The 113,958-nt window shown below is 71.0% G+C and carries 104 protein-coding genes (2 of these 104 cut by a window edge); 67 read left to right on the plus strand and 37 right to left on the minus strand.

All coding sequences use genetic code 11. From position 1 onward, the window contains the following. The 3 genes in view from NFX31_RS00290 to NFX31_RS00300 are tightly spaced (at most 39 nt apart) and all read right to left on the minus strand, a layout consistent with a single transcriptional unit that may run on beyond the window. On the minus strand, positions 1-539 hold the 5' portion of the coding sequence (locus tag NFX31_RS00290; protein WP_262956409.1) for an HAD hydrolase-like protein. It extends 136 nt beyond the left edge of the window; the window shows 539 of its 675 coding nt (coding positions 1-539); the start codon lies at positions 537-539; its stop codon lies off the left edge, out of view. 25 nt (positions 540-564) lie between these two features. After that, entirely contained in the window at positions 565-1,260 is a 696-nt protein-coding gene (gene nucS, locus NFX31_RS00295; protein ID WP_045250255.1) for an endonuclease NucS, read from the minus strand. A gap of 39 nt (positions 1,261-1,299) precedes the next feature. Further along, a complete protein-coding gene (locus NFX31_RS00300; RefSeq protein ID WP_262956410.1) occupies positions 1,300-2,523 on the minus strand; it encodes an MFS transporter in 1,224 nt (407 codons plus the stop codon). Positions 2,524-2,582: 59 nt separating this feature from the next. On the opposite strand from NFX31_RS00300, the gene NFX31_RS00305 reads away from it, so the two are divergent. The 9 genes from NFX31_RS00305 to NFX31_RS00345 all read left to right on the plus strand — a co-directional run bounded on the left by NFX31_RS00305 (position 2,583) and on the right by NFX31_RS00345 (position 15,840). Next, a complete protein-coding gene (locus tag NFX31_RS00305) occupies positions 2,583-3,671 on the plus strand; it encodes a LacI family DNA-binding transcriptional regulator (protein ID WP_045250257.1) in 1,089 nt (362 codons plus the stop codon). A gap of 126 nt (positions 3,672-3,797) precedes the next feature. After that, entirely contained in the window at positions 3,798-6,746 is a 2,949-nt protein-coding gene (locus NFX31_RS00310) for a Na+/H+ antiporter subunit A (protein ID WP_262956412.1), read from the plus strand. Continuing rightward, a complete protein-coding gene (locus tag NFX31_RS00315; RefSeq protein WP_045250259.1) occupies positions 6,746-7,324 on the plus strand; it encodes a Na(+)/H(+) antiporter subunit C in 579 nt (192 codons plus the stop codon). Before NFX31_RS00310 ends, NFX31_RS00315 begins: the two co-directional genes overlap by 1 nt. Further along, entirely contained in the window at positions 7,321-8,883 is a 1,563-nt protein-coding gene (locus NFX31_RS00320) for a Na+/H+ antiporter subunit D (RefSeq protein WP_045250260.1), read from the plus strand. The genes NFX31_RS00315 and NFX31_RS00320 overlap by 4 nt, the downstream gene beginning before the upstream one ends. Continuing rightward, positions 8,880-9,596 carry a Na+/H+ antiporter subunit E gene (locus tag NFX31_RS00325; protein WP_262956413.1) on the plus strand — a complete coding sequence of 239 codons (717 nt, stop codon included), beginning with the start codon at positions 8,880-8,882 and terminating at the stop codon, positions 9,594-9,596. Before NFX31_RS00320 ends, NFX31_RS00325 begins: the two co-directional genes overlap by 4 nt. Further along, positions 9,593-9,862 carry an MrpF/PhaF family protein gene (locus NFX31_RS00330; RefSeq protein WP_045250261.1) on the plus strand — a complete coding sequence of 90 codons (270 nt, stop codon included), beginning with the start codon at positions 9,593-9,595 and terminating at the stop codon, positions 9,860-9,862. The genes NFX31_RS00325 and NFX31_RS00330 overlap by 4 nt, the downstream gene beginning before the upstream one ends. Next, complete coding sequence (mnhG, locus tag NFX31_RS00335; protein WP_045250262.1) at positions 9,859-10,245, plus strand: monovalent cation/H(+) antiporter subunit G; 387 nt, start codon at positions 9,859-9,861, stop codon at positions 10,243-10,245. The genes NFX31_RS00330 and mnhG overlap by 4 nt, the downstream gene beginning before the upstream one ends. 93 nt (positions 10,246-10,338) lie before the next feature. Further along, the gene (locus NFX31_RS00340; RefSeq protein ID WP_262956414.1) at positions 10,339-14,382 is read left to right on the plus strand and encodes a Pls/PosA family non-ribosomal peptide synthetase; all 4,044 of its coding nucleotides are present in this window, start codon (positions 10,339-10,341) and stop codon (positions 14,380-14,382) included. 63 nt (positions 14,383-14,445) lie between these two features. After that, the gene (locus NFX31_RS00345) at positions 14,446-15,840 is read left to right on the plus strand and encodes a M1 family metallopeptidase (RefSeq protein ID WP_262956415.1); all 1,395 of its coding nucleotides are present in this window, start codon (positions 14,446-14,448) and stop codon (positions 15,838-15,840) included. A 15-nt stretch (positions 15,841-15,855) separates the two neighbouring features. Here NFX31_RS00345 and NFX31_RS00350 read toward each other — a convergent pair whose 3' ends face one another. After that, positions 15,856-17,277 (minus strand): MFS transporter, encoded by a 1,422-nt coding sequence (locus NFX31_RS00350; protein ID WP_045249134.1) that lies wholly within the window; start codon positions 17,275-17,277, stop codon positions 15,856-15,858. Continuing rightward, positions 17,274-17,726 carry a MarR family winged helix-turn-helix transcriptional regulator gene (locus tag NFX31_RS00355; RefSeq protein WP_262956416.1) on the minus strand — a complete coding sequence of 151 codons (453 nt, stop codon included), beginning with the start codon at positions 17,724-17,726 and terminating at the stop codon, positions 17,274-17,276. Before NFX31_RS00355 ends, NFX31_RS00350 begins: the two co-directional genes overlap by 4 nt. A gap of 53 nt (positions 17,727-17,779) precedes the next feature. Between NFX31_RS00355 and NFX31_RS00360 the strand changes: the two genes are divergently transcribed. Continuing rightward, on the plus strand, positions 17,780-18,364 hold the full coding sequence (locus NFX31_RS00360; RefSeq protein WP_262956417.1) for a cysteine hydrolase family protein: 585 nt from the start codon (positions 17,780-17,782) through the stop codon (positions 18,362-18,364). 183 nt (positions 18,365-18,547) lie between these two features. Here NFX31_RS00360 and NFX31_RS00365 read toward each other — a convergent pair whose 3' ends face one another. Both NFX31_RS00365 and NFX31_RS00370 read right to left on the minus strand, forming a co-directional pair. Next, positions 18,548-19,153 carry an SGNH/GDSL hydrolase family protein gene (locus NFX31_RS00365; RefSeq protein ID WP_262956418.1) on the minus strand — a complete coding sequence of 202 codons (606 nt, stop codon included), beginning with the start codon at positions 19,151-19,153 and terminating at the stop codon, positions 18,548-18,550. 32 nt (positions 19,154-19,185) lie between these two features. Beyond that, positions 19,186-19,929, minus strand: coding sequence for a FadR/GntR family transcriptional regulator (locus tag NFX31_RS00370; RefSeq protein ID WP_091477866.1), 744 nt, complete (start codon positions 19,927-19,929; stop codon positions 19,186-19,188). Between the two features lie 119 nt (positions 19,930-20,048). Here NFX31_RS00370 and NFX31_RS00375 point away from each other — a divergent pair, with 119 nt between their 5' ends. The 13 genes from NFX31_RS00375 to NFX31_RS00435 all read left to right on the plus strand — a co-directional run bounded on the left by NFX31_RS00375 (position 20,049) and on the right by NFX31_RS00435 (position 35,394). Further along, entirely contained in the window at positions 20,049-21,026 is a 978-nt protein-coding gene (locus tag NFX31_RS00375) for a 2-hydroxyacid dehydrogenase (protein WP_262956419.1), read from the plus strand. Between the two features lie 37 nt (positions 21,027-21,063). After that, entirely contained in the window at positions 21,064-22,443 is a 1,380-nt protein-coding gene (locus tag NFX31_RS00380) for an ABC transporter substrate-binding protein (RefSeq protein WP_262956420.1), read from the plus strand. A 2-nt stretch (positions 22,444-22,445) separates the two neighbouring features. Then, positions 22,446-23,420 (plus strand): carbohydrate ABC transporter permease, encoded by a 975-nt coding sequence (locus NFX31_RS00385; protein ID WP_258955349.1) that lies wholly within the window; start codon positions 22,446-22,448, stop codon positions 23,418-23,420. Positions 23,421-23,554: 134 nt separating this feature from the next. Next, entirely contained in the window at positions 23,555-24,364 is an 810-nt protein-coding gene (locus NFX31_RS00390; RefSeq protein ID WP_258955348.1) for a carbohydrate ABC transporter permease, read from the plus strand. Between the two features lie 2 nt (positions 24,365-24,366). Continuing rightward, on the plus strand, positions 24,367-26,376 hold the full coding sequence (locus NFX31_RS00395) for a glycoside hydrolase family 31 protein (protein WP_262956421.1): 2,010 nt from the start codon (positions 24,367-24,369) through the stop codon (positions 26,374-26,376). Continuing rightward, positions 26,373-27,236, plus strand: a complete 864-nt coding sequence (locus NFX31_RS00400) for an NAD-dependent epimerase/dehydratase family protein (RefSeq protein ID WP_262956422.1) — start codon at positions 26,373-26,375, stop codon at positions 27,234-27,236. Before NFX31_RS00395 ends, NFX31_RS00400 begins: the two co-directional genes overlap by 4 nt. 14 nt (positions 27,237-27,250) lie before the next feature. Then, on the plus strand, positions 27,251-29,920 hold the full coding sequence (locus NFX31_RS00405) for a right-handed parallel beta-helix repeat-containing protein (protein ID WP_091477861.1): 2,670 nt from the start codon (positions 27,251-27,253) through the stop codon (positions 29,918-29,920). 73 nt (positions 29,921-29,993) lie between these two features. After that, on the plus strand, positions 29,994-31,088 hold the full coding sequence (dgoD, locus tag NFX31_RS00410; protein WP_441295573.1) for a galactonate dehydratase: 1,095 nt from the start codon (positions 29,994-29,996) through the stop codon (positions 31,086-31,088). Then, positions 31,082-32,869, plus strand: a complete 1,788-nt coding sequence (locus NFX31_RS00415; RefSeq protein ID WP_091477859.1) for an exo-alpha-sialidase — start codon at positions 31,082-31,084, stop codon at positions 32,867-32,869. Before dgoD ends, NFX31_RS00415 begins: the two co-directional genes overlap by 7 nt. Further along, entirely contained in the window at positions 32,859-33,806 is a 948-nt protein-coding gene (locus NFX31_RS00420; RefSeq protein WP_091477858.1) for a sugar kinase, read from the plus strand. The genes NFX31_RS00415 and NFX31_RS00420 overlap by 11 nt, the downstream gene beginning before the upstream one ends. Beyond that, positions 33,796-34,428 carry a bifunctional 4-hydroxy-2-oxoglutarate aldolase/2-dehydro-3-deoxy-phosphogluconate aldolase gene (locus NFX31_RS00425; protein ID WP_091477857.1) on the plus strand — a complete coding sequence of 211 codons (633 nt, stop codon included), beginning with the start codon at positions 33,796-33,798 and terminating at the stop codon, positions 34,426-34,428. The genes NFX31_RS00420 and NFX31_RS00425 overlap by 11 nt, the downstream gene beginning before the upstream one ends. A gap of 15 nt (positions 34,429-34,443) precedes the next feature. Continuing rightward, positions 34,444-34,632 carry a twin-arginine translocase TatA/TatE family subunit gene (locus NFX31_RS00430; protein ID WP_091477856.1) on the plus strand — a complete coding sequence of 63 codons (189 nt, stop codon included), beginning with the start codon at positions 34,444-34,446 and terminating at the stop codon, positions 34,630-34,632. 51 nt (positions 34,633-34,683) lie between these two features. Then, positions 34,684-35,394 (plus strand): FadR/GntR family transcriptional regulator, encoded by a 711-nt coding sequence (locus NFX31_RS00435; protein WP_262956423.1) that lies wholly within the window; start codon positions 34,684-34,686, stop codon positions 35,392-35,394. Between the two features lie 501 nt (positions 35,395-35,895). Here the strand turns inward: NFX31_RS00435 and NFX31_RS00440 are convergent. Beyond that, positions 35,896-36,435, minus strand: a complete 540-nt coding sequence (locus NFX31_RS00440) for a 4'-phosphopantetheinyl transferase family protein (RefSeq protein WP_262956424.1) — start codon at positions 36,433-36,435, stop codon at positions 35,896-35,898. 188 nt (positions 36,436-36,623) lie between these two features. Here NFX31_RS00440 and NFX31_RS00445 point away from each other — a divergent pair, with 188 nt between their 5' ends. From NFX31_RS00445 to NFX31_RS00470, 6 genes are all read left to right on the plus strand, one after another. After that, entirely contained in the window at positions 36,624-37,634 is a 1,011-nt protein-coding gene (locus tag NFX31_RS00445) for a LacI family DNA-binding transcriptional regulator (protein ID WP_262956425.1), read from the plus strand. A 128-nt stretch (positions 37,635-37,762) separates the two neighbouring features. Further along, positions 37,763-39,070 (plus strand): ABC transporter substrate-binding protein, encoded by a 1,308-nt coding sequence (locus tag NFX31_RS00450; protein ID WP_091477852.1) that lies wholly within the window; start codon positions 37,763-37,765, stop codon positions 39,068-39,070. 67 nt (positions 39,071-39,137) lie between these two features. Then, a complete protein-coding gene (locus NFX31_RS00455) occupies positions 39,138-40,058 on the plus strand; it encodes a carbohydrate ABC transporter permease (protein WP_045249138.1) in 921 nt (306 codons plus the stop codon). Further along, complete coding sequence (locus tag NFX31_RS00460; RefSeq protein WP_045249139.1) at positions 40,055-40,897, plus strand: carbohydrate ABC transporter permease; 843 nt, start codon at positions 40,055-40,057, stop codon at positions 40,895-40,897. The genes NFX31_RS00455 and NFX31_RS00460 overlap by 4 nt, the downstream gene beginning before the upstream one ends. Beyond that, positions 40,897-43,029: an alpha-xylosidase gene (yicI, locus tag NFX31_RS00465; protein WP_262956426.1), complete on the plus strand. Its 2,133-nt coding sequence runs from the start codon at positions 40,897-40,899 to the stop codon at positions 43,027-43,029. The genes NFX31_RS00460 and yicI overlap by 1 nt, the downstream gene beginning before the upstream one ends. A gap of 531 nt (positions 43,030-43,560) precedes the next feature. After that, complete coding sequence (locus tag NFX31_RS00470; protein ID WP_262956427.1) at positions 43,561-43,764, plus strand: hypothetical protein; 204 nt, start codon at positions 43,561-43,563, stop codon at positions 43,762-43,764. A 100-nt stretch (positions 43,765-43,864) separates the two neighbouring features. Here the strand turns inward: NFX31_RS00470 and NFX31_RS00475 are convergent, their stop codons facing one another. The 4 genes from NFX31_RS00475 to NFX31_RS00490 form a co-directional block, all read right to left on the minus strand. Beyond that, on the minus strand, positions 43,865-44,623 hold the full coding sequence (locus tag NFX31_RS00475) for an alpha/beta fold hydrolase (RefSeq protein ID WP_045249141.1): 759 nt from the start codon (positions 44,621-44,623) through the stop codon (positions 43,865-43,867). Between the two features lie 66 nt (positions 44,624-44,689). After that, positions 44,690-46,585: a YhgE/Pip domain-containing protein gene (locus NFX31_RS00480; protein ID WP_045249142.1), complete on the minus strand. Its 1,896-nt coding sequence runs from the start codon at positions 46,583-46,585 to the stop codon at positions 44,690-44,692. Next, positions 46,582-47,526: a hypothetical protein gene (locus tag NFX31_RS00485; RefSeq protein WP_262956428.1), complete on the minus strand. Its 945-nt coding sequence runs from the start codon at positions 47,524-47,526 to the stop codon at positions 46,582-46,584. Before NFX31_RS00485 ends, NFX31_RS00480 begins: the two co-directional genes overlap by 4 nt. Next, a complete protein-coding gene (locus NFX31_RS00490; RefSeq protein WP_262956429.1) occupies positions 47,523-48,191 on the minus strand; it encodes a TetR/AcrR family transcriptional regulator in 669 nt (222 codons plus the stop codon). Before NFX31_RS00490 ends, NFX31_RS00485 begins: the two co-directional genes overlap by 4 nt. Positions 48,192-48,393: 202 nt before the next feature. Between NFX31_RS00490 and NFX31_RS00495 the strand changes: the two genes are divergently transcribed. Beyond that, a complete protein-coding gene (locus NFX31_RS00495; protein ID WP_262956430.1) occupies positions 48,394-48,993 on the plus strand; it encodes a class I SAM-dependent methyltransferase in 600 nt (199 codons plus the stop codon). A 64-nt stretch (positions 48,994-49,057) separates the two neighbouring features. Here the strand turns inward: NFX31_RS00495 and NFX31_RS00500 are convergent, their stop codons facing one another. Both NFX31_RS00500 and argG read right to left on the minus strand, forming a co-directional pair. Next, positions 49,058-49,690 carry a SatD family protein gene (locus NFX31_RS00500; RefSeq protein WP_262956431.1) on the minus strand — a complete coding sequence of 211 codons (633 nt, stop codon included), beginning with the start codon at positions 49,688-49,690 and terminating at the stop codon, positions 49,058-49,060. Between the two features lie 127 nt (positions 49,691-49,817). Next, positions 49,818-51,266 carry an argininosuccinate synthase gene (gene argG, locus NFX31_RS00505; protein ID WP_045249148.1) on the minus strand — a complete coding sequence of 483 codons (1,449 nt, stop codon included), beginning with the start codon at positions 51,264-51,266 and terminating at the stop codon, positions 49,818-49,820. A 190-nt stretch (positions 51,267-51,456) separates the two neighbouring features. On the opposite strand from argG, the gene NFX31_RS00510 reads away from it, so the two are divergent. The 6 genes from NFX31_RS00510 (at position 51,457) to NFX31_RS00535 (ending at position 55,789) form a co-directional block, all read left to right on the plus strand. After that, complete coding sequence (locus tag NFX31_RS00510) at positions 51,457-51,717, plus strand: hypothetical protein (RefSeq protein WP_045249149.1); 261 nt, start codon at positions 51,457-51,459, stop codon at positions 51,715-51,717. 19 nt (positions 51,718-51,736) lie between these two features. After that, complete coding sequence (locus NFX31_RS00515; RefSeq protein ID WP_045249150.1) at positions 51,737-52,501, plus strand: ABC transporter ATP-binding protein; 765 nt, start codon at positions 51,737-51,739, stop codon at positions 52,499-52,501. A 64-nt stretch (positions 52,502-52,565) separates the two neighbouring features. Continuing rightward, entirely contained in the window at positions 52,566-52,877 is a 312-nt protein-coding gene (locus tag NFX31_RS00520; RefSeq protein WP_045249151.1) for a hypothetical protein, read from the plus strand. Next, positions 52,874-54,352, plus strand: a complete 1,479-nt coding sequence (locus NFX31_RS00525) for a hypothetical protein (protein WP_262956433.1) — start codon at positions 52,874-52,876, stop codon at positions 54,350-54,352. Before NFX31_RS00520 ends, NFX31_RS00525 begins: the two co-directional genes overlap by 4 nt. Next, complete coding sequence (locus NFX31_RS00530; protein WP_262956434.1) at positions 54,345-55,019, plus strand: hypothetical protein; 675 nt, start codon at positions 54,345-54,347, stop codon at positions 55,017-55,019. Before NFX31_RS00525 ends, NFX31_RS00530 begins: the two co-directional genes overlap by 8 nt. Before the next feature lie 98 nt (positions 55,020-55,117). Further along, positions 55,118-55,789: a response regulator transcription factor gene (locus tag NFX31_RS00535; RefSeq protein ID WP_139168284.1), complete on the plus strand. Its 672-nt coding sequence runs from the start codon at positions 55,118-55,120 to the stop codon at positions 55,787-55,789. A gap of 52 nt (positions 55,790-55,841) precedes the next feature. Here NFX31_RS00535 and NFX31_RS00540 read toward each other — a convergent pair whose 3' ends face one another. From NFX31_RS00540 to NFX31_RS00575, 8 genes are all read right to left on the minus strand, one after another. Next, positions 55,842-56,594 carry a Pr6Pr family membrane protein gene (locus NFX31_RS00540; RefSeq protein ID WP_262956435.1) on the minus strand — a complete coding sequence of 251 codons (753 nt, stop codon included), beginning with the start codon at positions 56,592-56,594 and terminating at the stop codon, positions 55,842-55,844. Positions 56,595-56,662: 68 nt separating this feature from the next. Beyond that, entirely contained in the window at positions 56,663-57,781 is a 1,119-nt protein-coding gene (locus NFX31_RS00545) for a hypothetical protein (RefSeq protein ID WP_262956436.1), read from the minus strand. Then, on the minus strand, positions 57,775-58,599 hold the full coding sequence (locus NFX31_RS00550; RefSeq protein WP_045248922.1) for a hypothetical protein: 825 nt from the start codon (positions 58,597-58,599) through the stop codon (positions 57,775-57,777). The genes NFX31_RS00545 and NFX31_RS00550 overlap by 7 nt, the downstream gene beginning before the upstream one ends. Then, positions 58,596-59,645 (minus strand): vWA domain-containing protein, encoded by a 1,050-nt coding sequence (locus NFX31_RS00555; protein ID WP_262956438.1) that lies wholly within the window; start codon positions 59,643-59,645, stop codon positions 58,596-58,598. Before NFX31_RS00555 ends, NFX31_RS00550 begins: the two co-directional genes overlap by 4 nt. Further along, entirely contained in the window at positions 59,642-60,628 is a 987-nt protein-coding gene (locus NFX31_RS00560; protein WP_262956439.1) for a VWA domain-containing protein, read from the minus strand. The genes NFX31_RS00555 and NFX31_RS00560 overlap by 4 nt, the downstream gene beginning before the upstream one ends. Continuing rightward, positions 60,619-61,107, minus strand: coding sequence for a hypothetical protein (locus NFX31_RS00565; protein ID WP_045248920.1), 489 nt, complete (start codon positions 61,105-61,107; stop codon positions 60,619-60,621). Before NFX31_RS00565 ends, NFX31_RS00560 begins: the two co-directional genes overlap by 10 nt. Further along, a complete protein-coding gene (locus tag NFX31_RS00570; RefSeq protein ID WP_045248919.1) occupies positions 61,091-62,038 on the minus strand; it encodes a DUF58 domain-containing protein in 948 nt (315 codons plus the stop codon). The genes NFX31_RS00565 and NFX31_RS00570 overlap by 17 nt, the downstream gene beginning before the upstream one ends. Before the next feature lie 32 nt (positions 62,039-62,070). Continuing rightward, a complete protein-coding gene (locus NFX31_RS00575; protein WP_262957227.1) occupies positions 62,071-63,036 on the minus strand; it encodes an AAA family ATPase in 966 nt (321 codons plus the stop codon). 463 nt (positions 63,037-63,499) lie between these two features. Here NFX31_RS00575 and NFX31_RS00580 point away from each other — a divergent pair, with 463 nt between their 5' ends. After that, entirely contained in the window at positions 63,500-64,753 is a 1,254-nt protein-coding gene (locus NFX31_RS00580; protein ID WP_091477839.1) for a sensor histidine kinase, read from the plus strand. After that, entirely contained in the window at positions 64,750-65,421 is a 672-nt protein-coding gene (locus NFX31_RS00585) for a response regulator (protein ID WP_091477838.1), read from the plus strand. Before NFX31_RS00580 ends, NFX31_RS00585 begins: the two co-directional genes overlap by 4 nt. A gap of 9 nt (positions 65,422-65,430) precedes the next feature. On the opposite strand, the gene NFX31_RS00590 is transcribed toward NFX31_RS00585, so the two are convergent. Next, a complete protein-coding gene (locus tag NFX31_RS00590; RefSeq protein WP_262956440.1) occupies positions 65,431-65,862 on the minus strand; it encodes a DUF4190 domain-containing protein in 432 nt (143 codons plus the stop codon). 170 nt (positions 65,863-66,032) lie between these two features. On the opposite strand from NFX31_RS00590, the gene NFX31_RS00595 reads away from it, so the two are divergent. The 4 genes from NFX31_RS00595 to NFX31_RS00610 all read left to right on the plus strand — a co-directional run bounded on the left by NFX31_RS00595 (position 66,033) and on the right by NFX31_RS00610 (position 72,157). Next, on the plus strand, positions 66,033-67,340 hold the full coding sequence (locus NFX31_RS00595) for an acyltransferase family protein (protein WP_262956441.1): 1,308 nt from the start codon (positions 66,033-66,035) through the stop codon (positions 67,338-67,340). A 116-nt stretch (positions 67,341-67,456) separates the two neighbouring features. After that, positions 67,457-68,446 (plus strand): AraC family transcriptional regulator, encoded by a 990-nt coding sequence (locus tag NFX31_RS00600; RefSeq protein ID WP_262956442.1) that lies wholly within the window; start codon positions 67,457-67,459, stop codon positions 68,444-68,446. Between the two features lie 179 nt (positions 68,447-68,625). Then, complete coding sequence (locus tag NFX31_RS00605; protein ID WP_262956443.1) at positions 68,626-70,731, plus strand: adenylate/guanylate cyclase domain-containing protein; 2,106 nt, start codon at positions 68,626-68,628, stop codon at positions 70,729-70,731. 1 nt (position 70,732) lies between these two features. After that, positions 70,733-72,157, plus strand: a complete 1,425-nt coding sequence (locus NFX31_RS00610) for a mechanosensitive ion channel domain-containing protein (RefSeq protein ID WP_045248915.1) — start codon at positions 70,733-70,735, stop codon at positions 72,155-72,157. A 26-nt stretch (positions 72,158-72,183) separates the two neighbouring features. On the opposite strand, the gene NFX31_RS00615 is transcribed toward NFX31_RS00610, so the two are convergent. Together NFX31_RS00615 and NFX31_RS00620 are read right to left on the minus strand one after the other, a co-directional pair. Next, the gene (locus NFX31_RS00615) at positions 72,184-73,179 is read right to left on the minus strand and encodes a DMT family transporter (protein ID WP_262956444.1); all 996 of its coding nucleotides are present in this window, start codon (positions 73,177-73,179) and stop codon (positions 72,184-72,186) included. Between the two features lie 99 nt (positions 73,180-73,278). Then, the gene (locus NFX31_RS00620) at positions 73,279-74,184 is read right to left on the minus strand and encodes a hypothetical protein (protein WP_091477833.1); all 906 of its coding nucleotides are present in this window, start codon (positions 74,182-74,184) and stop codon (positions 73,279-73,281) included. A 199-nt stretch (positions 74,185-74,383) separates the two neighbouring features. On the opposite strand from NFX31_RS00620, the gene NFX31_RS00625 reads away from it, so the two are divergent. From NFX31_RS00625 to NFX31_RS00680, 12 genes are all read left to right on the plus strand, one after another. Further along, complete coding sequence (locus NFX31_RS00625) at positions 74,384-75,670, plus strand: adenylosuccinate synthase (RefSeq protein ID WP_045248996.1); 1,287 nt, start codon at positions 74,384-74,386, stop codon at positions 75,668-75,670. A 105-nt stretch (positions 75,671-75,775) separates the two neighbouring features. Continuing rightward, positions 75,776-76,936 (plus strand): lactonase family protein, encoded by a 1,161-nt coding sequence (locus NFX31_RS00630; protein WP_262956445.1) that lies wholly within the window; start codon positions 75,776-75,778, stop codon positions 76,934-76,936. A gap of 101 nt (positions 76,937-77,037) precedes the next feature. Next, a complete protein-coding gene (locus NFX31_RS00635; protein WP_262956446.1) occupies positions 77,038-78,366 on the plus strand; it encodes a hypothetical protein in 1,329 nt (442 codons plus the stop codon). A gap of 39 nt (positions 78,367-78,405) precedes the next feature. Then, positions 78,406-79,026 (plus strand): hypothetical protein, encoded by a 621-nt coding sequence (locus NFX31_RS00640; RefSeq protein ID WP_052674107.1) that lies wholly within the window; start codon positions 78,406-78,408, stop codon positions 79,024-79,026. Positions 79,027-79,129: 103 nt separating this feature from the next. Further along, the gene (locus tag NFX31_RS00645; RefSeq protein ID WP_262956447.1) at positions 79,130-80,548 is read left to right on the plus strand and encodes a dihydrolipoyl dehydrogenase family protein; all 1,419 of its coding nucleotides are present in this window, start codon (positions 79,130-79,132) and stop codon (positions 80,546-80,548) included. A gap of 254 nt (positions 80,549-80,802) precedes the next feature. Then, positions 80,803-81,135 (plus strand): DUF427 domain-containing protein, encoded by a 333-nt coding sequence (locus NFX31_RS00650; RefSeq protein WP_091477829.1) that lies wholly within the window; start codon positions 80,803-80,805, stop codon positions 81,133-81,135. Between the two features lie 13 nt (positions 81,136-81,148). Continuing rightward, the gene (locus NFX31_RS00655) at positions 81,149-82,015 is read left to right on the plus strand and encodes an ABC transporter ATP-binding protein (protein ID WP_091738141.1); all 867 of its coding nucleotides are present in this window, start codon (positions 81,149-81,151) and stop codon (positions 82,013-82,015) included. A gap of 1 nt (position 82,016) precedes the next feature. Further along, positions 82,017-82,721 (plus strand): ABC transporter permease, encoded by a 705-nt coding sequence (locus NFX31_RS00660; RefSeq protein WP_045249002.1) that lies wholly within the window; start codon positions 82,017-82,019, stop codon positions 82,719-82,721. Continuing rightward, entirely contained in the window at positions 82,718-83,446 is a 729-nt protein-coding gene (locus NFX31_RS00665; protein WP_262956448.1) for an ABC transporter permease, read from the plus strand. Before NFX31_RS00660 ends, NFX31_RS00665 begins: the two co-directional genes overlap by 4 nt. A gap of 34 nt (positions 83,447-83,480) precedes the next feature. Continuing rightward, the gene (locus NFX31_RS00670) at positions 83,481-84,398 is read left to right on the plus strand and encodes an ABC transporter substrate-binding protein (protein ID WP_045249004.1); all 918 of its coding nucleotides are present in this window, start codon (positions 83,481-83,483) and stop codon (positions 84,396-84,398) included. A gap of 112 nt (positions 84,399-84,510) precedes the next feature. After that, complete coding sequence (locus NFX31_RS00675) at positions 84,511-85,380, plus strand: LysR family transcriptional regulator (protein WP_262956449.1); 870 nt, start codon at positions 84,511-84,513, stop codon at positions 85,378-85,380. A 92-nt stretch (positions 85,381-85,472) separates the two neighbouring features. Continuing rightward, the gene (locus NFX31_RS00680; RefSeq protein WP_091477825.1) at positions 85,473-86,174 is read left to right on the plus strand and encodes a type 1 glutamine amidotransferase domain-containing protein; all 702 of its coding nucleotides are present in this window, start codon (positions 85,473-85,475) and stop codon (positions 86,172-86,174) included. A 52-nt stretch (positions 86,175-86,226) separates the two neighbouring features. Here NFX31_RS00680 and NFX31_RS00685 read toward each other — a convergent pair whose 3' ends face one another. Next, complete coding sequence (locus NFX31_RS00685) at positions 86,227-87,012, minus strand: dienelactone hydrolase family protein (protein WP_262956450.1); 786 nt, start codon at positions 87,010-87,012, stop codon at positions 86,227-86,229. 260 nt (positions 87,013-87,272) lie between these two features. Then, the gene (locus tag NFX31_RS00690) at positions 87,273-88,706 is read right to left on the minus strand and encodes an aminobutyraldehyde dehydrogenase (protein WP_262956451.1); all 1,434 of its coding nucleotides are present in this window, start codon (positions 88,704-88,706) and stop codon (positions 87,273-87,275) included. A gap of 100 nt (positions 88,707-88,806) precedes the next feature. On the opposite strand from NFX31_RS00690, the gene NFX31_RS00695 reads away from it, so the two are divergent. From NFX31_RS00695 to NFX31_RS00705, 3 genes are all read left to right on the plus strand, one after another. Further along, positions 88,807-89,274: an Lrp/AsnC family transcriptional regulator gene (locus NFX31_RS00695; protein ID WP_045249008.1), complete on the plus strand. Its 468-nt coding sequence runs from the start codon at positions 88,807-88,809 to the stop codon at positions 89,272-89,274. Positions 89,275-89,375: 101 nt separating this feature from the next. Further along, complete coding sequence (locus NFX31_RS00700; protein ID WP_045249009.1) at positions 89,376-90,770, plus strand: NAD(P)/FAD-dependent oxidoreductase; 1,395 nt, start codon at positions 89,376-89,378, stop codon at positions 90,768-90,770. A 116-nt stretch (positions 90,771-90,886) separates the two neighbouring features. Continuing rightward, on the plus strand, positions 90,887-91,207 hold the full coding sequence (locus NFX31_RS00705; RefSeq protein WP_045249010.1) for a cupin domain-containing protein: 321 nt from the start codon (positions 90,887-90,889) through the stop codon (positions 91,205-91,207). Positions 91,208-91,355: 148 nt separating this feature from the next. Here NFX31_RS00705 and NFX31_RS00710 read toward each other — a convergent pair whose 3' ends face one another. After that, complete coding sequence (locus NFX31_RS00710; RefSeq protein ID WP_262956452.1) at positions 91,356-93,020, minus strand: PucR family transcriptional regulator; 1,665 nt, start codon at positions 93,018-93,020, stop codon at positions 91,356-91,358. Positions 93,021-93,118: 98 nt separating this feature from the next. On the opposite strand from NFX31_RS00710, the gene NFX31_RS00715 reads away from it, so the two are divergent. Together NFX31_RS00715 and NFX31_RS00720 are read left to right on the plus strand one after the other, a co-directional pair. After that, positions 93,119-94,636, plus strand: coding sequence for a CoA-acylating methylmalonate-semialdehyde dehydrogenase (locus NFX31_RS00715; protein ID WP_262956454.1), 1,518 nt, complete (start codon positions 93,119-93,121; stop codon positions 94,634-94,636). A 17-nt stretch (positions 94,637-94,653) separates the two neighbouring features. Beyond that, the gene (locus NFX31_RS00720) at positions 94,654-96,057 is read left to right on the plus strand and encodes an aspartate aminotransferase family protein (RefSeq protein ID WP_045248809.1); all 1,404 of its coding nucleotides are present in this window, start codon (positions 94,654-94,656) and stop codon (positions 96,055-96,057) included. 124 nt (positions 96,058-96,181) lie between these two features. Here NFX31_RS00720 and NFX31_RS00725 read toward each other — a convergent pair whose 3' ends face one another. The 7 genes from NFX31_RS00725 to NFX31_RS00755 form a co-directional block, all read right to left on the minus strand. Further along, a complete protein-coding gene (locus tag NFX31_RS00725; RefSeq protein WP_052674089.1) occupies positions 96,182-96,802 on the minus strand; it encodes a histidine phosphatase family protein in 621 nt (206 codons plus the stop codon). A gap of 122 nt (positions 96,803-96,924) precedes the next feature. Then, positions 96,925-98,319, minus strand: coding sequence for an amidase (locus NFX31_RS00730; protein ID WP_262956456.1), 1,395 nt, complete (start codon positions 98,317-98,319; stop codon positions 96,925-96,927). A gap of 32 nt (positions 98,320-98,351) precedes the next feature. After that, positions 98,352-99,977, minus strand: coding sequence for an ABC transporter ATP-binding protein (locus tag NFX31_RS00735; RefSeq protein ID WP_262956457.1), 1,626 nt, complete (start codon positions 99,975-99,977; stop codon positions 98,352-98,354). Further along, entirely contained in the window at positions 99,974-100,840 is an 867-nt protein-coding gene (locus NFX31_RS00740; protein WP_091477818.1) for an ABC transporter permease, read from the minus strand. Before NFX31_RS00740 ends, NFX31_RS00735 begins: the two co-directional genes overlap by 4 nt. After that, on the minus strand, positions 100,837-101,793 hold the full coding sequence (locus NFX31_RS00745) for an ABC transporter permease (protein ID WP_091477817.1): 957 nt from the start codon (positions 101,791-101,793) through the stop codon (positions 100,837-100,839). The genes NFX31_RS00740 and NFX31_RS00745 overlap by 4 nt, the downstream gene beginning before the upstream one ends. Before the next feature lie 83 nt (positions 101,794-101,876). After that, positions 101,877-103,541 carry an ABC transporter substrate-binding protein gene (locus NFX31_RS00750; RefSeq protein WP_091477816.1) on the minus strand — a complete coding sequence of 555 codons (1,665 nt, stop codon included), beginning with the start codon at positions 103,539-103,541 and terminating at the stop codon, positions 101,877-101,879. Then, positions 103,538-105,259 (minus strand): amidohydrolase, encoded by a 1,722-nt coding sequence (locus NFX31_RS00755; RefSeq protein WP_262956459.1) that lies wholly within the window; start codon positions 105,257-105,259, stop codon positions 103,538-103,540. Before NFX31_RS00755 ends, NFX31_RS00750 begins: the two co-directional genes overlap by 4 nt. A 200-nt stretch (positions 105,260-105,459) precedes the next feature. Between NFX31_RS00755 and NFX31_RS00760 the strand changes: the two genes are divergently transcribed. The 4 genes from NFX31_RS00760 (at position 105,460) to NFX31_RS00775 (ending at position 108,581) form a co-directional block, all read left to right on the plus strand. Continuing rightward, on the plus strand, positions 105,460-106,128 hold the full coding sequence (locus NFX31_RS00760) for a TetR/AcrR family transcriptional regulator (protein ID WP_262956460.1): 669 nt from the start codon (positions 105,460-105,462) through the stop codon (positions 106,126-106,128). A 211-nt stretch (positions 106,129-106,339) separates the two neighbouring features. Continuing rightward, entirely contained in the window at positions 106,340-107,644 is a 1,305-nt protein-coding gene (locus NFX31_RS00765) for an FAD-dependent monooxygenase (RefSeq protein WP_262956461.1), read from the plus strand. Continuing rightward, on the plus strand, positions 107,641-108,111 hold the full coding sequence (locus tag NFX31_RS00770; protein WP_045248942.1) for a MarR family winged helix-turn-helix transcriptional regulator: 471 nt from the start codon (positions 107,641-107,643) through the stop codon (positions 108,109-108,111). The genes NFX31_RS00765 and NFX31_RS00770 overlap by 4 nt, the downstream gene beginning before the upstream one ends. Then, on the plus strand, positions 108,108-108,581 hold the full coding sequence (locus tag NFX31_RS00775; protein WP_045248941.1) for a DUF3237 domain-containing protein: 474 nt from the start codon (positions 108,108-108,110) through the stop codon (positions 108,579-108,581). The genes NFX31_RS00770 and NFX31_RS00775 overlap by 4 nt, the downstream gene beginning before the upstream one ends. A gap of 27 nt (positions 108,582-108,608) precedes the next feature. Here NFX31_RS00775 and NFX31_RS00780 read toward each other — a convergent pair whose 3' ends face one another. Beyond that, a complete protein-coding gene (locus NFX31_RS00780; protein ID WP_091477811.1) occupies positions 108,609-109,838 on the minus strand; it encodes an AI-2E family transporter in 1,230 nt (409 codons plus the stop codon). Positions 109,839-109,912: 74 nt separating this feature from the next. On the opposite strand from NFX31_RS00780, the gene NFX31_RS00785 reads away from it, so the two are divergent. Continuing rightward, entirely contained in the window at positions 109,913-110,209 is a 297-nt protein-coding gene (locus NFX31_RS00785; protein ID WP_045248939.1) for a chorismate mutase, read from the plus strand. 20 nt (positions 110,210-110,229) lie between these two features. Here the strand turns inward: NFX31_RS00785 and NFX31_RS00790 are convergent, their stop codons facing one another. After that, positions 110,230-110,994, minus strand: a complete 765-nt coding sequence (locus NFX31_RS00790) for a histidine phosphatase family protein (RefSeq protein WP_262956462.1) — start codon at positions 110,992-110,994, stop codon at positions 110,230-110,232. Positions 110,995-111,206: 212 nt separating this feature from the next. Between NFX31_RS00790 and NFX31_RS00795 the strand changes: the two genes are divergently transcribed. The 3 genes in view from NFX31_RS00795 to NFX31_RS00805 are tightly spaced (at most 12 nt apart) and all read left to right on the plus strand, a layout consistent with a single transcriptional unit that may run on beyond the window. Next, positions 111,207-112,121, plus strand: a complete 915-nt coding sequence (locus NFX31_RS00795; protein ID WP_045248937.1) for an SIS domain-containing protein — start codon at positions 111,207-111,209, stop codon at positions 112,119-112,121. A 12-nt stretch (positions 112,122-112,133) separates the two neighbouring features. Next, positions 112,134-113,156, plus strand: coding sequence for an ROK family protein (locus NFX31_RS00800; RefSeq protein ID WP_262956463.1), 1,023 nt, complete (start codon positions 112,134-112,136; stop codon positions 113,154-113,156). Further along, positions 113,153-113,958: the 5' portion of a 1-phosphofructokinase family hexose kinase gene (locus NFX31_RS00805; RefSeq protein WP_091477809.1), read on the plus strand. 172 nt of this gene lie beyond the right edge of the window; the window shows 806 of its 978 coding nt (coding positions 1-806); it begins with the start codon at positions 113,153-113,155; the stop codon falls past the right edge of the window. The genes NFX31_RS00800 and NFX31_RS00805 overlap by 4 nt, the downstream gene beginning before the upstream one ends.

Consider the following 113,958-nt stretch of genomic DNA (forward strand, 5'->3'; position numbering starts at 1 on the left):
ATGTCGTGCAGCCGATCGCCGATGAGCACGGGGCGGCTGACGTCCACGCCGGCGTCGGCCAGACGCTGCACGGCACGGCGCAGCACGGCCTCCTTGCCGTCGTGCAGCCCCGCAGCGTCGGGAAGGGCGCCCGCCACGATGACGAAGTCGTCGATCAGGTCGTAGTGCTCGAGGATCGCGAGCACCTGGTTCTCCGGCTTGGAGCTGGCGGTCGCCTGCGGGATCCCCGCATCCTTCACCGCCCGCAGGGCCTCGGGCACGCCCGGGTAGATGCGCACGCTAGCCGCGTAGCCGTCGCGGGCGGCGAGCCGGCGGTACTCGCGCACGGCCCGGTGCGCGTCGTCCTCGGAGAGGCCGGCGAGGTCGCGGAACGAGTCGAACATCGGCGGTCCGATCCACCGGGACAGCGCGGCAGGGTCCGGCTCGGGAAGCCCGAACGATCTGAACACCTCGATCAGGCGCGGCAGGATCCCGGCCGAGGCATCGGCGATCGTGCCGTCCACGTCCCAGAGGATGCAGGTGTACGGAGGAACGGACATGTGCATGCCTCTCTCGGAATGGACGTCAGAACAGCCGGGGCGCGCCGGAGGAGATGCCCTTCATGTCCTCGTAGTCGAGCACGAGGCAGCGGATCCCCCGGTCCTCGGCGAGCACGCGCGCCTGCGGCTTGATCTCCTGGGCGGCGAAGACCCCCTGGACCGGCGCGAGGTGCGGATCCCGTCCGAGCAGCTCGAGATAGCGGGTGAGCTGCTCGACGCCGTCGATGTCGCCGCGGCGCTTGACCTCGACTGCGATCGCGACGCCCTCCGCGTCGCGCACCATCAGGTCGACAGGGCCGATCGCGGTGGGGTACTCGCGGCGCACCAGCGTCGCGCCCTCGGCGATGCGGTCGACCTGCTCGGCGAGCAGGCGCTGCAGGTCGGCCTCGACGCCGTCCTTCTGCAGGCCGGGATCGATCCCGAGCTCGTGAGCGGAGTCGTGCAGGATCTCGTAGATCTGCACGCGCAGCGCGTCGCCCGTCTTCTGGTGCGTCACCCGCCACACCTCGGTGACGCCCGCGGACGCCTCCTCCTCCCCCGGCTGCTCGGACTCCAGCCGGCACGGCGGGCTCATCCAGTTCAGCGGCTTGTAGCTGCCGCCGTCGGAGTGCACGAGCAGGCTGCCGTCGCCCTTGTGCACCAGCAGGCGCGTGGCGAGGGGCAGGTGGGCGTTGAGGCGGCCGGTGTAGTCCACGGCGCAGCGGGCGATGACGAGACGCACCCGAAGAGCCTAGCCCGCCACAGCCGCGCCCCGCCCCTCTCAGCCCGCGGAGACCTTCTCGTCCTCGCGGAGCGGCCGGGCGGCACCGGAGAACAGGCCGGACAGCGCGGCCAGCACCACGAGGATGTAGAGGGTGTTGAGCAGCCCGATGTGGTTGCTGATGAAGCCGAGCACGGGCGGACCCCCGAGGAACGCGATGTAGCCGATGGTCGCGGCGGCGCTCACGCGTGCGGCCGCCTTCGCCGGATCGTCGGCGGCCGCCGACATGCCCAGCGGGAAGCCCAGGGACGCCCCGATGCCCCACAGCGCCGCGGCCGCGAAGACGAACGGCGTACTGGGCGCGAGGATGAACAGCAGGATGCCGCCGGCGGCGGTGATCGCGAGCACGCGCAGCACCACGACGCGGCCGAAGCGGTCTACCAGCGGGCCGCCGAACAGGCGCACCACAGTCATCGCGACGGAGAACGTGGCCAGCGCCGCGGCACCGAGCGCGGGACCCGCGCCGTGATCCTCGGACACGCCCAGGGCGAGCCAGTCGTTGGCGCCGCCCTCCGCGAACGACATGCCGAGCATCACGATGCCGAGGAAGTAGGTGCGCGGCTCGCGCCATGCCTCTAGCGCGGTGTGCATCCGCTCGCGCCAGTGCGGTTTCTGCGCGGGCTGCGGGTCGAGCGCCTCCTCGCGGTTCGGGACGTTCGCCCAGCAGGTGACGGCGAGCACCGCGATCACGGCGGCGATCAGCAGCGCGTGAGACGACACGTTCCAGCCCAGCTGCACGAGCAGTGCCCCGATCCCCGCACCGATCACGGTGCCGAAGCTGAAGAACGCGTGGAAGACGGGAAGGATCGTCTTGCCCATCTGCTGCTCGATCGCCGTGGCCTCGACGTTCATCATCACGTCGAGGGATCCGTTGCCGAGACCGAACAGCACCAGGCCGACGATGACGACCGGCAGGGAGCCGAGCACGTTGGTGCCGAGCCCGATCAGGCCCACTCCGGCGGCGAAGCTCAGCATCGTGACGAGCATGCCGAGGCGCGCGCCGGTGCGCGCCATGACCGCAGGACTGGTCGAGATGCCGACGATCGAGGAGACGCCCATGCCCAGCAGCAGCACGCCCATCTGCGCGTTGTCGACGTGCAGCGCGGCCTTGATGTCGGGCACCCGCGACGCCCAGGTGGCGATGGACAGACCGCTGGCGAGGAAGATCGCGAAGATCGCGGCGCGCCAGCGCACGAACTGGGAGCGGGTGAGGGCGGTGTCCATGCGGTCAGTGTATCGAATCGATTCGATCTCTGTGATCCCAACGATGTTATTGTCGAGTCATGAGCTCGGATCCGGACGCCGCGGCACCGCGGCGCCGCGCGACGATCGCCGACGTGGCCCGTGCCGCCGGGGTGAGCCCGTCGACGGCGTCCGTCGTCTTCAGCGGCAAGGCGCCCGTGGCCGAGGCCACGAGGGAGCGCGTGCTCGCGGTCGCCGCCGAGCTGGGCTACACCGGCCCCGACCCGCGTGCGGCGTCATTGCGAAGGGGGCGCAGCGGCATCGTCGCCGTGGCCCTCGAGGAGCACCTGCGCACGGCGTTCCTGGATCCGGTGAAGACGGCCACGATGGACGGCCTCACCGACGGGCTCGCGGCCCTCGGCGCCGGCGTGCTGCTGCTGCGCGACGATCCGGAGGCGGGGGCGGACGCGCCCACGCTCGCCACCGCGCCCATCGACGCGGCCGTGCTGATCGGCTGCAGCGGCCGGATGCTCGAGACGCTGCAGACGGTGCGCGCCCGCGGCCTGCCGGTCGTGGTGATCGAGGGCGACGCCGGCGAGGGCGTGCCCCGCATGGAGCTGGACAACGTCGAGGCCGCGGCGCAGATCGCGCACCACGTGCGCGCCCTGGGGCACCGCAGGGTCGCCGTGGTGACCCTGCCGTTCGACGGGGAGCGGGTGCGCGGTGACGCGACGCCGGAGCGCATCGCGGCGATCACGACCCCCGTCACGAAGGACCGCCTGGACGGCACGCTGCCGGTGTTCCCCGAGGCGCGCGTGGTCTCGGCCGGCGGCAGCCTCATCGACGAGGGCGTGCTCGCGGGACGGCTGCTGTTCGCCGAACCGGCGACACGGCCGACCGCGGTGATCGCGCAGAGCGACCTCCTCGCGGCCGGTGTGATCCGCGCCGCCGAGGAGGCGGGGCTGCGCGTGCCCGAGGACGTGAGCGTGGCCGGATTCGACGGCATCGCAGTCGACGGGCTCGGAGAGCACATCCTGACCACCGCGGTGCAGCCGGCCGTCGAGAAGGGCAAGGCCGCCGGAGATGCCGTCGCCCGCATGCTGGCGGGGGAGCAGGCCGCGTCGATCCGCTTCACCTGCACGTTCCGCGAGGGCACCACGACCGGTCCGGCGCCGGCTTCCGGGGCTTAGATTCCGGATGCGGCATGCGACGGGGTCGGGAACTGCCACTAAACTGGTACCGAACCCGCCCGCCTGTGTCGACCTGCCCGCCCCTGCACTGAGGCCGCAGAGACCGACGAGCCAGAGGAGATCGCAATGCTGACGCTCCTCGCCGTGTTCGCCCTGGCCTCGCTGCTGCTGCCGTTCCTGGTCGCCTGGATCGGCCCGAGGGCCTTCGCCGTCGCCGCACTCGTACCCGCCGCGGCCTTCGTGCACACCGCGATGCTGACGCCCCAGGTGCTGCTCGGCTCCGCCGAGGATCCCGCCGTGCTGCCGCGCGAAGCGGTCGAGTGGATCCCGCAGCTCGGGCTGTCGCTCTCCTTCCGCCTGGATGAGCTGAGCTGGCTGCTCGCCCTCATCGTCACCGGGGTCGGCGCGCTGGTGCTCCTGTACTGCCGCTGGTACTTCCGCGACTCCACGGAGGGCCTGGGCCAGTTCGCCGCCGTGCTGCTCGCCTTCGCCGGCGCGATGTACGGCCTCGTGACCACCGACGACCTGGTGCTGCTGGTGATGTTCTGGGAGGTCACCAGCATCCTTTCCTACCTGCTGATCGGGCACTATCACCGCCGTGGCGCGAGCCGGCGCGCCGCCCTGCAGGCGCTGCTGGTGACCACGCTCGGCGGGCTCGCGATGTTCATCGGGGTCGTGTTCCTCGCCGTCGACGCGGGGACCTCGAGCATCTCCCGGATCCTGCAGATCGCGCCCACCGGCCCTCTGGTCGACGCGGCGATCGTGCTCCTGCTCGTCGGCGCCCTCAGCAAGTCGGCGATCTTCCCGTTCCACTTCTGGCTTCCGGGCGCCATGGCGGCCCCGACGCCGGTGAGCGCCTACCTCCACGCCGCCGCGATGGTGAAGGCCGGCATCTACCTCATCGCGCGGTTCGCGCCGGTGTTCGCGCTCTCGGGCCCCTGGCGGCCGATCACGATCTCGCTCGGGGTCTTCACGATGCTGCTCGGCGGGGTGCAGGCGCTGCGCGAGACCGACCTGAAGCGGATCCTGGCCTTCGGCACCGTGAGCCAGCTCGGATTCTTCACGATCGTGCTCGGCTACGGCACCTCGGATGCGATGCTGGCGGGTCTGGCCCTGGTGATCAGCCACGCGCTGTTCAAGTCGTCGCTCTTCCTCATCGTCGGCGTCATCGACCGCCAGCTCTCCACCCGCGACGTCACCGAGATCAGCGGGGTGGGCCGGCAGGCGCCGCTGCTCGCGACCGCCGGCTTCCTCGCCGTCGGGTCGATGATGGGGATCCCCCCGACCATCGGCTTCGTCGCGAAGGAGTCGACCTTGGCGGCCCTGTTCGACGAGTCGCTGCGCGGTTCGCCGTGGGGGATCGTCGCCCTCGTCGGCGTGATCCTGGGATCCATCCTCACCGCGGCATACGGCGCACGGTTCCTCTGGGGCGCCTTCTGGCGGAAGAAGGATGCCGCGGGCGCCTATATGCCCGATACAGAATGGCCGTCTCCGCCGTTCGGCTTCCTCGTGTCGCCGGTGGTGCTCGCGGCGGGAACGCTGGTGCTCGGCCCGCTCGCATCCGCGGTCACGGTGGCGCTGTACGGCTACGCGGACGACGCGAAGGCTCCCGGATACGACGGCGCCCCGCTCGATCCCGGCTATCTGGCGCTGTGGCACGGGCTCGCGCCGGCGCTGTTCCTGTCGCTCGGCGCGGTGCTGCTCGGGCTCGCGCTGTTCCCGCTGTCGCGGCGCTGGGGCTGGGACCGCGCCCGTCGCCTGCTGCCGTTCACCGCGCAGGACGCCTACTACGCGGTGATGCGCAGCATCGACCGCCTCTCGGTGGTCACCACCTCGCTCACCCAGCGCGGTTCGCTCCCGGTCTACGTGGGAACCATCTTCGTCGTGGTCATCGCGGGGGAGACCGCCGCGCTGATCGCCGGCGGGCCCGTGAACGCGCAGCTGAGCGCCTGGCACACACCCGTGCAGCTGGTCGTGGCGCCGATCATGATCGCCGCCGGACTCCTCGCGATCCGCGCGAAGAAGCGCTACACGGGCGTCGTGCTGGTCTCCGTCACCGGTCTCGGGATGGTCGTGCTCTTCGGCACGAGCGGAGCGCCCGACCTCGCACTCACCCAGATCCTCGTCGAGACCGTGACCCTGGTCACGTTCGCGCTCGTGCTGCGCCGGCTGCCGGCGCGGATGGGCGAGCACAACGCCTCGGTCGGCCGCGTGCCGCGCGCGATCCTCGGCGTCGCCGCGGGCGTCATGATGGCGCTGGTCGCCATCGTGGCCACCGGATCCCGGATCGCGGAGCCGATCTCCGACGCCTTCCCGCAGCTCGCCTACGAGCTCGGCCACGGCAAGAACGTCGTCAACGTCGCCCTCGTGGACCTGCGCGGCTGGGACACCATGGGGGAGCTCTCGGTGCTCGTGCTGGCCGCCACCGGCGTCGCCTCGCTCGTGTTCGTGACGCACCGCGCCGACCGGCTCTCCGCCACCCGCGCGCTGCCGGAGGGCCCGCGCCAGTCCCGTCGCCGTCCGCTCGTGGAGACCACGGAAGGCGTGCGCGTGCAGACGGCGGGCGACACCGCGCCGCGCGCGTGGCTCGTCGGCGGCGGCAATGTGAGGCCGGAGAACCGCTCGATCTTGCTCGAGGTGATCGTGCGGATCCTGTTCCACACGATCATCGTCGTCTCGATCTACCTGCTGTTCGCGGGGCACAACGCGCCGGGCGGCGGCTTCGCCGGCGGCCTCGTGGCAGGCATGGCCCTGGTCATGCGCTACATCGCGGGTGGGCGCTGGGAGCTCGGCGCCGCGGCCCCCACCGACGCCGGACGGCTGCTCGGAGGCGGGCTCATCCTCGCGGTCGGCGCGGCGGTCGTGCCGCTGTTCTTCGGGCTGGCGCCGCTGTCGAGCGCCGTCTGGGAGGCGGAGATCCCGGTGATCGGCCACCTCGAGTTCGTGAGCTCGACGATCTTCGACATCGGCGTCTACCTCGTGGTGATCGGCCTGGTGCTCGACGTGCTGCGCAGCCTCGGCGCCGAGGTCGACCGGCAGACGCTCGAGATGCGCGCGCGGGGGGTGGACATCTGATGGACGTCTCGCTCGTGCTCATCGTGATCATGGCCGTGCTCTTCGGATGCGGCGTCTACGCGATGCTCGAACGCAGCCTCACCCGGGTGCTGATCGGCTTCCTGCTGCTGGGCAATGCGGTGAACCTGCTGCTGCTGATCGTGATGGGCCGCCCCGGCCGCGCGCCGTTCTACGGCACGGCGGACGACATGAGCGATCCGCTGCCGCAGGCGCTCACGCTCACCGCGATCGTGATCACGTTCGCGGTCTCCGCCTTCCTCCTCGCCCTCATCTACCGCTCCTGGCAGCTGGGCAAGGCCGACACCGTCGAGGACGACGAGGCCGACATCGCGCTGCGCGAGCGCACGGAGGTCGAGGAGGACCTCATGGACGACGAGGTCGACCTCGAGGACGAGGATGCGACCACCGACTTCGTCGGGGTGGCGACGGCGCCGATCCGGGTCCTGCACGCGAAGGACCACGCCGCCCTCGTCGACGACGCGCCCGTGGATGTGCCGGACCCGACCCCCGACGACGCGGGAGCTCGCGCCGACCGCACGACCGACGACGACCGCAGCCCGGGGGAGGGAGACCGATGAACGCCCTCGTCCCGCTGCTCGTGGCGCTGCCCCTGCTGGGCGCGGCGATCACGCTCGTCTTCGGCCGGAACACCCGGATCCAGGTGATCGTCACGGTCGCGACCCTCGCGGCGGTCTCCGTGATCGCGGCGACGCTGCTCGTCGTGGTCGACCAGACCAAGCCGATCGCGGTCATGGTCGGCGGCTGGCCCGCGCCGTTCGGGATCGTGCTGTACGTCGACCGGCTGGCAGCGCTCCTCGTGCTCGTGTCGAGCATCGTGCTCGTCGCGGTGCTGCTCTTCTCGGTCGGCCAGGGCGCCGCGGACGGCGCCGAGGAGACGCCGATCTCGATCTTCAACCCGTCGTACCTGATCCTCGCGGCGGGCATCTTCAACGCGTTCATCGCGGGCGACCTGTTCAACCTCTACGTCGGCTTCGAGATCCTGCTCGTGGCCTCCTACGTGCTCATCACGCTCGGCAGCACCGAGTCGCGGATCCGCACCGGCGCGGTGTACATCGTCGTCTCGCTCGTCTCCTCGGTGCTGTTCCTCGTGGCGATCGCGCTCATCTACGCCGCTCTGGGCACCGTGAACATGGCGCAGATCGCCGAGCGGATCGGGGAGATCCCCCCGAGCACCCAGCTCGTGCTGCACCTCATGCTCGTGGTCGCGTTCGGCATCAAGGCGGCCGTGTTCCCCATGTCGTTCTGGCTGCCCGACTCGTACCCGACCGCTCCGGCGCCGGTCACCGCGGTGTTCGCGGGCCTGCTCACCAAGGTCGGCGTCTATGCGCTGATCCGCACCGAGACACAGCTGTTCAACGTGTCGAGCATCAACACCCTGCTCATGATTGTGGCGCTCGCGACGATGGTGATCGGCATCCTCGGCGCGGTCGCGCAGGCGGAGCTGAAGCGGATCCTCTCGTTCACGCTGGTCAGCCACGTCGGCTACATGGTGTTCGGGCTGGCGATCGCGACCCCGGCCGCCATCGGCGCCACCGTGTACTACATCGTGCACCACATCATCGTGCAGACCACGCTGTTCCTGGCCGTGGGCCTCGTCGAGCGACGGGCCGGCAGCACCTCGATCCTCAAGGTGCGCGGCCTCATGAAGGCAGCGCCGCTGATCGCGATCCTCTACTTCGTGCCCGCGATCAACCTCGGCGGACTCCCTCCCTTCTCGGGGTTCATCGGCAAGTTCGCGCTCTTCCAGGCCGCGGCGCAGGTCGCCACGCCCCTGATCTGGGTGCTGATCGTCGGCGGTGTGCTCACCTCGCTGCTCACGCTGTACGCCCTCATGCGCGCCTGGAACCTCGCGTTCTGGCGGGAGAAGGACGACGCTCCGGAGGAGATCGAGAACGAGCGCATCGCCCATCTCGGCAGCGCGCCGGCCGCCGACGAGCAGCAGGAGCGACGCCGGATCCCCACCATCATGACGTTCGCGACCGGCGGCATGGTGGCCGTCACCCTGGCCCTGACCGTGTTCGCCGGACCCATCTACGGACTCTGCGAGCGGATCGGCGCCAACCTCCTGCAGCCGGTGCACCTGGACATGCTCGACGGCGACGAGGTCTCCTCATGAGCCCCGACGCCAAGCGCGGCCTCTGGCGCGAGATCGGCCTGCAGCTGCCGTTCCTGCTCTGGCTGATCGTGCTGTGGATGCTGCTGTGGGGCCAGTTCACCGTGCTGTCGGCGCTGACCGGCATCGCGGTGGCCCTCTTCGTGACGCGCGTGTTCCGGCTGCCCACGATCGAGCTGTCCGGGCGGATCAACCTGTGGTGGGCGGCGCTGCTCGTGGTGCAGTTCCTCGCCGCGGTCGTGCACGGCTCGCTCAGCGTCGCCGCGCAGGTGCTGAACCCGCGCCGGGTGCCGCGCTCCGCGATCATCGCCGTGCCCCTGCGCTACTCCGACGACCTGGTGATGACGCACGTCGCGGTCACGTCCTCGCTCATCCCTGGATCCCTCGTGGTCGAGGCCGATCGCGACACCCGCACGCTGTACCTGCACGTGATCGGCGTGCGCTCGCTCGACGACGTCGAGCGCCAGCGCGCCGGGGTGCTGCGCTGGGAGCGCCGCATCGTGCGCGCGCTCGGCTCGCCGGCGCAGGCCGCGCGGCTGCGTGCCGACGAGCGCGCCGAGAACGACCGTCTCGCCGGGACGATCGCCGGCAGCTCGCCGACGCCGCACCGGGCGAAGGGATCCGGTCCGGGGCAGGGGTCCGGTCCGGGGCAGGGATCCGGTCGGGCGCAGGGATCCGGTCCGGGGTCGCACGGGTCCGAGGAGGGTCGCCGATGAATCCGCTGCTGCTCGTGATCATGGTCGTGTTCGCCGTCGCGGCGATCCTCACCGTGATCCGCATCGTGATCGGCCCGTCGATCCTCGACCGCGCGGTCGCCGCCGATGTGCTGCTCACCGAGGTCATGTGCGTGCTCGGCGCCGACATGGCCATCAACCACCACACGCGCACCCTGCCGGTGCTCATCGTGGTCGCCGCGGTCGGCGTGTTCGGATCCATCTCGGTCGCGCGGTACGTCGCACGAAGGGACAACACGCCGTCATGAACCTCTTCGAGCTGCGGATCCCGGACGTGGTCGTCGACACCGCCGTCTGGATCCTCGTCCTGCTCGGCGCACTGCTGTGCCTCACCGCGGCGATCGGACTGCTGCGCCTGAAGGACGTGCCGAACCGGCTGCACGCCGCGACCAAGCCGCAGGTGCTCGGGCTGCTGCTGATCTGCCTCGCGATCGCGCTCTCGCAGCGCTCCGTGATCGGGATCGTGCTGGGGCTCCTGCTCGTGGCGCCGGTCGTGCTCATGCAGTTCGCGACGGCGCCCCTGTCGGCGCACATGGTGGGGCGCCAGGCCTATCGCAACGGGACGATCGACGAGCGCTCGCTCGTGGTCGACGAGCTCGCCGACTCCAAGCGCACCCCGCCGGCGGGGTGATCCGGGCCCCCGGGTCCGCTTCACCTGCTGTTTCCCCGCCCGCGGTACCCTGAGCGCGCACGCGCCCTGCGTGCGTCGCTCGAACGGAACCCGATGCAAGACATCCTCGACCGCGCCGCACTCGCGGCGCCGCCGCGCACGCTGATCGACATCCTCGTCGACACCGCACGGCGGCATCCCGACGCCTCCGCGATCGAGGACGCGGCGGGCGCCCTCAGCTACGGCGAGCTGCTCGCCCAGGTCTGGCGCACGGCGGCCCGGCTGCGCGAGCGCGGCGTGATGCGAGGCGACCGGGTGGGCATCCGGATGCCGTCGGGCGGCCGCGAGCTGTACATCGCGATCCTCGGCACGATGGCGGCCGGGGCGGCGTACGTGCCGGTCGACGCGGACGACCCCCAGGAGCGCGCCGACCTCGTCTTCGGCGAGGCGGAGGTGCGCGGCGTCATCGGCGCCGGAGGCGTGTTCGCCCCGACCCCGGATCCGTCCCCGACCCCGGACCCGGGTCCGTCTATTTCTGCCGATCTGCGGGATTTGCCGGGCATTCCCCACGGTTCGGCAGAAATAGACGGAAACGGAGGGGGGCGCTCGGGCGCGGGCGGGGGAGGGCTGTTCGACGGGGAGGATCCGCACCCGGGGTCTGTCGCGATCGGCACCGTGCCGCATCCGATGCCGCTGGACGTTGCGTGGATCATCTTCACGTCCGGATCCACCGGCGTTCCCAAGGGCGTGGCCGTCACGCATCGCTCCGCCGCCGCGTTCGTCGACGCCGAGGCGAATCTGTTCCTGCAGGGCGCGCCGATCGGCCCGGGAGACCGCGTGCTCGCCGGCCTGTCGGTCGCGTTCGACGCCTCGTGCGAGGAGATGTGGCTGGCCTGGCGCTACGGCGCGTGCCTGGTGCCGGCGCCGCGCGCCCTGGTCCGCTCGGGTGAGGATCTGGGCCCGTGGCTGCTCGGGCACGGCATCACCGTGGTCTCGACGGTCCCCACGCTGGCCGCGCTCTGGCCGCAGGACGCGATCGAGAACCTCCGGCTGCTGATCTTCGGCGGAGAGGCGCTGCCTCCCGAGCTCGCGGCGCGCCTGGTGGGGGAGGACCGCGAGGTCTGGAACACCTACGGACCCACCGAGGCCACGGTCGTCGCGTGCGCCGCGGAGATGGACGGTGAGGCCCTGCGCGCCGGCGAGCCGGTGCGGATCGGTCTGCCGCTGGACGGCTGGGAGCTGGCGGTCGTGGACGGCGCAGGTGATCGCGTCGCCGAGGGCGAAGTGGGCGAGCTCGTCATCGGCGGCGTGGGGCTGGCGCGGTACCTGGATCCGGCCAAGGACGCGGAGAAGTACGCGCCGATGCCGTCGCTGGGCTGGGAGCGCGCATACCGGTCCGGCGACCTGGTGCGGTTCGAGCAGGCGGGGCTCGTGTTCCAGGGGCGCGCCGACGACCAGGTCAAGATCGGCGGGCGGCGCATCGAGCTCGGCGAGGTGGAGGCGGCACTGCAGAACCTCACCGCGGTGACCGCGGCGACGGTGGTCGTGCAGCGCAGCGAGGGCGGGATCCCGCTGCTGGTCGGTTACGTCGTGCCCACGGAGGGCTTCGACCGCCAGGTCGCGCGGGCCGAGCTCGCGGAGACCCTCCCAGCGCCGCTCATCCCGCTGCTGGCGGTCATGGACGAGCTGCCGGTGCGCACCTCGGGCAAGGTCGACAAGGCCGCGCTGCCGTGGCCGCTCACGGATCCGGACGCCGACGACTCGACGCTCACCGGCACCGCGGCGTGGCTCGCCGAGCAGTGGTTCGCCGTGCTCGGCACGCGGCCGCTCGACGAGGACGCCGACTTCTTCCAGCTCGGCGGCGGCTCGCTCGCGGCCGCCCAGCTCGTGAGCCGGATCCGCTCCCGCGCGCCGGAGTTCACGATGGCCGACGTGTACGACCTGCCGCGACTGCGCCGCATGGCCGACGCCGTCGAGGCCGAGGCGGGTGACGAGGAGCCGGAGCCGGGCGAGTTCCACGAGTCCCGGCCCACCCCGCGGCGCATGCAGTGGATCCAGACCCTGCTCGGCGTCCCGCTGTTCGTGCTGGGCGGGATCCGATGGGTGCTGTGGCTGCTGACCGGCAGCGCGATCCTGCACCTGGTGCCGGGCTTCGCCTGGCTGCCGACGGCACCGCTGTGGCTCATTGTGGTCGGACTGGTGGTCTTCGCGACCCCTTTCGGCCGGATGGCGATCGCGGCGGTCGCCGCGCGGCTCCTGCTCGCGGGGGTGCGCGCCGGCGACCATCCGCGCGGCGGCGGCGTGCACCTGCGGCTGTGGCTCGCGGAGCAGGTCAGCCACCAGATCGATCCGGTCGGCTTCGCGGGCGCCCCGTGGGTCAGCTACTACGCGCGCGCCCTCGGGGCGAAGATCGGCCCCGACGTCGACCTGCACACGCTGCCGCCGGTCACCGGCATGCTCGACATCGGCCGCGGCGCGGCGATCGAGCCGGAGGTCGACCTCTCCGGCTACTGGATCGACGGCGACGTCGTGCGCATCGGAGGGATCCGGATCGGCGCGGGATCGGTGGTCGGGGCCCGCAGCACACTCGCCCCCGGCACGCGCATCGGCCGCGGCGCCGAGGTCGCGCCCGGCTCCGCCGTGTTCGGCCGGGTGCGCGCCGGGCAGCGCTGGGCCGGATCGCCCGCCGTGCGGGTCGGGGGCAAGTCGGCGCCGCTCGCGCCAGAGCGCCCGCCGGCGCCGCGCCGCTGGCTGTGGGCATATGCCGCATCGAGCATGGGTCTCGGGCTGCTTCCGGTCGTGGCCTTCGCCGTGGGAGCGCTCGTGCTCGTGCAGGGCGCGCGCGGCGCCGCCTCGCTCGCCGACGCGATCCCCGGACTGGCCATCTGGCTGGTGCCGTCGGTGCTGGTCACGGGACTCGTGTTCGCCGCACTCGTGGTGACGGCCACACGACTGCTCGCCGTCGGATTGCGCGAGGGGATCCACCCCGTCCGCGGCCGGGTCGCCTGGCAGGCGTGGACGACCGAGCGCCTGCTCGACTCCGCGCGCACCCTGCTGTTCCCGCTGTACGCGAGCCTGATCACGCCGATGTGGCTGCGGCTGCTGGGCGCGAAGGTCGGATCCGAGGTCGAGATCTCGACGGTGCTGCTCATCCCGTCGATGACGACGATCGACGACGGCGCCTTCCTCGCGGACGACACCATGGTCGCGTCCTACGAGCTCGGCGGCGGATGGATGCGCATCGCGGCGGCACGCATCGGCAAGCGTGCGTTCCTCGGCAACTCCGGCATGGCCGGCGCGGGGCACAAGGTGCCCAAGGACGGCCTGGTCGCGGTGCTCTCGGTCGCCCCCGACAAGGCCAAGGCGGGATCCTCGTGGCTGGGATCGCCGCCGGTGCGGCTGCGTCGCGTCGTGAACGAGTCGGATCTCGAACGCACCTACCGCCCGCGCGCCTCGCTGCGGGTCGCGCGCGGCCTCTGGGAGCTGTGCCGCCTCGTGCCGGTGATCCTCACGTGCGCGCTCGGTCTCGCCGTGCTCCTCGTGCTCGCCGCCCTCGCCTCCTCCCTCGGACCGGGGTGGACCGTGGTGCTCTCGGGCGTCGTGCTGCTGGCAGCCGGAGCCGTCGCCGCGGCGTTCGCGACCGCGGCGAAGTGGATCTTCGTGGGTCCGATCCGCCCGGGGGAGCATCCGCTGTGGTCGAGCTTCGTGTGGCGCACCGAGGTCGCCGACACGTTCACCGAGATGATGGCCGCGCCGTGGTTCGCGAACGCGGCGGCCGGCACCCCGGCGCTCGCCATATGGCTGCGGACCCTCGGCGCGAAGATCGGTCGCGGCGTGTGGACCGACAGCTACTGGCTTCCCGAGCCCGACCTGGTCACGCTGGGCGACGGGGCGACCGTCAACCGCGGCTGCGTGGTGCAGACGCACCTCTTCCACGACCGGGTCATGAGCATCGACACGGTGACGCTCGAGGCGGGCGCGACGCTCGGCCCGCACAGCGTGATCCTGCCGGCCGCCACGATCGGCTCGGACGCCACGGTCGGGCCCGCATCCCTGGTGATGCGCGGCGAGAGCGTGCCGGTCGGCAGCCGGTGGAGCGGCAACCCGATCGGACCCTGGCGCGCGGTGAAGGTGCGGACCTACCAGGCCGCCGAATGACGGCTCTCGCAGTGAGGCGCGGAACGGCGCGCATCGGGCGTCGGGATCTGTGAGCATGGAACGGTGAGCCCCGACGACTACACCCCGCACAGCGGGGACCGCCGCTACCGCGTCGAGCACTACGACCTGACGATCGACTACCGGCTCAGCACCAACCGGCTCGACGCCGTCGCCGTGGTGCACGGTCGCGTGGTCGAGCCGACCAAATCCGTGTCGTTCGACCTCGTCGGGCTCCGCGCGACCAAGGTGCAGGCCGCCCGTGGCGGTGTCGCGGGCGGCAAGGGCGGCCGGATCGGCTTCACCCAGACCGACCGCAAGCTCAAGGTCGCGTTCGGCCGCGAGCTCTCGGCAGGGGACCCGTTCGAGCTCACGATCGCATACGGCGGGGCGCCGCGCCCGCGCCGCACGCGCTGGGGGACGCTCGGCTGGGAGGAGCTGGAGGACGGCGCGATCGTCGCCTCGCAGCCCATCGGCGCGCCGTCGTGGTTCCCCTGCAACGACCACCCGAGCGACAAGGCGACCTATCGCTTCACCGTCACCACCGATCCCGGGTACACGGTCGCCGCGGCCGAACCCATCTCGACGGCGACGAAGGGCGGGCGCACGACATGGGTGTTCGAGCGCTCCGCTCCGACCCCGACCTACCTCGCGACCGTGCAGATCGGGAAGTATGTCGCGCGCGGCATGGATCTCGCGGGCGTCGAGGGACAGGTGCTGCACCCCGCCGCGCTCGCCGGACGCGTGGACGCGGATCTGGCTCCGCTGCCGCGCATGATGGGCGTGTTCACCGAGGCGTTCGGTGACTACCCGCTGCCCTCGTACCGCCTGGTGGTCACCGCCGACGACCTGGAGATCCCGCTCGAGGCGCAGGGGATGGGCGTGTTCGGGGCGAACCACATCGACGGCCGGGGAAGCCAGGAGCGCCTCATCGCGCACGAGCTCGCGCACCAGTGGTTCGGCAACAGCGTGGGGGTCGCGCGTTGGCGCGACATCTGGCTGAACGAGGGCTTCGCCTGCTACGCGGAGTGGATCTGGTCCGAGCGCAGCGGCGGTCACACGGCGCAGGCGAAGGCGCTGGGGCACTGGGCGGCGCTCGCCGCGGAGCCTCAGGATCTCGTGCTCTCGGACCCGGGTCCGGAGCTCATGTTCGACGACCGCGTCTACAAGCGCGGCGCCCTGCTGCTGCATGCGCTGCGGCTCACCGTGGGCGACGACATGTTCTTCCGCATCCTGCGCACCTGGACCCAGCGGTTCGGGGGCGGCACCGCGGCCACGGAGGACTTCCGGGTGCTGGCGGCCTCGGTGGCCGGGCGGCGGCTCGAGGCCTTCTTCGATGCCTGGCTCGATGCGCCCGCCCTGCCGGCCCTGCCGGAGGCGCCCGAAGGCGCGGCCGGGATCGAGCCCGCACCGGTGACTCAGGCGCTGAACGTGAATCCGCGCGCCGCGAGCGGCGACTGACCGGGCTCTGCCGGATCAGGCCGGGTCGCCGTCGGTGCGGCCGATCCGCGCGAGCGACCGGTCGAACACCGTGAGGAGCAGGAACACGGTGGCGATCCCCACGACGACCCAGCCGAGCACGTGCAGGCCCTCCGTGGTCGCCCGCGCTCCGTAGACGTTGCCGTAGATCACCGACGAGACGATGGCGCCGAGATAGAAGAACGTGCGCAGCAGGCCGGCCGAGGAGGCGATGCGCGCGGGCTCGGCCTGGAAGTACAGCGCGTTCTGGATCGCGAGGTTGTTCAGGCCCTGCGGGATCCCGAGCACCAGCATCGCCAGCACCAGGAACCAGATCGGCGAGGTGCCCGTCATGAACAGCACGAGGATCCCGGCGATCAGCTGGGCGGCGGATCCGACCAGCAGCTTGCCGACCACCTCGGGACGCCGGCCGAATGCGAGGGCGACCGCGATGCCGGTGGCGAACACCGGGAGCAGCACGAGTCCGGCGACCGTGGGGGAGAGGCCGCGACCGTCCTCGAGCCACTGCGTGAAGCCGTAGACGAACGTGTACGAGATGGTCGCGGTCAGCAGCGAGCGCACGTAGCTGCGCAGCAGCGGTCCGTTGCCGGAGAGCACGCGCACGTCGATGAACGGGTCCGCGGTGCGGCGCTCCCACCACACGAAGAGCGCGCCCGTGGCGACGGCGACGACGAGCAGCCACACCAGCGCCGGAGCGATGTTCTGCAGGAAGACGAGCAGGGAGAGCATCGCGACGGCGAACAGCAGGATGCCGATCCCGTCGATGCGCGGCCGATCCTCGGGTGCGGGCTCCAGCCCCGTCCGCCGCGGGAGGAAGAGGGCGCCGAGCAGCAGCGTCGCGAGTCCGAGCGGCACGTTCACCGCGAACGTGGCGCGCCAGCCCCAGGCGCCGATGAGCACGCCGCCGAGCGCGGGGGCGACCACGGCGATCGTCTGGGTGGTCACGGACAGCAGGGTCAGGATCCCGGCCGGCGAGGCGAGGCCGGTGCGCTGACCCTCCGCGCGGATCATGTGCATCGCGGCGGGGTAGCCGGCGCAGGTGCCGAGGCCCAGGATGACGCGCGCCGCCACGAGCCACCAGATGCTGTCGCGGTTCTCGGGGGCGAGCAGGCCGATCGCGCCGGCGCCCGCCACGAGCACGGCGCCGATCAGGAACAGCGAGCGCACGCCGAAGATGTCGACGAGCCGGCCGACGAGCGGCTGTCCGATCGCGGTGGCGAGGTAGAGGCTCGACACCAGCCACACCGTCTCACGCGCAGGTGCGCCCAGGGCGAGACCGATCGGCGTGAGCGCGACCGCGATGATCGCGGTGTTGATCGGGTTGAGGATCGCCCCCACCATCATCGGCGCGAGCAGCCGCCGATCGAAGCGCCCCTCCGGGGGTGGGCCGCCGAGGGGTGCTGTGGGCGTCCGCGTCACGGCAGCATCCGCTCCAGCAGCGCGGTGGCGGCGGAGATCGTCCGCAGCTCGCTCGCGTCGAGGCCGTCGAGGGCGTGCTCGAGCCAGGCCGCGGCCGCGTCCTTCTGGCCCTCGACCCTGGCGCGTCCGGCAGCGGTGAGTTCGATGATCTGGCGGCGGCCGTCGCCAGGGTCCTGGCTGCGCGTGATCAGCCCGAGGGTCTCCAGCGCGTCGACGGTGGCCGCCATGGACTGCGGCCGCACGCGCTCGGCGGTGGCCAGGGCGCTCACGGTCGAGACGCCGCCCTTGCCGAGACGGGCGAGGGCGGAGGCCTGCGACGGCGTGATCGTCTCGTCCGCGCCGGCCTCCCGGAACTGCCGGAGCAGACGCGCGACGACGGCGCGCAGATCCAGGGCGGTCTGCAGGGCGCTCACAGCGGATGCATCGGCGACGGGCGGCTTCTCGGTCATATCGACAGTCTAGACTGCACAGTTATACCTGTCTAATAACGAAAGGCACGTCAATGACCACTGCACTTCTGCTCTTGGACTTCCAGAACGGCATCGCAGGTCGCTTCGCCGAAGCGGGCTCCGATGTCATCGCGCACGCGGGGCGCGCGCTCTCGGCGGCGCGCTCGGCGGGCATACCCGTGGTGTTCGTCCGCGTCGCGTTCCGCGAGGGCTTCCCGGAGGCGGCCGCACGGAACAAGGCCTTCGGCGGCATCGCGAACTCGCCGCAGGCGCCCCACATGACCGAGGATGCGGAGGCGACGCAGATCATCGCCGCGCTCGCCCCGCGCCCTGCGGATCCGGTCGTCGTGAAGCGCCGCTACGGCGCGTTCGCGTCGGATCTCGATGTCGTTCTGCGCGGGCTCGGCGCGACGGATCTCGTGCTGGCCGGCGTCTCGACGAGCGGTGCCGTGCTGAGCACGGTGCGCGAGGCCGCCGACCGCGACTTCGGCCTCACCGTGCTCGCCGATGCCTGCGCGGATCAGGATCCGGAAGTGCACCGCGTGCTGCTCGAGAAGGTCTTCCCGCGTCAGGCCGAGGTCGTCACCGTCGACGCGTGGGCGTCGCGGCTGAGCGCGGACAGCGCACCGCGAGGCTGACGAGGGGAATTGTCGGCGACATCGACGTTCTGGCCACCATGGACGGGGTAGGCAGCGGGACCGCCGCGCAGATCCTCACCCGCGACCGCGCCCACCGCGCCGATTGGCAGCACTTCGTGACGGGCGACGCCGCTCCCCGAGTCGTCGAACGGCGTGCACGGTCGAGGCAGGGGTACGTGCTGCTCAGCGGCGGCGGCCACCGAATCTCGCTGACGCTTCGGCGAGCCAGGCTTCTGCTATGAGGCGGTGGCCGAGCGGGGAGGGATGGACACCGTCCGGCGCGAGTTCGCCCGCGCCGAGCTCGGACGCCGCCTCGTTCAAGAGCTGGTGCAGCGGCACGACCGGGGCGCCGTAGGCTACACCGAGGTCGTTGACGACGTCGATCTTCTCGCGGAGCTCGGGCAGCCACGCCTGCTGGCCGTCTGCGACCGGCAGGAGGAACGGTTCCATGAGGACTACCTGGCCGCCGGACGCTACGGCATCATCCAGGATCGCGCGGAAGTCGTCGGCGAAGACGTCGGTCGGCGTGTAGTCGTCGCGGTCGAAGTGGCGCCAGACGTCGTTGATCCCGACGAGGATCGTGAGCACATCCGGGCGCGCTGCGACGACCTCGCCCCACCGCGCGCGAAGGTCGCGGACGCGATTGCCACCGATGCCGAGGTTGATGACGTCCGGCGGTGCGGGGACGTCAGCGAGCTCGTCGGCGATGATCCGGACGTACCCTTCGCCGAGCGCGCCAACCTCGGGTTGTTGTCGGTTGGCCTGCGTGACGCTGTCTCCGAAGAACACGAAGGTCCGCGGTGCTAGGGGAGCCGCCGCCGTCACGAGAGCGCCCCGCGGTGGTCCCAATGCCCGAGCGCCGTGCGGGCTTCGCTGTGCGCGTCTCGGATGAGCGTGCGGGACGTCGTCTCAACCTCCGGATCCGCCGCCGCGATCTGCTCCACGAGGCGCTCATGCATCTGCAGGCCCTTGTGAGTTTCCTCGACGAGCGGGAAGACCAGCGTCTCCCGGGTTCTCACCGCTGCGGCGATCACGGTACTGAAGCAGCTGAACATCTTGTTCCCCGAGCGGTGCAGCAGTTCGGTGTGGAACTCGACGTCGGCTTCGGTAAAAGCATGCAGATCGCGAGCGACTATAGCCTCGCGCATCCGCGCGATGAGGCGCCGGAGGTCTCGGATCGCTGCACCGTCGGAGAGTCCGGCGATCAGCCGGGCCGCGACCGGTTCAACGGCTAGTCGGGTCGAGTAGAGTTCCTCGACCTGCTCGAGACGGTCGTCCCCTTGCAGTCGCCAGGTGATGACTTGTGGATCTAGGAAGTTCCACTGGTCACGCGGGGCAACGCGGGTGCCGATACGGGGCCGCGCTTGAACGAGCCCTTTCGTCTCGAGCGCACGGAACGCTTCCCGGAGGACAGATCGGGACAGGCCTAGATCCTCCGCCAGCTGATCGGGGAGGATCGTCTCTCCGACCTCCAGTGCGCCTTGGACGATCGAACGGCCCAGCTGTTCGACCGTCTGGTCATAGAGGCGTGCGCCCGAGGTGGGCGAGATGGTCACAACGCTCACGTCACTCCATTCGTTCAGTCCGGTTCACGTCGTCTCCCGAAAAACAGGGAGTTGACGTGTGACTAGTAAATCAGAATAATCTGATTAGTCATACTCAAAAACTCACCGAGGAGAACCCGTTGCGCGTTGTCGTCGCCGACCCGATGCAGGTACGCCTGGCCGCAGATCTGCGCGCCGAGCTCGGCGCGGGCGTGACCTGGGAGTTCCTCGACCGACCGGAGCACGTCGATGCGGCGAGCAAGGATGCCGATGTCTTCGTCGGATCCCGGCTGAGCTCGGACCAGATCCGGGAGCGACCGGGTCTGCGACTGATCCAGGTCGCCGGCGCGGGCTATGAAGGGATCGACCTGTCTGCCGTTCCTCGCGGAGTCACCGTGGCCAACACCTCGCATCACGGCCGGGCGATCGCCGAGTACTGCCTCATGTCGATGCTGGTCTTCTCCCGAAGCCTTCTGGAGGAGGACAGGGCCCTTCGGGAAGGGACGTGGCTGTCCGTGTTCCAGAATCCGGGATCGCCTGTGCATGAGACGCTCGTCGGCCGCGCTGTGGGGATCATCGGGTATGGCGAGATCGGCAGCGAAGTCGGACGGCTCGCGCGCGCGCTGGGCATGCGGGTCGCCGTCGTGCGCCGCGCACCGCAAGCCACCCCCCCCTCGGAGGTCGACTGGGTGGGGTCGCTTGATCAGCTTCCGTACCTGCTGCGCATTTCGGACTTCGTCGTGGTCACGGTCCCCCTCACCGAGGCCACGACGAAGCTGATCGGACCGGAGGAACTTGCCGCGATGCCTTCGACCGCCGTGCTGATCAACGTGGCCCGCGGCCCCATCGTCGACGAGGAAGCGCTGTACGCGGCCCTCCGCGACCGTGCCATCCGCGGCGCCGCGATCGACGTCTGGTGGCAGTACCCCACCGACGGCAACCAGGGAGAACCCTCCCGGTTGCCGTTCGGGACGCTTCAGAATGTCCTCCTCACACCGCATACCTCCGGCGTGACGACCGACGTCTTCCGCAATCGCATGAAAGACGTCGCCGCGAACATCGCGGCATTGCGCGACGGCCTCCCGCTTCGCAATATCGTCTTCCCGGCGCACGACTAACACCCGAGCACCACACCGCACACAACAGGAGCAATCGATGAAGATGAACCTCAGATGGGGAGCGGCCCTCGCCGCGACGGCAGCCGTCGGGCTGGCGCTCTCCGCATGCACCGCGTCCGGCAGCACCGCCCCGAGCACGTCATCCGGGCCAGTGACGATCACGGTGATGGGAATCCCCGCCACCACCAAGCCGGCGGCCCGGCAAGCGTTCATGGACGACATCGCCGCGTTCGAGAAGGCGAACCCGAACATCACCGTGACGCCGACGGACGAGAAGTGGAACCCACAGTCCTACGTCACCGAGCTCGCGGGCGGGACGGCTCCCACTCTGCTGTGGGTGCCCCTCACCGATCCGCCCGGGCTCATCGCCCGGAAGCAGGTGGCCGACCTCACCGACGACTTCGCCCAGCTGCCCTCATCGAAGCAGTTCAACTCGAAGGTGCTCGAGCCGCTGAAAGGCAACGGAAAGCTGTACGGCATCCCGACCGCGGAGTACGCGCTCGGCTTGGCCTACAACCGGGACCTCTTCACCAAGGCCGGCCTGGACCCGGACAAGCCGCCCACGACCTGGAAACAGGTGGAGACCGCGGCCAAGACGATCACGGAGGCCACCGGCGTCCCCGGCTTCGCAGAGATGACGGCGAAGAGTTCCGGCGGATGGCACCTGACGGCCGGCACCTACTCCTATGGCGGAACTATGGAGACACTCGGCAAGGGCGGCAAATACTCCGTCCAGGTGGACAACCCCGACGCCGTCTCGTATCTCAAGCAGCTCCAGACGATGCGCTGGAAGGACAAGTCGATGAGCGAGAACGCGCTGCTCGGCTACGACGACATCAACAGCGGCTTCGCCGCCGGCAAGTACGCGATGATCATCTCCGCGCCCGACTACTACACGAACTACATCCAGCAGTACCAGGGCGACCCGAACACGTTCGGCATCACGGCGTACCCGCAGGCGGGAGGCAACACCACGCTCGCCGGTGGAAGCGTCGCCATGGTCAACGCGAAGGCCACGAAGGTCCAGACGGCCGCCGCCGTCAAGTGGATCGACTACCACTGGCTGCGGCCGCAGTACGACACCAAGGCGGCCGCAAGCCTGGCGAAGTCGAACGCTGCCGCGAACATCCCCGTGGGGATCCCGGCGGTCCCGCTGTTCAACAGCGCGACCCAGGAAAAGATCGCCGCGGCGATCAAGCCTTACGTCACGATCAAGACAACGAACTTCGAGCCGTTCATCAACGGAACGGCGAAACTCCAACTCAAAGCCGAACCGCCGGTCGCAGCACAGCTCGTCTACCAGGTTCTCGACCCAGTGATGCAGGCGATCCTGACCCGTCAGGACGCCGATCCCGAGACGGAGCTGAAGAAGGCCCAGTCCGCCGCTGAGCAGGCTGTCGCCCAAGCGCAGCAGTGACCGTGAACATCGACATCCTCGGGGAGGCGCCGATGGCCACGCCGCCGGCGGCCTCCCCGGAAGGGGCCCCGAAGCTGCCAGCATCTCTCGCCCGACGGACGAAGTGGGCAGGTCGCTGGCGGCGTAACCTGAGCGCGCTCCTCTTCCTGCTGCCAGCGCTCGTGCTCTTCGGAGTGTTCTCCTGGTGGCCGATCCTGCGCAGCTTGCTCCTGAGCCTCCAGTACAACAACCTGGTCGACGCGCCGAAGTGGGTTGGCCTGGACAACTTCGACCACGTCTTCGCGGATCCGATGCTGCTCACCGCGGTCGGCAACACGCTCAAGTTCGGGGCGCTGTCGGTGCTCATCGGCTTCCCGCTCCCGCTGCTCCTGGCGATCGTCATGTTCGAACTGCGGCGGCTCGGTGGGGCGTTCCGGGTGCTCGTCTACATCCCCGTGATCATCCCCCCTGTCGTGTCCGTGCTGCTGTGGAAGTTCTTCTACGACCCCGACAATGGGCTCTTCAACACCGTCCTCGAGACGTTCGGACTCGGTCCGTTCCCGTGGCTGCAGACTCAGGAGACCGCGCTTCCCAGCCTGGTCGTGCTCATCGTGTGGGCCGGGGCCGGCAGTACGGTCCTGCTGTTTCTCGCCGCCCTGTCGGGAGTGCAGCCGGAGCTGTACGAGGCAGCGGAGGTGGACGGCGCCTCCATCTGGCGCCGCGTCTGGCACATCACCCTCCCGCAGCTCAGGGGGATCATGCTGATCCTCCTGCTCCTCCAGATCATCGGAACCCTGCAGATCTTCACCGAGCCGTACGTGATGACAGACGGCGGACCGGAGAACTCCACCGTCACGATCCTGATGCTGATCTACCGGGCGGCGTTCCTTAACGGGGACTTCGGCTACGCGACCGCACTGAGCGTGCTGCTGGCCATCGCCCTCGGCATCATCTCCGCCATCTACCTCCGTCTCACCCGCTCCTGGAGCAAGAACTGATGACAGTCGACACGCAACTCCCCGTACCGGTCGCGACTCGACGCCGCCGCGGCTCGCGCGAACGCGAGACACCGGCTCGCAGCGTCATCTCGCCCGCGGATCTTCGTCGGCCCGGCGTCCGTATCGGCGTGAGGGTGACCCAGGGTGTGCTCCTGCTCCTCGTCGCGCTCGCGGGGATCGGACCGCTCTGGTGGCTCATCAAGGGCGCGCTCTCGGGGACCCAGGAGCTCTTGCGGAACCCGGCTGCGTTCTGGCCGGCCGTGACGCAATGGTCCAACCTCGGCAACGCCTGGACTCAGCTCGACATCGGCCACTACCTGCTCAACACCGTGGTCTACGCGGTCGGCGCCGCTCTGACCCAGGTCCTCGTCGCCGTGACTGCTGGCTTCGCGCTCTCGGTGCTGCGCCCGCGTTTCGGCCCGGTCGTCTACGGCGCGATCCTCGCAACGCTGTTCGTCCCCGGAACCGTCTCGCTCGTGGCGCTCTACCTCACGATCATCGACCTCCCCGGCCTCCACGTGAACATCGCCAACACCCCCTGGGCGATCTGGCTCCCCGCCGGAGCCCACGCTTTCAACGTGCTCATCGCCAAACAGTTCTTCGACACCCTCCCGCGCGAGCTCTTCGAGGCCGCCTCCGTCGACGGCGCGAGCTCCCTCCGGATGCTCTGGCAGATCGCCATGCCGCTGTCCCGTCCGATGATGTTCGCCATCGGACTGCTCTCGCTGATCGGCGCCTGGAAGGACTTCATCTGGCCCCTGATCGCCATGAGCGATCCCACCAAGCAACCGTTGTCGGTGGCGCTGCCGCGACTCGCCCAGAACGCCGACCAGGCTCTTCTGCTCGCCGGGATGCTCATCTCCACGATCCCGCCGCTCATCGTCTTCATCGTCTTCCAGCGCCAGGTCGTACAGGGCGTCGGCTTCAGCGGGCTGAAGGGCTGAGCGTGTACGAGGAAGACCGAAACGTCATTCAACGCCGCCTTCGTGGCGAAACACTTCGTATCGAACCCTGGGGACCTGACGCCATCCGCGTGCGTTCCACACGACGCGGAACGATCGACCAGACCCGCCTCGGCGGGCTCGAACACCAGCAACCACCGCGAACGGAGGCCGTCGTCCGTGCAGACGGTAACGGGATGGTTCTCGAGAACGGACAGCTCCGGGTCAGAGTCGACGCCCGCGGTGATCTCACGTTCACCTCCGCGATCGGCGATCGCATCCTGCTGGCCGAGGACCCGCAGACACTGGCGTCAACACCGCCGCGCTACCGCCGGCGCGAAGGCGGTGCGACGCGGCTCGACGTGCGCTTCGCAGCCTCCGAGGGGGAGCGGTTCTTCGGTTTGGGCCAGCAACAGCACGGGCTTCTCGACCAGAAGGGCGCCGTCATCGACCTAATCCAGCACAACTCGAACGTGACCATCCCCTTCCTGCTGTCCAACCGCGGCTACGGGTTCCTGTGGAACGACCCGAGCCCCGGCCGCGTCGAACTCGGCCGGAACCGCACGCAATGGTCGGCCCAGAATTCCGATCAGCTCGACTACATCGTGATCGCCGGAGCAACCCCGACCGACATCCTCGAGCGTTACACCGATCTGGTCGGGCGCGCTCCCCGCTTCCCCGACTGGGCCTCCGGCTTCTTCCAGTCCCGGCTGCGGTACGCCTCGCAGGAGGAGGTGCTGGCGGTCGCCCGCGAGCACATCGGACGGGGCCTTCCACTGGCCTCCATCGTCATCGACTACTTCCACTGGAACTTCTTCGGCGACTGGTCGTTCGACCGCGCACTCTGGCCCGACCCGGCCGCGATGGTCGCCGAACTGCGCGACCTCGGCGTGCAACCGATCGTCTCTGTCTGGCCGGCGGTCAACGAGAACAGTGCCAACTTCCGCACGATGGACCGCTCCGGATTCCTGATGACACGGTCGGAGGGCCTGGGCGTCGCCGCTCGCTTCCTCGACACGGGTCAGGACGGGCCGGCGTTCCTGCACTTCTACGACCCGAGCAACCCGGAGGCGCGTGCGTTCGTCTGGGACGCCGTCACCCGCGGCTACCGCGAGCACGGCATCGAGAGCTTCTGGCTCGACGCCTGCGAACCCGAGATCGTTCCCCAGGAGCCGTCGCAGTGGGAGTACGCGGCCGGCCGCGCGGACGCCGTCGGCAACCTGTACCCGCACTGGAACGCGCTCACCTTCAGCGACGGAATGACCGGGGACAACCCGCGAGACGCCCTCAACCTCACGCGGTCGGCGTGGCACGGCACACAGCGTTACGGCGTCGCGCTGTGGTCGGGCGACGTCCCCTCCACCTTCGCGGCTCTTCGCGCCCAGATTCCGGCGGGAATCAACGCCGGGCTCAGCGGAATCGCGTGGTGGTGCAGCGACATCGGTGGATTCCACGGCGACGAGTCCAACGACTCGGATTACCTGCGCGAGCTCGTCGCGCGCTGGCTGCAGTTCGGGGTGTTCAGCCCGATCATGCGACTCCATGGCCACCGCGTCCCCGATGTCCCCGGCGAGCTGAAGCACGGCGCACCGAACGAGGTTTGGAGCTTCGGCGACGAGGTTCTCGCAGTCGCGACCAGGCTGCTGAATCTCCGCGAAGCGCTGCGCCCTTACCTGCATCGTGTGATGGCGGAGGCGACAGCCGTCGGGCTGCCCGCGATGCGAGCGCTCTTCCTCCACCATCCCGACGAGCCGCGGGCCTGGGAGGTGGACGACCAGTACCTCCTCGGGGCCGACCTCCTCGTCGCCCCGCTCACCGAACCCGGTGTCGAGACGCGCGATGTCTTCGTCCCCGAGGGCGAGTGGACCTCCCTGCAGACCGGCGAGAGCGTCCACGGACCCACGACCACACGAATCCGCGTGCCCCTCGACGGCACCCCGGCGTTCGTGCGTGCAGACAGCACAGTCGCAACTGAGCTCGCGGACTGGATTCCCGAAGTAGGGGACCCCACATGACCTGGCTGGTCACGGGGAGCGAAGGCCGGCTCGGTCGAGCCGTCACGCAGCAGATCCAGGCGCAGGGCATCGCATTCCGGACGTTCGATCGGGCCGAGGGAGACCGGCCGGGACACCTCGCGGGCGACCTTACCGATCCTGCGGCGACGGCCGCCGCCGTCGACGGGATCGACACGATCGTCCACCTCGCAGCGCTCCCCAGCGACAGCGCGGGGTCGCCCGAAGAGATCCTGAAGACGAACGTTCTCGGGACCATCGCTCTCGCCGATACCGCGCTTCGAGCAGGCTGCGCGCGTTTCGTCTACGCGTCCAGCATCAACGCCCTCGGAGTGACCGGAGCTGGCCGTCCCGACCGGCTCCCGGTCGATGCCGCGCAGCCGGCCAACCCCACCACCCCGTACCAGATCTCGAAGCTCCTGGCGGAGGACTACCTCCTTTACCTCCACCGGGCGACGGACCTCGAGGTCGTCATCCTCCGGCCGCCGTACATCGCAGATGCGGACCAGTACGCGATGTGGAGTTCGCCGACCTTCGACGGCCCGCCCCGCTCCGTCAGCGAGCTCTTCGCCTACGTGGACCTCGACGACTGCGCGCGCGCGTTCGTCCTCGCCGGTGAGTCGCGCGGGACAGACCCAGGCCCATACCTCCTCTCGGCCGCCAACACGTGTTCAGCCGAGCCGACCCGCCGGTTGCTCGACCGCTGGCCCGTTCCTGTCCGAGCGGACTTCGACGCCTCGCTCGACGATGACGAGCACAGATCGCTCCTCGATCTCGCCCCGACCACCGCTGAACTGGGCTGGCGACCCACCACGGGCTGGCGCGCAGCATCCATCGCACCATCCGACCAAGCACCACACTGAGAACGGAGTACACGATGTCACCTGAACTCACACGTCGCTCGTTTATCGGCGCTGCCGCCGCGGCGGGCGCCGCGGCCGCGCTCGTCAGCGGGTCCGGCGCCGCATTCGGGCTTCCCGTCCGGCCCCGGCTGACCGCGCCGGGAGCCATCGGGAACCTCACGCCCAGCGGCACGATCGCGAACCTCCCCGCGTCGTTCTACGCTCGGCCCGGCCTGGACGGCATGCCCGTCATCGACTACGAGAGCATGCCGGTCGTCAACGTCATGGACCACGGCGCCACCGGGACCGGGCTCACCTCCGATCGGGCCGCCTTCGACAGCGCCGTAGCCGCTGTGAATGCCCTCGGCGGCGGAATCGTCTACCTTCCGGTCGGCCGCTACCTCTTCCCGCCCAACGCGGCGGGAAACGTCAACTGGTGGAACCAGACGACGATCGCGAACGTCCACTTCGTGGGGGAGGGCGAAGGGAGTGTCGTCGTCTTCCGGCGACCCAAGATGACGACCAACGGCCAGGAAGCGCCGCTGTACCCGGCGGGGGCGGGATGGACCTTCGTCAACGCGACCAACGTCTCGCTGCGCGATTTCGCGATGCAGTGGATCCCGCTCAACCTGATCCGGCACACGACCACCGCAACCGCTCTGCTCGTCCGGGTTCCTGAGTCGATGCAGATCCTCCGCATGACGGTCGATCACTGCCAGCCGGGCATCATCCTCCCGCACGCGAACAACAGCTGGATGGTGGACAACGTCCTCCGGAACAGCGGAGCGGACGCCTTCAACTACGGCGGCGCGAAGAACAGCGTCGCTGCGTACAACTGGGCCGAGTCCATTGGCGACGACGGATTCGCCAACTACCAGGACAGCAATCTATTCCCCGACAGCACCACCATCCCGAACGTCCGATTCACCCGGAACACAGTCATCAGTGCGTGCTGGGGTCGTGGCATGACCCTCGGCGGATCGCACCAGACGATCGACTGCAACTGGATCGAGAACACCATGGGCGCCGCGGTGTTGAGTGACATCAGCAACACGGCGACGCCAGCGACGCTGATCGACGCCACTGTTCTCTCGAACACCATGGTTCGCTCGAGCATGGAGATGCGACCAGACAATCGTGCTCTCGCTAGCGGGGGCGGCTATCACGGCGCCGTCGCGTTCCTGAACAAGGTCGATACCCTCACCGTGAAGAACAACAGCGTCCGGGCGTCCGAGGACAACGACATCGCCATCGGGATCACGAACTGGCTCGGAGTCACCGGGAACGACATCGAGGTCTTCGGCAACCATCTCTACGCCGCGGACGGAACAGGGATCAACATCCCGGTCAACAGCACCATCACCGGTCTCGACATCAGCCAGAACAGGATCATCGAGAACACTGGCCCCTCCGTCACCGTCAAAGGGACGGCGATCGGTGTCACCTCGGGCGGTAACAACGTCACGACGCTCCCCTCCGTGACGGGGTCGGTCACGGGTGACCTGACCGGTTTCACCACGACGACCTCTGCCCCGTACAGCGATCCGTACGCGCCCCGTCGCGTCGAACCGAGCGAGACGGCGTGGGCCGACCCCCAGGCGCAGAGCACGACGGGCCTGCCGAGCGTCAGCGTGACCAGCTATGGGGCGGTGGGAGACGGTGTCCACGACGACACCCCGGCATTCCGGGCCGCACTGGCTGCATTACCGGCGACCGGAGGCATCATCGGCGTCCCGGCGGGGCAATTCCGCCTCGTGGTGGACCCGTCCTCATCGACCTTCCGAGACACCAAGATCACTCATCACTTCGCGATCACCGAGCGTGACAACGTGCACATTGTCGGCGCCGGAAGCACCTCCGTAATCGTCTGCACGAGCCCGGACGCCCAGGGCATCCGCATCATCGGCGGGGAGGGGTGCTCGGTTTCGAACGTCGCGTTCTCTCTCCCGGACCGGCCCGACCTCCGCCGCAACCGCGCGCTGCTGGACATCAGCGGCGCCAAGGACGTCTCCGTCACGGACGTGTCGCTGTCCGGCGCGAGTGGCTCGAACCTTGTGATCGACACCTGCACGGGCGTCTATGTCGGAGGCGTCACGAGCACGAACGCCAACATGTACGGCATCGACGTGGAGGGCTCGCGCCAGGTGCGAGTGACCGGCTGCACCGCGGACGACAACCGCGACGGGGGAATCCAGATCGGCTGGGTGGGCACCGTCTTCCGTGAAGCCCAGTTCGTGCACGTCGACGCCAACACCGTCGACGGCTCCGTCGAAGGCGCGGGCATCCTCGCGAGCAGCGGTGCGAGCCTCCTCATCGACAGCAACACCGTGAGCAACACCTGCCAGGCCGGAATCTACCTGTGGGGCCGCGCCCCCGGCTTCCCGCTGTTCAGCGCGGACATCACGAACAACACCGTGACGAACGCGTGCACGGGCGACTACACCTACACGCCCGGCGCCATCTCGATCCACTCCATCCGTGAGACAGCCGGGATGACGACAGGCACGTTCACCGTCTCCGGGAACACGATCTCGAACACTCCGTTCTCAGGAGTCTGGGTGGGCGGCAAATCGCCGATCGGCACCGTCCTGTGCCAGATCCACTCGCTGACGATCTCGGGCAACACATTCACGAGTGTCGGTGGCAGCAACGTGCTCATTGCGACTGACCAGCAGGCGAAGATCGCCAACCTGACCATCGTCTAGAAGGATCAACAGGAATCAGACAGTGAGAATCGAACGAGTAGAGACCTTCCAAGTCGCGCCTCGATGGCTCTTCGTGGCCATCACGACGGACGACGGCCTGACCGGCTGGGGAGAACCCGTCGTCGAGGGCCGGGCGGCGACCGTCGCGACGGCCGTGGCCGAGCTGAGCGAGTACCTCGTCGGCTCGGATCCGACCCGGATCGAAGACACCTGGCAGGTGCTGACGAAGGGCGGCTTCTACCGGGGCGGCCCGGTGTTCGCGAGCGCGGTGGCGGGCATTGACCAAGCGCTCTGGGACATCGCGGGAAAGCGGCTCGGCGTGCCGGTCTACGAGCTCCTCGGCGGCCCGGTCCGCGACCGGGTGCGCATCTACGGCTGGATCGGCGGCGACCGCCCGAGCGATCTAGCGGCGGATGCGGAACGCCAGGTCGCGGCCGGCCTGACTGCCGTCAAGATGAACGGGTCGGAGGAGCTCGCGGCGATCGACGTCCCGAGCTCCCTCGCCCGGCTCGTCGATCGGGTCGCCGAGGTCCGCGAGGTCCTCGGCGACTCCCGGGACATCGCGATCGACTTCCACGGCCGGTATTCGCCCGCGATGGCCCGGCGCGCGCTGCCGCTGCTGGAGCCCTTCCTCCCGCTGTTCGTGGAGGAGCCGGTCGTCCCCGAGCTCTCGTATCTGATCGGCCGGCTCGCCCACGAGACGCCCATCCCGATCGCGACAGGCGAGCGGCTCTATTCGCGCTGGGACTTCCGCGACGTCCTCGCGGGCGGGATCGCAGTCGCTCAGCCCGACCTGTCGCACGCGGGAGGCATCTCCGAGGTGCGCCGGATCGCGACGGCCGCCGAGACGTATGGTGTCTCCCTCGCACCGCACTGCCCACTGGGCCCGATCGCTCTCGCCGCGTGCATCCAGGTCGACGTGGCCACGCCGAACTTCTTGATCCAGGAGCAGAGTCTCGGCATCCACTACAACGTGCAGACGGATCTGCTCGACTATCTCGTCGACCGATCCGTCTTCTCGGCGACCGACGGGTACATCGACAGACCGCTCGGCCCGGGCCTGGGCATCGAGATCGACGAGAATGAGGTGCGCCGCGCCGCCCAGTCGCCGCACAACTGGCACAACGCGATCTGGCGACACCTGGACGGGAGCTTCGCAGAATGGTGACCACCGCATCCGGGCCGCAGCTGCCCGACGACACTCAGATCGCACGTCACGATCCGCGGCTGCTCGAGAACGGTCACGTCATCCAAGCGAACGGCTACAGCGACCAGCCGTACGTCGTCGTGACCCGATCCGGATTGTGGCTGTGCGTCGTGACGAGTTCGGATGCGCACGAGGGGGACTCCTCGCAGCGCATCATCGCCCGGACGAGCACGGACCGTGGTCGCAGTTGGTCCGACCCGATCGACATCGAACCCGCTGATGGTCCGGAGGCGTCCTGGGCTGTCCCGCTCGTCACGCCTTCCGGCCGGATCTACGTGTTCTACACCTACAACACGAAGAACATCCGCGAGGTGCCCACCGACACCGGGCGCAGCCCGCGAGTCGACACCCTGGGCGACATGGTCTTCCGCTACTCGGACGACGAGGGACGATCCTGGTCCGTCGATCGCTTCCACGTCCCGATCCGCACCTTCGACATCGACCGTCGCAACCCGTTCGGCGGCGACGTCCAGTTCTGGTGGTCGGTGGGCAAGCCGGAGATCGTCGGCACTAGCGTTTTCATCGCGGCGTCTAAGGTCGGTGAGTTCCGGGAGGAGTCCCAGGGCTTCCAGAAGACCAGCGAGGGTTTCCTGCTCCGCAGCGACAACCTCCTTGAGGAGCGGGACCCGACGCGGATCAGTTGGGAGACCCTCCCCGATGGCGAGTTCGGCCTCCGGGCGCCCGAGGGTGACGTCGCCGAAGAGCACAAGGTCGTCGGCCTGCGCAACGGCGATCTCTATTGCGTCTACCGAACCGAGAAGGGCTATGTCGCGAGCGCGACCAGCCGAGACGGCGGACACACCTGGTCGACGCCGGACTGGGCGACCTTCTCCTCCGGCCGGCCGATCAAGAACCCGCGGGCGGCGACTTTCGCGTGGTCATGCGGTGACGGCCGGCATCTGCTCTGGTTCCACAACAACAGCCACACCTGGTTCGGCACCTACCGCAATCCGGCCTGGCTGAGCGGTGGCATCGAGGTCGACGGCATCATCCAGTGGTCGGAGCCCGAGATCGCGATCTACGCTGACGACCCGCAGATCAGCATGAGCTACCCGGACCTCGTCCAGTTCGACGGCCGGTTCTCCCTCACCGAGACGGAGAAGCGCACGGCGCGCATCCACGCCGTCGACGACGAGCTGATCCAGGGGCTCTGGGGCGCGCCTTCGCGGCGCCTGGAGGAGGACATCGTCCTCGACTACGTCCACGGGGCGGACGAGGCGGCCTTCACCGTCACGCCCTTCCAGCTACGTCGAGGGAACTGGCGGACCGAGGATGCCAGAGCGGGATTCACCCTGTCTCTCGTTGCCGAGGTGCACGATCTGACCCCCGGCCGAATACTCCTCGACAATCGGGACTCGACCGGCCGCGGGATCTGCCTGGAGATCGCGCACGAAGGCCGGCTCCACTTCACCATGTCGGACGGCCGCAGGGAGTGTTCGTGGACATCGGACGCGCGCACCCTCGTTGCGGGCGCCGAGACGCACATCGCGGTCATCGTCGACGGAGGACCCAAGATTGTCCTGTTCGTCATCGACGGGCGGCTGCAGGACGGCGGCGACGCCCGCCCGTACGGGTGGGGCCGGTTCAGCGACGACCTCCGGGATGTCAACAGTGCACGTCCGCTGTCGGTCCACGGACTAGCTCGCCGAGAAGTGCAGGCACTGAGGATCTACGACCGGGCCCTGCGCGTGGCGGAGGCGGTCGAACTCCGCAGCGGATGGGGTGCGCACCATGGCGGCTGACATCCGTCGTCGCGTGGTGACGGTGGGGGAGGCCATGCTGCAGATCACCCCCGCACCGATCGGCCGGTTGGCGGAGGCGAGTACCGCGTCCTTGAGCGTCGCGGGCGCGGAGTCGACGGTGGCCAGCTACCTCGCCAAGCTCGGACATCACGCGATCTGGCTCAGCGCTGTGGGCGACGATCCCATCGGCGAGCGGATCGTCTCGGAGATCCGCTCGGCCGGCGTTTACACGGCTCATGTGAAGCGGGATCCGTCCGCCCGAAGCGGGGTTTACTTCAAAGACCCGCGCATCGGCGGTCCGACGGCAGTGCACTACTACCGGAACGGGTCGGCCGCGTCGCGAATGCGCCCCAACACGTTCGCGGACTTCCGCTATCTGCGTGACGACCTGATCCATCTGAGCGGCATCACACCTGCGCTCTCCTCGACGTGTTCGGAACTCGTCGAGACGGTGATCACGGATGCCCACGCGGCGCACGCTCGGGTCTCCTTCGACGTCAACTTCCGGCATGGCCTGTGGCGCGCAGAGGACGCGGCGGGGACGCTGGCGGCCTTGGCGAACCGGTCCGACGTCGTCTTCGTCGGACTCGACGAGGCGCACGAGCTGTGGGGTACCCCGACCCCAGAGGACGTGCGAGAGGTGCTTCCTCAGCCGGAGCTCCTCATCGTCAAGGACGGTTCAGTCGGCGCGACCGGCTTCCAGCGCTCGTCCTCCCGGTTCGAACCGGCACTCTCGGTGGATGTCGTCGAGCCCGTCGGGGCAGGCGACGCCTTTGCCGCCGGCTTCCTGCACGGGGTGCTCGAGCGGCTGGAGCTCTCGGCGTGCCTTCGCTTCGGACACCTGCTTGCCTCGTCGAGCCTCTCCAGCCTCGGCGATCTGGGGCCCGTCCCGACCGAACTCACCGCGTCCGCGGAAAGGACCGTCCATGACCACTGAAGCCCTCGGCTTCGCCGCCGTTCTCCGTCAGCGACCACTCGTCGCGATCCTCCGGGACATGGAGGTGTCGCACGCGATTGCCATCGCCGAGCGCGTGTGGGATCGGGGGATCGGGATCGTCGAGGTACCGGTCCAGGATCCCGCCTCGTTCGATACGTTCCATGCACTCCTGACCCGAGGCTCCGAACGCGGCGAACCCGTCGGGGCGGGCACGATCGTCGACGTCGAACTGCTTCGGAAGGTCGTCGACGCCGGTGCCTCGTTCACCGTCGCTCCCGGGCTCGACCTGGACGTGCTCCACGGGAGCATCCGGGCCGGCGTCCCGCATCTGCCCGGCATCGCCACCGCGACCGAGGTCCAGACGGCCGTGCGAGCCGGCTGCACGGTGCTGAAGGCCTTTCCCGCATCGAGCCTGTCACCGCGGTGGGTGCGGGAGATGCGGGGTCCGTTCCCGCAGGTCTCCTGTGTCGCTACCGGCGGCGTCGACGCGGGCAACGCCGCAGAGTTCCTCGCCGCAGGGGCCATCGCGCTCGGAGTCGGCTCCACTCTCCGGTCACCAGCGTCGGCGTCGGAACTCTTTGACATCGTCGAAGAAGCGCTCGTCCGCGGGCGAGAGCACTAACGAAGGGGCACCGATATGTTCGCCAATCTCACCGGATGGCACCTGCTCATCCTCTTCGCCGTCGTATTGCTCTTGTTTGGGGCGTCGAGGCTGCCCGCGCTTTCGCGCAGCATCGGCCAGTCGATGCGGATCTTCCGGACGGAGACACGCGACCTCGGGAATATCCCGTCATCTGAGGATCCAACCAACCAACCGAGAGCCTGATGCTCGACTGGGCGGCTCCCTTGTATCTTGTTGGTGACTTGAGGCGGGAAATTGTCACCATCACACGACCAGGGCGGAGCCGGCCTGCACGGCGACGTCCTGGAATGGCTCGGAACCCAGATTGTCACGCACATGTTGGCTCCGGGCCACAAGTTGAACCCAGATGAGTTGGGGGTTGAGCGGCAGGTTTCACGCGCGGTGCTCAGGGAAGTCTTCAGGGTCTTGCAGGCCAAAGGACTCATCACGGCCCGACCCCGGCAGGGCACGCTCGTCGCGCCGCCGGAGTACTGGGATTACATGGATCCAGACATCATCCGGTGGAGGTTGCGCAGTTCGGATCGTGAGGACCAGGTGGAGGAGCTCTTCGCTCTCAGACTCGCGGTCGAGCCCGTCGCCTGCCGCCTGATGGCGGAGGCAACCGATGCCACCGCGGCGGATCGGCTCGATGGACTCATCTCAGACATGCAGACGGCCTTCGAGCGACGCGACCTGCACGCGTTCGCAACCGCGGACGTCGGCTTCCACACCCATATCCTTGAGTCCTGCAAAAACAACATGTTCCGCTCCCTCGTGTCGCCCGTCGCCTCAGCAGTGAGCACCAGAGAGACGCTTCAATTCCCGCTCGAGGAAGTTGTACTTCGGGGACTGGACCTCCACCGGCGACTCGTCACCGAAATCCGAGCGAATGGGCCGGCCATAGAAGCAATTTCGCAGGCCCTGATCCTCGACGCGCGGCAGGAGATCGAGACGGCGATCAAATAGGTCCTGCTTCTGGCCCGCTCGCGTTGTGTGCTTGAGTGTCGCGTGCGCCGGAGATCGGCTGGAACCGCTGACGGGCGTCTCGCGGGTGGTGTGGAGCCGCCAGCGGCGGCGCTGCACTTACTGACGCTTCCAGCGCGCGACCATCAGACGCGGCGGCAGCGTTCGCGTCAGGGGTGCGTCCATCAGCGGCGACAGCAACGTCTTCCTCGACGACGCGACCATCAGCAGTGACGGCAAGGTGTGGCTGAGCGGCGCTCAGGTCGGTGAGGGCGGAGTCTTCCTTGACGGCGCAACCGTCAACGATGACGGACCCGTTCGCCTTCCGGACGGACGCCGGCTAAACCCCACGACCCGCGCTCGAGCTGACACGGGAGAAGTGCATGACCTGCTCGGAGTCGAGGTCCCGAACCCCAACCGACTCCTCAACCGAGAGTGGTGGCGGTGATGACGGTCCTCATCCTCCGTCGTTCCCGACAGCCGGTGACGATCTCGTTGAGTACGTCAAGCCCGCGGACGACAGGGGAGCTGCACCGCGAGGCTGACGACGAGCCCGGGGCCGGCCTGTACCGGCAGGATCCGGAACTCGCCGCCGCCGGGGGCGGTCGCGACGCCGCCCTCCGCGAGTCGCACTCGATCCGGTGCGACGAGCAGGCCGCGCCCGTCGGCCTTGAGCACGGCCTCGATCGCCGTCCAGCCGCGTAGGTCGGGCGGGGTCGAGGGGGCGAACAGGGCGGCGAGGTCGGGCGAGGCCCCGTCGCGCTCCGCATCTATCCCGATCGTCGCGAACCGGTCCGCCGAGGCGATCGCGACGACCGCCCAGGGCTCGGCATAGGCGACGCTCGCGCGCACCGGCGCCGACGGCAGCACCGGCCGGCCGTGCGGCCCGCCGCACACGGGGCAGCGGCGCTCGATGCGCAGGTCGGATCCCGGCGCGAGCTCGGCGGCCAGCGCGCGGATCAGGGCGTCGGCGGTCTCCCGCGGGTCGCCGGGACCGAGGGGCGCCCAGGCGACCCGTACCCCCTCGATCGTCGTCCGCCGCACTCGACCAGCGTAGGGCGGGTGCGCGAGGGGCGAGGCCGGGAGGGGCGCGGCTCGCGGGGTCCGGAGGCCGCGGCGATAAGTTGAAGCACGCAACAAACATCTTGCGCTCGCCGGGGAGGATCGCTATCGTCGGGTTGTCGAAGCGCTTCACCAGCGCCTGTACCGACCGAAGAAGACCGGAGACGACGATGGCGAAGATCCACGAGGTGGCCGAGGCCGCCGGTGTGTCGATCAGCACCGTGTCGTACGCCCTGAGCGGCAAGCGGTCGATCTCGCCGGCCACGCGCGATCGCGTGGAGCGCGCCGCGGCGCTGCTCGGCTACGAGCCGAACGCCGGCGCGCGGATGCTCGCGGGGCGCCGGACCCAGATCTTCGCGCTCACCGAGCCGTTCCGCCCCGACACGCACGCGCCGACGCACATGAGCTTCGTGCTGGCCACCTCGATCGCCGCGCGCCGGTACGACTACGACATCCTGCTGCTGACGGACGCGGAGGCGTCCGCCGGCATGCGGCGCGTCTCCGCCAGCGGGCTCGTGGACGGCATCATCGTCCTCGACGTCGCCCCCGAGGACGACAGGGTCGCGCTGTCGCGCGCGATCGACGTGCCGACGGTCTTCATCGGCGTGCCCGAAGACGTCGAGGGCCTCGTCTGCGTCGACCTCGATTTCGAGGCGGCGGCGGCGCTCGCCGTCGATCGTCTCGCAGACGCCGGCCATCGCCGCATCGGCTTCGTCGGCCATCCCGAGAGCGCCTATGCGCGGTCGAACTTCCCCCCGAGGGTGCGCCGCGGCGTCGAGCAGGAGGCCCGTCGCAGAGGCGTCGCCGTCTCCGCGGAGTACCCGGGCGAGGGCGATGAGCGGCACCGCGACATCCGCGAGGCCGTGCGGCGGCTGATCGACGACGGCGTCACCGCTCTGGCTCTGCACTGCGACGACGCGGCCCACTCCGCCGTCCTCGCCGAGCTCGCCGCGGCCGGGCTCTCCGTGCCCGCGGACATGTCGATCGTGTCGATCGGATCCTCCTTCGACACGTCGTCGTTCTCGACCCCGCTGGACCGCATCCCGCTCGAGCCCGAGTCGTCCTGCGAGCTCGCCGTCGGACTGGCGGCGCGCATGGCCGACGGCGAGTCCGTCGAACCCGGCGTGCGCCTCACCGAGCCGCGCTATCAGGCGTTCGGCTCGGTGAGCCCTCCCCGCTGACCCGAGGCCTCCGCCTCGACAGCCTTTCCCCATCCGCTCCCATCGATCCCTTTCCGCCTGTCCCTTTTCCACCACTGTCCCCTTTTCCAACACTGTCGAAACGCTTCGACAACATCACGGAGGTAGCAATGAAGCACACCCGAATCCTCGCGGCCGTCGCCGCGACCGCCGCCGTCGCCGCGGCGCTGACCGGTTGCAGCGGCGCGAGCGGCAGCAGCGACGACACCGACGGCGCCGGCAAGACCCTGCGCATGTGGCACTACGAGGGCGCCGACAGCGCCATGGGCAAGGCCTGGGCCGAGGCCGTCAAGGTCTTCGAGAAGGAGACCGGCGCCAAGGTCCAGTTCGAGGAGAAGAGCTTCGAGCAGATCCGCTCGACCGCGAGCCAGGTGCTCAACTCCGACCAGGCTCCGGATGTGCTCGAGTACGCCAAGGGCAACGGCACGGCCGGCCTGCTCTCCAGCCAGGGACTGCTCGCCCCGCTCGACGACGCCGTGAAGAAGTACGGCTGGGACAAGAAGCTCGCCTCGAGCCTGCAGACCACGGCCAAGTACGACGACAAGGGCATCATGGGGTCGGGCAGCTGGTACGGCGTGCCCAACTACGGCGAGTACGTCGAGGTCTACTACAACAAGACGGCCTTCGAGAAGGCGGGGGTCGCGGTGCCGACCTCGCTCTCCGAGTTCGAGGCGGCGATGAAGACCTTCGCCGCCGCCGGCCAGACGCCGCTGTCCGAGTCGGCGGCGGAATACCCGCTCAGCCACCTCTGGTACCAGCTGGCGCTCACCAAGGCGGACCGGTCGTTCGTCGACGACTACCAGCTCTACAAGCACAAGGTCGACTGGAACGGCGAGCCCCTGACCTACGCCACCCAGACCATCGCGGACTGGACGGCCAAGGGCTACATCTCCAAGGATGCGAGCGGCATCAAGGCCGAGGACGCGGGGGTCGCGTTCATCAACGGCCAGTCCCCGATGTTCGTCTCGGGCAGCTGGTGGTACGGGCGGTTCATGACCGAGGTCAAGGGCTTCGAGTGGGGCACGTTCCTCTTCCCGGGCAGCGAGTTCACCCCGGGCTCGGCGGGGAACATGTGGGTGGTGCCCGAGCACGCCAAGAACAAGGCGCTCGCGGAGAAGTTCATCGACATCACCATGCGCCCCGAGATCCAGGCGATCCTGGGCAACAACGGCGGTGTGCCCGTCGCGGCCGACACCTCGAAGATCACGGACGAGAAGTCCAAGGAGCTCATCGAGAACTTCAACACCGTGACCAAGCGCGACGGCCTCGCCTTCTACCCCGACTGGCCCACGCCCACGTTCTACGACCAGGTGAACGCCGGAATGCAGGAGCTCATCAACGGCACGAAGTCGCCGGCGGAGGTCCGCAAGCAGCTGGGCGAGCAGTACGCCGCCGGCGTCAAGGACATCGTCGGCTGAGCGTCTCGGGGCCGCCGCACGCACGGCGGCCCCGAGACCGCCCGACGACTCCCGAAAGGACGACGGCATGGCCGAATCGCACAGCCTCCTCCCCGGATCGCGCCCCCGCGCGTTCTGGCCCTACCTGCTCCCGGGGCTGACCCTGCTCATCGTGATCATCGTGATCCCGCTGGGCTGGAACATCTTCCTCACATTCACCCGGTATCGCGGCATCCGACCTCCGCAGTGGATCGGCCTGAAGAACTGGCAGACCCTGTTCGGCGACGACGTGTTCTGGACCTCGTTCGGCAACTCGGTCGCGATGATCCTGGCGATGGTCGTGGTGCCGACGCTGCTCGGCCTGCTGCTGGCGGCGATGCTGTTCGACCTGATCGGCAAGAAGTTCGGCGGCCGGGTCGCGAGCTTCCTGCGCGCCACCTACTACCTGCCGCAGATCCTCCCCGCCGTGATCGCCGCGATCGTGATCGGCTGGATCCTGCGTCCGAAGAACGGCGCGCTCAACCAGGTGCTGGAGGCGGTCGGGCTCGGTGCGCTGCAGCACAACTGGCTCGGCAGCGCCGACACGGCGCTCGTCAGCATCATGGTGATCATGGTCTGGGTGCAGCTGGGCTACCCGGTCGTCATCTTCATGGCGGCGCTGCAGCGGGTGGATCCGGAGCTGTACGAGGCGGCGGAGCTCGACGGCGCCAACTGGTTCCAGAGGTTCCGCGCCATCACGGTCGGCATCATCCGGCCCGAGATCTTCGTCGTGACGCTGACCTGCACGATCGCCGCGCTCAAGGTCTTCGGACCCGTCTACGCCCTGACCCGCGGCGGCCCCGGAACCTCGACCATCGTGCCGGCCTACTACGCGTACAGCGAGTTCTTCCAGTCGCAGCAGGTCGGCTACGGAGCCACCATCGCGACCGCGCTCACCGTCGTGATCGCCGTCGTGAGCGTGGTGTTCATCCTGGTGCAGAACCGCATGGAGAAGGAGGAGGCGCGATGAGCCGCGGAGGGATCGCGCGACGCCGCCCGTCCGACTGGGTCATGCTCGTGGCCGCGATCGCACTGGGTCTTCTGATCGCGGTGCCGCTGCTGCTGATCCTGATCAACTCCTTCAAGTCGCCGGGCGACTACAACACGTCCGGACCGCTGTCGCTGCCGAAGGAGCTGTACTTCGACGGGATCGGCGCGTTCTGGAACCGGGTCGACTTCCCGCTCAAGCTCTGGAACAGCTTCTTCATCTCCGGCACGGTCGCCGTGCTGGCGGTGGGGCTGTCGATGCTCAACGCCTTCGCGCTCGGCATCGGCCGGGTCAAGGGGCGCCTGTGGATCGTGGTGCTGATCCTGCTGGCGAACATGCTGCCGCAGGAGGTGCTGCTCTACCCGCTCTACTTCCTCTTCAAGCAGGTGGGGCTCTACGACAACCCGTGGTCGGTGATCATCACGTTCACCGTGATCCAGTCGGCCTTCGGCACGTACCTGCTGGCCTCGGTGTTCGGCACGTTCCCCAAGGAGGTGCTCGAGGCCGCGGCGCTCGACGGCGCCGGACGCTGGCAGGTGCTGTGGCGCGTGGTGTTCCCGATCTCGCGGCCGACGCTGTCGGTGCTGCTCATCTTCTTCTTCATCTGGACGTGGAACGAGTTCCTCATCCCGCTGACGTTCCTCGTGTCGAACGCGAACCAGACGGTGCCCGTGGCGATCACGGCCCTGCAGGGCGACCGGCTCATGGACGTCACCACGACGAGCGCCTCGGCGCTGCTCGGTCTGCTGCCGACGCTCGTCTTCTTCCTCATCTTCCAGCGCACGCTGACGCGTGGCATCACGGCAGGAGCAGTCAAGTAATGAAGTTCACCGACGGGTTCTGGCAGCTGCGTCCCGGAGTCGAGGCCCTCTACGCGCAGGAGGCGCGCGATCTCGTCGCGGCCGACGGCGAGCTCACGATCTGGGCGCCGACCAGGGTGATCGCGTCCCGCGGCGACACGCTCAACCGGCCGCTGCTGACGGTCTCGCTCGCGAGCCCTGCCGAGGGAGTGATCCGGGTGCGCATCGAGCACCACCGGGGTGCGGCGGGATCCGGCCGGGGATTTGGATTCGACGCCGACCCCGGGCACCGTGCCGAGGCGCGGCTCGACGACGACGGCGGTGTGCTCGACGCGGGATCGCTGCGCGCCCGCGTCCGTCGCGGAGCCCCGTGGCAGCTGTCCTTCGAGCACGACGGCGGCGTCTACACGACCAGCGGGCACCGGTCGATCGGCGCGATCGGCCTCTCACCGCAGGCCGCGGTCGTGGCCGAACCGGTCGGATCCGACGGCATCAGCTGCACCGGGAAGGCCGAGGCGGACGACTACGTCCACGCCCAGCTCTCCCTCGATGTCGGCGAGCTCATCTACGGGCTCGGCGAGCGGTTCGGCCCCTTCGTGAAGAACGGGCAGACCGTCGACGTGTGGAACTCCGACGGCGGCACGTCGAGCGAGCAGTCGTACAAGAGCATCCCGTTCTACCTCTCCAGCCGCGGGTACGGCGTGCTCGTGAACGATGCGGGCCATGTCTCGTTCGAGGTCGGATCCGAGGCCGTCGAGCAGGTGCAGTTCTCGGTGGCGGGGCAGAGCCTGGAGTTCTTCGTGATCGCCGGTCCCACCCCGGCCGAGGTGCTCGATCGGTACACGCGCCTCACCGGCCGGCCCGCCCGGGTGCCGGACTGGTCGTACGGGCTGTGGCTGTCGACGAGCTTCACGACCGACTACGACGAGGCGACCGTCAGCGCCTTCATTGACGGGATGGCGCAGCGCGACATCCCGCTGGAGGTGTTCCACTTCGACTGCTTCTGGATGCGGGAGTTCCACTGGACCGACTTCGAATGGGATCCCGCGGTGTTCCCGGATCCGGAGGGCATGCTGGCGCGCCTGCACGAGCGGGGGCTCCGCGTGAGCGCATGGGTGAACCCGTACATCGCGCAGCGTTCGCGGCTGTTCGACGAGGGGCGCGAGCGCGGGTACCTCGTGCGTCGTCCGGACGGATCCGTGTTCCAGTGGGACCTCTGGCAGGCCGGGATGGCACTGGTCGACTTCACGAACCCCGAGGCCACGGCGTGGTTCCAGGGCTACATCCGGGGGCTGCTGCGGCAGGGCGTCGACGCCGTCAAGACCGACTTCGGCGAGAGGATCCCGACGGGGCTGGCGTGGCACGACGGCAGCGACCCCGAGGCGATGCACCACCGCTACACGCACCTCTACAACCGCGCGGTGTTCGATGTGCTCGTCGAGGAGCGCGGGGAGGGCGAGGCCGTGCTGTTCGCGCGCTCGGCGACCGCCGGAGGGCAGGCCATGCCGGTGCACTGGGGCGGGGACAACTCCTCCTCGTTCGTCTCGATGGCCGAGTCGCTGCGCGGCGGGCTGTCGCTCGCGCTCAGCGGCTTCGGATACTGGAGCCACGACATCGGCGGCTTCGAGGGGGATCCGGATCCCGCCGTGTTCAAGAGGTGGCTCGCGTTCGGGCTGCTGTCCAGCCACTCGCGCCTGCACGGATCCACCAACTACCGGGTGCCGTGGGCGTTCGACACCGGCGAGGAGGAGCCGGGGCAGAGCGCAGTCGACGTCGCGCGCGCCTTCACGAAGCTCAAGCGCTCCCTGCGGCCCTACCTCGTCGCGGCCGGCGAGGAGGCCCATCGCAGCGGACGCCCCGTGATGCGCCCGATGGTGCTCGAGTTCCCCGACGATCCGGCGGCGGGCCACCTCGACCGGCAGTACATGCTGGGCCCCGACCTCATGGTGGCGCCGGTGTTCACCGCGTCCGGCGACGTGGAGTACTACCTGCCGCGCGGACGGTGGACGAACTGGTTCACGCGCGAGGAGACGGAGGGAGGCGGCTGGCGCCGGGAGACGCACGCCTTCGACTCCGTGCCGCTGTGGATCCGCGAAGGCGCCGTGATCCCCGTCGAGGACGAGCACGGCGTTCGCGCGGAGGTGCGGGGCTGAGGCCGCTCCCCGCGGGCCCCGGCCCGCGATCCGCGCATCCCTGAGCCGACCCGCCGCGTCGACCCGATCCCTTCCGGAATCGGTCCTCGACGCGGCGGCCTGGGGGCGAGTAGCTTCTCGCCATGGGAGACCACGTCGACGAACGGGTGTTCACCCGGCAGGATCGCACGCTGTTCCGCGAGAAGACGGCGCGCTGCCTCGACGCGCTCGCCATGATGCTCGCCGACGGACAGTTCGAGATCTCGGAGCCGCGGCTGGGCCTGGAGATCGAGCTCAATCTCGTCGACGACGCCTGCGACCCGGCCATGGCGAACGAAGCCGCCCTCGACGCGATCGCCGATCCGGCGTTCCAGACCGAGCTCGGCCAGTTCAACATCGAGATCAACGTCGAGCCCCGGCCGCTCGCAGGGCGCAGCGTCACCGACCTGGAGCACTCGCTGCGCGCGTCCCTCAACGCAGCCGACGCGAAGGCGCGCGGCGCCGGGTGCGGTCTCGCTGGCGCTCGCCGCCGAGGGGCTCGACGGGTACGGCGTGGATCCGGCCGAGCGCGATCGCTACCTCAGCGTCATCGAGCAGCGCTGCCTCACCGGACGCAACGGCGCGGTGTGGCAGCGGGAGAACGTCGCCGCCCGCGAGCGCGCCGGGGAGACCCGGTCCCAGGCGCTGCACGGCATGCTCGCCGACTACCTGGAGCACATGCACGCCGGAGCCCCCGTGCACACCTGGGAGCTCTGACCCTCCGGCCGGCGGCGGGATCTCGTTCGTCCGATGGTCGTGGATTGCGGGTTTCAGGGCACCGAAGCCGCAATCCGCGACCAGTGAGCGCGGGTAGGGATCAGATCCGGGAGAGGAAGTCGTGGATCCGGGCGGCGGCGGGCTCCGCGTCGCGGATCATCGTCTCGTGACCGCAGCCCGGGATCTCCGCGAACTCGCCGCGCGGGATCGCCTCGGCCACGGCCTGGGTCCAGGCCCGGGGAGAGACCGGGTCGCGCTCGCCGCGCAGGACGAGCGTCGGCACGGCGATGCGCGGATAGACCTCCTCGGGGCGATGCGCGACGGTGGCGCGGATCTTGCGGACGATGTGCGGTCCGGCGCGCAGGTACTCCCGCACGCCGCGGATCACCACCCGGGGGTCGATCGATGCGGTGTCGTGCAGGAAGCGCAGCGCCTGCCGCGCGACGCGGCGGGCACCGGCGTCGACCGTCGGCGCCGCGAGCACGACCGCGCGCACCCGGTCGGGGTGGCGCACCGCGAGCTCGGCCGCCACCTGGCTGCCCATCGAGTGCCCGATCACGATGACCGGCGGCGTGCCCGTGGCGGCGAGATGCGCGGCGATCAGGTCGGCGTGCTCGGGCATCGTGAGCGGCAGCTCGGGCTCCGGCGCCGCGCCGAACCCCGGGAGGTCGACCGCGACGACCGTGCCGTCGAGCCGGCGCGCGAGTTCTCCGAACACGCTGCGGCCCATGCCGAGGCCGTGCGCGAGCAGGAAGACGTGCGACCCGGATCCGGTCCTCTCGGCGATCAGGGTCGACGAGCCCTCGGAGAAGGCGGCGACGCTCCCGCCGAAGGCCGGCGTCAGGTCGGGAGTGCTCACTCCTCCACTCCATCACATCCGGCGTCGCTCGCCGTCCCCACCGCTCGCACCGTCCGCGCCCCGGGCTCAGCCGATCAGGCTGGGCTGCAGGTCGCGCAGGGTGCGCTTGTGGGTCATCCTCGTCACGCCGATCATCGCGACCAGCAGGGATCCGACGAGCCAGATCCCGAGCACGCCCAGATCGGTCATCGCCCGGCCCACTTGACCGCCGTACATGAGCTGGCGCATCGCATCGACGACGTATCCCATGGGGAGCACGTGGTGCAGTGCGGCCAGCGGCGCCGGCAGGGTCTGCCAGGGGAACGTGCCGCCCGCCGTCACGAGCTGCAGCACCATCAGCACCAGGCCCATGAACTGCCCGACGGATCCGAGCCACACGTTCAGCGCCAGGATGATCGCGGCATACGTGGCCGACGCGACCACCATGATCCCGAGCGCACCCCAGCCGTTCTGGAAGGTGAACCCGAGCGCCCAGGCGAGCACGCCCAGCAGGCCCAGCATCTGCAGGGCGCCGAATCCGGCGGGCGTGAGCCAGCCGGCCAGCGTGATCCGGATCGGCGAATGCAGGGCCGTCACGGCCCGCCGCGAGATCGGCTTGATGATGAGGAACAGCGCGTAGATGCCGATCCAGCCGGCCAGCGCCGCGAAGAACGGGGCGAGCCCCTGTCCGTAGTCCTTGGCGGCGGCGACCTTGTCGCTGGACACGTCGACGGGGTTCGCGATGGTCTTCGCCTGCTGCTCGCGCAGCTCGGGGGTGGACGACGGGATCGCGTCGACGCCGGCCTTCAGCCCGTCGCGCAGCGTCGCGATGCCGTTCGCCAGCGTGCCGAGGCCGTCGTGCAGCGCCTTCGCGCCGTCGCGGGCGCTCGCCGCGCCGGTGCTCAGGGCGGCAGCGCCCGATGCGGCGGTCTGCGCGCCGTTCGCGAGCTGCTGCGACTTGTCGGCGAGCGTCGCGCTCCCCGACGCCACCTGGGCGCTGCCGTCGGCGAGCTGGTCGATCTTGCCGACCGCGCCCTGCACCGTGTCGTTGCCGTTGCGGAGCTTGTCGCCGAGCGGATCCAGCTTCGCCAGCACCGCGTCGACCTCCGCCGGGGAGAGGCCGCGGTCGGCCAGCGCGGTCGCGATGTCGCTGCGCACCTGCGGCAGCGCATCGGTCGCCTGCTGCACCAGGGATCCGGCCTCGTTCGCATACTGCGCGAGCTGCTGATTGCCGGCGCTCACCTGCTGCGCGCCGTCGGCCAGCGTCGCCGCGCCGTCCGCCAGCTGCTGCGAGCCGTCGGCCAGCTGCTGCGTGCCGCCGGCGAGCTGCGCCGCGCCGTCGGCGAGCTGCGCGGTCCCGTCGGCGAGCTGACCGCTGCCGCTCACGGCCGTGTTCGCGCCGTCGAAGAGCTTGCCGGCGCCGTCGGCCGCCTCGCCGAGCTTGGCGCGCACGTCGCTGAGCCCCGTGAGAAGCTTGTCGGCCGCCTCCTGTCCCACCATCTCGGCGACCGATCGGCGGATCTTCTCGACCGCGCCGGATCCGATCGACGACGCGAGGTAGTTGTTGGCGTCGTTGGTCTCGAGCTCGATCCGCGCCTGGTGCGGGCTCGTGCCCGAGGACGAGAGCAGGGCTTCGGAGAAGTCCTTCGGGATCGTCACCGTGAAGTCGACGTCGCCGTTCTTGAGCGCCGCGCGCGCGGCCGGCGCGCTCAGGCGCTGCCAGTCGAACGCCTTGCCCTCGACGAGGTTGTCCGCGACCTTCTCGCCGTAGTTCGTGGTGGTGTCGCCGGAGGTCGCCCCTGCGTCGTCGACGACGAGTCCCACCGGGACCTCGGTGAACTTGCCGTAGGGATCCTGGTTCGCCCACAGGTACAGCCCGCCGTACAGGATCGGCACGGCCATCAGGGCGATCAAGGCGATCACGGCCATCGGCGACGCGGTCAGCCGGCGCAGCTCGGCGCCGATCATGGCGGGGATCTTCATCGCTCGGCTCCGTTCTCGGTCTCGGTGGGGTGGTCGGTGGCGGTGTCTTCGGTCCCTGAGCTCGTCGAAGGCACGTCGTCGGGGGTGGTCGCTTCGACAGGCTCAGCGACCGGCTCGGTCGCCTCGGGGTCGTTGAGCGAAGACGCTGCAGGCGCCTGAGACGAAACGCGGTGCTCGTCGGGTGGCGGCGTTTCGTCTCGCTCCGGCTCCGCCGGTGCGCGCTCATCGTCCAAGGGCGGGAGCAGCTCCTCATCCTGCCCCGCGTCGATCGCGGTCGTGGATCCTGTGATGTCCGCGAGCGGACGCACGGGCACCGTGGCGTTGGACGGATAGTCGGTCTCGAGCGCCTCGGGCAGCTGCTCGATGACCGCGGCGGCCGAGCCGCCCACGATCACGAGCACCGCGAATCCGCGGTCCGCGAACTCGGACGCGATGCGCCACCAGCCCTCGGGTCGCCCGCCGTGCCGATCGGGGGAGACCAGCACGAACCCCTCGACGTCGTCGCGGAGCACGGCGAGCTCGGCCATCACGCGCACGCGCACCGACGGCTTGATCGTGCCGATCGGCTGCGAGGCGAGCTCGGCGAAACCGATCTGCTCCAGCCAGCGCCGCGCGTGCAGCGGGGTCGCGGGGAGGCCGGCGAACATGAGCTCCTCGCCCACGACCGCGGCGAGGGTGACGCCCGGGTGCGGGTCGCTCACCTCGGGCGCGTCGACGAGGGCCATCCGGCGGCGCAGGTCGCGGTCGTTGCGGGTGCCGTCGATTGTGACACGCCCGCTGTCGGGGCGCATCCGCCCGGTGGCGATGAGTCCCAGCACCGTGGGACGCAGCTCGGTCTCGGCGAGGACGAAGCGGGCGTGGCCCGTCTCGATCTCGAGGGAGGTGGTGGGCAGCGCGTGGCCCTTCTTGCCCTTGCTGACCTCGTGCACGGCGATTCTCATGCGCGGCCCTCCTCGGCGGGAATCGTGGCAAGCGTATCGGGCGCCACGGTCGCCGCGAGCTCCGGGTGGGCGGCGAGCAGTGCGTCGATCTCCCGCCAGCCGAGACCGGCGATGCTGAGCACGGCACGCACGGCGATGCCGGCGGCGACGGGGGAGGAGGCGTCGGTGCGGGTGACCACGGTGCGGGCGCTCTCCTCGATGAGCCGGGCGAGGGTCGGCGCGGTCATGTCCTGCCGCAGCTCGCCGTCGTCCTGTCCGCGGCGCACGAGCGCGGCGAGCACGCGTCGCAGCGGGGCGAGCGCGGTGGCCGTCTCCTCGACGTGCGCCTCGTCGAGGGCGATCGCGGCGGCGACCTGCACGTGCGCCGCTTCGCGCCACAGGTCGGCGGTGAGCCGGGCCAAGGCGATGCGGCTGTCCGGATCGTCGACGCGCTGCGCGATGGCGTTGAAGCGCGCCGCCCCGGCCGAGATCAGGGCGTGCACCAGTGCGGTGCGGTCATCGAAGTGTCCGTAGAGCGCGCGCCGGCTGAGCCCGGCGGCGCGCGCGATCTGGTCGACGGACGCGTGCGGGTCTGCGGCGAGGGCCTGTGAGGCGGCGGCGAGGATGCCGGCCCGGTTCTCGGCGGCATCCCGGCGCTGCCGGCGGGGTGCGATGGTGTCGGTCACCGGACAAGTGTACAGCTAAAGTGCACACGAGTGTGCAAGTTATGGATCTTTCTCCGGGCCAACGCCCGTTGTGGCGAGCGACGATCTTGGTTCAGGCCCCGCGCGGGATCGCCGGGCGACTGCCTACCGTGGAGCCGTGATCTCCATGGATCCAGGACGGACGGGCTTCGGTGCTCCACGGCGCGCAGGAGGAGCCGTCGGGGTGGACGGTGTGAAGTCCGCCGCCTCGGCGTTCGCCGCGGTCCTGCTGCTCCTGATCTGCGGATCCGCCCTCGTCTCGCAGTCCTGGGCGCTGCACGCCGTCTGCGCCGTCGCCGTGATCGCCGCCGGGGCGCTGCTGCGGGCGTTCTGGTACACGGAGGGGCCGGGCGGGCTTCTGCTGTGGGCGCGCCTCATCGGCGGGGTGCGCCTGCGATCCGGCGCGCAGATCCTGGCGCTCGGGACGACGCCGGGGCAGGTCCCGCTCATGCTGTCGTCGCGGTTCCCCTCGGCGGCGACGACGATCGGCGGATCCGCTCCCTGCGCGCACGGGCGCCGTCTTCCCTATGCGGATCGGCAGTTCGCGCTCGTGGTGCTCCAGCTGTCCGGCGTCGGCGATCTTGAGCGCGAGCAGCTGCTCTGCGAGGCGGCCCGGGTGCTCGCGGGCGACGGGAGCCTTCTCGTGCTGGACTACGGGCGGGCGTCCAGGGACGAGGCTCTCCTGCGCGCCTGCGGCCTCCGTGTCCGACGCGTGCGCCCCGGGCGGCTGGGTGGCCGGGGCGGCCCACTGGTGCCCTCGGCCGCGGTGGTGGCGGAGGCGTGACGCGCCGCCTCTGCAACGGGAGCCGGTTCGACCGCGGTCGCGGGGCGGGTTCGACGGCGGACGGTCAGGCGAGGAGGAGCCGGACGGCCTCGATGACGGCGCCGGCGCCCGAGGAGGCCAGCGCCTGCGAGACCGCGGGCTGGGTGATGCCCTCGGCGGCCGCGAGGTCGCGCTGGAAGACGCCGAGGCAGCGGCCGTAGGTGAGGCGGCGGGTGCGGGCGCTCATGTCGCTGATGAGCTGGTCGCGGGTCAGCAGCGCGATGTTCGCCTGGTGGGCGAGGAGTCGCGCCGCCTCCGGCTGCGCCTCGTGCACGGCCACCCAGGTGCGGGCGCCCGGAACGGTGCGCTTCTGCAGGGCATGCACGTGCTCGATCGCGGTGCGCGCCGCCCACCAGCCGGGTCCCTCCGGGAGGTCCCCCGCGGCGGAGGCGATCTCCTCGACGGGGCCGACGCCCACGCCGAACCGGCAGTCGACGTGGTCGGGGAGAGCGAGGCGCAGCAGGGTCAGCGCCGCGAGCGCCGCGTCGAGCGTCGGGTAGACGCCCTGCTGCTCGTCGCCCACGGTCGGACGCAGCGGGCTCGTCGCGAGCGGTCGGTCTCTCTCGACCCGGGCGATCGTCTCGTCGAGGGCCTGCTGGGCGCCCGCGCGGTCGTCGAGCGCGCGGGAGCCGACGATGTCGAGGATGACGGCGAACATGCGGAGAAATCTATCACTTATTTCCGCAAGATATAAGTGATTCCTTATTGCCTGCTCGCGATGAGCTCCGAGCTTCTTCGACCGCCGAGCGGACCGATCGGCGGCAGCGCTTCGGCTGCGCGCCCGCTCAGTCGGTGCCGGAGTCGAACGCGGCGCCCTCGCTGGCCGCGTCCACCGCGTCGGCGAGAGCCTCCTCGGTCTCGGCCAGGGTGGTGCCCTCGACCGACTCCGTGATCTCGTTCGCCTCGCCCGCGGTCACGCGGCCGACGAGCTCGCCCGTCGCGCCGCCGACGAGACCGAGACCCGCGTACTGCTCGAGGCGGGCGCGCGAGTCGGCGATGTCGAGGTTGCGCATCGTGAGCTGGCCGATCCGGTCGACGGGCCCGAAGGCGGCGTCACCGACGCGCTCCATCGAGAGCTTCTCGGGGCCGTAGGAGAGGTTCGGCGAGACGGTGTCGAGGATCGTCCAGTCGTCGCCGCGGCGCAGGCGGATCGTGACGGTGCCGGAGATCGTGGATCCGACCCAGCGCTGGATCGACTCGCGCAGCATGAGCGACTGCGGCTCGAGCCAGCGTCCCTCGTACATGAGCCGGCCCAGGCGGCGGCCCTGCTCGTGGTAGGTGGCGAGCGTGTCCTCGTTGAGGATGCCGTTGACGAGGCGCTCGTAGGCGATGAACAACAGGGCCATGGCGGGCGCCTCGTAGATGCCGCGCGACTTCGCCTCAATGATGCGGTTCTCGATCTGGTCGCTCATGCCCAGACCGTGACGGCCGCCGATCGCGTTCGCCTCCTGCACCAGCGCGACCGGATCCGTGTACGAGACGCCGTTGAGGGCGACGGGGCGTCCTGCCTCGAACGTGACCGAGACGTCCTCCGTCTCGATCGCGACGGAGGGATCCCAGAACTTCACGCCCATGATCGGGTCCACCGTCTCGAGCGAGACGTCGAGGTGCTCGAGCGTCTTCGCCTCGTGCGTGGCGCCCCAGATGTTGGCGTCGGTCGAGTACGCCTTCTCGGCGGAGTCGCGGTACGGGAAGCCGTGCGCGACGAGCCACTCGCTCATCTCCTTGCGCCCGCCGAGCTCGGTGACGAAGTCGGCGTCGAGCCACGGCTTGTAGATGCGCAGACGCGGGTTGGCGAGCAAGCCGTAGCGGTAGAACCGCTCGATGTCGTTGCCCTTGTAAGTGGAGCCGTCGCCCCAGATGTCGACGCCGTCCTCCTTCATCGCGCGCACGAGCAGCGTGCCGGTGACGGCGCGGCCGAGCGGCGTCGTGTTGAAGTACGTCTTGCCGCCGGAGCGGATGTGGAAGGCGCCGCAGCTGAGGGCGACGAAGCCCTCCTCGACGAGCGCGGTCTTGCAGTCGATGAGACGCGAGGCCTCGGCGCCGTACTCCAGCGCGCGCCCCGGGATGGAGGCGATGTCGTCCTCGTCGTACTGGCCCAGATCCCCGGTGTAGGTGAAGGGGATCGCACCCTTGTCGCGCATCCACGCGACGGCGACGGAGGTGTCGAGGCCTCCCGAGAAGGCGATGCCGACGCGCTCGCCGACGGGCAGGGACTGGAGGACCTTGGACATGCCTCGATTCTAGAGGTCGCGGCTCGGCCGTCTTGCTGCGCGCGGCCTCTGTTGCGGCTAGCCGAAGGTAGCGGGAGAGCGACACCAAGGTCTCGGTGATTCGGGACCAATGGCGGAAGCGACGGCGATCGCTCGATCCCTAGCCTGCAGGAACAGCCCATTCCGGGGCTCGGAACGAAGGGAGGGTCGCATGTCAGTGATCGAGGCGACCGCAGTACTGCACAACGGCATCGCCGGTGCGATGGCGGCGGGCGAGGAGCGGGTGCGGCGCCTGCTGCTCGTGCGCCGCGACAGCTACGTCTGGCTCATCATCATCGCCATCGCGATCGTGATCGCGCTGGGCCTGATGACGGCGTGGTTCGTCTACTGCCGCAACGAGGGCGGCTGGCCGGCGCTGGACATGCCGTCGTGGACGTCGGGCGGCACCTGGAAGATGTACTGCGCCTCCTAGGCCGGGAAGAGGACACGACATGGTGACGGAGGCAGCGCTCAGCGCCGAGGCGCTCTCGAAGAGGTACGGCGCGCGGACGGTTCTGGACGACGTCTCGATCGAGGTGCGTCGGGGGCGGATCCACGGTCTGCTCGGACCCAACGGGTCCGGCAAGACGACCGCGCTGCACATCGTCACCGGACTGATCCGCCCCGACCGGGGGCGCGTCCGCGTCCTGGGCATCGACGGCCAGGACAAGGCGAGCCGGGAGGAGGTCGGGTTCGCCCCTGACGACCTGCCTCTTCCCGGCGCGCTGACGGGACGGGAGTTCCTCCTGTTCCACGACGCGCTGCGCGGGCGCGACGATTCGGCGCGGGCCGCCGTGCTGACGGAGATGCTGGGGATCTCGGGCGACCTCGACACTCCCGTGGCCGAGTACTCGCACGGGATGCAGCGCAAGCTGCAGCTCGTGGCGGCCGTGATGCACGAGCCGGCCGTCCTCATCCTCGACGAGCCGTTCCGCGGCCTTGATCCCGACGCGGCGCGGGGCGTGCGGCGTCTCCTGCTCGCCTACGCCGCCGGCGGTCGCGCCGTGCTCGTCGCGACGCATGACATGCTCCGCGCGGAACGCGACTGCGACGAGGTGACCATTCTCGACCACGGTGCGGTCGTCGCAGCGGGGGCGCCCGACCGGCTGATGGCCGAGGCCTCCTGCGGGTCGCTCGAAGACGTCTTCCTCCACGTGACGGGGCGGGCCGACGACGCAGACGCCCGGGCCGATCGGATCGCGGCGGTGTTCCGCTGACCTCACCGCGCGCGGGCGCCGCCCGCTGTGCGCAAGAAGCACCTGAAAGAGAAAGGCACGTCCCATGACCTCCGGATTCCGGATCCTCCTCCACTCCTTCGCGGGGCTCGTGCTCGGGGTCTGCGTCGTGTTCCTCGCCATCGCCGCGTCGCTCGTCATGGCCTTCACCACCGCCGGCGACGTGACGATCCCCGGAGTCATCCGCATCTGGCGCGCGACCGAGAACGGCGCGACCGCGCTGAACTTCGTGCCGAACATCGCCGGCATGGGGATCGCGGTGGTCCTGATCGCCGGTCTGTACGTGCTCGCGAGCACGCTCCTGGGAGCCCGCGTCCGCCGGGCATCGGAGGCCGCGCACCCCGAAGCCGCCCGATGAGGGCGGTCGCCGCCGTCGCGGTGACGCTGTGGGTGCGGGAGGTCGCCCGGGTGCTCGGCACGACGACGCGGAGGGTCATGGTGGCCGCGGCGGTCTCCTGCGTCCTGCTGATCCTCTTCGGCCTGGGACTGGCGCTCGTGGCCGGCGCGCAGCTGGGCGACGGGATCGCCGTGGAGCTGCGCCTCTCACTCGCGCGCACGTCGTTCTCCGCGGCGGCGATGACGGCCGGCATCGTCGCGGTGATCCTCTGCCTCTCCGCGCCGCCCCGGACGGCACTGCAGAACCTGCTCGACCTGCTTCCGATCTCTCGCACGGCCGCCCGTCTCGGACAGCTCGCCCCCGTGCTGGTGTCCGGACTCGTCTACAGCGCAGCCCTGACCAGCACCGCCGTCGTGGTCGTGCTGCGGACGAGCGCGGGAGGCGCCGACGCCCTGCGCGGGATCGCCTCCTACGTCGTGCTGCTCGCGAGCTTCCTCCTGGGGGCCGTCGCGGCCTTCACCGCCCTGCAGGCCGCCGCGGTCGCGCTGCTCCGGCTGCCGGTCCCCTACGCATCGACGTTCTCCGGCGTGGTCGCCCTCGCGGGGGTGCTCGCCCTCACCGCCCCGGACATCCTGGCGCTGCGACCGTCCCCGTCCGACGGCGGAGGACTCGCCGATCTGCTGCCGGCGCGCGCGTTCGCCCGCCTCGCCGCGGCGCCGGATCCCGCCTCCGCGGCGGCGTCCGTGCTCTGGGCCGTGTTCGCCGTGGTGCTGCTCTGGCGGGTGTCGCGGCACCACGTCCCCGGCGCGCCGCGGGCCGCGATCCGGCTGCTCCGCCGTACCCGACCGATCCGGCGCACGGCCTGGTGGGGGCAGCTCTGGGCGGAGCTCCTCATCGCGGTGCGCACCCCGCAGTTCGTCGTCACCGCTCTCCTGCTCCCGCTCGGCATCCTGGCCGTCTGGGTGCTCGCCCGGACGGTGCCCGCGTCGGCCCTCGTCGTCCCGACGCTGGCCGGATCGCTCCCCGTGCTCCCGTTCGTCCTCGCCGTCAACGCCGTGGGGCGCACCCTGCCCACGCAGTGGCTGTCGCGCCTGGCCGGAGGCGATCGAGTGCCGGTGCTCGGGCCGAAGGCGGTCGCCGCCGGGTGCGCGGGCGTCGCGCTCGGGGCGCCGGCGCTCGTCGCGGTGCTTCTCGCCGGGCTGATCCCGGCCACGCAGATCCCCGACATCGCGGTGCGGTGCGCGCTGGGACTGGCCGCCGGCCTGCTGTGCGGCGCGATCGTGCCCTACAGCGAGGAGCAGCCGCTCTCCGCCTCCGCCGCCGGGTTCCTGCTCGCGTTCGTCTACATGTCGATCACGCTCGCGTCCGGGTGGGTGGCGGGGATCGCGGCGCCGGGCACCGACCGCGTGCTGATCCTCGCGGCGATCACCGTGCTCGCGGCCCTCTACGCCGGGATCGCGGCGCGGCAGAGCCGGCGAGAACCCACTCGTGCTTGACGTCCGCCGCGTGGTGCGGGGCGGGGTGAAGGAGCGAGACGGCGTCCTGATCTGCTCGGCCCTGGGACTGCGTCAGCGGGGATCCGATCCGGAGGCCGTGGCGGACGGCCTTTGCAGCGACGAGCTCTTCGTGCGCCTCGGCGGCCGCTCCTGGCGCCTGCCGCCCTGGTTCACGAGCAGGTCGCGGCAGCTGCCGTCCGGCACCCTCCCCGCGGCGATGGCCTGCCTGCGTCATTTCGGGTCGGGCATGAGCCTGATCCTCGCGACCCTGGGCGTCGCCTTGGCCGTCGGGGTCGCCTTCCGGCTCCTGGCGCTCATCGCCATGGCATCCATCGGCCTCGTGCTCGCCGCATCGATCCTCGTGCACGAGCTCGGCCATGTGCTCGCCTACCGGATCCTGATGGGCGCGAAGGCGCCCGCGGTGCTGATCGTGCGCGGCGCCTCGTGCCGGGTGCTGCGACTGTCCGGACCGTGGCGGGCGGACGTGACGGTCGTGCTCGCGGGCTCGGCGGCTCCGGTCGTCGCGGCGGCCTGCGCCTGGCCCCTGTTCGGCCTGGCGCCCTCGGCCGTGCTGCTGGGCACGCTCATCGCCCTCGGCCACGTGGTCGGCCTCGTGCTGCCGCTCGGGGACGGCGCTGCTCTGCGGGAGATCGCACACGGTCGCTGAGCAGGTGCATCCTGCGTCTCGCCGACTACGGTAAAGGAAACTGTGCTGTAGCCTGAGGCGGGATTCTGATCACAGCTGGGGGGCTCATGATCAACACGGTGTCGGCAAGTGCGTTCCCGACGGCCATCGTCGTCTCATCGGACGGACTGATGGGCTCTGCGCTCTCGATGATCCTGTCCGCCGAGTCCGGCCGGCCCGTGGAGCTGGTGGCGTCGATCGAGAGCGCGACCGCCTCCTGCGCGCGGCGCGCGGAATCGGGTGAGACGACGCCCGTCATCGTGTTCGATCTCGCGCCCGCCGAGTGGCCGACGTTCGAGACCTGCGCGGCGCTGATCACCGCGAACGCGCAGGCGCCCGTGATCGTCGTCGCCCCCGTGGAGCCGTTCGGGCGGATCAGGGAGCTCTTCGGGCTGGGCGTGCGGGGGATCGTCGGCAGGGACGCCGAGCCGGACGAGCTCGTGCGCGCGGTCAGGGAGGCGGCGGAGGACAACGTGTTCGTCTCGCGGCGGGTGCTGCACCGCCTCGTCGACCACGTCATCTGCTGCCCGGGACGCAGGGCCGGCGACGTCGCGCGCGAACTCGAGCAATTGGCCCCGCGCGAGCGCGAGATCGTGCAGCTGCTCACCCGCGGCATGACGAATCGCGAGATCGCGACGGACCTCCATCTGTCGGAGGCGACGGTGAAGGCCCACCTCGGCCGCGTCATGACGAAGTGGCAGGTGCGCGACCGGCTCCAGGTGGTGCTGCACGCGCTCGATCGGATCCCCTGAGCGGCGCGCGCATCGCGGCAGGCTGAGCGGATCGATCCCCGCGATCCCGGTCTCAGCGTCCGCGTCTGCGGGAGAGCCAGATCACGCCGGCGCCCACCGTGAGGATCGACACGGCGATGCTCACGATGTAGCCCGAGACCCCGAGGTAGCCGCCGGGAACCAGGGACGGATCCAGGAACGGGTACGGGTACCAGCCCGTCTTGCCCGTGCGCGGGCTGATCACCAGGTTCGCCCGGATGAGCGTGTACACGGCCCACACGATCGGGAACGCGGCGACGATGCCCAGCACGCCCCAGCCGAGGCAGCGTCGGCGCGGCGCGAGCAGCACGTCGGCGAGGAGGAGCAGCGGGCCGACGACGTGCATCATCTCGTTCGCCCAGGCGACGGTCGATCCCTGCGGCAGCTCGATCCCGCGCAGCAGCAGGTTGTAGACGATGCCGGTCACGATCATGTATGTCGAGACGCACGCGAGCAGGATCGCCAGTCCGCGCGGCTCGACGGGGTCCGCCTCCGACGGGCCGCCGGCGACGCGCAGGCCCCAGATCGCGGCGACGATGAGCACGATCGCGGACGCGACGTTCGACTCGATCGTGAAGAAGCTGAGGAAGTTCGCGACGACGGTGGGGATGTGGGAGCCATAGGGAGTGGTCGCCTCGAGCGCGTTGCCGACCGTCACGATGAGCTGGTGCGTGACGGCGGCGAGGATCGCGAGCGCGCCGACGAGACGCACGATCGACCACGTCCTCGTGCCGATCGTGAAGCGGGCGGGGCGGGCCGCGGTGCGCTCCTGCGCGGAGATCTGCATGCCTTGAAGATAGCGGCCCCGCGTCCCGCCGCCCGGTCGCGGTGCCGAAGATGCCGGATCCGGGAGCGTCAGGGGTACTTCGTCAGCGCCTTGGTGAACTCGTCGACCTTCTTCTCGCTCAGCATGTACCGGCCCACGATGGCCAGCTGGAGGCCCTCCAGGGGCTCGCCCGTGCGCTTCGCGGTCTGCTCCCGCGACGCACGGTACTCGCCGGTGGTGTCGTTGGCGAGATCCGTGATGTCGGCGTAGAACCAGCCGGGATCCGGCTCGTCGTCGCTGAACCACTCCCAGTCCACCTGGGTCTCGGGGGTGGCGCCCCCGTACATCTTGGAGATCATCGTCGGGTCCACGCCGCCGGCGGGATCGTTGAACGCCACCATGCCGCGCCAGCCGTGCTGCGCGATCACCGACTCGATAGTGCGCATGACCTCGAGCTTGTGCGCGTACCCGGTCACCGGGGTCGTCGTCGCCCAGGTGTCGGACGTGAACCGCACGAGCATCGACTCCCCGCCGTAGCCGTTGCGCTCCGGGCGCTCCTGGGCGTCGGCGGACTTCACCCACTGCAGTCCGTACTGCGCGGTCAGCTGCGCGCGCACGTCGGCCAGGGTCTCGTCGGCCAGCGCCTGCAGCTGCTCGAGCGACTGCTGGTTCAGGAAGCGGCTCGGCTCCTTGTCCTTGATGCCCGGATACGCCTCCCACAGCCTCTGCTTGTCGGTCTTGTGCCCCGCGTACGAGCCGGTCGCCGCGACCCGCACGGTGCTGAGGGCGCCCATCGTGCCGACGTTGAGCACGAGGGCGATGGTCAGGGCGACGGCCCCGAGCACGCGTCCGGCCCGCGTCACGACCGCGGCGATCGCCAGGCCCAGCACGACGAGCTGCAGCACGAGCATGGTCGGGCTGAAGAAGGCCTCCGCGGCGCCGATCACGAGCAGGATGAGCGCGACGATCACGAATCCGATCCCCGCGGCCAGCGCGATCCAGCCGAGGGTCCTCCGGGTCTTGGTGGGGGCGTCGGCGCCGGGAAGGGGCGGCGCTTCGGCCGGGGCGTCCTGTGGGCGTCCTCCCTCGACGACCCCGTTCGCGCCGAGCAGCGCCCGTCGCGCACCGCGATAGCCGCCCGGGGGCGGGACGGGCGGGGCGCCGGCGGAGTCGGCCACGTACCGGGGCGGGTCGCTGCGCTCTACCATGGCTTGTCCGTCCCGCTGCTGCCTCCGTCGTCGGTGCCGTCCTGTTGGTTCTGCTGACGCTCCTGCTCGCCCTGCTGCAGCTTCTTCTGCAGCTCGTCCAGCTTGCTCTGATCGGGCGTCGGCTGCTGCTGCGGATCCTGTTTCGGATCCTGTCTCGGGTCCTGCGGGCTGCCGGAGTCCTGCTGCTGCTGCTGATCCTGCTGCTTCTGCTGCAGCCGGTCCTTCTGGTCGGTGTTCGACTGGCCCATGTCGCGCTGCGGATCCGGGGACTGCTGCTGCGCCTCCTTGCTGTCGCACTCCTTCGGGCGCTCGGCGTTCACCTGCAGCGCCTCGGCGTAGAACTCCAGGGCGGTGGCGTGGTCCTGCGCGTCGGCGGCGGCATCGCCCTCGCGCTCGAGCACCAGGGCGAGGTTGAACCGCACCGCGCACACCTCGAGACCGTGCGCGAGCGTGAGCGACTCCTCGAACTTCTTCTGCCCGGCGGCGAGCTTGCCGGACTCCGCGAGGCCGACGCCCTGATCGAAGGGGGCCTTGTACGGCTCGAACCAGTTCGCCGGGTTCAGGTTCTCGGCCGCGCTCACGGATCCGGTGTAGTCTCCGGCGACGTACGCGGTGATCGACTGGTAGGCGAAGGCGTAGAGGCTCACCAGCTTCCCGACGAACAGCAGGGCGACGAGGATCAGCGGGAGCGAGGCCCACGCGATCCCGCGGCGCACCAGGAGACGGCGCCGGTTGGAGGCGAGCAGGGCGTGCGCGCCGGCGTCGCCCCGGGCGCCTTCGGCGTCCTCGCTCCGGCGCAGGTTCTCGGTGAGGGTCATGCGTCACCCCCTGCCGGCGGAAGCGCGAGGTGGCGCATCCGCATGATCAGCACCGTGGCGCGGGTGATCTCCGTGCACAGGAGAGCGGCGATGACGAGCGCGAGGATCCAGCTCAGGTCGATCGGCTGGGTGAGCGGATCGTTCTCGCGGTAGGCGGTGGTGGAGGTCGGCGCGGGCGGCAGCTGCAGCTTCGCCTGGGCGGTGCGGTGCGTATAGCCCACGCCGAGCTCGGCGGCGATCTGCTGCAGGTTCTTCTCGTCGATGCGGCTCAGGGCGTCGGATCCCTGGTACTGGATGTAGTCGCCCTTGCCGCTGAAGGCGCCCGTCGTCTCGCGCATCGGCCCGCCCTCGGCGGTGCCGTAGCCGAGCACGGCGCCGCCCGACACGAGCTTCTTCGAGGCGGCGAACGACTCCGGGGCGCTCGACACCGTCTGCTCGCCGTCACCCAGGTAGAACACCATCCGCGCACGATCCGGCGACGCCTTCTGCGCGTTCTGCAGCGTCTGGGCGAGCAGCTGGTTCGCGATGCCGATCGAGCTCCCCTTGGACTGCCGCGTCACCTCGGGCTGGAGCACGTCCACGGCCGAGACGAGGGCGCCGCTGTCGGTCGTGAGCGGCAGGCGCAGCACCGCGTTCGCATCGAACGTGATGAGCGCGAACCGGGCGCCGGGGTACGCCTCCGCGATGCGGCGAACGTCCTCGCGGACGCCGGCCATGCGGGTGCGGTCGCCGGTGGCGCCGGAGGACCCCTGCGCGCCGTCCCAATCCTCGGCGACCATGCTGGCCGTGGTGTCGACCGCGATCACGACGTCGGTCGCCGAGGCGAGGGTGCGCACGTGGCCCCCGGGGATGCCGGGGCGCAGCAGCAGCACGCCGCAGGCCAGGACGAGAAGGATCCGGAGCGCCCACATCACGGGACCGGCGCCGCTCCCGGGGCTGCTGCCTCGGGAGGAGACGCTGCGCACGAGCATCCACACGGCCGCTCCCAGCACGGGCAGCACGAGCAGGACCGCCAGGAACGGCGCGATGACGGGCTGGAGGATCACAGGCGCACCCTCCACAGCAGCACGACGAAGCCGAGCGCGACCACGATGAGCGCCGCGATCCACAGCTGCGGCACGTCGGTCCAGATCACCGTCGCCTGCCCCTTCAGCTGCGACGCCTCCTGCTTCTGCACCTGCGCGACGATGTCACCGACGGTCGTCGTCTCGCGCAGGGCGTAGGCCTTGCCGCCGGTCGTGGCCGCCGCCTCCGAGAGCCCCGTGCTGTTCGGCTGGTCGATGCCGTCCACCGGGTTGATCGTGTAGATCCGGATCTTCTTGGACGCCGCGTAGTCGGCCGCCTCCCCGAGCGTGACGATCGGGGATCCGTTCAGCTCGTTGTCGGTGGCGAGGATGATCGAGCGGGCGCGCTGCTGGTCGGCATGGTCGAAGCGCATCACGCAGGACGCGAGGCCGTCGCCGATGAGCGAGGCGCCCACGCCGTTCATCGTGCCGACCCACTGCTCCGGCACGTCGGTCGAGTAGTCGAAGCCCTTCATCAGGCTGCGCAGGTGCTCCTGGATGAACGCGTAGTCGTCCGTCAGGGGGAAGACCTGCACGGCCGAGCTGTTGAAGATCGTCAGCCCGACGCGCTCGCCCTTGAACCCGTCGGCGAGCTTGTCGAAGATCGAGACGATCTCCTTGTCGACGTCGGTCATGGATCCGGAGACGTCCAGACAGAGCATGATGTCGCGGTTGGTGGACACCGGCTGGATCGTCTTCTGCGCCACCGGGCGGGCGGCGACCACCCCGCCGAGCACGACCGCGAGCACCCCCAGGGCCACGATGCCGGCGAGGGCGGCCTGGCGTCGGCGCACCGCCCGGCGGAACGCGGGGAGCGCCCTGATGCGCTCCGCACGCGCGATGGGCGCGCCGGGTCCGGCGGAACCGCCGCCGCGCCCGCGCATCCCGAGCAGCACGCCGAGCGCGATCGCGAGGAGCAGGACTCCGGTGACCGCGAGCAGGATCCAGACGTTCGCTAGTACCACGTGGTCACCACCGTACGGGCGGCCTCGGCGCCGACCAGGGGGTCGACCGGGGCGGTGCGCCGGAAGATGCTCGGGTAGTAGTTGCGGCCGATCGCGTCGATGAGGGCGGGGTGCACACCCAGGCGCACCAGATCGTCGAGGGCGAGGACGGGCGCCTCGATGCCGCTGTACTCGTTCACGAACCCGCGCACCGTGCGGCTGAGGTCGAGGTTCGCGCGGCGCGCGTCGAGCAGGCCGGCACGGTAGTCGGCCTCGATCTGCGCGATCGTGCCCAGGTACTCCTGACGCAGCACCGTGGCGACGTCGGCCGCGAGCATCGGCGCGGCGGCGGGAGCGGTGAAGGCGACGGCGCGCCGCGGACGGGTCAGCACCACGACCAGCCACGCGGCTGCGGCGAGCAGCACGAGCACGCCGATCGCGAGGAGGATCCAGCCCCAGCCGTACTGGGCGGGAGGATAGAGCTCATCCGTGCCGGACATGCGACCTCGCATCCAGCATCGCGAGCAGCTCGCCCACGGCCGCGTCCTGTGCAGCGAGGGCGACGTGCGTGATCTCCAGGCGGCGCAGCAGCGTGTCCGTGTGCGCGGCGTCGGCGGCGTCGACGGCGTGCAGCTCGCCGGCGAGCTCGGCATCGCCCTGCAGGAACTCGGGGATCGCCCAGTGCGAGGCGACGTCGCGGCGGGCGCGCTGAGGCGACGCCGGCAGGTCGGCGGCCGCGCGGGCGCGGCGCCCGGCACCGGTGCCCGTCCTCGAGGGGTCGAGCACCGGCTCCGCGTCGCGCAGAGTGATCCACAGCACGTCGTGCTGCACGCGCAGGCGCCGCAGCAGCCGTTCCGTCTCGGCGCCGACGGGGGCGTCGTCGGTCAGCACCACGACGATCATGCGGCGCGCGATCGTGCGCGCGACGTACGAGAGCAGGGCATCGCGATCGGAGGGCGCCGACGCCTCGTCGACCGCCCGGTCGATCCGTCGCAACGTGTGCTCGAGGGCGGCCTCGCTGCGGCCGATCTCGCGACGGCGCACCCCGGAGGAGTCGCCGTCGACGAGGCAGAAGTCGTCGCCGTGCCGGAGGGCGAGCAGGCCCAGCACGCCGACCGTGAGGATCGCCAGCTCCTTCTTCGGCCTCTCGTCGTATGCGAGGGCGGCCATCGAGAGCCCGGTGTCGACGACGAACAGCACGGTGTGCATGCGGGTGGCCAACGACCGTCGCACCACAGGGGATCCGAGCCTCGCCGTCGCCTTCCAGTCGATGTCGCGGATCTGGTCGCCGTACTCGTAGGCGCGCAGGTCGTCGAAGTCGAGGCTGTGCCCGCGCAGCAGCGACGCGTACGCGCCGTCGAGCGCGTGCGTCGACTTGCGCGTGGAGTCGATGAAGAGCTTGCCTTTCACCGGCGTCAGCAGGCTGGCCATGATGTCCTCCCGTCCCCGAGTCGGTCGAGGGGTCAGGGGGTGGGCACGGCGCCGAACACGGCGTCGATGATGTCTTCGCTGCGCACGTTCTCGGCCTCCGCCTCGAACGTCAGCAGCACGCGGTGGCGCAGCACCAAGTGGCGCAGGTTGCGCACGTCCTCGGGGATCACGTACGCGCGGCCGGCGAGGAGGGCGAGCGCACGCGACGCCTGCAGGAACGCGATCGAGCCGCGCGGGCTCGCGCCGTACTTGATGTACCCGCCGAGCGTCTCGCCGATGTACGGCACCGGGTTCCTGGTGACGTAGACGAGCGAGACGATGTAGTTGCGGATCGCCGGATCCACGTACACCCGCGACGAGATGTCCTGCAGCAGCTCGACGTCGGCGAGGGAGATGGTGGTCTCGGCGTGACGGTCGGGATCGAGCGCGCCGGAGTCGATGCGCGCGAGCACCTCGAGCTCGTCGGCCGGGCTCGGGTACTCCACGATCTCCTTGAGCAGGAAGCGGTCCATCTGCGCCTCAGGGAGCTCGTACGTGCCCTCCTGCTCGATCGGGTTCTGCGTGGCGATCACGAGGAACGGCCGCGGGACCTTGTGGATCTCCCCGCCGATCGTGGTCTGCCGCTCCTGCATCGCCTCGAGCATCGCCGACTGCGTCTTGGCGCTGGAGCGGTTGATCTCGTCGAGCAGCACGAAGTTCGCGTGCACGGGGCCGAGCACGGTGCGGAAGGATCCGCTGGCCGCGTCGTAGATCTGCGTGCCGGTGATGTCGCTGGGCAGCAGGTCCGGGGTGCACTGGATCCGCTTGAAGTCCGCCTTGACGGTGTCGGCGAGGGTGCTCGCCGCAGTCGTCTTGGCGAGACCCGGCACCGACTCGAGCAGGATGTGCCCGCCGGCCATGAGTGCGAGCAGCAGGCTGGTGCGCAGGCGCTCCTGGCCGACCATGCGCGCCGAGTAGGCCTTCGAGACGATGTCGAGGATCTCGCGGGCGCGCGCCATCTCCGCCTCGGTCGGCGCGGCCTTAGCCTCCGCGGGCGCCGTGGGCGCGGGTGCGCTCGTCGGCGCAGCCGGGGCGGATGCTGCAGGAGCCGCGGGCGCAGCGGGGGCTGCGGGGGCCGTGGCGGCCTGCTCGCGGCGGGTGCTCGGCGCGGGCGGCATCGGCGGCGCCGGCGGGATGCTCGGCGGCGGGGTCACCGTGTTCGCGGGCGGAGGCGGCGTCTGTGCGGCGAACGTCTGCGCGTCGTTGTCCTGGCTCACGTGCGGCTTCCCCCTGCTCCCGGTGCGCGTTCCGACCGCGCACCTCTGCCAGCGTAACCGCCGTCAACGGTCGTGCCGCCTGCCCCGCATGGGCAGAACTCCCCATGCGGGGCAGGCGCCGACACTGATACTGCGGGGTGACGCGCGCACCGGCGGAGGGACGTAGCGTGGATCCGTCGGCACGCGATCGTGGAGAGGAGCCGTCATGTCCGTCGGCCTTCCGCAGGATCTCCGGGGTTCGGCGCTGCGGCGCCGGCTCGGGATCCTGCCGCCGCGCGTCGCGCCGGGCCGCGCCAACCTGGCGATCTGGGCGTTCGCGATCGTGTGCGCCCTCGCCCAGCTCGCGGTCGCCGCGTCGCTCGGCGTCGCCCTCTACCGGATCCCGGTCGCCGCGGCCCTGATCCTCTCCCTCGTGCAGGCCGTCGCGATCGTGCTCGCGCTGTTCGCACCGGCCTGGGCGACCGTGCTCGCGCTGATCGCCGGGAACGCGCTCGCCGGCCTGGCCGCCGTGGTGCCCGAGGCCCCGTGGCCGATCGCGGCGTCGACGATCGTGGCGAACGCGCTGGTGTGGATCGGGGTGGCCCTGCGGGCGCGCTGGTGGATGCCCGTCGGCGGGTGGGCGTTCAGCGTGCTCAGCGCGGTGATGGTCGCCGTGGATTCGCCGGTCCGGTCCGACGACGGTGCGGCGATCGCCGATCTCATCGTGTTCGCGGCGGTCACTCTCGGCGCCGTGCTGATCGGACTCGGCGTCCGCAACTGGTCGCTGCTGCGCGCGCAGCTGCGGGCCGAGCGCGCCGCGACGGCCGTGGAGCTCGCCCGCCGTGAAGCCGTGGAGGACAAGGCGCGGATCGCCCGCGAGCTGCACGACGTGGTCGCGCACGGCATGTCGGCGATCCAGGTGCGCGCGGCGAGTGCGAGATACCGGATCCCGGACCTCCCCGAGGAAGCCGCCGCGGAGTTCGACGAGGTCGCCGCCACCGCGCGGTCGGCGATGAAGGAGATGCGCGTGATCCTCGGGCTGCTCCGCGACGAGGAGGGGGACGTCGAGCACGCGCCGCAGCCGGGGCTCGCCGACATCCCCGCGCTTCTCGCGCGAGCGGGTGACCTCGGCCCGGTGTCCGAGCGCGGATCGTGGCAGCTCACGGAGCAGGAGCAGCAGGATCCGATCCTCGGCCTTGCGGCGTACCGGGTGGTGCAGGAGGGGCTGAGCAACGTCGCCCGGCACGCCCCCGGCGCCGCCGCGGAGGTGGTGTGGACGCAGACGCCCGCACAGCTCGGGATCGGCATCCGCAACGCGGCGCCGACCGGGCCCGCGGCCCCCCGTGCGGAGAGCGGCGGTCACGGCCTGCGCGGCATGCGCGAACGCCTGGCGACGATGGGCGGCGCGGTCGAGGCCCGACCGCGGGACGACGGCGGATTCGCGCTGCAGGTGCGGATCCCGAGGGAGGGACGGGCATGACGACGGTGCTGATCGTCGATGATCAGGCGATGCTGCGCGCGGGGTTCTCCGCGATCCTGCAGGCGCAGGACGGGATCGACGTGATCGGGCAGGCCGCGGACGGAGCGGAGGGCGTGGACGAGGCGCGCCGGCTGCGCCCCGACGTGGTGCTGATGGATGTGCGGATGCCGAATCTCGACGGCATCGAGGCGACCCGGCGCATCCTCGCCGCCGCGGAGCGCGACGGGCGCCCCGCCCCGGCCGTCCTGGTGCTGACGACGTTCGACGCGGACGAGTACGTGCACGAGGCGCTGCGGGCGGGGGCGAGCGGATTCCTGCTCAAGGACGCGCTCCCGGAGGAGCTCGTCCAGGCCGTGCGCGTCGTGGCGTCGGGCGACGCGCTCCTCGCCCCGCGCATCACCCGGCGGCTGCTGGAACGGTTCGCCGAGAGCCGGCCGCGGACCGGCGGTGCGGAGCTGCGGCTGAAGGGGCTCACCGAGCGCGAGCACGAGATCCTCGTGCTGATCGGGCGCGGTCTGTCGAACCGGGAGATCGCGAGCTCCCTCTTCCTCGCGGAGCAGACCGTGAAGACGCATGTCAGCCGGGTGTTCGCCAAGCTCGGCCTGCGCGACCGTGTGCAGGCGGTGATCCTGGCGTACGACGCCGGCCTGGTGGCGCCGGCGGGGTGAGACCCCGGCTCAGCTCGTCGTCTGCGAGACCGCGATCCCGAACGCGGAGAGGCCGACGACGAGGAGCACGACCAGCAGGATCCCCCACACGACGAGGATCAGACCGGAGATGACCACGCCGGCGACGGCCATGCCGCGTCCCGCGGGCTCGCGGCGCAGGCCCACGATCCCCAGGATCAGGGCCGTGATGGGCAGCAGGAACGTGAACCCGAAGACGACCGAGATCAGCGCCAGCACCATCGAGGCGATGCTCAGTCCCTTGGGCTCCGGCGCGGGCAGGTAGCCCGGCATCGGGGAGTACGGCTGTCCGCCGGCGGGGTTCTGCGCCAGGGGATACGGCTGCGGGTTCTGCGCCGCCGGATGCGGCTGCGGCCCCGGCTGCGGGTTCTGCGCCGCGGGATGCGGCTGGGGCCCCGGCTGCGGGTTCTGCGGATAGGTCATGACGCCCCCTCGGTCTGCGCGTCGCTGTGCGCCCCTCCTTCCTAGCGCAGTCGCGTGGCCGGCGGGGAACGTCGCGCACCCGCGGCAGCGACGGGTGATACCGCGGTAGGGGGTGGATCCGGCTCCGCAGCGGGATGCGGCCACCGAGACCCGGCCGCGACCGTGGGGACATGGCACTGATCACCCCCGCTCTCGACTCCGCGCCGGTGCGTTCCGCGCGCACCGCCCTTCCGGTCGCGGCGCCGGCGCGTTCCGCCCGGGACACGTCCGTCGACGCCGTGCGCGCCCTCCTGCTCGGCGTCGTGGTGCTGCTGCACGCGCTCATGGTCGGCGTCAGCGTCGCCGCCGACGGCTCGCCCGTCCTGCGCAACGCCATGGAGGGCTGGGACGGCTTCGCCCCGCTCACCTGGATCCTGCAGATCATGCCGCTGTTCTTCGTGCTCGGCGGCTTCGCCTCGTACACCCAGTGGACCCGGCAGCGCGCACGCGGAGCGACGGCGGGCGCCTACGTCGCGGGGCGGGTGCGCCGGCTGCTGCTCCCCGCCGCCGGAGCGATCGTCGCGTCCGCCGTGCTGCTGGCGGGCCTCGTGGTCGCGGGCGTCCCTGCGGAGATCGTGGCGACGGCCGGCTTCCGGATCAGCCAGCCGCTCTGGTTCCTCGGCGTGTATCTCGGCTGCTCCGCGCTCGTGCCGATGATGGTGCGCCTGCACGAGCGCCACCGGATCGCGACGTTCGCCGCGCTCGCCGCAGGCGTCGTCGCGGTCGACATCGTTCGCGGTGCGTCCGGACTCGCGGGCATCGGCCTGCTGAACATGGCGTTCGTGTGGCTGCTCCTGCAGCAGCTCGGGTTCGCGGTGGCGGACGGATCGCTCGACCGCCTCCGGCGCGGAACCCTGCTCGCGGTTGCCGCGGGGGCCGTCGGGGTCGCCGCAGTGCTGATCCTCACCGGCGCGGCGCCGAGCAACCTCATCGACGCGCTGAACCCGCCGATGGCGATCCTCGTGGTGGCGGGCGTCGCGCAGACGGCGCTGTTCCTCGTCCTGCGGCCGCGGCTGCGCGTCGTCGCGGCGGGTGCGCGCACGTCGGCCGTGATCTCCTGGGTGAACGCCCGTGCGATGACGATCTACTCCTGGCACATGCTCGTGGTGATCGTGCTGGCCGGGATCCTGCTGCTCTCGCAGGCCGCTCTCCCGACACCGCTCAGCGCGGCCTGGTGGGCGAGCCGCCCGCTGTGGTTCGCCGCCGTGCTCGCCGCCGTGGCGCTCGTCGTCGCCGTGAGCGGGCGGCGCGAGGCGGCGCGCGAGTCCGCCGTGCCGCCGCTCGGCCGCGGCCGCGGGGCCGGGTCGGCGCTGGTGGGTGCCGCCGGGGTCGTGACCATCCTCGTCACCGGATCCTCGCCGTCGGGCTGGGTCGTCGGCGCAGCGCTCGTGCTCGCCGCGCTCCGGCTCGCGGGCGCCGCGCGCCGCCCTAGTGCCTGAGCGGGCGGAGCCCTGGCTCCAGAGCGAGTCATGCACACCGGTTCCGGAGCGCGCGAGTCGAACGGCCGCTGCGCGGAATGCCGGAATCCTCGGGCGCTACGCTTCCGGCAGGGGAGGTGACGACGGAGGGCGATGCGGGGATGACGGTGGACCACGCCATGCGGGAACGGCGCGACCGCTTCGAAGGCGGAGCGCTGTTCATCGGCCCCGAAGGGCTCGAGGGGCTGTCGGTGTCGTCGCGCATGTCGAGCCCCCGGCCGCACCACCACCGCACCCTCGTCGCCACGACGACGTTCGGCGAGATGTTCGCGACGCGGATCCGCTCCCGGCACCTGCACGCCGAGCGCTCCCGCGATCGCCTCGACGATCCGTATGCGGGCTATGCGCAGCTGGGCTTCGTGCTGTCGGGACGCATGCAGATCGAGCAGGGCGGACGGCAGAGTGCGATCGCACCCGGCTCGGTGAGCGTGCTCGTGGGCAGCCTGCCGTTCCGCACCCGGATCGACGACGAAGCGGAATCCATCCAGCTCTACGTGCCGCTGCGCCTGATGCGCGCCCACGGCTACGCGCCCGAGAGCTGGGCCGGTCTCACCTGGGGCGCGACCCCTTCGGCGATCGCGCTCCACGAGCTCCTGCGCACGGTGACGAGCGGGACGAACCCGGTGCCCGCGACCTCGGCCACCCACGTCGGGCACGCTCTGCGAGAGCTCGCGCTCGCCGTGCTGCACGAGGCGGCCGATCGCGTGCACGCCGGATACGACGCCAGGGCGATGTACCGCGAACGGGCGCAGGCCGTGATCGCCGACCGGTTCGCCGATCCGTCGTTCGACGTGGCCGCGCTCGCCGAAGAGCTTCGTGTGAGCCCGCGCTATCTGCACGCCCTCTTCCACGGGGAGGATCTGAGCGCGGGGGCGCAGCTGCGCGCCACCCGGATCCGGCATGCCGCGACGCTCCTCGCCGGGGTGCGCACCCGGGACCTGACCATCGCCGAGGTCGCGCGGCTCAGCGGGTTCGGCGGCGATGACCAGTTCGCGCGGGCGTTCCGCCGGGCGCACGGGATCACCCCCTCGCAGTACCGCGCGCAGCACCGGTCCGCCGCGCACTGAGCAGATCCGACCTTTCGTGCAGCAGCCGCGAAGGGGCTCTTCCGTCCACACCGGTATATCGGTACGGTGCGAGTGCCACAGCGTGGCTGCCGGAGTCGTGCTCGAGCACTCGTGCTCACAAAGGGGGGCGGATGGACGTCGATGGTTCGCATGCGGAGCGCCGGTCGAGGGGTCGGCGCGTGAGACCGGGGCTGAGCATCCAGTCGAAGCTGCTGATCATGCTGCTGGGCGTGAGCCTGGTGTCGGCGCTCATCATCGGCGCCGTCGGATTCGTCAACGGGCGCAGCTCGCTGCACGCGAGCTCGATCGATCAGCTCACGACGATCCGCGAGATGCGCACGCACGAGATGAAGGTCGCGCTGGAGGACGTGAAGCGCACAGCGTCCCTGAACTCGCGCAACCTCAGCGCGCAGAACATGTCGAAAGCGCTCAACGACGGCTTCGACCAGCTCCAGGGCGCCGCATTGGACGCCAACCAGTCCGCCGCCCTCGACGGCTATCACGCGCACACCTTCGTGCCCGCGTTGGAGAAGCGCACCGGCGATGCCTACGGCGAGCACGCCTTCATCCCGGAGTCGGCCGCCGGACGGTGGCTCCAGGCGCACTACACGATCCGCAACACCACCCTCGACGACGCCGGCTACGAGGCGAACCTGAAGAACGACGACGCCGGAGACGGATCCGCCTACTCCGCGGCCGCGGTGCGCTACGGCGACTACTTCTCCCGCCTCATCAACCAGGCGGGCTACGAGGACGCGCTGCTGCTCAACCTCCAAGGCGACGTGGTCTTCACCGGCTACAAGGGCGTCGAACTCGGCACCAACCTCGACACGGGGCCCTTCCGGGACTCGAAGCTCGCCGACGCCTATCGCGAGGCCATCGCGACGAACTCCGTGGACGCGGTGGTCATGACCGACTTCGAGCGCTGGACGCCGTCGCTGGGCACGCCGTCGATGTGGATCGTCTCGCCGGTCGGCAACGACTCCGGGATCACCGGAGCGCTCGCGCTCCAGGTGTCCTTGAGCTTCGTGAACAACGTCATGACCGGACAGAACGATTGGAAGGGCCAGGGGCTCGGCCGCACCGGCGAGGTGTATCTCGTCGGCCGCGACGGACTCATGCGCAGCACCTCGCGCGAGATCGTGGAGCACCCGAAGCAGTACGCGCAGGACGTGGTCGACCACGGGACGTCGCCGTCCGTCGCCAAACGCGCGGCCGAGGTCAAGGGCACGGTGCTGATCCAGCCGATCACGGGCGACGCGGTGTCCCGGGCGCAGAGCGGAAAGAGCGGCACGCTGGAAGGATCCGACTACATCAGCGGATCGAGCGTCGTCAGCTACGGACCCCTCGAGGTCGACGACCTGGACTGGATCGTGATCGCGCGGATCGACTCCTCCGAGGCGTTCGCGCCGGTCGACGACTTCACCCGGATCGTGCTGATCTCGCTGCTCGGGATCATGCTCGTCGTGGCGCTGTTGTCACTCCTGCTCGCCCAGGTGTTCACGCGCCCCATCCACCGCCTGGTCGGCGCGGTGCACCGGGTGGCCGAGGGTGATCTGGACGTTCAGGTTCCCGCCGGATCCCGCGACGAGTTCGGCGATCTCGGCAGCGCCTTCAACGACATGGCGTCGAGCCTGCGGATCAAGCAGCAGCTCATCGACGATCAGCGCGCCGAGAACGAGAAGCTCCTGCACACCCTCATGCCGCAGAGCGTGGCCGAGCGCTACAAGCAGGGCGATGAGGCGATCACCGAGGCGCACGACGACGTCTCGGTCGTCTTCGCCGAGCTCATCGGGTTCGAGGAGCACGGCCGCACCGTCAGCGCCGAGGAGGAGATCGCGCAGCTGAACGCGCTCATGCGCGGCTTCGACGAGGCGGCCGAGAAGGCGGGCGTCGAGAAGGTGCGCACGCTGCATGGGGGCTACCTCGCCTCGTCGGGGCTGGTCGTGCCGCGCGTGGACAACGTGCGCCGCGCAGTGGAGTTCGCCACCAGCCTGCGCGATGTGCTCGATCGCTTCAACGCGCAGTACGGCACGGCGATCGGGTTGCGCGCGGGCGTCGACTCCGGATCGGTGACGAGTGGCCTGGTCGCCCGCACCTCCCTCGCCTACGACCTGTGGGGCGACGCCGTGAACCTCGCCTACCGCGTGCGCTCGGTCTCCGGGGATCCGGGGATCTACGTCAGCCAGCGGGTGCACGAGCGCACCTCGGAGCTGATCGACTACACCGAAGCGGGCACGGTCGAGGTGCGGGGCAAGGCCGAGACCGTGTGGAAGGTCGCCTGACATGGGCGTCTTCCAGCAGGGATGGACGTGGTGGCTGATCGCGCTCGCGGTCGGGATCCCGGTGCTGCTCGTCGGGCTCACCGAACTGCTCGGCGCGCTGCGCCGTCGCGGCAACCCGGTCGCCAAGCCGGTGGCGCTGCTGCGCAACGCCGTCATCCCGGCCGGCGCTCTGTTCGCCCTGCTCGCCTTCGCGATCGGACAGAAGGACGACGGCTACGTGTGGGTGCGCGTGGTCGCCACCGTGTTCGGTTTCCTGCTGATCCTCCTCGTCCTCTCCGCGTTCAACGTGGTGCTGTTCTCCAACGCGGAAGAGGGTTCGTGGCGCCGCCGCGTGCCGTCGATCTTCATCGAGATCGCCCGGCTCGTGCTCGTGGTCGTGGGCCTCGCGATGCTGTTCTCCTGGGTGTGGGACGCCGACGTCGGAGGACTGTTCACGGCCCTCGGGGTGACCTCGATCGTCATCGGGCTCGCGCTGCAGAACGCGGCCGGCGGCGTCGTCTCGGGGCTGCTCCTCCTGTTCGAGCAGCCGTTCAAGATCGGCGACTGGCTCGACACCGGCGGAGTGAAGGGGCGCGTCGTCGAGGTCAACTGGCGTGCCGTGCACATCGACACCGGATCCGGGATCCAGATCGTGCCGAACTCGACGCTCTCCGGCGCCTCGTTCACGAACATGAGCGAGCCGACGGGTCCGTACTACGCGACCGCGTCGTTGAAGTTCAGCACCGACGACCCGCCCCAGGAGGTGCTCGCCCTGCTCGTGCGGCTCGCCGACGGGCTGCCGATGCGGTGGCGGGACGAGCGGGCGACGGCGGAGTACACGGGCGCCGCCGGCTACGCGGTGTCGATCCCGATCAACGCTCCCGGTGAGGCCTCGGGCGCCCTCTCGCTGTACCTGTCGTGGCTCTGGTACGCCGCGCGACGCCGCGGCTTCGCACTCGACGGGGATGCGTCGGACCCGATCGCCGAGCCCGCGATGCTCGACGCGGCGATCGAGGAGGCGGCACCGGTCCTGCGTCTGGACGAGGCCGGCAAGGAGATCCTCCGCGCCGGTGCCCGACTGCAGCGTTACGGTGCCGGCGAGACCGTGCTCCCCGCGGGCGTCGTGCCGGACGAGGTGCGCCTGATCATGACCGGCGGCGTCGCCATGCTGTACGAGGCCGACGGGGCGCGCATCACCGTCGCCGAGAGCGGACCCCGCGAGCTCATCGGGCAGACCGCCCTCACCCGCGAGCGCACGACGGTGACGATCGTCGCGACTGAGGTGCTGACCGCGCTGCGGATCCCCCTCGAGGTCATCGACGCGCTGATCCGCGCGCACCCTCGGCTCGCCGCCGAGATCGGGCAGTCGCTCGATCTCAAGCGCGCGGCGGCGGCCGACGTCCTCGCCGCCGCAGGATTCGCGCGGGGCGAGATCCGTCCGCGCTGAGGCCGGGCTCCGTCGCGGAGACGCGGTCACCGGGTCGTGTCGGGCTCGGTCGCCGGATCGGCCGGGGCCGCCGGAGAGATGGGGGCGGCTCGCCGGCGCAGGCGCGTCACGAGCACGCCGAGCAGGCACAGTGCGCCTCCGACGAACATCAGGGGCGTCGGGACCTCTCCGAGGATCAGCCAGGACAGCAGGATCGCGATCGCGGGCACGACGTACGTGGTCGCCGAGGTCTGCCCCGCCGTGCTGCGCTGCAGCACGTACGCCCAGGTCGTGAAGGCGATCGCGGTGGGGAAGACGCCGAGATACACCACCCACAGGGTGGCGTCCAGCGGCGCCGTCTGCAGTGCGCCCACGAGGCTTCCGGTCCACGGCAGCAGCGCCACGGTGCCGGCCGCGGCGCCCAGCCAGGTGAGGGTCGTCGCATCCGCGCCGGCGCTGAGCAGGTGCTTCTGCAGCAGCGTGCAGCCCGCGTACATGACCGCCGCGAGCAGGGCGAGCAGGAGGCCCGCGATGTCGAGGGCGCCGCTCTTCGTCGAGGAGTTCAGGCCGATGAGCACGACGCCCGCGAACGCGATCGGCGCCCCGATCAGCAGCGGCTTCGGGAAGCCCTCGCGCAGGAACAGGCCGCTGAAGACGACGACCATGAGCGGGGCGAGGTTGACGACCATGGCCGCGGTGCCGGCGTCGAGCGTGTGCTCGGCGGCGTTCAGCGCGAGGTTGTAGACGCAGAACCAGCCGACGCCCCACACCGCGACGAGGAGCCAGTGGCGGCGCGGCGGCAGGCGCACCCCGCGTCGCAGCGCGATGACGGTGAGAGCGACCGTGCCGACCGCCATGCGCAGCAGCGCGAGCGCGCCAGGGTCGAAGTGCGGACCCGCGCCGCGGATGCCGATGAAGGCCGAGGCCCACAGGACGACGGTGATCACGGCGGCGATGAGGACGAGTGCGCCGGTGCGGCGCGGTGCGGCGGCGCGGTCGCTCGCAGCGGGCTCCTGTGCCGGCCCCGCGGTGGTCTCGGTCATCCTTCGATCGTCGCAGGGACCGCCGACATCGGTCGAGCACGGCGACCGCCATCTGCCGCCGATATCCCGCCACGCGGTCGAGGCAGCCGGATCCGCTCGTCAGATCGCGTTGCGGTGGGCCTGGATGGACTGACCGGGGGTGCCGTCGGTGTAGGCGGCGGTGATGATCGGGTTGCCGATCCCGAGGTCGAGCGCGCCCGCGCCGACCGTGATCGCTGCGTGGCCGGTGCCGTCGAAGACGACGGATCCGGCGGGGGAGCCGGCATAGGTCACGGACGCCGTCGCACCCGGCTGGCCGGTCAGCGACAGGGTGTAGCTGCTCAGGATCCGGATGCCGAGCAGCCCGATGGTCTGGTTCGGGGTGATCCCGGTGAAGGCGAGCGGTGCGGGTGCCGCGGCCGGGGGCTGCGGAGGTGCCTCGGGCGGCGCGGCGGGCGCGGGGGCGCTCTGCGGCGGGGTGGCGCCGGAGCCGTCGTCCGCGGCGGGAGCGTCGGGTGCCGGCGCGGGCGCCGCGACCGCCTCGACGGGCGGCGCGCTGGTCGCGGGAGGTGCCGTCGTGCTCCCCGGGCCGGACGGCGCGGGGGAGCCAGCGCCCTCGAAGGGCCGTTCCGAGCGCGGATCCGGATCCGCGGCGGCGGAGATGTCCTGCCCGTGCGCCGGGGCGTCGTCCGGTGCGCGCAGAAGCCAGAGCCCGGCCGTGCCCAGTCCGAGGCACAGCAGCACGACGGCGCCGCCCCTCAGAAGCACCATCCTGCGCCGAGACGCGGGCGCCGCTGCGGCGACCGGCTCGATCGGCGTAGCGACAGGCAGCGCCAGGGGCTTCGCGAGTGGCGACCCGGAGGCGGCGGGGGCGGATGCCGGAGCGACCACCAGAGGAGCGGCGACCTGCGGGCCGCGCAGAGTCGCGCCCGCGGGCGCCTCGCGGAGCAGGCGCGCCTCGCGGCGCGTGGTCGCCGCCGGCGACGCGGAGGCGCCGGGGGAGGGCTGGGCGGTCGGCTCGGTCATGTGAAGGTCTCCGTCGGGGCACTGCGCCGTCCCCGCATCCTTCACGTTACCGGGCGTCCCGCCTCAGCGCGCGCCCGGTCCCGCAGCCGGTCTGCGCCCTCCGATAGACTGGGCCCGCCCGATCGGGCCAGCTCATCCGCCGGTGCAATCCCGGCGAAAAGCACGGCGGCCACCGGCCGCACCCAAGGGGGATGCACCCATGCCAGGAATCGTGATCGTCGGCGTCCAGTGGGGCGACGAGGGCAAGGGCAAGGCCACCGACCTGCTCGGCGAGCGCACCGACTGGGTCGTCAAGTTCAACGGCGGCAACAACGCCGGCCACACGGTCGTGGTCGGCGACGAGAAGTACGCCCTGCACCTGCTGCCGTCGGGAATCCTCTCGCCCGGGGTCACCCCGGTGATCGGCAACGGCGTCGTGATCGACCTCGAGGTGCTGTTCCACGAGCTCGAGGCCCTCGGATCCCGCGGCATCGACACGTCCCGCCTCAAGGTCAGCGCCAATGCGCACATCATCACGCAGTACCACCGCACGCTCGACAAGGTGACGGAGCGCTTCCTCGGCAAGCGCATGATCGGCACCACCGGGCGCGGCATCGGGCCCGCTTATGCCGACAAGATCAACCGCGTCGGGATCCGGGTGCAGGATCTGTTCGACGAGAACATCCTGCGCCAGAAGGTCGAGGGGGCGCTCGATCAGAAGAACCACCTGCTGGTGAAGGTCTTCAACCGGCGTTCCATCACCGTGGACGAGATCATGACGGATCTGCTCTCCTACGCCGAGCGTCTGCGCCCGATGGTCGCCGACACCGGCCACCTGCTCGACGACGCGCTGCAGCGCGGCGAGGTCGTCGTGTTCGAGGGCGGCCAGGCCACCATGCTCGACGTCGACCACGGCACCTACCCGTTCGTGACCTCGTCCTCCGCGACCGCCGGCGGCGCCTCGACCGGATCCGGTGTCGGCCCCGGCCGGCTCGACCGCATCGTCGGCATCGTCAAGGCGTACACGACGCGGGTCGGATCCGGTCCGTTCCCCACCGAGCTGTTCGACGAGCAGGGCGACTGGCTGCGCGCGCGCGGCTTCGAGTTCGGCACCACGACCGGCCGCCCGCGCCGGGTCGGCTGGTACGACGCGCCCATCACCCGCTACGCGACGCGCGTGAACGGCATCACCGACCTCGTGCTCACCAAGCTCGACATCCTCGGCGGTCTCGAGCAGATCCCGGTGTGCGTCGCCTACGACGTCGACGGCGTGCGCTTCGACGACGTGCCGGTGAACCAGAGCGACTTCCACCACGCGAAGCCGATCCTGGAGTACCACCCGGGCTGGCAGGAGGACATCTCCACGGCGCGCACGTTCGAGGAGCTCCCGGTCAACGCGCAGAACTACGTTCTCGCCCTGGAGAAGATGAGCGGCACCCGCATCTCGGTGATCGGCGTCGGCCCGGAGCGCGACCAGGTGATCGTGCGCCACGACCTGGTCGACTGACCCTCCTCCCTCCCTCCTCCTCCCCTCCGTCTGTTTGCGTCAAACGGTGGGTTTTGGGGGCCTGACACCACGGTTTGACGCAAACAGACGGATCTGGGGCGAGCGATGACGCGATTCTGGGTCGGCGGATACGGCGCCGACATGGAGGGGCAGGCAGACGGGATCGGGCTGCTCGCGGTCGCCGACGGACAGGGCCCGACGACGCTCGGCTACCGCGGCGCGGTCGCCCCGGCCCCGTCCCCGTCGTGGCTCGCGCAGCATCCGACGCTCGACGTCGTCTACGCGGCGCTCGAGGGCGCCGGCGAGGTCGCCGCGTTCGCACGGACGGGCGAGCGCGCGCTGCGCCCGCTCGGCCGCCCGGTCGCCGCGGGGCAGTACGTGTGCCACCTCGCCGTATCCCCCGACGGTCGCTTCCTCGTCGCCAGCTGTTACGGCGACGGCCGCGTGGTGCGGATCGGGCTCGGCCCCGACGGCGCGCTGCAGCCCGACGCCCGCGACAAGGCGGCGGAACTGCGCGAGGCCCTGTTCGGCGACCGCGGCGCCGAGGAGCGCGAGGGCGGCGACGAGTCGGAGCACCGGGCGGATCCGACGGCCGCCGTCGACCCCTACGCCTCCGACCCGAACCGCCTCGACCGGTCCCTGAGCCCATCGAAGGACGGAGACCCCCGGGTCTCGCACGCGCACGCCGCGGCGTTCCTTCCCGACGGCCGGATCGCGACGACCGACCTCGGCTACGACCTCGTGCGGATCTGGCGCCCCGCGCCCACCGGACTGGCGCTCGACCATGAAGTGGTGCTGCCGCGCGGATCCGGTCCGCGCCACATGGTCGTGCACCCGAGCGGGCACCTGCACGTGGTCACGGAGTACTCCTGCGAGCTGTTCACGCTGGCCGCCGACCGCGAGGGACGCTGGGGCCTCGTCGCAGGCACCCCCATCTCGGCGATCGCGACGCCCGGGCACGACTACCCCGCGGAGCTGAGCCGCTCCAAGGACGGCGAGACCCTGTACGCCGGAGTGCGCGGCAGCAACACGGTCGCCGCGCTGCGCGTGCGCGGATCCGGCGAGCGGGTCGAACCGCTCGCGCTCGCCGACGCGGGCGTCGACTGGCCCCGCCATCACCTCGTGCACGACGGCGCGCTGCTCGTCGCGGGTCAGCGCTCCGACGAGATCACGGTGCTCGACCTCGACGACCGCACCGGCGCGCCGGGCCGGATCCGTCACCGCACCCCCGCGCCCGCGCCGACGCACCTGCTGCCCGTCCGCTGAGCCGGGCGGACACGGCGGCAGCCGGCTCAGGCCCTATCCTGAACGCAACAGGGCCGGCGCACTCCGCGTCCGGCGCCACGGTGCGGATCCAGGGGGGCTCCATGAACGACGACCGGTCGACTCCTTCGGAAGCCCCGGCGGATCCTCCCGGCATCGCCCCGACCGCCGGACCCGACGGCACCGTAACTGCTCTGCCCGGCGCCTCTGAGGTCGCGTCGTCCGTCGAGCCCGTGCCGGGCGGCGGTCACGACCTCGCCGGCCTGCTCGTCTCCGCCGATCCGGATCGTGCTCCGTCGCCGCTCCCGCGACGGCGTCGCCGCGCCGTCCTGGCCTGGACTCTGCCGATCGCCGGGGTGCTGCTGCTCGCCGGCATCGGCGCGGCGCTGCAGCTCACCGCGAACCTCGGCTACGACGACGCCCGCACGCACCTGACCGCCGCGCTGTCGAAGCACGACGACGAGGAGTCGCGCAACGTGCGCACGCGCGTCGTCGATGACGAGGCCGCCCGAGCGGCAGAGCACCTGCTGGGGGTGTCCGATCCGACGATGGTCGGGGACGCCCAGCGGGCGGAACTCACCACCCAGAGGGACCGGGCGCAGAAGGCGTCTGCCGCGGCCGTGTCGCTGACCGGCACGAAGCTCTCCGCGCCCGGCACGAAGCCCTCCTGGTTCTGGGAGCTGTACGCCGACTCCGCGAACCTCGACGCCGAGGCGCGGAGCGTGCGCACGCTGACCTCTGCGCTCGGCCGCTCCTCCGACGAACTCCGATCCGCGACGGAGGCGATCGACAAGACCGGGTCCGACGTGATCAAGGCCGCGGCGGGACTCGCCGGCCAGATCGAGAACGACAACAGGCCCTCCCCGAACGAAGGAGTCCTGTCGTTGCGTGAGGGGGCCGCCAGACTCGCGGCCGCCAGCTCCTTCGACGAGCCGATCGCGGAGGCCTTCGTCGGCTACGCGGCGACGGCGCAGAAGGTGCGCGACGGGCACACCGCGACGCTCGCGGCGGAGGCGGGTCCGCTGCAGGATGCGCGGCAACAGATCGAGGACTTCGCGCGATCCCTCGTCCCGGGAGTGCTGCTCGACTTCGAGTGGGCGGATCGGGTGAACGACCTCGGCGGCGACAACGGCTACCTCTCCGGCGAGACGCTCACGCCGATCCAATCGGGCGAGTACGCGACGATCCGGCTGTCGAACTCGATCGCCGAGGATTGGCCGGGCGATTCCAGCAAGGCGCTGGTGGCGCACGAGGCCGGGCACGCGATCGCGACCAAATGCCGGACGATGGTCGACAACACGGATTCGCCGGCGGCGGAGGCGTGGGCGACGGCATGGGCCATCAGCATGGGGTTCACCGATGACGGCAACGGCACGCAGGCGTACGGATCGCCGCCGGACTCGCTCGTGCAGAAGGCGGCGGGCTGCCGCTGAGTCTCGGCGACGAGGCGCCCGGCGACCTAGACTCGCGCTATGACCCCTTCGCCCTCGGCGTCCGTCGGCCAGGTCGTCGTGCTGCTCGAGCGCTGGCCGGATCCGGTCCCGCCCGCCGAGCTGCCGATCCGCGGCGCCATGCGGCCGGGTGCCCGTGCGGCCTTCGTGGTGCTGCTCCTGCTCGCGACCGTCGTCGGGGCGGGAACGCTGATCCCGATCTGGACCACGCCGACCCCCGGCGTCTGGTTCTCGGTGCTGTTCACCGTGTTCATCGTCGCGCTGGTGCTGGTGCTGTGGTTCGTCTTCGCCGGGGCGCTCGCCCAGAGCGCGTTGCGGGTGCGCGCGCTCGCGCGCTGGCGCGGAGCGTCCGGCCGGATCGACCGGTTCGACGGCACGGTCGTCACGCGCACGGTGTCGACGATCGAGGACGGCGGCGTCGACCGCTTCGAGCTGTCCGTCACGACCTCGGCGGGAATGTCCTCCGCGATCTGGGAGCGCCCGACCGCCCGGTCCCGGATGCTCCTGCAGACCCAGGTGCCCGGCGTGGGTGCGAAGGTGCGGGTCTGGCGGATTCGCGAGGCGGGCTCCGAGGATCCGCTGGTCGTCGAGGTGCAGGACCCGTCGGTGGTGACCTCGGCGCCCGTCGAGGACGCGGTCTGACGATTCCCCAGGAATCCCCGCAGGCCGTCTCCTGTTCTGCGAGGGTGGATGAGGTCGTGTGCAGCGCTGGACCGCGACGACTCCCGAACGAGAGGCGGAACCCATGACCGACGAATACGACCTGATCGTGCTGGGTGGAGGACCGGTCGGGGAGAACGTGGCCGACCGCGCCGTTCAGGGCGGGCTCACGGCCGTGATCGTGGAGGGCGAGCTCGTCGGCGGCGAATGCTCCTACTGGGCGTGCATGCCGTCGAAGGCGCTGCTGCGCTCGCCGCAGGCGCTGCGCGCGGCCCAGCACGTGGGCGGCGCCGCCGAAGCGGTCACCGGCGATCTGGACGTGCGCGCGGTGCTCGACCGTCGCGACTCCTTCACGAGCCACTGGCAGGACGACGGGCAGGTCGCCTGGCTCGAATCGGCCGGCATCGATCTCGTCCGCGGCCACGGGCGGCTGAGCGGCGAGCGGAAGGTCGCCGTGACACTGCCCGACGGCAGCGTGCGCACGCTCACCGCCCGGCAGGCGGTCGCGATCAGCACCGGATCCGACGCCGCGATCCCGCCGATCCCCGGACTCCACGAGGCGAACCCCTGGACCAGCCGCGAGGCGACGAGCGCAGAGGAGATCCCCGAGTCGCTTGTCGTGATCGGCGGCGGAGTGGTGGCCGTCGAGATGGCCACCGCCTATGCCGCGCTCGGTGCGACGGTCACCGTGCTCGCCCGCAGCGGGCTGCTCGGCTCGGTCGAGCCCTTCGCGGCCGATCTCGTGGCGGAGGGGCTGCGCGGGCTCGGCGTGGATGTGCGCACCGGTGTCGCGACGAAGAGCGTCGTCCGCGACGCCGACGGGGTCACGGTCACGACCGACGGCGGAGACGTGCGCGCCGCGGAGATCCTCGTCGCCACGGGGCGCACTCCTCGCTCCGGCGACATCGGACTGGAGACGGCCGGCCTCCCGGCGGGTCGATGGATCCGCACCGACGACACGCTGCGGGTGCCGGGCGTCGACTGGCTGTACGCGGTCGGCGACGTCAACGGCCGTGTGCTGCTCACGCACCAGGGCAAGTACCAGGCGCGCGCCGCGGGTGACGTGATCGTCGCGCGGGCGAAGGGCGAGGGTGTCGACGACGAGCGCTGGGGACGGCACGTCGCCACCGCCGATCACGCCGCCGTGCCGCAGGTGGTGTTCTCGGAGCCGGAGGTGGCCGCGGCCGGAGTGACCGAGGCGGCCGCACGTGAGGCGGGACACCGCGTCCGGGCCGTCGACGTCGAGTTCTCCTCGGTCGCCGGGGCGTCGCTGCACGCCGACGGCTACCGCGGACGGGCGCGCATGGTCGTCGACGAGGACCGGCAGGTGCTGCTCGGCGTGACGTTCGTCGGCCCCGATGTCGCCGAACTCATCCACGCCGCCACCATCGCGATCGCCGGCGAGGTGCCGTTGGCCCGGCTCTGGCACGCGGTGCCCTCGTATCCGACCATGAGCGAGGTGTGGCTGCGCCTGCTGGAGGCCTACGGCCGACAGTCCGCCTGAGTCCCCCGGCGCCGCCCCCGCCGCCGCGTTTCACGGTGCGCACATGGCTCGGATCCGGGTCCGAACCGGGCCATATGCGCGCGTCGAAACGACAACGGGTCCGGCCGAGGGGGAATCCCGGCGGATGTCGGTCTGTTTCCCGATGTGGTGGGGGCGCTTCTTGGATGTCGGAGGCGTGGCCTACTGTCGGAAGGGCGCCCCGGCGCCGCACGCCGAGAAGCACGTGTCGCATCGATTCCCGAGGAGGGACGAGCATGCAAGCAGTATTCGAAGGACGAGTCGTCGCGAATGCGGACGACTCGGACGTCGTGGTGATCGAGGGCAACCGCTACTTCCCGCCCACGGCCGTCACCGAAGGCGTCTTGCAGGAGAGCCCCACGCCGTACACGTGCCCGTGGAAGGGCGAGTGCCAGTACTACTCGCTCCGGGTGGACGAGCAGGTCCACAAGGATCTGGCCTGGGCCTACCCGCACCCCTATCCGACGGCCATCGAGCGCGTCGGCGTCGATTTCTCGGGCTACGTCGCGTTCGACCGCAAGGTCGAGATCCGCGCGGGCGACGTGCCCCAGGAGGGGTCCCTCCCCTGAGGGGCCGACGCACATGATCGAATTCCGCTCCGTCACGAAGACGTTCCCGGACGGCACCCGCGCGGTCGACGACTTCAGCCTGGTGATCCCGGCCCGGCAGACGACCGTGCTGGTCGGCTCGTCGGGATCCGGCAAGACCACCCTGCTGCGCATGATCAACCGGATGGTCGAGCCCAGCTCGGGCGTGGTCGAGATCGACGGGGAGAGCGTCCTCGACGGCGACCCCGTCGCCCTGCGCCGCCGCATCGGCTACGTCATGCAGAACTCCGGTCTGCTCCCCCACTTCAGCGTGATCGACAACGTGGCCACGGTGCTGCGCCTCAACGGCGTCTCCCGGCGCGAGGCGCACGTCCGCGCACGCGAGCTGCTCGACACGGTCGGTCTCGACCAGGCGCTCGCCGAACGGTATCCGAGCCAGCTCTCCGGCGGGCAGCAGCAGCGCGTGGGCGTGGCCCGCGGACTCGCCGCGGATCCCAACATCCTGCTGATGGACGAGCCGTTCGGCGCCGTCGACCCGATCGTGCGCACCGAGCTGCAGCAGGAGCTGCTGCGCCTGCAGCGCGAGCTCGGCAAGACCGTCGTGTTCGTCACGCACGACATCGACGAGGCGCTGCTCCTCGGCGACCGCATCGTGATCCTCGGCAAGAGCGCCCGCATCGTGCAGCAGGGCACTCCGGACGAGATCCTCTCCGCACCCGCGGACGACTTCGTCGCCGCGTTCATCGGCGCCGACCGCGGTCGCCGGGCTCTGCACCTGCGGGAGACTCCGCACGGCACCGTGGTGGTCGACGCCGACGGGCGCGCGCAGGGCACTCTCGTGCAGTCGCCCGCCGATCTCCTCGATACGCACCCGCCGCGGACGGCGGACGAGGTCGGCTGACATGACCTGGATCATTGACAACCTCGGGCTCATCGTGAGCCTGGCCGCCGTGCATCTGCAGCAGAGCCTGATCGCTCTCGTGCTCGGGGTCGTCGTCTCCGTGCCGCTGGGGTGGATCGCCTGGCGGTACCGTCTGGTGCGCGGTCCTGTGATCGTGCTCACCGGCCTGCTCTACACGATCCCCTCCCTGGCGCTGCTGATCCTGCTGCCGGCGCTGCTGGGCTACTCCGCGATCAGCCCCACCAACCTCGTCGTGGCGCTGACCATCTACAACGTGGCGATCCTGGTCCGCGCGGTCGCCGACGGGCTCGACTCGGTCGACGCCGACGTGCGCCGCGCCGCGATCGCGATGGGCTACGGATCCGGTCGCCGCTTCTGGACCGTCGATCTGCCGCTCGCGGGCCCGGTGATCCTCGCGGGGGTGCGCGTCGCCGCCGTCTCCACGATCGCCCTCGCCACGGTCGGAATCCTGGTCGGCGTGCAGAACCTCGGCTACCTCTTCACGAACGGGCTCGACCGCCGCCTGATCGAGGAGGTGTTCGCGGGCGTCATCGCCGTGATCCTGCTCGCGCTCGTGGTCGACGCCCTGCTCGTCGTGCTCGGCCGTCTGGTGATGCCGTGGCAGCGTCGCGGCCGGCGGCGCACGCGCAGCGCGGCCCCTGAGGCTCTCGAAGGGCCCGCCGTCGTGACGGGAGGCGCCGCATGAACCTCTTCGCCGACGCGATCCGGTGGCTGCTCGATCCCGAGCAGTGGACCGGGTCCTACGCGCTGCCCGTGCTGCTCGGCCAGCACCTGCTCTACACCGCCGTCTCGGTGCTCGTCGCCAGCCTGATCGCCGTGCCGGCCGGCTGGCTCATCGGGCACACGGGTCGCGGACGCGAGGTCGCCGTCGCGATCTCGGGCGCCGCCCGCGCGATCCCCTCCTTCGGCCTGCTGATCCTGCTCGTGCTGCTGTTCGGCGTGCTGCAGGTGCCGGCGGCCGCGCTGGTGACGCTCGTGCTGCTCGCGATCCCTTCGCTCCTCGCCGGCGCGTACACCGGCATCGAGGCGATCGAGCCCCGGGTGATCGACGCCGCGAAGGCGATGGGGATGACGCCGTGGCAGGTGTTCTGGAAGGTCGAGTTCCGGCTCGGTCTGCCCCTGCTGGTCGGGGGCCTGCGCGCGGCGACGCTGCAGGTGATCGCGACCGTGACGATCGCGGCCTGGGTGAACCTCGGCGGCCTCGGCTACCCCATCATCCAGGGCATCCCCCTCGGCCGCTTCGACCAGGTGCTGGCCGGGGCGCTGCTCGTCGCGGCGCTCGCCTTGATCGCCGATCTCCTTTTCGCGATCGCGCAGCGCGCGGCCGTCCCGGCCGGCGTGCGTGCGGCCGGAGGCCGCTCCGAAGACGAACCCTCCGCCCGGGGCGCGCTGCGCGCGGCCCGCACCTGACCTGCACCGACTCCCCACCGAAGAGAGGCACTCCATGTTCACCGCCCGCATCACCCGCATCGCGACCACGGCCGTGGCCGTGGTCGCCACGGCGCTCGCGCTCAGTGCGTGCAGCTCCAGCAACCCGCTCGACAAGCCCACCGCGTCCAGCGGATCCGGCTCCTCCGACACGGTCGTGATCGGATCCCAGGCCTACTACTCGAACGAGATCATCGCCGAGATCTACGCGCAGGCCCTCGAGAAGGACGGCGTGAAGGTCGACCGGAAGTTCAACATCGGCCAGCGCGACGCCTACATGCCCGACGTGAAGTCGGGCGCGATCAACCTGTTCCCCGAGTACACCGGCAACCTGCTGGAGTACCTGGGCGGCAAGGCCGACACGAACAGCCCCGACGACGTCTACGCCGCGCTCAAGAAGGCGCTGCCGTCGGGTCTCGCCGTGCTCGACTACGCCAAGGCCGCCGACCAGGACACCTACACGGTGACCAAGGCGAACGCCGACAAGTACAAGCTCGAGTCGATCGCCGACCTCTCGAAGGTGCCCGCCCCCGTCACCGTCGGCGCCGCTCCCGAGTTCGAGAAGCGCCCCTACGGCCCCGCCGCGGCGAAGAGCCTCTACGGCGTCGACCTGGCGTTCTCGGCCACCGGCCAGACCACGCTCGAGGCGCTGAAGGCCGGCACCGTGCAGGTCGCCGACATCTACTCGGCCGACCCGGCGTTCGCGAGCGGCGACCTCGTCGCGCTGAAGGACCCGAAGAACCTCATCCTTCCGTCGAACGTCGTGCCGATCGTGAGCGCGAACGTCGCCGACAAGGTGTCGAAGGCGATCAACGCCGTGAGCGCGAAGCTCTCGACCGAGGAGCTGGTCAAGCTCAACGTGCAGAGCACGGCCGACAAGAAGCAGCCGGCCGACATCGCCAAGGCGTGGCTCAAGGAGCAGGGCCTGAGCTGACGCGACGCAACGCAGAGGACGGCCCCGGGATCGATCCCGGGGCCGTCCTCTGCGTTCAGCGCGAGGCCGGAGCTGCCCGGCCGCGACGTCGCGTCCGCGTACAGTGGCGGACGTGAGTGCACCCAGCCTGGACCACCTGCGCACGTTCGTCACCGTGCATCGGACCGGATCGCTCACGCGCGCCGCGCAGCTGCTGGGCCTGTCGCAGGCGACCGTGTCCGCGCACGTGCAGGCGGTGGAGACGGCCGTAGGCTTCCCGGTCTTCGAGCGCGGCCGCGGCGGGGTGACGACGACGGCGAAGGGTCTCGAACTGGTACGCCGCGTGGCGGCGCATGTCGATGCGCTCGAGGACGCCGTGCTGCTGCCGGACCGCTCCGCCGACGCCGCGCGCTCCGTGCACGTCGGCGGCGCGGCGGAGATCCTGTCGATCATGGTCGTGCCGCGGATCGCGGAGCTGATCGAGGCGGCGGACGCGCCGATCCGCCTCACCTTCGGGCTGGCGCAGGAGCTGCTGGACGCGCTCGTCGGCGGAGCCCTCGACGTCGTGGTCAGCGCCCTGCCGCCTCATCGCGAGGGGATCACCGCGGTGCCGTTCTACGACGAGGAGTTCGCGCTCGTCGCCGCACCGGTGTGGGGCGGCCGGGATCCGGAGCAGGTCCCTGTCGTGGCATACGCGGAGAACCTGCCCATCGTGCGGCGGTACTGGCGCAGCGTCTTCGGCCGTCCGCCCACCGGCCTGCGGGTCGCGGCCGTCGTCCCCGACCTTCGGGGGATCCGGGACGCGGTGCGGGCGGGTGTCGGGATGTCGGTGCTGCCGGCGTACGTCGTCGCGGACGATCTGCGCTCCGGCGCGCTGATCGCGCTCGCCGACCCGGAGATCCCGCCGCTGAACACGCTCTACCTGGCCACGCGCAGCGGCGATGCCGAGCGGTTCCCGGGGATCAGGGCCACGGCGATCGCGCTGCGGCGGATCATCTCCTGACAGGATCCGGAGCATTCCGATGGCTGCTCTCGATTCTCCGATGGAGGCGAGGCCTGCCGGCGGAGGAGCATGGACGGGTCGAAAGGACCCACATGTCGAAGATCCTCATGGTCGTCACCGCGGCCGATTCCCTGACCCTCGCGGACGGCACCGCCCATCCCACCGGATTCTGGGCGGAGGAGCTCGTCGTCGCCCACCGGGAGCTGACCCGCGCCGGCCATGACGTCGCCATCGCCACTCCGGGCGGACGGGTGCCGCCGGTCGACCCCGGCTCGTTGAACCCCGAGGTGGTCGGCGACGCCGACCGCACGGAGGAGTATCGCGCATACCTCGCCGCGATCCGCTCCGAACTCGACCACCCGATCGCCCTGGAGGACGTGTCGGTCGCGGAGTACGCGGCCGTCGTCCTGCCGGGCGGTCACGGTCCGATGGCGGACCTCGCCTTCGACGAGGATCTGGGCCGCATCCTCGCCACCGCGGATGCGGCATCCCTGCCGATCGCGCCGTTCTGCCACGGGCCCGCGGGCCTGCTGAGCGCCACCGATACGGACGGCCGCTTCGTCTTCGCGGGACGCACGCTCACCGCGTTCACCGATGAGGAGGAACGCACGGGCGGTCTCGGCGCGAACACGCCGTGGTTCGTCGCGGCGACGCTGCGCGAACGGGGTGCGGCCGTGCAGGACGCGGACGCCTGGACGTCGCACGTCGTGCGGGACCGCAATCTCATCAGCGGCCAGAACCCGCAGTCCAGCCACGCGCTCGCCCAGGCGCTCCTGGAGGTGCTGGCGGGCTGAGGCGCCTGCGCAGAGGACGGCCCCGGGATCGTTCCGGGGCCGTCCTGCATGTTCAGCGCTTCGGCGCGAGATGCCGGGCGAAGAACCGTCCCGCATCCTCCCCGGCGTGGGCGGGAACGCCCGTGTGCCCGCCGAGGTTCGCCTGCAGGGTCTTCTCGGCGGAGCCGAAGGCGTCGAACACGTCGAGCGCCCTCTGCCGGTCGTTGCCCTCGTCGTCCCACTGCAGCAGCACGTGCAGCGGGATCGTGACGCGGCGGGCCTCGTCGAACATCCGCAGCGGCACATAACTGCCGGCGAACAGCCCGGCGGCGACGATGCGCGGTTCGATCGCGGCCAGCCGGATGCCGATCGCCAGCACGCCGCCGGAGTAGGCGACGGGGCCGGCGATCTCGGGGAGTGCCAGGCAGGCGTCGAGCGCCGCCTGCCATTCGGGAACGGTCTTCTCGACGAGCGGGAGCACCAGCCGGTCGATGACGTCCTCGTCCGGGCGTTCGCCGGCGTCGAGCGCCCGCATCAGGTCGGCGCGGGCGCCTTCGAGCTCGGGAAGCGCGGGACGGGCGCCGTTGCCGGGCATCTCGAGCGTGACGGAGGCGAAGCCGAGCTCGGCGGACGAGCGCGCGCGGCCTTCGAGGCGCGGACGGATCCGGGCGAGCCCGGGCCCGCTCGGATAGCCGAGCAGGATCAGCGGGACCGGATGTTCGGCGGATGCCGATCCGGGCAACCACAGGATGCCGTCGATCCCGTCGAGGGTGAAGTCGCGCTCGACGACGCTGCCGTGCGGCTGCTCGGAGACGAGGCGCCTTTCGGCGGTGAAGCGGAGTTCAGGGGTGATGTTCATGGTCGTGCCTTTCGGGAGTGCGTCTGTACGGCGCTCCCGGACGACCTATCGCCCGACCGTGACCTCGCTGAGGAGCACCCACGTCGATTCGTTCATGGGTATCACCTCCTCTGTCTGCGGCCACACGGCGTAGGCGACAGTAGCACGACGGACCGGATCCTGTCCCCGCGGGATGGACAACGCCGCTCCGACGACGCGGGGAGCGACGTTATCCATCTTTCGTGCACTGTGGCCGCCGTGGACCGTGCGTCCGGGCGTCCTCAGTCCAGCGCGCTCATCACGTGCTTGATGCGGGTGTAGTCGTCGAAGCCGTACTGGGAGAGGTCCTTGCCGTAGCCGGAGTGCTTGAACCCGCCGTGCGGCATGTCGGAGACGAACGGGATGTGGGTGTTGATCCACACGCAGCCGAAGTCCAGGTCACGGGAGAAGCGCAGCGATCGGGCGTGGTCCGTCGTCCAGACCGAGGCCGCAAGGGCGTAGGGCACATCGTTCGCGAAGGCGAGCGCCTCGTCGTCGTCCTCGAACGTCTGCACGGTGAGCACGGGTCCGAAGATCTCGTTCTGCACCGCCTCGTCGTCCTGGCGCATGCCCGACACGATGGTGGGCTCGAAGAAGTAGCCGACGTCGCCCTGGCGCCTGCCGCCGGTCTCGATGACGGCGTGCGGGGGCAGCCGGTCCACGAAGCCCTGCACCTGCGCGAGTTGCGCGGCGCTGGAGAGCGGTCCGAAGAACACGCCCTCCTCGTGGGGCGCGCCGGTGCGGGCGTGCGTGCGTACGCGCTCGACGAGCGCCTTCACCAGCGCGTCGTGCACCGACGCGTGCACGATCACGCGGGTCGCCGCGGTGCAGTCCTGACCGGCGTTGAAGAACGCGCCGGTGACGATGCCCTCGGCGGCCTTGGCGATCGATGCGTCGGGGAAGACGATCGCCGGCGCCTTGCCGCCGAGCTCCAGGTGCACGCGCTTCACGTCGGCGGCCGCGGACTCCGCGACCGCCATGCCCGCCCGCACGGAGCCGGTGATCGCGACCATCTGCGGCGTCTTGTGCGCGACGAGGGCCGCACCCGTGCTGCGGTCGCCGAGCACCACGTTGAGCGTGCCCGCGGGGGTGTGCTCGGCGACGATCTCGGCGAGCAGCAGCGTCGTGAGCGGGGTGGACTCCGCAGGCTTCAGCACCACCGTGTTGCCGGCCGCCAGCGCAGGGGCGATCTTCCACACGGCCATGTTGAGCGGGTAGTTCCAGGGCGTGACCTGGCCGATCACGCCGATCGGCTCGCGGCGCACATAGGAGGTGTGGCCGGCCATGTACTCCCCGGCGGCCCTGCCCTCGAGGCTGCGGGCGGCGCCGGCGAAGAAGCGCAGCTGGTCGACGGACTGGTCGATCTCGTCCGCGACCAGGTTCGCGCGGGGCTTTCCGGTGTCCTTCGACTCCAGGTCGGCGAACTCCTCGGCGCGCGCGGCCATCGCGTCGGCGATGCGGAACAGCGCGAGCTGACGCTGGGCCGGAGTGGTGTCGCGCCAGAGGGGGAATGCGGCGGCCGCCGCGGCGTAGGCCGCGTCGATGTCGCTCTGATCCGAGATCGGAGCCTGCCCGTACACCTGCTCGGTGACCGGGTCGATGAGGTCCATGCGGCCCTCGCCGTGGGCGGCGACGGAGCGTCCGCCGATGAAGTTCTGCAACAGGGTGCTCTGCATGCTGATCAGGATAGGACAGGATCAACGAAATCGGAAGAAAAATGGATCCGATTCTGCGAAATCAGTTGCAGAGCCCGTCAGGGAGTGTCAAGATCGTCACATGAGCGACAAGCCGAAGGTGCCGGTGCTGGACGACGTCTCCAAGCGGATCATCGAACTGCTGCAGGAGGACGGCCGTCGACCCTATGCCGAGATCGGTCGTGCGGTCGGTCTCAGCGAGGCCGCCGTCCGTCAGCGCGTACAGCGCCTCACCGACAGCGGCGTGGTGCAGATCGTCGCCGTGACCGATCCGCGCCAACTCGGATTCTCCCGCATGGCGATGCTGGGGATCCGTGTCGACGGTGATCCGCGTGTCGCGGCCGAAGCGATCGCGAACATTCCGGAAATCGCATATGTCAACGTGACCCTCGGCTCGTTCGACATCCTGGCCGAGGCGATCTGCGAGAGCGACGAGGATCTGCTCGAGCTGATCGCGACGCAGATCCGCACCATCGAGGGCGTCTCGCACACCGAGTGCTTCCTCTATGCGGGGCTCCACAAGGACCTCTACAACTGGGGAACCCGCTGACCGGCTGAGCCCCCGTCCTCTCGAACCCGGCCGCATCGCGGCTGCCGGGGCGCTCGCGCGCGCCCGGCGAACGACCACCACCTCCCGGACAAGGAACCATCATGGGAACGACCGTCTTCGAACGACGGCAGCCGAGCGCCTCGGTCATCGAGCGCGCTCTCGAGAACACCGTGCACGCGGCCTTCTGGCTCGACGACATCGAGCGCACCGCCTACCCGACCCTGTCGGGGGAGGTGCGCGCCGATCTCGCGATCGTCGGCGGCGGCTACGCCGGGCTGTGGACCGCGATCCGCGCCAAGGAGCGCGATCCGCAGCGCAGCGTGGTGCTGCTCGAGGCGAATCGCGTCGGCTGGGCGGCATCCGGTCGCAACGGCGGATTCTGCGAGGCGAGCCTGACCCACGGCGAGGAGAACGGCCGCAACCGCTGGCCCGACGAGCTGGACCTGCTCGAGCGGCTCGGCCTGGAGAACCTCGACGGGATCCAGGAGACGGTCCAGCGCTACGGCATGGACGTGGACTGGGAGCGTACGGGGCAGATGTCGGTCGCCGTCGAGCCGCACCAGGTCCCGTGGATGGAGGGCGACGACTTCCTCGACCAGGCCGCGGTGCAGGCGGAGGTCGCCTCGCCCACCTACCTCGCCGGATCCTGGGACCGCGAGGGCTGCGCGATGGTGCACCCGGCGAAGCTCGCCTTCGAGCTCGCCCGGGTCGCGACCGAGCTCGGCGTGCAGATCTTCGAGCGCACCAGGGTGACCGGGCTCTCCGGCCGCGGCGTGCAGACCGTGACGGCGGAGACCGGATCCGTCGTCGCCGACCAGGTCGCGCTCGCCACGAACGTGTTCCCGTCGCTGCTCAAGCGAAACCGGCTCATGACCGTGCCGGTCTACGACTACGCCTTGATGACCGAGCCGCTCTCGGCCGAGCAGTACGACGCGATCGGCTGGAAGAACCGGCAGGGTCTCGCCGACAGCGCGAACCAGTTCCACTACTACCGCCTGAGCGCCGACAATCGGATCCTGTTCGGCGGCTACGACGCGGTCTACCACTTCGGCGGCAAGGTGCGCGAGGAGTACGAGGAGCGCCCGGAGAGCTACCGCAAGCTCGCCTCGCACTTCTTCACGACATTCCCGCAGCTCGAGGGGCTGCGCTTCACCCACCGCTGGGCGGGGGCGATCGACTCGTGCAGCCGCTTCTGCGCGTTCTTCGGCACCGCCCGCGGTGGCCGTGTCGCCTACGCCACCGGATTCACGGGGCTCGGCGTCGGCGCCACCCGGTTCGCGGCCGACGTGATGCTCGACGAGCTCGCGGGCCTCGACACCGAGCGCACCCGGCTGGAGATGGTGCGCACGAAGCCCATCCCGTTCCCGCCCGAGCCCGCCGCCTCGATCGGCGTGAACCTCGTGCGCGCCGCGATGAACCAGGCCGACCACAACGAGGGCAGGCGCAACCTGTTCCTGCGCTCGCTCGACGCCGTCGGCATGGGGTTCGACTCATGACCGCCGCGGGGACGGCTTCGGTCCCTGAGCCTGTCGAAGGGCCCGGGGCACGCCTGCCTTCGGTCCCTGAGCCTGTCGAAGGGCCCGGGGCGCGCCTGCCCGCCGCGGGCCGGTCGGTGACCGACGCCGACCTCGTCCTCACGCACGAGCCGCTGCCTGCCGCCGAGGTGGTCGCCGGGGCTCCCACGACGGCGATCGCCGTGCTCGACGGCACCGGTGATCGCGAGGTCGGCATCTGGGAGATGACGCCCGGCACCGCCACCGACACCGAGGCCGACGAGCTCTTCGTGGTGCTGTCGGGACGCGCGACGATCGCGTTCGAGGATCCGGCGCTCGCGGATCTCGAGATCGGCCCCGGATCCGTCGTCCGTCTCGCCGAGGGCATGCGCACGACGTGGACCGTGACCGAGACGCTGCGCAAGGTCTACATCGCCTGAGTCCCGGGGCTTCGGCCGGGCCACCCCCGCGGTTCGCTGGTCGCAGTTTGCGGCTTCGGGGCCTCCAAACCCGCAATTGGCGACCAGTGAGCGAAGTGGTGGGGGCACGGCGGGGGGATCCCGGGGAGCCGGCGGGGGAGTGAGGGGCTCAGCGGCCGTGCGCGAGGAGCGCCAGATGCAGGGCGGAGAGGGTCTCGCCGTCGTCGAGGTCGGCGTCGAGCAGATCCGCGATGAGCGCGAGCCGCTGGTAGAACACCGAGCGGGAGAGGTGCGAGGCAGCTGCCGCGGCCGTGCGGTTGCCCGGGTGCGCGACCACCGCCCGCAGCACCCGCAGCAGGTCGCCGCCGGTCGCATCGTCGTGCCGGATCAGCGGCGCGAGCAGGCGCGCGCTGTGCTCCTGCAGGCGATGGTCGCCGCTGAGCTCCGCGGCGAGGCGGGTGAGCGGCCGGTCGGCGACGCGCAGCAGCGCTCCCGGACCGGCCTGCCGGGCGAGGCGCCGCACCACCGGGATCATCGCCAGCAGCTCGCTCGCCGAGGACGCGGGGTCGCTCACGGCACCGGGTCCCAGCTCGGCGAGAAGCGGATCGGGACGAGAGCCCGACGGCAGCGACAGGAGGAGGATCCGCTCGCCGTCGACGACCGCGGACAGGGTGCGGACGTCCGCGACGTTCTGCACAGCCGGCGACGATCCGCGCGCGTTCTCGCCGGATTCCTGTGCGAATCGTCGCACTGTGTGCACATCGTCGCGCGCGACGGAGGCGTCCGAGGCGACGGAGGCGTCCGAGGCGACGGCGACGTACAGGGCGCGCCCGCGCACGGGGAACCCCGACGACTCCAGGCGCGCCTCCAGGTCGGCGACGGTCGCGAAGCGCTCCCCGAGCACGGCCGCGATCAGCCCCTCGGCGCGCAGGCGGGACCAGGCGCCCTCCCCGTCGGCGAGGCGGGAGAGCGCCAGTGCGGTCGCAGCCTGCTCCAGCACCGTCGCCGGGCCCGCGGGGTGGGGCGGACCGGGGAGCGCGACGAGCTCGCCCCACCGGGTGCCGCGGGCGGCGACGGGAACGCGGGTCCACTCCGGCGGCAGGCGGCGCGAGCGGCCGGGCCAGTCGGTGAGCACCTCGGCCTCGGCGAGTCCGGCGGTGTCGGCCACCACGACCTCGTGCGCCAGATCCTCCAGCACCACCGGCGCACGCAGGGCGCGTGCGGTCTCGTGCACCACCACCTCGACCGGGGCGCCGCGCAGGCTCAGGGCGGTGAACAGCTCGTGCAGGCGCTGCCGCTCCTGCAGGGCCTCCACCTGACCCGCGATGATGCGGCGGTGCACCTCTTCGGTCACCGTGACGAACTTCACCTCGCGCTCGAGCGACACGAGCGCGAGGTCGCGCGACCGGCACGCTGCGACCAGCGGGGGCGGCACCACGGCGAACCGCGTGCCCAGCTCCAGCACGATCCCGGCGAGGTCCGCGTCGGCCAGCTCGTCGACGAGCCTGCCGAGCGCCGCAGCGTCGCCCGGCCAGCCGGCGCCCGTGGTGAGCAGCAGCTCCCCGCCGTCGAGCAGGGCCGCCACGCGATCGCTGTCCGAGACGTGCACCCAGCGCACCGGGGCGTCCAGCGATCCGGTCAGCACCTCGGGAAGTCCGGCCTGCAGCGAGGCGACCTCGAGGGCATCGGCCACGGTCGGCAGGCCGGGATCGCCCTTCGACTCGCTGCGCTCGCTCAGGGACCGGTGGGGGTCGCCCTCGCTCAGGGATCGAGCCGGATCAGGATCCGGACGATCTGTCCGATCCTCGACGAAGTCCAGACGATCTGAGGGCACGGATCCATCCTCCCCTTTGTCAGCATGGGAGAGCAAGCCTGCGGACACCGTCGATCAGAGTGTCCGGAACCCCATCCCCAGAACCCGAGGAGCATCGCGTGACCGTGATCCGCCACTTCATCGACGGAGCCCTGACCGAGCCGAACACGCAACCCGGCGAGACCGAGCGCACCGGCCCGGTCTACAACCCGGCCACCGGAGAGGCGCACCGCAGCGTCGCCTTCGCGAGCGTCGCCGAGGTCGAGCAGGCCATCGCCGCCGCCAAGGCCGCCGCACCCGCCTGGCGTGCGACCAGCCTCATCAAGCGTGCCGACGTGTTCTTCCGCCTGCGCCAGATCCTGGCCGAGCGCACGCCCGAGCTCGCCGCCATCGTCACGAGCGAGCACGGCAAGGTGCTCTCCGACGCGGCGGGCGAGGTCTCCCGCGGCATCGAGAACGTCGAGTTCGCCGCCGGGCTCGTGCACCTGCTCAAGGGCGAGCACTCCGAGCAGGTCGCGCGCGGCGTCGACGTGCACTCGGTCAAGCAGCCGGTCGGCGTGGTCGCGTGCATCACCCCGTTCAACTTCCCCGTGATGGTGCCCCTGTGGATGGTCGCCTCGGCGATCGCCTGCGGCAACACCGTGGTGCTGAAGCCGAGTGAGAAGGATCCGTCTGCGGCGATCTGGCTCGCGAAGGCCTTCCAGGAGGCCGGGCTCCCCGACGGCGTGCTCAACGTCGTCAACGGCGACAAGGTCGCGGTCGACACCCTGCTCGACTCGCCCGACGTCAAGGCCGTCAGCTTCGTCGGTTCCACCCCGATCGCGAAGTCGATCTATCAGCGCGCCTCGGCGAACGGCAAGCGCGTGCAGGCCCTCGGCGGCGCCAAGAACCACATGGTCGTCATGCCCGACGCCGACATCGACGCCGCGGCCGCCGCCGCCGTCTCCGCCGCCTACGGCTCGGCGGGCGAGCGCTGCATGGCCGTCTCGGTGCTGGTGGCCGTGGGCGACGTGGCCGAGCCGCTGATCGCCTCGATCACCGAGAAGGTGCAGAACCTGCGCATCGGCGACGGCACCGACGTCGCGAGCGAGATGGGTCCGCTGGTCACGCGGGAGCACCGCGACCGCGTGGAGGGCTACGTCCTCGGCGCCGCCGCCGAGGGCGCGACCGTGCTCATCGACGGCACGCAGCGCATCGCCGCCGGCGAGCGCCTGGACGAGAACGGCTTCTTCACCGGGATCAGCCTCATCGACCACGTGAAGCCCGGCATGAAGCTGTACGAGGACGAGATCTTCGGCCCGGTGCTGTCGGTGGTCCGCGTGGACAGCTACGCCGAGGCCGTCGAGCTGATCAACGCGCACCAGTTCGGCAACGGCACCGCGATCTTCACCCGCGACGGCGGCACCGCCCGTGAGTTCGAGTTCGACATCGAGGTGGGCATGGTCGGCGTCAACGTGCCGATCCCGGTGCCGATCGGAGCGTTCTCGTTCGGCGGCTGGAAGGCCTCGCTGTTCGGCGACTCGCACATCTACGGACCCGAGTCGATCCACTTCTACACGCGCTCCAAGGTCGTGACCACGCGCTGGCCCGACCACACGCCGGCGCAGGTGGATCTCGGCTTCCCGAGCAACCACTGACGCGGAAGGATCTGAACATGACCGTCACCACCGAAGCCGCGGCCCTCACCGACAGGCACGGCGTCGTGCACGCCCTCCCGGCGCCCGACGCCGAAGCGCAGGTGCGCGCCGACGACCGCGCGCACGTCTTCCACTCCTGGAGCGCGCAGGCGCTCATCGACCCGGTGCCCGTCGCCGCGGGCGAGGGATCCACGTTCTGGGACTACCAGGGCAACGCCTACCTCGACTTCTCCAGCCAGCTGGTGAACCTCAACCTGGGGCACCAGCAGCCCGATCTGGTCGCGGCGATCCAGCAGCAGGCCGGCCGGCTCGCGACGATCCAGCCGTCGATCGCGAACGACGTGCGCGGCGAGCTCGCCCGGCTGATCGCCGAGGTCGCCCCCGAGGGCATGGAGAAGGTCTTCTTCACGAACGGCGGCGCCGACGCCAACGAGTACGCGGTGCGCATGGCCCGCACGTTCACGGGCCGCCGCAAGGTGCTCTCGATGTACCGCAGCTACCACGGGTCCACCGCGACCGCGATCTCGCTGACCGGCGACCCGCGGCGCTGGGCGAACGACTCGGTCGACAACGGGACGGTGCGCTTCTTCGGACCGTACCTGTACCGCTCGGCGTTCCACTCCGAGACCCTGGAGCAGGAGTCGCAGCGCGCGCTCGAGCACCTCGAGCAGACGATCCAGCTCGAAGGCCCGTCGACGATCGCCGCGATCATCATCGAGACCGTCGTGGGCACCAACGGCGTGCTCGTGCCGCCGCCCGGCTATCTGCAGGGCGTGCGCGAGCTGTGCGACCGCTACGGCATCGTCTACATCGCCGACGAGGTCATGGTCGGCTTCGGACGCCTGGGCGAGTGGTTCGGCATCGACGCGTTCGATGCGAAGCCGGACCTCATCACCTTCGCCAAGGGCGTGAACTCGGGCTACGTCCCGCTCGGCGGCGTCGTCATCGCGGACCGGATCGCGGCGGCGTTCGACACCGTCTCGTTCGCGGGCGGGCTCACCTACTCGGGCCACCCGCTGGCGTGCGCGGCGGGCGTCGCGACGTTCGAGGTGTTCCGCCGCGACGGGATCCTGGAGCGCGTGCGCGACCTCGGCAGCCGCATCGTCGAGCCGACGCTGCGCGGGTGGGTCGACAAGCACCCGAGTGTCGGAGAGGTGCGCGGCCAGGGCCTGTTCTGGGCGGTGGAGCTCGTGCGCTCGAAGGAGACGCGGGAGCCGCTCGTGCCGTTCAACGCGGCCGGCGCGGACGCCGCCCCGATGGGCGCGTTCGCCGCGGCGGCGAAGAAGGGCGGCGTCTGGCCGTTCGTGCACTTCAACCGCACCCACGTCGCCCCGCCGCTCGTGATCACCGAGGACGAGCTGGTGCGCGGGCTCGCCGCGCTCGACGCGGCGCTCGACGTCGCGGACGAGTACACCGTCTGACGTCGGTCCGCTCTCAGGAGGGGTGCGTCCACACCGAAGGGAGTCGCGGAATGCCGCGGCTCCCTTCGGTGCTGCATGGAGCCGTCCTGAGAACGGTCGGCGCCGGTCGTGGATCGTGATCGCGTCAGACGGCGATCGGATCCGGATCCGCGGCGCGGTCGACGATCCAGGCGTCCTCGTGGCGGCGGATGGTCGAGACCGAGAGGTTGGCGGGCCCGGAGCGCGCGTCGAGCGCCCCGCCGAGGGTGTGCAGGAGCGACATGATCGTGATGCCGCTGGTCACGACGAGCACCTCGGACCCGGCGTCCGCGGCGTCATGCAGTGCGTCCAGCGCGCGGACCGCCACGGTCGCCGGGGTCTCGGCGAGCGGGTCTTCGGCGGCGAGGGCGTCGAGCGTCGCGATGAACGGACGCTCCGCCTCGGCGTGCTCCTCCATGAGCCGGGAGAAGCGGCGGACGTGCATGCCCTCGAGCGCTCCGAAGCTCAGCTCGCGCCAGCGCGGGTCGGGCTGCGCCGTGAGGGTCGACCCCGCCGCCGCGAGCAGGCCCGCCGCGGTCTCGCGATGCCGCATCCCGTCGCCGGAGAACGCCGCGTCGAACCGGATCCCGGCGGCGGCGAAGTCGAGCCCGCGGGTGGTGGACTGCTCGCGCCCGGTCGGGGTGAGCGGCGCATCCGACCATCCCTGGATCCGCTCGACCGCGTTCAGCATGCTCTGCCCGTGCCGCACCACCCAGATCCGCGTCATGGGTCCAGCCTAGGAGCGGCTGCGGCAGTGGGGATCCGCTCAGGTCGCAATATCCGCTGCTCCGGACGGCGCTCAGGAGCAGACATCGCGACCGGGGCGGAGACGCCCGAAGAGCGGCGTCGTCAGAGCGTCGGCCACCAGGCCGGATCCGTCCACAGCGCCAGCTCCTGCTCGAGCGCGGCGCCGATCCGGAACACCGTGGGGTCGTCGAAGGTGCGGCCGACGATCTGCACGCCCGTGGGCACGCCGTTCGGGGCGATGCCCGACGGCACCGCCAGCACCGGCACCCGGCCGATCACATTGAACGGCAGCGTCATGAGCTGCGAGAACACGGCATCGCTGTCGGTGCACGGTGCGTCGGCGGCGAGCCCCGTGGTGGCGATCGTCGGGCAGAGGAGGGCATCGAAGCGCTGCATCAGCTCGCCGAAGGGCCGGTAGAACGCCGACTCCGCCTCGAGACCGCCGACGAAGTCGCCGCCCCGCCCCGCCGCCTCGGCGAACGCCCGTGTGTAGGGCATGAGCCGGGCCGTGCGCTCCGGATCCCCGTCGGCGATCGATTCGATGAACGGGCCCATGACGGCGCCGAAGTGCGGCCAGCTCGTCTCCAGCGTGCGCTGCGGTCCCCAGGGCAGCTCGACCTCCGTCACGGTCGCGCCGGCCGCGCGCAGGGCGGCGACGACGTCCAGGGTGTTCGCGACGACGGCCGCATCGACCGCGTAGCCGCCCAGGTCGAGACAGACGGCGATGCGCATGCCGGCGAGCGACGACACGGCGCCCGATACCGTCACGACTTCGCGCAGCGACGCCGCATCGCCCGCCCAGGGGCCCGCGATCACGTTCTGCAGCAGCGCCACATCGGCGACGCTGCGCCCCATCGGACCGTCCGCGCAGTACGTGTCGGAGTTGAACGGCGCGAGGCCGGGGACGCGCGCGAACGGCGGCTTGAACCCGACCACGCCGCAGAAGGAGGAGGGGATCCGGATGGATCCGCCGATGTCGGATCCGGTTGCGAGGATCGTGGATCCGGCGGCGAGCACGGCACCGGAGCCGCCCGACGATCCGCCCGGCGAGAAGGCGGTGTTCCACGGGTTGCGGGTCACGCCCCAGAGCGCCGTGTGGGTGACCGGCGCACAGCAGTACTCCGGGGTGGTCGTGCGGCCGTGCACCACCGCGCCGGCGTCGAGGATCCGGTCGACGATCGGATGCGTCTCGGCGGCGACGCGGCTGCGCTCGAGCAGGCTGCCCTCCTCGGCGGTGCGTCCGGCGATCGGCTGCTCCTCCTTGAGCATGAGCGGGATGCCCTCCAGCGGCCGGGTGGCCGCGCCGTCGGCGAACCGCCGCTCGGACGCCCCGGCAGCGGTCCGCGCCTCGTCGAGCCACTGCTCGGTGACGGCGTTGACCACGGGCTCGGTCGCGGCGGTGCGCGCGATCACGGCGTCGAGCAGGTCGACCGGCGACAGCTCGCGACGGCGGAACCGCGCGGTGGCCTCGGTGGCGGTGAGGTGGTGCAGCTCCATGGGGCTCCTTCTGGCGGGGTGGGGCGCGGAGGTCAGGCGGGGACGGGCACCGAATCCAGCAGCAGGCGGGTGTAGGGGTGCTGCGGGGCGGAGAGGATCTCCGTGGTGGCGCCGTGCTCGACGATCTCCCCTCGCCGCATCACGACGGTCTGCTCGCACACCCGGCGCACCACGGCGAGGTCGTGACTGATGAAGAGCAGCGTGAGCCCTTGCGCGCGGCGGATCTCGGCGACGAGGTCGAGCACCTGCGCCTGCACGGAGACGTCGAGGGCGCTCGTGGCCTCGTCCATCACGAGCAGGTCGGGCTCGATCGCGAGCGCCCGGGCGATCGCCACACGCTGGCGCTGGCCCCCGGAGAGCGTCTTGGGGCGCGCGACGGCGTGCTCCTCGCCCAGGCCGACCGCGGCCAGCAGCTCCATGGCCCTGGCGCCGGCGGCGGCGCGGTCGAGTCCCGCGTGCAGCTGCAGCACGTCGCTCACCGCCTGGCGGGCGGGGATCCGCGGATCCAGGGACAGGTACGGATCCTGGAACACCATCTGCACGCTCTTCGCCCGGGCCAGCCGCTCCTCGCGGCGCTTCGGCACCGCGCTGGTGTCGCGCCCGCCGATCCGGATGGTGCCGGTGTCGGTCTGCTCGAGGCCCACGATCATGCGGGCGAGCGTGGACTTTCCGGATCCGGATTCCCCGACCACGGCCAGAGCGCCGCCCGCCGGGATCTCCAGGTCCGCTCCGACGACCGCGCGCACCTCGCCGCGACCGCGCACGCGGTACGTCTTCGAGACGCCGGCGACCTGCACCATGGGGTCGTCGCCCGCGGCTCCGGAGCCGACCGCGCCGTCGTCGCCGCTCAGCCGCGGGGTCGCCGCGACGAGCCGCCTCGTGTACTCGGCCTGCGGGGCGCGCAGCACCTCGAGGGCCGGGCCCTCTTCGACCACCGCGCCGTCCTTCATCACCACGAGCCCGTCGCACAGGGATCCGGCGAGGTTCAGGTCGTGCGTGATGAACAGCATGCCCATCCCGCGGTCGGCGCAGAGCTCGCGCAGCACCTGCACGATCTCCGCCTGCGTGGTCACGTCGAGCGCGGTCGTGGGCTCGTCGCACACGAGCAGCCGCGGGGCCGTGGTCAGGGCGCCCGCGATCATGACGCGCTGCAGCATGCCGCCGCTCAGCTCGTGCGGGTGCTGGTCGAGGTGCTCGGCCGGGGAGGGCAGGCGCACGTCGGCGAGCAGCTCGGCGGCACGGGCGCGGGCGCGAGCCCGCGGCCACCTCTCGTTCAGGCGCAGAGCCTCGGTGAGGTGGTCGCCGATCGTGCGCATCGGGTTGATGCCGGCTCGCGGATCCTGGAACACCATCGCCGCATCCGAGCGGCGGACCGCGCGCAGCGCGGCGGGGGAGAGCGGGGAGCGGCCGTCGACCGAGACGCTGCCGCCGATGTGCGCGCGGTCCGGCGTCAGGCCCAGCACGGTGCGAGCGGTGAGGGACTTGCCGGATCCGGATTCGCCGACCAGGCCCACGGTCTCGCCGGGCGCGACGGACAGCGTGATCCCGTGCAGAAGGCGGGTGCCGTCGGAGAGGTCGAGGGTCAGGTCGCGGATCTCGAGCAGTGCGGACGGATCGCCGAGTGCGGACGGATTGCGCCGTGCGGACGTGACGGTCATGCGGGGATCTCCCCTCCGATGCGGTCGGAGAGGTCCTCGCCGACGATGTTGACGGCGACGACCACGAGCACCACCACGACGGCGGGCGCGATCGCCGGAAGGAACTGGCCTGCGGCGATGCCGCCCTGGGCCTCGTTGATCATGGCGCCCCAGTCGGCGGTCGGCGGCTGCACGCCGAGGCCGAGGAACGACAGGCCGGCGAGTTCGGCGAGCACGTATCCGAAGTTCAGCGTCGACTGCGCTCCGACGATGGGGGCGATGTTGGGCAGCACGCGCCGCAGCGCGATCCACGCACCGCCGAAGCCCTGCACGCGGTAGGCCGCGACGTAGGGCCTGGTGCGCTCCGCGGCGACGAGCGAGCGGGTCAGCCGTGCCACGAACGGCGCGTACGAGATGCTCATCGCGATGACCGGCGCCACCAGGCCCTTCCCGAACAGCGCGACGGCCATCATCGCGATCAGCAGCGACGGGAAGGCGAACAGCACGTCGAACACGCGTCCCAGCACGGCATCGATCCATCCGCCGCGCCAGCCCGCGACGAGTCCGAGCAGGATGCCCAGGGCGGTGGAGAACGTGACGACCAGCAGCGGACCGAGCAGCGCCGTGCGCCCGCCCCACACGATCCGGCTCAGCAGATCCCGGCCGAGGCTGTCGGTGCCGAGCCAGTGCGCGGGGGAGGGCGGGGCGTAGAACGCGGTGAAGTCGACCGCGTCGGGGTCGTACGGGGCGACCCAGGGGGCGAGGATCGCCGCGAGCGTGACCACGGCGAGGACGGCGAGCGACGCGAACACGATTCCGCGGCCGCGCAGCCGCTTCGGCATGCGCAGCACGCGCACCGCCAGGGTGGGGGTGGGGACGGTCATCGTGCACCAGCTCCGGCAGCGGATCGGGGATCGATCCAGGGTTCGAGGATGTCGATGATCGCGTTCACGACGACGAAGGCCGTGACCACGAGCAGGACGATCGCCTGCACGACGGGGAAGTCGAGACGGTCGACGGAGCCGACCAGGAGGGAGCCGACCCCGGCGAGGCCGAAGGCCTGCTCGACGATCGAGCTCGCGACGATGAGGCCCGCCACGAGCACTCCCGACACCGTGAGGATCGGGCCGAGCGCGTTGCGCAGCACGTGCCGGCGGATGACGGCGAGCCGGGTCATGCCGCGCGAGGTCGCGACCTCGACGTGCTCCCGGTTCAGCTGCTCGACCATGGCGGAGCGGGTGACCTTGCCGACGAGCACGATGAACACGATCGCCAGGGCGATCGACGGCAGCACCAGGTGGTAGGCCATGTCCCAGAAGCCGGATCCGGATCCGAACGACGGGAACCAGCCCAGCTGCACCGAGAAGACGGCGATGAGCACGATGGATCCGACGAACGACGGGATCGCCCCGAGCACCGTCAGGGAGATCAGGATGCCGCGGTCGACGGCGCGGCCCTTGTTCAGCGCGGCGATCGCGCCGCCCACGAGCCCGGCGACGGCGATGATGGCGCCGGCCATCACGACGAGCATGAGGGTCACCGGAAGGCGATCGCCGAGCACGGTCGTGACGCTCTGGCGGAACTGCAGGGAGCGGCCGAAGTCGCCGTGCAGCACGCCGGCGATCCAGCGCACGTACTGCTCCCACGGCGGCAGGTCCAGCCCGTACTGCGCGGTGATGTCCGCGATCGCCTCGGGAGAGGGCTTGCGGCCGCGCAGCAGGAAGCGCACCGGGTCGCCCGGCACCAGGAACCGGGAGAAGAAGACGAGGAGCGAGGCGAGAAAGAGGGTGAGCAGCAGCCCGCCCAGCTTCCCCGCGACGCGGCGGAGAGTGCTCATGGCGTCACCTGTGGTCTCGGCCGGCCCGGGGCGCCGCGGTCGCGCGACGCCCCGGGGTCCGGCTCATCGGAGGGGTGCGGAGATCAGCGCTTGCCGATCTGCGCCGCCCACGGGTAGTAGAGGAACGCCATCGACGGGTCGAGGCCCGTGATCCGCTTGCCCAGGAACAGCGGCAGCGGACCTGTGGCGAGCGGCAGCCAGGGCAGCTCCTCGTTGGCGATCTGCTGCGCCTTGGCGGTCAGCACGCTCCGCGCAGCCGGATCCATCGTGCCGACCGCCTCGTTCACGGTCTTGTCGAACTCCGCATCGCTCCAGCCGCCGTAGTTGCTGAAGTCGCCGGTGCGCAGCACGCCGTACATCTCCAGGGCGTCCGGGCTGGACAGGTACCAGACCGTGTAGAAGAGGTCGACGCCCTCGCGGGCGCTCGGGTCGCTGAACAGGGCCGTGTACTGGGCTGGGCTCACGGTCTTGATGGTCAGCTTCAGCCCGATCGACTGCGCCGCGGCCAGGGTGGCCTGGGACACCACCGAGAAGTCGTTGCCGATCGGCGCGGTCACGTAGACGAGCTCCTTGCCGGTCGCGCCGGCCTCCTCGACGAGCTTCTTGGCCTTGGCCAGATCCTGCTTGTAGCGCGTGATGTCGTCGAAGGCGGTCTTCTTCGCGGCCTCGGAGGCGGTTCCCCAGACCAGCTTCGTGGTGAGGACGTCGCTGATCTCCCCGACGCCCTGCGACGCGCCCTTGAGGATGCCGGGCCTATCGAGTGCCATCAGGAGCGCCTGGCGCACGCGCTTGTCGCCGAGCACGCCCTTCATGTTGCTCACGACGAGATCGCTCGTGGCGCTGGACGGGGCGTAGAGCACGTCCCCCTTGCCGGAGGCCTGCAGCTGCGGGGCGGACTCCATCGGGATCTGCCAGGATCCGTCGACGCTTCCCGACTTCATCGCGTTCACCCTCGCCGTGGCGTCGGGGATGATCGAGAAGGTCATCTCCTTCGACTTCGCGCGCAGCTCCTTGTCCCAGTAGCCGTCGTAGCGCTCGAGCGTGAGGGATTCGCCCGACTTCCACGCCTTCAGGGCGAACGGCCCGGTGCAGTTCACCCCGGCGGTCGAGTTGCCGTAGTCCTTGCCCTTGGCGGCCAGGGTCGCCGCCGACTCGATGACGCCCGCCGATCCGCCCATGCCCTGGTTGAACTGGGAGTCGGGGATCTTCGTCTTGACCGTGACCTCCATCGGGCCGGTCTGCGTGATCGATTCGACGTTCTGGTACACGGAGAACCAGCTGGATCCGACCTGCGGATCCATAATCCGCTGCATCGAGGCCACGGCGTCCGCGGCGGTCAGCGGGGTGCCGTCGTGGAAGGTCACGCCGTCGCGCAGCTCGTAGACCCAGGTGAGCGGGTCGGGGTTGGCGAAGCTCTTCGCCAGGCCCGGGCTCAGGGAGTAGTCGGGGTTCAGGCGCAGCAGCGACTCGCACACGTTCGCGAGCACCTGGTTGTCCGGGTAGTCGAACGCGTAGGCGTAGTCGAGGGTCGCGGGCTCGGCGTACAGCGCGAACGAGAACGAGTCGATGTCGCCGCTCGGCTTCGCGGTCGTGGTGGTCAGCTTCCACTCGGCGGTCGCGGAGGCGCCGCCGGTCGAGCCGCCCGAGCAGGCGGTCAGGGACGCCGCGGCGACCAGTGCGGCGGCTCCCGCGGCGGCGACGCGGATCAGGTGGCGCGATGCGCCGCTCGCGAGGCGGGTTCGGGTCATGACGGCTCCCCTTCTTCATCGATGGAGGTGGTGCGGGCGGTGGTGGCGGCGGTCTCGACGGCGTGCACCAGCGCCCCGTCGATCCAGGTCTGGGCGACGCGGCTGCGGTGGATCTCGTCGGCGGGCACGTCGAACGGCGAGGGATCCAGCACGACCAGGTCGGCGCGGTACCCCGGCTTGATGTGCCCCGTGTCGTGGTCGCGGTGGTTCACGTAGGCGCTGCCCGAGGTGTACGCGGCCATGGCCGTGGCCAGATCCAGTCGCTGGTGGGCGCCGCCGAGGGGCTCGGCGTCGAGCCCCGGGGCGACCCGGGTGACGGCGATGTGGATCGCGTCGAGCGGGGCCGCGCTGGAGACGGGCCAGTCGCTTCCGGCGGCGAGTCGCGCGCCCGCGCGCACCAGGTCGCCGAACGGGTACTGCCGCGCCTCCAGGCCCTCCTGCAGGAACGGCAGGGTGAGCTGGTCGAGCTGGTCCTCGTGGGTGGCCCACAGCGCCTGCAGGTTGGCGACCGCGTTCAGCTCCGCGAAGCGCGGCACATCCTCCTCGGCCACGATCTGCAGGTGCGCGAGGTGGTGGCGGTTGTCGGTCGGGCCGTTGGCGGCGCGGGCGGTCTCGAGGGCGTCCAGCGCCTCGCGCACGGCGCGGTCTCCGAGGGCGTGCATGTGCACCTGCATGCCGGCCGCGTCGAGCGCCGTCACGTACTCGCGCAGGCGCGCCGGGTCGATGAAGCTCAGGCCGTGGTTGTGCGTGTCGTGGCCGTGCGAGTCGCGGTACGGCGTCAGCATCGCGGCGGTGTGGTTCTCGGCGACGCCGTCGACCATGATCTTCGTGGTGCCGATCTCGAGCCGCCCGGGGGAGCCGAGCGCGGCGACGCGCTGCCGCTCGGCCACCATGTGCGCGACCTGCTCGATGCCGCGGTCGCGCTCCCACCACTGTGCGCCGGTGACGTGCACGCGCAGCGTGCCCTCGGACAGCGCCCGCTCGTAGGCGGGGAGGGGGTCGGCGATGCTCGCCCCCTCGCCTCCGACCATCGCGTCCTGCCACCCGGTGATGCCGAGCGCGATGAGCTCCTCCTGCGCCCGGAGCAGCCCGCGGTAGCGCAGCTCCTCGGAGGTCGCGGGCCGGACGTCGCCGAACAGGTCTCCGGCGCCCTCGTGGAAGGTGCCGGCCGGGGAGCCGTCCTCCTCGCGGACGATCACGCCGTCGACCGGATCCGGGGTGTCGGGACCGAGGCCCGCACGCTCGATCGCGGCGGTCGACGCCCAGAGGCTGTGGTGGTCGCGGCTGGCGAGCAGCACCGGACGTCCCGGGGCGGCGGCGTCCAGCAGGCCGCGGGCGGGGTTGCCGCCGGGGAAGCAGTCCATCGACCAGCCGCCGCCGAGGATCCACTCCTCGTCGGGGTTCGCCTCGGCGTAGGCGCGGACCGCTGCGACGGCCTCCTCGGCGGACGCCGTGCCGCTGAGGTCGCACTGGAGCAGCTCGACGCCGCCGCCTACCGCGTGGATGTGCGCGTCCTGGAAGCCGGGGCTGAGCAGCGCGCCGCGGAGGTCGATCAGCTCGACCGACCCTTCGGGCTCGGCGCCCAGCACCGCGGCCAGCTCGGTCTCGGGGAGGAGCCGGTCGATGCGCTCGCCGCGCACGATGACGGCCTGGCCGTCGAGGGGGGTGCCGGTACCGGTGAACACCGATCCGCCGTGGAAGACGCGTGTCGTCGTCATCGTCCGCCTTTCGCCGTTGAAGCAGATGAGGAGCCCGCACGACGGCGGGCGATGACCCCGCAGGGCCGCGGGTCGCGATAACGCTAGACGACTGTCCGCGGCGATGTCAACAGTGTTGACTGAACCGATGATCGGTGATTGGTTACGTGGGACGATAGGAATCCGAAGGGCGCGGGCCCGGGAACAGGAGGAGCCGCACGATGGCTGAGGGCGAGACGACATCCCGACTCCCGTCGCGCCCGCGACTGGATCCCGAGCTCATCGTCGCCACGGGGCTCGAGCTGGCGGCGACCGGCGTCTCGGCGATATCCGTGCGCGATCTCGGCGCCCGCCTCGGCGCGGATCCGACGGCCATCTACCGTCACTTCCGCAGCAAGGACGACCTCATGCGCGCCCTGCTCGACGAGGTCACCCTGCGCGCGCTGAACAGCATCGACGTGCCGCTGGACGACTGGCGCGGCCGGCTGCGGGCGATGGCCGCCGCCACGCTGGACCTCTACTCGGAATACCCCGCGGTCGGCGCCGAGGCCACGATCCTCACCACGCACGGCCCCGGCGAGCTCGGCGCGATCGAGCTCATGCTGCAGGCCTTCACGACGGCCGGGCTCAGCGAGGCCGACGTCGTGCGCCACTACGCGCTGCTGGCGTCGCATGTGCTGTCGACCGCGGCGGGCATCGCCCGGGCGCGGGCGGAGCGCGCCGACGGCGAGATCGACGGGCCGTGGTTCGACGAGCCTCCGCTGGCGGACCCCCGGGTCTACCCCCGCATCGCGGAGCACACCGTGGCCCTGGCCTCGCTGCGCGACCGCGAGCTGTTCTTCCTCGGCGTGGACCAGATCCTCGACTCCGCCGAGCGCGCCGCTCGCTGACCCGCCCCTGCCCGCTGACCCGCCCCCGGCGAACGCCCCCGCCCTCAGCTCACTGGTCGCGGATTGCGGGTCTGGGCTCCGGAAAGCCGCAATCTGCGACCAGCGAGCAGAGGGGGGATCGGGCACGGGGTGCGGGATCCGGGGTTGCGTCGAGACTGGTTTTGTGACAAAACTAATCCGCGGCGACGACGCCGGAGACAGGAGTGGATCGATGCGGATCGGAATCATCGGCGCGGGGATCGGCGGGCTCGCCACCGCGCTCAGCCTGGAGGCCGCCGGCTTCCGCGACATCACGGTGCATGAGCGCACCGAGGAGATCCGCGGTCTCGGGGTGGGACTCAACCTGCTGCCGCACGCGATCCGCGAGCTCACCGAGCTCGGCCTGCGCGAGCGGGTCGAGGCGCTCGGCGTCGCCCCGGAGACCCTGGTCTACATGAACCGCTTCGGGCAGCACATCTGGAGCGAGCCGCGCGGCCTGGGCGCCGGCTACCGCTGGCCGCAGCTGTCCGTGCACCGCGGTCGGCTGCAGCTCGCGCTCCGGGACGCGGTCGTCGAGCGCCTCGGCGACGTCATCCGGCTCGGGCACCGCCTCGTGGGCGCGCAGAGCGAGGCCGACGGATCCGAGACCGTGCGCTTCGCCGCCGACGACGGCGAGGTCGAGGCCCGCTACGACCTGGCGGTCGGCGCCGACGGGATCCACTCGGCCCTGCGCGCCCTGCGGTACCCGCAGGAGGGGGCGCCGCCGTGGAGCGGGCTGACCCTGTGGCGGGGCGTGGCCGACGCGCCCGTGCTCGTCGACCGTCGCACGATGATCATGGCGGGCGACGGCGAGCAGAAGTTCGTCGCCTATCCGCTCGGCGCCCCGGTGGACGGGCGCCAGCGACTGAACTTCATCGCCGAGCGCCGCGGCGTCGGCCCCTTCGAGAGCCTCAGCGACCGCGCGGACTGGAACCGGTCGGTGGATCCCGCGCCGATCGCGGCGCTGTTCTCCGACTGGGTGTTCGACGGGCTGGACGTGCCCGCGATCATCGCGAACGCGGACGAGATCCTGGAGTACCCGATGGTCGACCGCGACGCGCTGCCGCAGTGGACCTTCGGACGCACCACGCTCGTCGGCGACGCCGCACACGCGATGTACCCGAACGGCTCGAACGGCGGATCCCAGGCGATCCTCGACGCACGCACCCTGGCGTTCCACCTCGGCACCGCGATGGCGGCGGACGGCCGGGCTGCCGCGGCGGACGGCGGGCTCACCGCGATCGACACCGCGCTCGCCGGCTACGAGCAGGCACGTCGCCCCGCGATGACGGCGCTGCTCGCGGGAACCCGTGCCACGGGACCGGAGCGCGTGATGCTCCTGGCCGCCGAGCGCGCTCCGCAGGGCTTCGCTCGCATCGACGACGTGATCCCCCGCGCGGAGCGCGAGGAGATCGCGAACGCGTACAAGCGCGCCGCGGGATTCGACCCGTCGATCCTCAACGAGCGCGCGTCGCTCACCGTCGGAGCACCGGCGTGAGCCGCGCGGAGCTTGAGGGCGGCCCCGAGGGGCGGCTCGCCGCGGTCATCTCGCCGCTGCGCCGCACCCTGCTCGCCGCCGCCAGGGAGCGCGGCTCCCTGCCCGACATCCCCGACGCCCAGATCGAGGTTGTGCGTGCGCTGCTCCCGTCGCCGGACGGCGCGGAGCGCGGCCCCGCGGAGCTCGCCGACGCCCTGCATCTCAGCCGCTCGACCGTCAGCAATCTGCTGCGCGCGATGGAGGCCGACGGCCTGGTCGAACGGCGCCGGGGCGCCGGTGACGGACGGCGGGTCGTCGTGGCGGCCTCCGCGCGTGCGATCGACCTGTTCCACCGGTTCGACGAGGCCGCCGGAGAGCTGCTCCGCGAGGCGCTGGCGAGCCTGGATCCGTCCGACCGCTCGGCCGTGGATGCGGCGGTCCCGGCTCTCGAGCGACTCGCCGAGGCGCTGAAGGGGGCCAGCCGATGACCGACCTGTTCGCGGAGCTCCCGCAGCCCGCCCTCGAGCCGGCGTTCGACGTGACGGTGCAGGTCGGGCCGCCGATCGATCTCGGGGTCACCTCCGCCGGGCACCGCCGCGTCGTCCCGATCCTCGGCGGCAGGATCACCGGTTCGCTCGAGGCCGAGATCCTCCCGGGCGGATCGGACCGGCAGCTCATCCGCGAGGACGGCACGTTCGACATCGACGCCGACTACTCCGCGGTCACCGCCGACGGCCCGCTGCTGCTCCGGGCGCGGGGCGTGCGCACCGGCCCGTCCGAGGTGCTGGCGCGTCTCGGCCGTGGCGAGCCGGTGCCGCCGTCCGAGTACTACTTCCGCACGGTCGTGGAGTTCGAGTCCTCGGCGCCGCGGCACCGCGGGCTGCAGCGCGCGCTGCACGTCGCCGTCTGCCGCCGCGAGGGCTCCGCGGTGCACTATCGCGCCTACCGGCTGGGCTGAGCCGGACCCCGGGCGAGGGCGTGCGGACTAGATCCGTGCGTCCTGCCGGGGGATCCATACCTGCTTCACGATGATGAGGATCGAGGCGGTCACGGGCACCGCGATGAGCGCGCCGAGCAGCCCGAGCAGCGTGCCGCCGACCAGCGCGCCGATCACGACGAGGGATCCCGGGATCGCGATCGCCTTGCTCATCACCCGCGGCGTGATGACGTAGGCCTCGATCTGCATGTACACGACGTAGACGGCCGCGAAGATCAAGGCCATGAGCGGCGAGCTGAACAGGGCGATGCCCGTGCCGATGATCCAGAACAGCACGGATCCGACGAGCGGGATCAGCGTGATGAGGAACGCGACGGTCGCCATGAGCGGCGGGAACGGCAGCCCCAGCACGAGGTAGAGCAGGAAGACGATCATCGCGTTGATGAACGCGAGGCCGACCATGCCCATCACGTAGCCGCCCACCGACTCGGTGATCTGCTCGCTGATGCGGTCGATGCTGCGGCGGTCGCGGGCCGGCGCGAGGCGCAGCAGCCCGGCCTTCATCGACGGCAGCGTGGCGAGGAAGTAGAGGGTCAGCACGAGCACGATCAGCCCGCCGGAGACGCCCGTGGCGATGCCGGTCGCGATGCCCGTGCCGATCTGCAGGGCACCGCCGCCGATCTGCGCGATCCGGCTGGGGTCGCTGAGGAACTTCTGCACCTCGGTGACGAGATCCGTCAGCCCCACCCCGAACTGGTTCTCCAGCCAGGCGTAGAAGTCCGTGTGCGTGAAGTTGCGGATCGTGTGGGGGATCCCGGTCACGAACGTGGCGATCTGGTCGATCACGGTCGGCAGGATCGCCAGCACGATGACGACGAGCACGAGGGCGAGTGCCACGATCACCGCCACGACCGACCAGGCGCGGGACAGCCCGCGCTTCTCGAGCCAGCGCACGGCGGGGTCGAGGCCGAGGGCGGCGAACAGCGCGAACGCGATGTAGATGAGCACGGTCGACAGGCTGCCGAGGGACAGGCCGAGCAGGATCGCGAGGAGCCCGCCGAGCGTGACGAGGAAGCCCAGCCGGACGGGCTTGTCGATGCGCGTCCAGAACGAGGCTCGCGGCGGTCCGGCCTCGACGAAGGTCACGGGAGGGACCGCGTCGGCGTCGTCGACGGGGTCCGCGGTCGCGGTCGCCGTGCCCGTGTTCTCGGCCGGGCCGGCGGGCGTCGCGGCGGTGTGTTCCGCCGCCTCCTCGGGGGTGCGGTCTTCGCGGGTCATGGCTTCACTGTAGGGGCCTGCGACGCGTTATCGTCGGAGGGATCGCTCGTCCGCCGCCCGGTGAGGAGACCCCGATGACCGCCGCCGATCCCCGCGCCGAACTGCTGCGACTGCGCGCCAGCATCGACAACATCGACGCCGCCCTCATCTTCATGCTCGCGGAGCGCTTCCGCTGCACGCAGCAGGTCGGCGTGCTCAAGGCCGAGCACGAGATGCCCGCGTCGGATCCGAACCGCGAGGAGCAGCAGGTGGCCCGCCTGCGCGCGCTCGCCGAAGAGGCCCACCTGGATCCGGAGTTCGCCGAGAAGTGGTTCAACTTCGTCGTCGCCGAGGTGATCCGCCACCACACCGAGGCCGCCGAGTCCCGCTGACCCGGCGGCCCGCGCACGGTTCAGCCCGCGTAGCGCGTGTCGCCCACCGATCGCACGGTCCAGGTGCCCCGGGCGTGGCTGAGAACGCTGACCGCGCCGTTCTCGAGCGGAGCCGGCACCTCCGCGCCGAGCGACTCGAGCAGGCAGGTGATGGACATGCCGCTGGAGACGGCGAGGACGGCGCCGCCGAAACGCCGCGGCAGCGTGCGATCGGTCGCGGCGGCGGTCAGGGCGTCGTTCATGCGTGCGGCGACCTGAGCATGCGTCTCGGTCGGAAGCGCGGTGTCGGGATTGCTCGCCCCGAACGCATCGATGATGTGCGCGAGGGTGTCGAGCGGGCCCGCGGCGGCGAGCTGCGGGTAGGCGACGGATTGCTTCTCGCCCTCCCACCCGCCGTAGGCGACCTCGCGGAGTCCGGCGACCCGGATGGGCGTGAGGGCGGAGGAGACTGCGGCGAGGATCCCGCTCGCCGTCTGGAAGTGTCGCGTCATGTCGGCGCAGTACGCCGCATCGAAGCCGCCGATCTCGGCGGCGAGGTTGCGGCCGACGTTCGCGGCGGTCTGGACGCCGGCGTCGGTGAGCGGTGAGTCGGACCATCCCTGGATGCGTCCGGCCTGGTTCAGCCAGGTGCGGCCGTGGCGCACGAGGTACACCGTGGTCGTGCGGTTCGGCGGAGCGGCCGGCGGTGCGGCGACCGCCTGAGGGGCACCGGTGACGGCGAGCGTTCCGGCGAGGGCGCTTCCGCCGAGCGCGAGCAGGGCTGTGCGACGGGACAGGTCGGGCATGTCATCTCCTTCGATGGACGGCATCGACGAAAGCCGTACGTTGTTCATGTTTCGTCGGTGGCGAAAGCCTAGCGATATTCGTGTTTCCGCGCGACGCCGTGGTTGGGGCAGGTGGGGACGCCCCGCAAGACAGACTGACGGAACATGATCGTTTTGACGTATGATCGTGCAAGGTCGCGCACTTGCGGGACCGTGCCCGCCGAGGAGGACGTATGACCGACCCGAACGAGACTCTCGCCCCCGGCGCTCACATGCGCGCCGAGCTCGACTCGCAGCCCGACACCTGGGAGCGCGCCGCGGGCATGACCGCGGAACAGGCGCTGCTGCCCGCGAAGGGTCAGCGCGTGGCCGTGGTCGGCTGCGGCACCTCGTGGTTCATGGCGCAGTCCTACGCGGCGCTGCGCGAGCGCGCGGGCTTCGGCATCACCGACGCGTACGCGGCCAGCGAGGCGTTCATGGACCGCGGCTACGACGCGGTCGTGGCGCTGACGCGCTCCGGCACGACGACCGAGGTGCTCGAGCTCGTCGACCAGCTGAAGTCGGCCGGATCCGCCCCGCGCATCGTCGGCGTGATCGGCGACGAGACCTCCCCGCTCGTCGGCATGGTCGACGACGCCGTCCTGCTGCCCTTCGCGGACGAGAAGTCGGTCGTGCAGACGCGCTTCGCGACCACGGCGCTGGCCCTGTTCCGCGCGTCCCTGGGCGAAGACCTCACGGGCGCCATTGCCGACGTCCGCACCGCCCTCGCCGACGTCGACCCCACGCTCGCCGGCGCCGAGCAGTACACCTTCCTCGGCCGTGGCTGGACCATCGGGCTGGCGCACGAGGCCGCGCTCAAGATGCGCGAGTCGTCGCAGTCGTGGACCGAGTCGTACCCGTCGATGGACTACCGCCACGGTCCGATCGCCATCGCCGCGCCCGGCCGCATCACGTGGCAGTTCGGCGCGGCGCCCGAGGGGCTGGACGCGCAGGTCGCCGCGACGGGCGGACGCTGGGTGCAGCACCCGATCGACCCGATGGCCGATCTCGCCCGGCTGCACCGCGTGGCGCTCGACCGCGCGCTCGCCAAGGGGCTCAACCCCGACGAGCCGCGCAACCTCACCCGCTCGGTGATCCTCGAGGACTGAGGGATCCCGATGATGACCAGTGCCGACCGCGAGGCCGCGTCGCACGACGCGGCCGAGGCCGCGCGCGCCGTGCCCGACGTCGTCACGGACGCGTCGGGGGATCCGCTCGCGCAGGCGGCGGAGCTCGGTGCGGGCGCGCCGGTGCTCGCGTTCGACGTGGGCGGCACCGACATCAAGTCGGCGCTGTTCGACGCCGACGGCGCCATGCTCGGGCTGCGCCGCACGCCCACGCCCGAGCCCGGCGCCGACCTGCCCGTGCGCCTCGTGGCGCGGCTGGTCGAGCTCGGCGCGCAGCTGCGCGAGGAGCATCCGGGCGTGGATCCGGTCGCCGTGGGGCTGGTCGTCCCCGGCATCGTCGACGAGGTCGCCGGGGTCGGCGTGTTCGCGAGCAACATGGGCTGGCGCGACGCCCCGATCCGCGCGCTCGCGGAGGAGGCGTTCGGGCTGCCCGTCGCGTTCGATCACGACGTGCGCACGGGCGGGTGGGCAGAGCACGTGCTCGGCGGTGCCCGGCCGTATCCGGACTCGATCGTGCTCATCATCGGCACCGGGATCGCGGGAGCGCTGCTGCTGGGCGGAGTGCCGTTCACCTCGGGCGGCTACGCCGGAGAAGTCGGGCACTCGCCGGTCGCGGACGAGCCCGTGTGCGCCTGCGGCGCCCGGGGATGCCTGGAGGCGATCGCGTCGGCCGGAGCGATCGCCCGGCGCTACACGGCGCGCACGGGTGTTCCCGTGGAAGGCGCCAAGGAGGTCATCGCCCTCGCCGGGGCGGGCGACGACGCCGCCGCCGCCGTCTGGGACGAGGCGCTCGATGCGCTCGCCCTGTCGATCGCGCAGCTCACCGCGGTGATCGCGCCGCAGGCGGTCGTGATCGGAGGCGGGCTCTCCCGCGCCGGCGGCGCCCTGTTCGACGAGCTGCGCACCCGACTGCGCGCGCGGCTGAGCTTCCACCGCCTCCCCGAGCTGGTGCCCGCCCAGCTGCTCGGCAACGCGGGGATCCTGGGTGCGGCGCTGCGAGCCAGGAGCCTCGGATGATCGTCACCGTCACCCCGAATCCCGCCCTCGACCTCACCTGGCATGTCGACCGGATCCTGCCCGGCGGAACGCACCGCGCCGACACCGGCGTCGCCCGCGCGGGCGGCAAGGGCCTGAACGTGGCTCGCGTCGCGCACGCGCACGGCGCCCCCGTACGTGCGCTCGCCACCGCCGGGGGGCCGACCGGCGACGAGTTCGCCGCCGAGCTCGCCGCCTCCGGAGTGCCGCACGAGCTGATCCCGGTGCGGGGCGCGACGCGACGCAGCATCGCCCTGGTCGACGAACACCTCGGCGACACCACGATCGTCAACGAGCGCGGCCTGAACCCGGGTCCCGAGGAGTGGGCTGCTCTGGCGGAAGCCGTGCGCCGGTCGCTCGGCGATGCCCCCGTCCGCGGCCGCAAGCCGGTGCTGGTGCTCTCCGGATCGCTGCCCCCTGGTGCCCCCGACGAGCTGCTCCCCGGCCTGATCCGCCTCGGTCGCGACGTCGGAGCCACCGTGATCGCCGACACGTCAGGGCCGGCGCTCCTCGCCGCTGCGGATGCGGGGGCGACCGTGCTCAAGCCGAATGCCGCCGAACTCGCCGAGGCGACGGGCATCGCCGACCCCGTGGCGGGCGCGTGCGAGCTGCTGCATCGCGGCGCGTCGCTGGTGCTGCTGTCCCGTGGTGCGGACGGGATGCTCGCCGTCACGTCCGAGGAGATCGTGCGCGCCCGGCTCGCCGAGCCGCTCGCAGGCAACCCGACCGGCGCGGGCGACGCGGCCGTCGCCGCGTGCGCCGTGCTGCTGGCGCGGGGCGTGAA

The sequence above is a fragment of the Microbacterium azadirachtae genome (assembly GCF_025583665.1).
GTDB lineage: Bacteria > Actinomycetota > Actinomycetes > Actinomycetales > Microbacteriaceae > Microbacterium > Microbacterium azadirachtae.

Excerpts from the sequence above, each read along its gene's own strand:
- NFX31_RS00625 (WP_045248996.1), top strand. The coding sequence starts at position 74,384 with ATGCCAGGAATCGTGATCGTCGGCGTCCAGTGGGGCGACGAGGGCAAG.
- NFX31_RS00590 (WP_262956440.1), bottom strand. The coding sequence starts at position 65,862 with ATGACCTATCCGCAGAACCCGCAGCCGGGGCCCCAGCCGCATCCCGCG.
- NFX31_RS00790 (WP_262956462.1), bottom strand. The coding sequence starts at position 110,994 with ATGCCCGACCTGTCCCGTCGCACAGCCCTGCTCGCGCTCGGCGGAAGC.
- NFX31_RS00655 (WP_091738141.1), top strand. The coding sequence starts at position 81,149 with ATGATCGAATTCCGCTCCGTCACGAAGACGTTCCCGGACGGCACCCGC.
- NFX31_RS00615 (WP_262956444.1), bottom strand. The coding sequence starts at position 73,179 with ATGACCGAGACCACCGCGGGGCCGGCACAGGAGCCCGCTGCGAGCGAC.
- NFX31_RS00565 (WP_045248920.1), bottom strand. The coding sequence starts at position 61,107 with ATGTCCGGCACGGATGAGCTCTATCCTCCCGCCCAGTACGGCTGGGGC.
- NFX31_RS00425 (WP_091477857.1), top strand. The coding sequence starts at position 33,796 with ATGACCACTGAAGCCCTCGGCTTCGCCGCCGTTCTCCGTCAGCGACCA.
- NFX31_RS00730 (WP_262956456.1), bottom strand. The coding sequence starts at position 98,319 with ATGGAGCTGCACCACCTCACCGCCACCGAGGCCACCGCGCGGTTCCGC.
- NFX31_RS00315 (WP_045250259.1), top strand. The coding sequence starts at position 6,746 with ATGGACGTCTCGCTCGTGCTCATCGTGATCATGGCCGTGCTCTTCGGA.
- NFX31_RS00635 (WP_262956446.1), top strand. The coding sequence starts at position 77,038 with ATGAACGACGACCGGTCGACTCCTTCGGAAGCCCCGGCGGATCCTCCC.
- NFX31_RS00695 (WP_045249008.1), top strand. The coding sequence starts at position 88,807 with ATGAGCGACAAGCCGAAGGTGCCGGTGCTGGACGACGTCTCCAAGCGG.
- NFX31_RS00650 (WP_091477829.1), top strand. The coding sequence starts at position 80,803 with ATGCAAGCAGTATTCGAAGGACGAGTCGTCGCGAATGCGGACGACTCG.
- NFX31_RS00765 (WP_262956461.1), top strand. The coding sequence starts at position 106,340 with ATGCGGATCGGAATCATCGGCGCGGGGATCGGCGGGCTCGCCACCGCG.
- NFX31_RS00300 (WP_262956410.1), bottom strand. The coding sequence starts at position 2,523 with ATGGACACCGCCCTCACCCGCTCCCAGTTCGTGCGCTGGCGCGCCGCG.
- NFX31_RS00460 (WP_045249139.1), top strand. The coding sequence starts at position 40,055 with ATGAGCCGCGGAGGGATCGCGCGACGCCGCCCGTCCGACTGGGTCATG.
- NFX31_RS00670 (WP_045249004.1), top strand. The coding sequence starts at position 83,481 with ATGTTCACCGCCCGCATCACCCGCATCGCGACCACGGCCGTGGCCGTG.
- yicI (WP_262956426.1), top strand. The coding sequence starts at position 40,897 with ATGAAGTTCACCGACGGGTTCTGGCAGCTGCGTCCCGGAGTCGAGGCC.
- NFX31_RS00480 (WP_045249142.1), bottom strand. The coding sequence starts at position 46,585 with ATGAAGATCCCCGCCATGATCGGCGCCGAGCTGCGCCGGCTGACCGCG.
- argG (WP_045249148.1), bottom strand. The coding sequence starts at position 51,266 with ATGTCCAAGGTCCTCCAGTCCCTGCCCGTCGGCGAGCGCGTCGGCATC.
- NFX31_RS00500 (WP_262956431.1), bottom strand. The coding sequence starts at position 49,690 with ATGTTCGCCGTCATCCTCGACATCGTCGGCTCCCGCGCGCTCGACGAC.
- NFX31_RS00355 (WP_262956416.1), bottom strand. The coding sequence starts at position 17,726 with ATGACCGAGAAGCCGCCCGTCGCCGATGCATCCGCTGTGAGCGCCCTG.
- NFX31_RS00630 (WP_262956445.1), top strand. The coding sequence starts at position 75,776 with ATGACGCGATTCTGGGTCGGCGGATACGGCGCCGACATGGAGGGGCAG.
- NFX31_RS00305 (WP_045250257.1), top strand. The coding sequence starts at position 2,583 with ATGAGCTCGGATCCGGACGCCGCGGCACCGCGGCGCCGCGCGACGATC.
- NFX31_RS00740 (WP_091477818.1), bottom strand. The coding sequence starts at position 100,840 with ATGACCGTCCCCACCCCCACCCTGGCGGTGCGCGTGCTGCGCATGCCG.
- NFX31_RS00320 (WP_045250260.1), top strand. The coding sequence starts at position 7,321 with ATGAACGCCCTCGTCCCGCTGCTCGTGGCGCTGCCCCTGCTGGGCGCG.
- NFX31_RS00725 (WP_052674089.1), bottom strand. The coding sequence starts at position 96,802 with ATGACGCGGATCTGGGTGGTGCGGCACGGGCAGAGCATGCTGAACGCG.
- NFX31_RS00450 (WP_091477852.1), top strand. The coding sequence starts at position 37,763 with ATGAAGCACACCCGAATCCTCGCGGCCGTCGCCGCGACCGCCGCCGTC.
- NFX31_RS00520 (WP_045249151.1), top strand. The coding sequence starts at position 52,566 with ATGACCTCCGGATTCCGGATCCTCCTCCACTCCTTCGCGGGGCTCGTG.
- NFX31_RS00690 (WP_262956451.1), bottom strand. The coding sequence starts at position 88,706 with ATGCAGAGCACCCTGTTGCAGAACTTCATCGGCGGACGCTCCGTCGCC.
- NFX31_RS00795 (WP_045248937.1), top strand. The coding sequence starts at position 111,207 with ATGACCGACCCGAACGAGACTCTCGCCCCCGGCGCTCACATGCGCGCC.
- NFX31_RS00800 (WP_262956463.1), top strand. The coding sequence starts at position 112,134 with ATGACCAGTGCCGACCGCGAGGCCGCGTCGCACGACGCGGCCGAGGCC.
- NFX31_RS00750 (WP_091477816.1), bottom strand. The coding sequence starts at position 103,541 with ATGACCCGAACCCGCCTCGCGAGCGGCGCATCGCGCCACCTGATCCGC.
- NFX31_RS00755 (WP_262956459.1), bottom strand. The coding sequence starts at position 105,259 with ATGACGACGACACGCGTCTTCCACGGCGGATCGGTGTTCACCGGTACC.
- NFX31_RS00515 (WP_045249150.1), top strand. The coding sequence starts at position 51,737 with ATGGTGACGGAGGCAGCGCTCAGCGCCGAGGCGCTCTCGAAGAGGTAC.
- NFX31_RS00570 (WP_045248919.1), bottom strand. The coding sequence starts at position 62,038 with ATGGCCAGCCTGCTGACGCCGGTGAAAGGCAAGCTCTTCATCGACTCC.
- NFX31_RS00685 (WP_262956450.1), bottom strand. The coding sequence starts at position 87,012 with ATGAACATCACCCCTGAACTCCGCTTCACCGCCGAAAGGCGCCTCGTC.
- NFX31_RS00360 (WP_262956417.1), top strand. The coding sequence starts at position 17,780 with ATGACCACTGCACTTCTGCTCTTGGACTTCCAGAACGGCATCGCAGGT.
- NFX31_RS00760 (WP_262956460.1), top strand. The coding sequence starts at position 105,460 with ATGGCTGAGGGCGAGACGACATCCCGACTCCCGTCGCGCCCGCGACTG.
- NFX31_RS00585 (WP_091477838.1), top strand. The coding sequence starts at position 64,750 with ATGACGACGGTGCTGATCGTCGATGATCAGGCGATGCTGCGCGCGGGG.
- NFX31_RS00785 (WP_045248939.1), top strand. The coding sequence starts at position 109,913 with ATGACCGCCGCCGATCCCCGCGCCGAACTGCTGCGACTGCGCGCCAGC.
- NFX31_RS00525 (WP_262956433.1), top strand. The coding sequence starts at position 52,874 with ATGAGGGCGGTCGCCGCCGTCGCGGTGACGCTGTGGGTGCGGGAGGTC.
- NFX31_RS00405 (WP_091477861.1), top strand. The coding sequence starts at position 27,251 with ATGTCACCTGAACTCACACGTCGCTCGTTTATCGGCGCTGCCGCCGCG.
- NFX31_RS00380 (WP_262956420.1), top strand. The coding sequence starts at position 21,064 with ATGAAGATGAACCTCAGATGGGGAGCGGCCCTCGCCGCGACGGCAGCC.
- NFX31_RS00445 (WP_262956425.1), top strand. The coding sequence starts at position 36,624 with ATGGCGAAGATCCACGAGGTGGCCGAGGCCGCCGGTGTGTCGATCAGC.
- NFX31_RS00720 (WP_045248809.1), top strand. The coding sequence starts at position 94,654 with ATGACCGTCACCACCGAAGCCGCGGCCCTCACCGACAGGCACGGCGTC.
- NFX31_RS00415 (WP_091477859.1), top strand. The coding sequence starts at position 31,082 with ATGGTGACCACCGCATCCGGGCCGCAGCTGCCCGACGACACTCAGATC.
- NFX31_RS00550 (WP_045248922.1), bottom strand. The coding sequence starts at position 58,599 with ATGACCCTCACCGAGAACCTGCGCCGGAGCGAGGACGCCGAAGGCGCC.
- NFX31_RS00430 (WP_091477856.1), top strand. The coding sequence starts at position 34,444 with ATGTTCGCCAATCTCACCGGATGGCACCTGCTCATCCTCTTCGCCGTC.
- NFX31_RS00780 (WP_091477811.1), bottom strand. The coding sequence starts at position 109,838 with ATGACCCGCGAAGACCGCACCCCCGAGGAGGCGGCGGAACACACCGCC.
- NFX31_RS00545 (WP_262956436.1), bottom strand. The coding sequence starts at position 57,781 with ATGGTAGAGCGCAGCGACCCGCCCCGGTACGTGGCCGACTCCGCCGGC.
- NFX31_RS00610 (WP_045248915.1), top strand. The coding sequence starts at position 70,733 with ATGGGCGTCTTCCAGCAGGGATGGACGTGGTGGCTGATCGCGCTCGCG.
- NFX31_RS00420 (WP_091477858.1), top strand. The coding sequence starts at position 32,859 with ATGGCGGCTGACATCCGTCGTCGCGTGGTGACGGTGGGGGAGGCCATG.
- NFX31_RS00580 (WP_091477839.1), top strand. The coding sequence starts at position 63,500 with ATGTCCGTCGGCCTTCCGCAGGATCTCCGGGGTTCGGCGCTGCGGCGC.
- NFX31_RS00540 (WP_262956435.1), bottom strand. The coding sequence starts at position 56,594 with ATGCAGATCTCCGCGCAGGAGCGCACCGCGGCCCGCCCCGCCCGCTTC.
- NFX31_RS00660 (WP_045249002.1), top strand. The coding sequence starts at position 82,017 with ATGACCTGGATCATTGACAACCTCGGGCTCATCGTGAGCCTGGCCGCC.
- NFX31_RS00745 (WP_091477817.1), bottom strand. The coding sequence starts at position 101,793 with ATGAGCACTCTCCGCCGCGTCGCGGGGAAGCTGGGCGGGCTGCTGCTC.
- NFX31_RS00700 (WP_045249009.1), top strand. The coding sequence starts at position 89,376 with ATGGGAACGACCGTCTTCGAACGACGGCAGCCGAGCGCCTCGGTCATC.
- NFX31_RS00575 (WP_262957227.1), bottom strand. The coding sequence starts at position 63,036 with ATGGCGCGCGCCCGCGAGATCCTCGACATCGTCTCGAAGGCCTACTCG.
- NFX31_RS00595 (WP_262956441.1), top strand. The coding sequence starts at position 66,033 with ATGGCACTGATCACCCCCGCTCTCGACTCCGCGCCGGTGCGTTCCGCG.
- NFX31_RS00325 (WP_262956413.1), top strand. The coding sequence starts at position 8,880 with ATGAGCCCCGACGCCAAGCGCGGCCTCTGGCGCGAGATCGGCCTGCAG.
- NFX31_RS00645 (WP_262956447.1), top strand. The coding sequence starts at position 79,130 with ATGACCGACGAATACGACCTGATCGTGCTGGGTGGAGGACCGGTCGGG.
- NFX31_RS00485 (WP_262956428.1), bottom strand. The coding sequence starts at position 47,526 with ATGAGAATCGCCGTGCACGAGGTCAGCAAGGGCAAGAAGGGCCACGCG.
- NFX31_RS00680 (WP_091477825.1), top strand. The coding sequence starts at position 85,473 with ATGTCGAAGATCCTCATGGTCGTCACCGCGGCCGATTCCCTGACCCTC.
- NFX31_RS00340 (WP_262956414.1), top strand. The coding sequence starts at position 10,339 with ATGCAAGACATCCTCGACCGCGCCGCACTCGCGGCGCCGCCGCGCACG.
- NFX31_RS00310 (WP_262956412.1), top strand. The coding sequence starts at position 3,798 with ATGCTGACGCTCCTCGCCGTGTTCGCCCTGGCCTCGCTGCTGCTGCCG.
- NFX31_RS00330 (WP_045250261.1), top strand. The coding sequence starts at position 9,593 with ATGAATCCGCTGCTGCTCGTGATCATGGTCGTGTTCGCCGTCGCGGCG.
- NFX31_RS00510 (WP_045249149.1), top strand. The coding sequence starts at position 51,457 with ATGTCAGTGATCGAGGCGACCGCAGTACTGCACAACGGCATCGCCGGT.
- NFX31_RS00640 (WP_052674107.1), top strand. The coding sequence starts at position 78,406 with ATGACCCCTTCGCCCTCGGCGTCCGTCGGCCAGGTCGTCGTGCTGCTC.
- NFX31_RS00775 (WP_045248941.1), top strand. The coding sequence starts at position 108,108 with ATGACCGACCTGTTCGCGGAGCTCCCGCAGCCCGCCCTCGAGCCGGCG.
- NFX31_RS00620 (WP_091477833.1), bottom strand. The coding sequence starts at position 74,184 with ATGACCGAGCCGACCGCCCAGCCCTCCCCCGGCGCCTCCGCGTCGCCG.
- NFX31_RS00665 (WP_262956448.1), top strand. The coding sequence starts at position 82,718 with ATGAACCTCTTCGCCGACGCGATCCGGTGGCTGCTCGATCCCGAGCAG.
- NFX31_RS00455 (WP_045249138.1), top strand. The coding sequence starts at position 39,138 with ATGGCCGAATCGCACAGCCTCCTCCCCGGATCGCGCCCCCGCGCGTTC.
- NFX31_RS00400 (WP_262956422.1), top strand. The coding sequence starts at position 26,373 with ATGACCTGGCTGGTCACGGGGAGCGAAGGCCGGCTCGGTCGAGCCGTC.
- NFX31_RS00735 (WP_262956457.1), bottom strand. The coding sequence starts at position 99,977 with ATGACCGTCACGTCCGCACGGCGCAATCCGTCCGCACTCGGCGATCCG.
- mnhG (WP_045250262.1), top strand. The coding sequence starts at position 9,859 with ATGAACCTCTTCGAGCTGCGGATCCCGGACGTGGTCGTCGACACCGCC.